Source organism: Amycolatopsis echigonensis, from assembly GCF_014174495.1.
Classification (GTDB): domain Bacteria; phylum Actinomycetota; class Actinomycetes; order Mycobacteriales; family Pseudonocardiaceae; genus Amycolatopsis; species Amycolatopsis echigonensis.
In genome coordinates, this window is the sequence record NZ_JACJHR010000030.1 from 1 (window position 1) to 104,983 (window position 104,983).

The 104,983-nt window shown below is 69.0% G+C and carries 97 protein-coding genes, 2 tRNA genes, 1 other RNA gene, 2 pseudogenes and 1 riboswitch; of the genes and pseudogenes, 47 read left to right on the forward strand and 55 right to left on the reverse strand.

Annotated features, from left to right (window positions below; all coding sequences use genetic code 11):
• The first annotated feature begins 113 nt into the window (after nt 1-113).
• The 4 genes from purF (at nt 114) to H5411_RS47700 (ending at nt 4,535) form a co-directional block, all read left to right on the forward strand.
• Nucleotides 114-1,652 carry an amidophosphoribosyltransferase gene (gene purF / locus H5411_RS21315; RefSeq protein WP_101436975.1) on the forward strand — a complete coding sequence of 513 codons (1,539 nt, stop codon included), beginning with the start codon at nt 114-116 and terminating at the stop codon, nt 1,650-1,652.
• A 32-nt stretch (nt 1,653-1,684) separates the two neighbouring features.
• Nucleotides 1,685-2,755 (forward strand): phosphoribosylformylglycinamidine cyclo-ligase, encoded by a 1,071-nt coding sequence (gene purM / locus H5411_RS21320; RefSeq protein ID WP_101436976.1) that lies wholly within the window; start codon nt 1,685-1,687, stop codon nt 2,753-2,755.
• Between the two features lie 33 nt (nt 2,756-2,788).
• Nucleotides 2,789-3,217 (forward strand): alternative ribosome rescue aminoacyl-tRNA hydrolase ArfB, encoded by a 429-nt coding sequence (gene arfB, locus H5411_RS21325; protein ID WP_183124812.1) that lies wholly within the window; start codon nt 2,789-2,791, stop codon nt 3,215-3,217.
• Between the two features lie 529 nt (nt 3,218-3,746).
• Nucleotides 3,747-4,535, forward strand: a complete 789-nt coding sequence (locus tag H5411_RS47700) for a cytochrome P450 (RefSeq protein ID WP_312878505.1) — start codon at nt 3,747-3,749, stop codon at nt 4,533-4,535.
• Between the two features lie 52 nt (nt 4,536-4,587).
• Here H5411_RS47700 and H5411_RS21335 read toward each other — a convergent pair whose 3' ends face one another.
• Nucleotides 4,588-5,319, reverse strand: a complete 732-nt coding sequence (locus tag H5411_RS21335) for a GNAT family N-acetyltransferase (RefSeq protein WP_183124814.1) — start codon at nt 5,317-5,319, stop codon at nt 4,588-4,590.
• A gap of 188 nt (nt 5,320-5,507) precedes the next feature.
• On the reverse strand, nt 5,508-6,401 hold the full coding sequence (locus H5411_RS21340) for a Gfo/Idh/MocA family protein (RefSeq protein WP_183124815.1): 894 nt from the start codon (nt 6,399-6,401) through the stop codon (nt 5,508-5,510).
• Nucleotides 6,402-6,429: 28 nt separating this feature from the next.
• Nucleotides 6,430-6,577: riboswitch (cobalamin riboswitch) on the forward strand.
• 15 nt (nt 6,578-6,592) lie between these two features.
• Here H5411_RS21340 and H5411_RS21345 point away from each other — a divergent pair.
• From H5411_RS21345 to H5411_RS21360, 4 genes are read left to right on the forward strand one after another with little or no spacing between them, the layout of a single operon-like run.
• Entirely contained in the window at nt 6,593-7,243 is a 651-nt protein-coding gene (locus tag H5411_RS21345; RefSeq protein ID WP_183124816.1) for a hypothetical protein, read from the forward strand.
• Complete coding sequence (locus tag H5411_RS21350; protein ID WP_183124817.1) at nt 7,230-8,309, forward strand: CbiQ family ECF transporter T component; 1,080 nt, start codon at nt 7,230-7,232, stop codon at nt 8,307-8,309. The genes H5411_RS21345 and H5411_RS21350 overlap by 14 nt, the downstream gene beginning before the upstream one ends.
• On the forward strand, nt 8,306-9,904 hold the full coding sequence (locus H5411_RS21355) for an ABC transporter ATP-binding protein (protein WP_183124818.1): 1,599 nt from the start codon (nt 8,306-8,308) through the stop codon (nt 9,902-9,904). The genes H5411_RS21350 and H5411_RS21355 overlap by 4 nt, the downstream gene beginning before the upstream one ends.
• Nucleotides 9,901-10,686: an ECF transporter S component gene (locus H5411_RS21360; protein WP_183124819.1), complete on the forward strand. Its 786-nt coding sequence runs from the start codon at nt 9,901-9,903 to the stop codon at nt 10,684-10,686. The genes H5411_RS21355 and H5411_RS21360 overlap by 4 nt, the downstream gene beginning before the upstream one ends.
• Here H5411_RS21360 and H5411_RS21365 read toward each other — a convergent pair.
• From H5411_RS21365 to H5411_RS21375, 3 genes are all read right to left on the reverse strand, one after another.
• Nucleotides 10,679-11,512 (reverse strand): alpha/beta fold hydrolase, encoded by an 834-nt coding sequence (locus tag H5411_RS21365; RefSeq protein WP_183124820.1) that lies wholly within the window; start codon nt 11,510-11,512, stop codon nt 10,679-10,681. The two genes, H5411_RS21360 and H5411_RS21365, sit on opposite strands and share 8 nt — an antisense overlap.
• Before the next feature lie 68 nt (nt 11,513-11,580).
• Complete coding sequence (locus H5411_RS21370) at nt 11,581-12,441, reverse strand: 3-hydroxybutyryl-CoA dehydrogenase (protein WP_183124821.1); 861 nt, start codon at nt 12,439-12,441, stop codon at nt 11,581-11,583.
• Nucleotides 12,442-12,554: 113 nt separating this feature from the next.
• Nucleotides 12,555-12,737 (reverse strand): DUF3073 domain-containing protein, encoded by a 183-nt coding sequence (locus H5411_RS21375; RefSeq protein WP_037353984.1) that lies wholly within the window; start codon nt 12,735-12,737, stop codon nt 12,555-12,557.
• A gap of 207 nt (nt 12,738-12,944) precedes the next feature.
• Between H5411_RS21375 and H5411_RS21380 the strand changes: the two genes are divergently transcribed.
• Complete coding sequence (locus H5411_RS21380) at nt 12,945-13,841, forward strand: hypothetical protein (RefSeq protein WP_183124822.1); 897 nt, start codon at nt 12,945-12,947, stop codon at nt 13,839-13,841.
• Here H5411_RS21380 and H5411_RS21385 read toward each other — a convergent pair.
• From H5411_RS21385 to ygfZ, 3 genes are read right to left on the reverse strand one after another with little or no spacing between them, the layout of a single operon-like run.
• Nucleotides 13,822-14,766 carry an asparaginase gene (locus tag H5411_RS21385; RefSeq protein WP_183124823.1) on the reverse strand — a complete coding sequence of 315 codons (945 nt, stop codon included), beginning with the start codon at nt 14,764-14,766 and terminating at the stop codon, nt 13,822-13,824. The genes H5411_RS21380 and H5411_RS21385 overlap by 20 nt on opposite strands.
• Nucleotides 14,763-15,329 carry an RsiG family protein gene (locus tag H5411_RS21390; protein WP_101440956.1) on the reverse strand — a complete coding sequence of 189 codons (567 nt, stop codon included), beginning with the start codon at nt 15,327-15,329 and terminating at the stop codon, nt 14,763-14,765. Before H5411_RS21390 ends, H5411_RS21385 begins: the two co-directional genes overlap by 4 nt.
• 49 nt (nt 15,330-15,378) lie before the next feature.
• Nucleotides 15,379-16,500, reverse strand: coding sequence for a CAF17-like 4Fe-4S cluster assembly/insertion protein YgfZ (gene ygfZ, locus H5411_RS21395; RefSeq protein ID WP_183124824.1), 1,122 nt, complete (start codon nt 16,498-16,500; stop codon nt 15,379-15,381).
• Between the two features lie 31 nt (nt 16,501-16,531).
• On the opposite strand from ygfZ, the gene H5411_RS21400 reads away from it, so the two are divergent.
• A complete protein-coding gene (locus H5411_RS21400; protein ID WP_183124825.1) occupies nt 16,532-17,377 on the forward strand; it encodes an aminodeoxychorismate lyase in 846 nt (281 codons plus the stop codon).
• Here H5411_RS21400 and H5411_RS48495 read toward each other — a convergent pair.
• The 10 genes from H5411_RS48495 to H5411_RS21445 form a co-directional block, all read right to left on the reverse strand.
• Entirely contained in the window at nt 17,359-17,484 is a 126-nt protein-coding gene (locus tag H5411_RS48495; protein ID WP_281377276.1) for a hypothetical protein, read from the reverse strand. The two genes, H5411_RS21400 and H5411_RS48495, sit on opposite strands and share 19 nt — an antisense overlap.
• Before the next feature lie 64 nt (nt 17,485-17,548).
• Nucleotides 17,549-17,965 (reverse strand): hypothetical protein, encoded by a 417-nt coding sequence (locus H5411_RS21405; RefSeq protein WP_183124826.1) that lies wholly within the window; start codon nt 17,963-17,965, stop codon nt 17,549-17,551.
• 2 nt (nt 17,966-17,967) lie between these two features.
• Entirely contained in the window at nt 17,968-18,828 is an 861-nt protein-coding gene (locus H5411_RS21410) for a 5-oxoprolinase subunit C family protein (RefSeq protein ID WP_183124827.1), read from the reverse strand.
• Entirely contained in the window at nt 18,828-19,430 is a 603-nt protein-coding gene (locus H5411_RS21415; protein WP_183124828.1) for a 5-oxoprolinase subunit B family protein, read from the reverse strand. Before H5411_RS21415 ends, H5411_RS21410 begins: the two co-directional genes overlap by 1 nt.
• A 16-nt stretch (nt 19,431-19,446) precedes the next feature.
• A complete protein-coding gene (locus tag H5411_RS21420; RefSeq protein ID WP_101436993.1) occupies nt 19,447-20,058 on the reverse strand; it encodes a heme-binding beta-barrel domain-containing protein in 612 nt (203 codons plus the stop codon).
• A gap of 272 nt (nt 20,059-20,330) precedes the next feature.
• Complete coding sequence (locus H5411_RS21425) at nt 20,331-20,636, reverse strand: DUF1416 domain-containing protein (RefSeq protein ID WP_037353959.1); 306 nt, start codon at nt 20,634-20,636, stop codon at nt 20,331-20,333.
• On the reverse strand, nt 20,636-21,472 hold the full coding sequence (locus H5411_RS21430; RefSeq protein WP_101436995.1) for a sulfurtransferase: 837 nt from the start codon (nt 21,470-21,472) through the stop codon (nt 20,636-20,638). Before H5411_RS21430 ends, H5411_RS21425 begins: the two co-directional genes overlap by 1 nt.
• Nucleotides 21,473-21,502: 30 nt before the next feature.
• Nucleotides 21,503-21,937, reverse strand: coding sequence for a DUF4395 domain-containing protein (locus H5411_RS21435; RefSeq protein WP_101436996.1), 435 nt, complete (start codon nt 21,935-21,937; stop codon nt 21,503-21,505).
• 296 nt (nt 21,938-22,233) lie between these two features.
• Nucleotides 22,234-22,668 (reverse strand): TlpA family protein disulfide reductase, encoded by a 435-nt coding sequence (locus H5411_RS21440; RefSeq protein ID WP_101436997.1) that lies wholly within the window; start codon nt 22,666-22,668, stop codon nt 22,234-22,236.
• A 5-nt stretch (nt 22,669-22,673) separates the two neighbouring features.
• A complete protein-coding gene (locus tag H5411_RS21445; protein ID WP_183124829.1) occupies nt 22,674-23,576 on the reverse strand; it encodes an LmeA family phospholipid-binding protein in 903 nt (300 codons plus the stop codon).
• A gap of 174 nt (nt 23,577-23,750) precedes the next feature.
• Between H5411_RS21445 and H5411_RS21450 the strand changes: the two genes are divergently transcribed.
• The 6 genes from H5411_RS21450 to pstB all read left to right on the forward strand — a co-directional run bounded on the left by H5411_RS21450 (nt 23,751) and on the right by pstB (nt 29,582).
• A complete protein-coding gene (locus H5411_RS21450; RefSeq protein ID WP_183124830.1) occupies nt 23,751-24,482 on the forward strand; it encodes a winged helix-turn-helix transcriptional regulator in 732 nt (243 codons plus the stop codon).
• A gap of 22 nt (nt 24,483-24,504) precedes the next feature.
• Complete coding sequence (mshD, locus tag H5411_RS21455) at nt 24,505-25,404, forward strand: mycothiol synthase (protein ID WP_183124831.1); 900 nt, start codon at nt 24,505-24,507, stop codon at nt 25,402-25,404.
• A 243-nt stretch (nt 25,405-25,647) separates the two neighbouring features.
• Complete coding sequence (gene pstS, locus H5411_RS21460) at nt 25,648-26,778, forward strand: phosphate ABC transporter substrate-binding protein PstS (RefSeq protein ID WP_101436999.1); 1,131 nt, start codon at nt 25,648-25,650, stop codon at nt 26,776-26,778.
• Nucleotides 26,779-26,964: 186 nt separating this feature from the next.
• Complete coding sequence (gene pstC, locus H5411_RS21465; RefSeq protein ID WP_101437000.1) at nt 26,965-27,885, forward strand: phosphate ABC transporter permease subunit PstC; 921 nt, start codon at nt 26,965-26,967, stop codon at nt 27,883-27,885.
• Between the two features lie 2 nt (nt 27,886-27,887).
• A complete protein-coding gene (gene pstA / locus H5411_RS21470; protein WP_101437001.1) occupies nt 27,888-28,802 on the forward strand; it encodes a phosphate ABC transporter permease PstA in 915 nt (304 codons plus the stop codon).
• A 3-nt stretch (nt 28,803-28,805) separates the two neighbouring features.
• The gene (pstB, locus tag H5411_RS21475) at nt 28,806-29,582 is read left to right on the forward strand and encodes a phosphate ABC transporter ATP-binding protein PstB (RefSeq protein WP_183124832.1); all 777 of its coding nucleotides are present in this window, start codon (nt 28,806-28,808) and stop codon (nt 29,580-29,582) included.
• Nucleotides 29,583-29,695: 113 nt separating this feature from the next.
• On the opposite strand, the gene phoU is transcribed toward pstB, so the two are convergent.
• From phoU to H5411_RS21500, 5 genes are all read right to left on the reverse strand, one after another.
• A complete protein-coding gene (gene phoU, locus H5411_RS21480) occupies nt 29,696-30,370 on the reverse strand; it encodes a phosphate signaling complex protein PhoU (RefSeq protein ID WP_183124833.1) in 675 nt (224 codons plus the stop codon).
• A gap of 83 nt (nt 30,371-30,453) precedes the next feature.
• Nucleotides 30,454-32,535, reverse strand: coding sequence for an LCP family protein (locus H5411_RS21485; RefSeq protein ID WP_312878510.1), 2,082 nt, complete (start codon nt 32,533-32,535; stop codon nt 30,454-30,456).
• A gap of 2,238 nt (nt 32,536-34,773) precedes the next feature.
• A complete protein-coding gene (locus H5411_RS21490) occupies nt 34,774-35,433 on the reverse strand; it encodes a GGDEF domain-containing protein (RefSeq protein ID WP_183124834.1) in 660 nt (219 codons plus the stop codon).
• Between the two features lie 114 nt (nt 35,434-35,547).
• Nucleotides 35,548-36,111 carry an isopentenyl-diphosphate Delta-isomerase gene (gene idi, locus H5411_RS21495; protein WP_183124835.1) on the reverse strand — a complete coding sequence of 188 codons (564 nt, stop codon included), beginning with the start codon at nt 36,109-36,111 and terminating at the stop codon, nt 35,548-35,550.
• Between the two features lie 148 nt (nt 36,112-36,259).
• Nucleotides 36,260-37,093 (reverse strand): alpha/beta fold hydrolase, encoded by an 834-nt coding sequence (locus tag H5411_RS21500; protein WP_183124836.1) that lies wholly within the window; start codon nt 37,091-37,093, stop codon nt 36,260-36,262.
• A 165-nt stretch (nt 37,094-37,258) separates the two neighbouring features.
• Here H5411_RS21500 and H5411_RS21505 point away from each other — a divergent pair, with 165 nt between their 5' ends.
• On the forward strand, nt 37,259-37,678 hold the full coding sequence (locus H5411_RS21505; protein WP_101437006.1) for an Hsp20/alpha crystallin family protein: 420 nt from the start codon (nt 37,259-37,261) through the stop codon (nt 37,676-37,678).
• A gap of 308 nt (nt 37,679-37,986) precedes the next feature.
• On the opposite strand, the gene dusB is transcribed toward H5411_RS21505, so the two are convergent.
• Nucleotides 37,987-39,159 carry a tRNA dihydrouridine synthase DusB gene (dusB, locus tag H5411_RS21510; RefSeq protein ID WP_183124837.1) on the reverse strand — a complete coding sequence of 391 codons (1,173 nt, stop codon included), beginning with the start codon at nt 39,157-39,159 and terminating at the stop codon, nt 37,987-37,989.
• Between the two features lie 1,166 nt (nt 39,160-40,325).
• Between dusB and H5411_RS49800 the strand changes: the two genes are divergently transcribed.
• The gene (locus H5411_RS49800; RefSeq protein WP_463672089.1) at nt 40,326-41,744 is read left to right on the forward strand and encodes a DUF2339 domain-containing protein; all 1,419 of its coding nucleotides are present in this window, start codon (nt 40,326-40,328) and stop codon (nt 41,742-41,744) included.
• Between the two features lie 192 nt (nt 41,745-41,936).
• The gene (locus H5411_RS21520) at nt 41,937-42,338 is read left to right on the forward strand and encodes a TIGR03667 family PPOX class F420-dependent oxidoreductase (RefSeq protein ID WP_183124838.1); all 402 of its coding nucleotides are present in this window, start codon (nt 41,937-41,939) and stop codon (nt 42,336-42,338) included.
• Nucleotides 42,339-42,352: 14 nt separating this feature from the next.
• On the opposite strand, the gene H5411_RS21525 is transcribed toward H5411_RS21520, so the two are convergent.
• A complete protein-coding gene (locus H5411_RS21525; RefSeq protein WP_183124839.1) occupies nt 42,353-42,940 on the reverse strand; it encodes a superoxide dismutase in 588 nt (195 codons plus the stop codon).
• 991 nt (nt 42,941-43,931) lie between these two features.
• On the opposite strand from H5411_RS21525, the pseudogene H5411_RS49805 reads away from it, so the two are divergent.
• Nucleotides 43,932-44,405, forward strand: a pseudogene (locus H5411_RS49805) (DUF6328 family protein); the annotation flags it as partial.
• A gap of 123 nt (nt 44,406-44,528) precedes the next feature.
• On the forward strand, nt 44,529-46,361 hold the full coding sequence (locus H5411_RS21535) for a laminin G domain-containing metallophosphoesterase family protein (protein ID WP_183124841.1): 1,833 nt from the start codon (nt 44,529-44,531) through the stop codon (nt 46,359-46,361).
• Between the two features lie 1,350 nt (nt 46,362-47,711).
• On the opposite strand, the gene H5411_RS21540 is transcribed toward H5411_RS21535, so the two are convergent.
• Nucleotides 47,712-48,209, reverse strand: coding sequence for an Lrp/AsnC family transcriptional regulator (locus H5411_RS21540; RefSeq protein ID WP_101437011.1), 498 nt, complete (start codon nt 48,207-48,209; stop codon nt 47,712-47,714).
• 191 nt (nt 48,210-48,400) lie between these two features.
• On the opposite strand from H5411_RS21540, the gene H5411_RS21545 reads away from it, so the two are divergent.
• Nucleotides 48,401-49,927, forward strand: a complete 1,527-nt coding sequence (locus H5411_RS21545) for an APC family permease (RefSeq protein WP_101437012.1) — start codon at nt 48,401-48,403, stop codon at nt 49,925-49,927.
• Here the strand turns inward: H5411_RS21545 and lysA are convergent.
• Nucleotides 49,924-51,258, reverse strand: a complete 1,335-nt coding sequence (gene lysA, locus H5411_RS21550; protein ID WP_101437013.1) for a diaminopimelate decarboxylase — start codon at nt 51,256-51,258, stop codon at nt 49,924-49,926. The two genes, H5411_RS21545 and lysA, sit on opposite strands and share 4 nt — an antisense overlap.
• 210 nt (nt 51,259-51,468) lie before the next feature.
• On the opposite strand from lysA, the gene H5411_RS21555 reads away from it, so the two are divergent.
• Nucleotides 51,469-52,422: an RNA polymerase subunit sigma-70 gene (locus tag H5411_RS21555; RefSeq protein WP_244194678.1), complete on the forward strand. Its 954-nt coding sequence runs from the start codon at nt 51,469-51,471 to the stop codon at nt 52,420-52,422.
• A gap of 4 nt (nt 52,423-52,426) precedes the next feature.
• On the opposite strand, the gene H5411_RS21560 is transcribed toward H5411_RS21555, so the two are convergent.
• Entirely contained in the window at nt 52,427-53,329 is a 903-nt protein-coding gene (locus tag H5411_RS21560) for a dihydrodipicolinate synthase family protein (protein ID WP_183124842.1), read from the reverse strand.
• A 169-nt stretch (nt 53,330-53,498) separates the two neighbouring features.
• On the opposite strand from H5411_RS21560, the gene H5411_RS21565 reads away from it, so the two are divergent.
• Nucleotides 53,499-54,212, forward strand: a complete 714-nt coding sequence (locus tag H5411_RS21565; RefSeq protein WP_183124843.1) for a class I SAM-dependent methyltransferase — start codon at nt 53,499-53,501, stop codon at nt 54,210-54,212.
• A gap of 34 nt (nt 54,213-54,246) precedes the next feature.
• Here the strand turns inward: H5411_RS21565 and H5411_RS21570 are convergent, their stop codons facing one another.
• Entirely contained in the window at nt 54,247-55,476 is a 1,230-nt protein-coding gene (locus H5411_RS21570) for a M20 metallopeptidase family protein (protein ID WP_101437017.1), read from the reverse strand.
• A gap of 76 nt (nt 55,477-55,552) precedes the next feature.
• On the opposite strand from H5411_RS21570, the gene H5411_RS21575 reads away from it, so the two are divergent.
• The 4 genes from H5411_RS21575 (at nt 55,553) to H5411_RS21590 (ending at nt 57,630) form a co-directional block, all read left to right on the forward strand.
• On the forward strand, nt 55,553-56,035 hold the full coding sequence (locus H5411_RS21575) for a tRNA adenosine deaminase-associated protein (protein ID WP_037354362.1): 483 nt from the start codon (nt 55,553-55,555) through the stop codon (nt 56,033-56,035).
• A gap of 23 nt (nt 56,036-56,058) precedes the next feature.
• A complete protein-coding gene (locus tag H5411_RS21580; protein ID WP_183124844.1) occupies nt 56,059-56,499 on the forward strand; it encodes a nucleoside deaminase in 441 nt (146 codons plus the stop codon).
• A gap of 43 nt (nt 56,500-56,542) precedes the next feature.
• Nucleotides 56,543-56,629: transfer RNA gene (locus tag H5411_RS21585), tRNA-Ser, on the forward strand.
• Nucleotides 56,630-56,832: 203 nt separating this feature from the next.
• Nucleotides 56,833-57,630, forward strand: a complete 798-nt coding sequence (locus H5411_RS21590) for an SAM-dependent methyltransferase (RefSeq protein WP_183124845.1) — start codon at nt 56,833-56,835, stop codon at nt 57,628-57,630.
• On the opposite strand, the gene H5411_RS21595 is transcribed toward H5411_RS21590, so the two are convergent.
• Complete coding sequence (locus H5411_RS21595) at nt 57,627-58,196, reverse strand: hypothetical protein (RefSeq protein ID WP_101437020.1); 570 nt, start codon at nt 58,194-58,196, stop codon at nt 57,627-57,629. The genes H5411_RS21590 and H5411_RS21595 overlap by 4 nt on opposite strands.
• Nucleotides 58,196-58,489, reverse strand: coding sequence for a hypothetical protein (locus tag H5411_RS21600; RefSeq protein WP_101437021.1), 294 nt, complete (start codon nt 58,487-58,489; stop codon nt 58,196-58,198). The genes H5411_RS21595 and H5411_RS21600 overlap by 1 nt, the downstream gene beginning before the upstream one ends.
• 337 nt (nt 58,490-58,826) lie before the next feature.
• Between H5411_RS21600 and H5411_RS21605 the strand changes: the two genes are divergently transcribed.
• Nucleotides 58,827-59,753 (forward strand): TauD/TfdA dioxygenase family protein, encoded by a 927-nt coding sequence (locus H5411_RS21605; RefSeq protein ID WP_183124846.1) that lies wholly within the window; start codon nt 58,827-58,829, stop codon nt 59,751-59,753.
• Here H5411_RS21605 and H5411_RS21610 read toward each other — a convergent pair whose 3' ends face one another.
• Both H5411_RS21610 and H5411_RS21615 read right to left on the reverse strand, forming a co-directional pair.
• Nucleotides 59,754-60,137 carry a TetR-like C-terminal domain-containing protein gene (locus tag H5411_RS21610; protein ID WP_183124847.1) on the reverse strand — a complete coding sequence of 128 codons (384 nt, stop codon included), beginning with the start codon at nt 60,135-60,137 and terminating at the stop codon, nt 59,754-59,756.
• A 728-nt stretch (nt 60,138-60,865) separates the two neighbouring features.
• Nucleotides 60,866-61,882: a CapA family protein gene (locus tag H5411_RS21615; RefSeq protein ID WP_183124848.1), complete on the reverse strand. Its 1,017-nt coding sequence runs from the start codon at nt 61,880-61,882 to the stop codon at nt 60,866-60,868.
• A 125-nt stretch (nt 61,883-62,007) separates the two neighbouring features.
• Between H5411_RS21615 and H5411_RS21620 the strand changes: the two genes are divergently transcribed.
• Nucleotides 62,008-64,509 (forward strand): endonuclease/exonuclease/phosphatase family protein, encoded by a 2,502-nt coding sequence (locus tag H5411_RS21620; RefSeq protein ID WP_312878518.1) that lies wholly within the window; start codon nt 62,008-62,010, stop codon nt 64,507-64,509.
• Nucleotides 64,510-64,591: 82 nt separating this feature from the next.
• Here H5411_RS21620 and H5411_RS21625 read toward each other — a convergent pair whose 3' ends face one another.
• The 11 genes from H5411_RS21625 to H5411_RS21675 form a co-directional block, all read right to left on the reverse strand.
• A complete protein-coding gene (locus H5411_RS21625; protein WP_220817276.1) occupies nt 64,592-64,936 on the reverse strand; it encodes a hypothetical protein in 345 nt (114 codons plus the stop codon).
• 23 nt (nt 64,937-64,959) lie between these two features.
• Nucleotides 64,960-67,710 carry an FtsK/SpoIIIE domain-containing protein gene (locus H5411_RS21630; RefSeq protein WP_101437025.1) on the reverse strand — a complete coding sequence of 917 codons (2,751 nt, stop codon included), beginning with the start codon at nt 67,708-67,710 and terminating at the stop codon, nt 64,960-64,962.
• 7 nt (nt 67,711-67,717) lie between these two features.
• Nucleotides 67,718-67,966, reverse strand: coding sequence for a hypothetical protein (locus H5411_RS21635; RefSeq protein WP_101437026.1), 249 nt, complete (start codon nt 67,964-67,966; stop codon nt 67,718-67,720).
• A 5-nt stretch (nt 67,967-67,971) separates the two neighbouring features.
• Nucleotides 67,972-68,232, reverse strand: coding sequence for a hypothetical protein (locus tag H5411_RS21640; protein WP_009084635.1), 261 nt, complete (start codon nt 68,230-68,232; stop codon nt 67,972-67,974).
• A gap of 371 nt (nt 68,233-68,603) precedes the next feature.
• Nucleotides 68,604-68,981: a YybH family protein gene (locus H5411_RS21645; protein WP_183124849.1), complete on the reverse strand. Its 378-nt coding sequence runs from the start codon at nt 68,979-68,981 to the stop codon at nt 68,604-68,606.
• Nucleotides 68,982-69,284: 303 nt separating this feature from the next.
• A complete protein-coding gene (locus tag H5411_RS21650; RefSeq protein ID WP_183124850.1) occupies nt 69,285-70,037 on the reverse strand; it encodes an ESX secretion-associated protein EspG in 753 nt (250 codons plus the stop codon).
• Between the two features lie 9 nt (nt 70,038-70,046).
• On the reverse strand, nt 70,047-71,456 hold the full coding sequence (locus H5411_RS21655; protein ID WP_183124851.1) for a hypothetical protein: 1,410 nt from the start codon (nt 71,454-71,456) through the stop codon (nt 70,047-70,049).
• The gene (locus tag H5411_RS21660) at nt 71,456-72,091 is read right to left on the reverse strand and encodes a DUF3558 domain-containing protein (protein ID WP_183124852.1); all 636 of its coding nucleotides are present in this window, start codon (nt 72,089-72,091) and stop codon (nt 71,456-71,458) included. The genes H5411_RS21655 and H5411_RS21660 overlap by 1 nt, the downstream gene beginning before the upstream one ends.
• The gene (locus H5411_RS21665; RefSeq protein ID WP_183124853.1) at nt 72,091-72,546 is read right to left on the reverse strand and encodes a hypothetical protein; all 456 of its coding nucleotides are present in this window, start codon (nt 72,544-72,546) and stop codon (nt 72,091-72,093) included. Before H5411_RS21665 ends, H5411_RS21660 begins: the two co-directional genes overlap by 1 nt.
• 473 nt (nt 72,547-73,019) lie before the next feature.
• Nucleotides 73,020-73,104: transfer RNA gene (locus H5411_RS21670), tRNA-Ser, on the reverse strand.
• Nucleotides 73,105-73,167: 63 nt separating this feature from the next.
• Nucleotides 73,168-73,917 (reverse strand): PP2C family protein-serine/threonine phosphatase, encoded by a 750-nt coding sequence (locus H5411_RS21675; protein WP_183124854.1) that lies wholly within the window; start codon nt 73,915-73,917, stop codon nt 73,168-73,170.
• Between the two features lie 77 nt (nt 73,918-73,994).
• Here H5411_RS21675 and H5411_RS21680 point away from each other — a divergent pair, with 77 nt between their 5' ends.
• Both H5411_RS21680 and H5411_RS21685 read left to right on the forward strand, forming a co-directional pair.
• A complete protein-coding gene (locus H5411_RS21680; RefSeq protein WP_183124855.1) occupies nt 73,995-75,737 on the forward strand; it encodes an HsdM family class I SAM-dependent methyltransferase in 1,743 nt (580 codons plus the stop codon).
• A gap of 17 nt (nt 75,738-75,754) precedes the next feature.
• Nucleotides 75,755-76,648: a serine/threonine-protein kinase gene (locus H5411_RS21685; protein WP_183124856.1), complete on the forward strand. Its 894-nt coding sequence runs from the start codon at nt 75,755-75,757 to the stop codon at nt 76,646-76,648.
• Here the strand turns inward: H5411_RS21685 and H5411_RS21690 are convergent.
• Together H5411_RS21690 and H5411_RS48980 are read right to left on the reverse strand one after the other, a co-directional pair.
• On the reverse strand, nt 76,632-77,150 hold the full coding sequence (locus H5411_RS21690; protein WP_101437031.1) for a hypothetical protein: 519 nt from the start codon (nt 77,148-77,150) through the stop codon (nt 76,632-76,634). The genes H5411_RS21685 and H5411_RS21690 overlap by 17 nt on opposite strands.
• A 221-nt stretch (nt 77,151-77,371) precedes the next feature.
• Nucleotides 77,372-77,731, reverse strand: a complete 360-nt coding sequence (locus tag H5411_RS48980; RefSeq protein WP_312878521.1) for a hypothetical protein — start codon at nt 77,729-77,731, stop codon at nt 77,372-77,374.
• A 37-nt stretch (nt 77,732-77,768) separates the two neighbouring features.
• Here H5411_RS48980 and H5411_RS48985 point away from each other — a divergent pair, with 37 nt between their 5' ends.
• Both H5411_RS48985 and H5411_RS21700 read left to right on the forward strand, forming a co-directional pair.
• A complete protein-coding gene (locus H5411_RS48985; protein ID WP_312878523.1) occupies nt 77,769-78,041 on the forward strand; it encodes a L,D-transpeptidase family protein in 273 nt (90 codons plus the stop codon).
• A 92-nt stretch (nt 78,042-78,133) separates the two neighbouring features.
• Entirely contained in the window at nt 78,134-81,106 is a 2,973-nt protein-coding gene (locus tag H5411_RS21700) for a PQQ-dependent sugar dehydrogenase (protein WP_183124858.1), read from the forward strand.
• A gap of 341 nt (nt 81,107-81,447) precedes the next feature.
• Here H5411_RS21700 and H5411_RS21705 read toward each other — a convergent pair whose 3' ends face one another.
• Nucleotides 81,448-82,965, reverse strand: coding sequence for a 3-hydroxyacyl-CoA dehydrogenase (locus H5411_RS21705; protein ID WP_183124859.1), 1,518 nt, complete (start codon nt 82,963-82,965; stop codon nt 81,448-81,450).
• A 46-nt stretch (nt 82,966-83,011) separates the two neighbouring features.
• Nucleotides 83,012-83,692, reverse strand: coding sequence for a TetR/AcrR family transcriptional regulator (locus H5411_RS21710; RefSeq protein ID WP_101437035.1), 681 nt, complete (start codon nt 83,690-83,692; stop codon nt 83,012-83,014).
• 126 nt (nt 83,693-83,818) lie between these two features.
• Here H5411_RS21710 and H5411_RS21715 point away from each other — a divergent pair, with 126 nt between their 5' ends.
• A complete protein-coding gene (locus tag H5411_RS21715; RefSeq protein ID WP_101437036.1) occupies nt 83,819-84,265 on the forward strand; it encodes a nitroreductase family deazaflavin-dependent oxidoreductase in 447 nt (148 codons plus the stop codon).
• Between the two features lies 1 nt (nt 84,266).
• Here H5411_RS21715 and H5411_RS21720 read toward each other — a convergent pair whose 3' ends face one another.
• Nucleotides 84,267-84,461, reverse strand: coding sequence for a hypothetical protein (locus H5411_RS21720; protein WP_101437037.1), 195 nt, complete (start codon nt 84,459-84,461; stop codon nt 84,267-84,269).
• Nucleotides 84,462-84,530: 69 nt separating this feature from the next.
• Nucleotides 84,531-85,100, reverse strand: a complete 570-nt coding sequence (locus tag H5411_RS21725; RefSeq protein ID WP_183124860.1) for a hypothetical protein — start codon at nt 85,098-85,100, stop codon at nt 84,531-84,533.
• A 169-nt stretch (nt 85,101-85,269) separates the two neighbouring features.
• Between H5411_RS21725 and H5411_RS21730 the strand changes: the two genes are divergently transcribed.
• Genes H5411_RS21730 through H5411_RS21740 form a run of 3 tightly spaced genes read left to right on the forward strand, consistent with a single transcriptional unit; the run spans nt 85,270 to nt 89,413 of the window.
• Nucleotides 85,270-86,022 (forward strand): response regulator transcription factor, encoded by a 753-nt coding sequence (locus H5411_RS21730; RefSeq protein ID WP_009084604.1) that lies wholly within the window; start codon nt 85,270-85,272, stop codon nt 86,020-86,022.
• Nucleotides 85,997-87,499, forward strand: a complete 1,503-nt coding sequence (locus H5411_RS21735) for a sensor histidine kinase (protein WP_220817259.1) — start codon at nt 85,997-85,999, stop codon at nt 87,497-87,499. Before H5411_RS21730 ends, H5411_RS21735 begins: the two co-directional genes overlap by 26 nt.
• Nucleotides 87,500-87,544: 45 nt before the next feature.
• The gene (locus H5411_RS21740) at nt 87,545-89,413 is read left to right on the forward strand and encodes a glycosyltransferase family 39 protein (protein WP_101437040.1); all 1,869 of its coding nucleotides are present in this window, start codon (nt 87,545-87,547) and stop codon (nt 89,411-89,413) included.
• Here H5411_RS21740 and H5411_RS21745 read toward each other — a convergent pair.
• Entirely contained in the window at nt 89,400-90,305 is a 906-nt protein-coding gene (locus tag H5411_RS21745; RefSeq protein ID WP_101437041.1) for a serine/threonine dehydratase, read from the reverse strand. The two genes, H5411_RS21740 and H5411_RS21745, sit on opposite strands and share 14 nt — an antisense overlap.
• 261 nt (nt 90,306-90,566) lie before the next feature.
• Here H5411_RS21745 and H5411_RS21750 point away from each other — a divergent pair, with 261 nt between their 5' ends.
• From H5411_RS21750 to ffs, 4 genes are all read left to right on the forward strand, one after another.
• Entirely contained in the window at nt 90,567-92,900 is a 2,334-nt protein-coding gene (locus H5411_RS21750) for a sensor histidine kinase (RefSeq protein ID WP_183124861.1), read from the forward strand.
• Nucleotides 92,897-93,316 (forward strand): roadblock/LC7 domain-containing protein, encoded by a 420-nt coding sequence (locus H5411_RS21755; RefSeq protein WP_009084595.1) that lies wholly within the window; start codon nt 92,897-92,899, stop codon nt 93,314-93,316. The genes H5411_RS21750 and H5411_RS21755 overlap by 4 nt, the downstream gene beginning before the upstream one ends.
• Nucleotides 93,317-93,319: 3 nt before the next feature.
• On the forward strand, nt 93,320-93,814 hold the full coding sequence (locus tag H5411_RS21760; RefSeq protein ID WP_183124862.1) for a GTP-binding protein: 495 nt from the start codon (nt 93,320-93,322) through the stop codon (nt 93,812-93,814).
• A 5-nt stretch (nt 93,815-93,819) separates the two neighbouring features.
• Nucleotides 93,820-93,919, forward strand: an RNA gene (ffs, locus tag H5411_RS21765) — signal recognition particle sRNA small type.
• A gap of 110 nt (nt 93,920-94,029) precedes the next feature.
• Here ffs and H5411_RS21770 read toward each other — a convergent pair.
• Nucleotides 94,030-94,902: a spermidine synthase gene (locus H5411_RS21770; protein ID WP_183124863.1), complete on the reverse strand. Its 873-nt coding sequence runs from the start codon at nt 94,900-94,902 to the stop codon at nt 94,030-94,032.
• Between the two features lie 24 nt (nt 94,903-94,926).
• On the opposite strand from H5411_RS21770, the gene H5411_RS21775 reads away from it, so the two are divergent.
• Complete coding sequence (locus H5411_RS21775) at nt 94,927-96,969, forward strand: DNA polymerase III subunit gamma and tau (protein ID WP_183124864.1); 2,043 nt, start codon at nt 94,927-94,929, stop codon at nt 96,967-96,969.
• Between the two features lie 55 nt (nt 96,970-97,024).
• Here the strand turns inward: H5411_RS21775 and H5411_RS21780 are convergent, their stop codons facing one another.
• Nucleotides 97,025-100,171 (reverse strand): TIM-barrel domain-containing protein, encoded by a 3,147-nt coding sequence (locus tag H5411_RS21780; RefSeq protein ID WP_183124865.1) that lies wholly within the window; start codon nt 100,169-100,171, stop codon nt 97,025-97,027.
• 105 nt (nt 100,172-100,276) lie between these two features.
• Nucleotides 100,277-101,089 (reverse strand): N-acetylmuramoyl-L-alanine amidase, encoded by an 813-nt coding sequence (locus H5411_RS21785; RefSeq protein WP_183124872.1) that lies wholly within the window; start codon nt 101,087-101,089, stop codon nt 100,277-100,279.
• Between the two features lie 139 nt (nt 101,090-101,228).
• On the opposite strand from H5411_RS21785, the gene H5411_RS21790 reads away from it, so the two are divergent.
• Nucleotides 101,229-101,585: a YbaB/EbfC family nucleoid-associated protein gene (locus tag H5411_RS21790; RefSeq protein ID WP_009084583.1), complete on the forward strand. Its 357-nt coding sequence runs from the start codon at nt 101,229-101,231 to the stop codon at nt 101,583-101,585.
• Between the two features lie 3 nt (nt 101,586-101,588).
• Nucleotides 101,589-102,185, forward strand: coding sequence for a recombination mediator RecR (recR, locus tag H5411_RS21795; RefSeq protein WP_037808499.1), 597 nt, complete (start codon nt 101,589-101,591; stop codon nt 102,183-102,185).
• A 77-nt stretch (nt 102,186-102,262) separates the two neighbouring features.
• Here recR and H5411_RS21800 read toward each other — a convergent pair whose 3' ends face one another.
• Nucleotides 102,263-103,360 (reverse strand): UDP-N-acetylglucosamine 2-epimerase, encoded by a 1,098-nt coding sequence (locus H5411_RS21800; RefSeq protein WP_183124866.1) that lies wholly within the window; start codon nt 103,358-103,360, stop codon nt 102,263-102,265.
• A gap of 111 nt (nt 103,361-103,471) precedes the next feature.
• Between H5411_RS21800 and H5411_RS21805 the strand changes: the two genes are divergently transcribed.
• Both H5411_RS21805 and H5411_RS21810 read left to right on the forward strand, forming a co-directional pair.
• A complete protein-coding gene (locus H5411_RS21805) occupies nt 103,472-104,491 on the forward strand; it encodes a glycosyltransferase family 2 protein (protein WP_183124867.1) in 1,020 nt (339 codons plus the stop codon).
• Nucleotides 104,488-104,983, forward strand: a pseudogene (locus H5411_RS21810) (hypothetical protein); the annotation flags it as partial. The gene H5411_RS21805 and the pseudogene H5411_RS21810, both read left to right, overlap by 4 nt.

Consider the following 104,983-nt stretch of genomic DNA (forward strand, 5'->3'; position numbering starts at 1 on the left):
CTCACCACCCACCTCCCCCGTAGTGGTCAGAACCACCCCGCGAACCGCTTCCCCGCCCCTCGCACCCCTTACACTTGGACTCGGCCCGCCCGCGTCTTCCTGGGAGCTCCTCGGTGGTTTCCGACCCCTCCGCCAGTCCTGATCGACCCGAAGATCAACCCGAACCGGAACCTCGTGAGGAGTGCGGCGTCTTCGGCGTCTGGGCTCCCGGGGAAGAAGTCGCCAAGCTCACCTACTACGGCCTCTACGCCCTGCAGCACCGCGGGCAGGAGGCAGCGGGCATTTCCGTTTCGGACGGCTCGCAGATCGTCGTTTTCAAGGACCTCGGGCTCGTCAGCCAGGTCTTCGACGAGCAGGTCCTGCAGTCCCTGCAGGGGCACATCGCCGTCGGGCACTGCCGGTACTCCACGACCGGAGCCACGATCTGGGAGAACGCCCAGCCGATTTTCCGCACCACGGACACCGGCAGCGGCCTGTCCTTCGCGCACAACGGCAACCTGGTCAACACGGCTGAGCTGCGGGATCGCACGGTCGCCGCGGGGCTGAAGCCGCACGCCGGGCTCACCGGGTCCTCCAGCGACTCCGACCTCGTCTGCGGGCTGCTCGCCGCGAACGCCGCGGACAAGGGCATCGAGGCCGCCGCGCTGGAACTGCTGCCGACCCTCAAGGGCGCGTTCTGCCTGGTCTTCGCGGACGAGAACACCCTGTACGCGGCCCGCGACCCGCACGGCGTGCACCCGCTGGTGCTCGGCCGGCTGGAGCGCGGCTGGGTCGTGGCGAGCGAGACCGCCGCGCTCGACATCTGCGGCGCGTCGTTCGTGCGGGAGGTCGAGCCGGGCGAGCTGATCGCCATCGACGCCGAGGGGCTGCGCTCGTCCCGGTTCGCGAACCCGGAACCCAAGGGCTGCGTCTTCGAGTACGTCTACCTCGCCCGTCCGGACACGTCGATCGCCGGCCGCAGCGTGCACGCCACGCGCGTCGAGATCGGCCGCAAACTGGCCGCCGAGCACCCGGTCGACGCCGATCTCGTGATGCCCGTGCCGGAGTCCGGCACCCCGGCCGCGATCGGCTACGCACAGGGCTCGGGCCTGCCGTACGGCACCGGTCTGGTCAAGAACGCCTACGTCGGGCGCACCTTCATCCAGCCGTCGCAGACCATCCGGCAGCTCGGCATCCGGCTGAAGCTGAACCCGCTGCGCGACGTCATCCGCGGCAAGCGCCTGGTCGTGGTGGACGACTCGATCGTCCGCGGCAACACCCAGCGCGCGCTCGTGCGGATGCTGCGCGAGGCCGGTGCGCTCGAGGTGCACGTGCGGATCGCGTCGCCGCCGGTGCGGTGGCCGTGCTTCTACGGCATCGACTTCGCGTCGCGCGCCGAACTCGTCGCCAACGGCGTCGACCTCGACGGCATCCGCCGTTCGATCGGTGCCGATTCGCTCGGCTACATTTCGCTGGACGGCCTGGTCGCGGCGTCCGAACAGCCGAAGTCGCGGCTGTGCACGGCCTGCTTCTCCGGCGAGTACCCGATTCCGCTTCCCGAGGACGCGCTCATCGGCAAGCACCTGCTCGAAAGCATGGACGCCGCCGGTGGCGCGGCGACTCCGGTCAGCGCCGCCGGGTACGGTGCCGAAGACGCCGTCCGGCGTCCGTGAACCACAGCATGTCCAGTAGGGAGTCCGCTTCCGTGAGCGAGTCCACGAGCGCCACGTACGCAGCCGCCGGGGTCAGCATCGACGCCGGTGACCAGGCCGTCGAGCTGCTCAAGCCACACGCCGAGAGGGCCACGAGGCCCGAGGTGCGCGGCGGGGTCGGCGGTTTCGCCGGGCTTTTCTCCCTCAAGCTCGACAAGTGGAAAGAGCCGATCCTCGCGTCGTCGACCGACGGCGTCGGCACCAAAATCGCGGTCGCGCAGGCGCTCGACAAGCACGACACGGTCGGCATCGACCTGGTCGCGATGGTCGTCGACGACCTGGTCGTCACCGGGGCCGAGCCGCTCTTCCTGCAGGACTACATCGCGGTCGGCAAGGTCGTGCCGGAAAAGATCGCGGCGCTGGTCGGCGGCATCGCCGAGGGCTGCGTTCAGGCGGGCTGCGCGCTGCTCGGCGGCGAGACGGCCGAGCACCCCGGCCTGATGGGCGAGCACGACTACGACCTGTCGGCCACCGGCGTCGGCGCGGTCGAGGCGTCCGCGCTGCTGTCGCCGGAGAAGGTCCGGCCCGGGGACGTCGTGCTCGCGATGGGCTCGTCCGGGCTGCACTCCAACGGATACTCGCTGGCCCGGCACGTGCTGCTGGACATCGCGCGCATGCCGCTGGACGGGCACGTCGAGGAGTTCGGCCGCACCCTCGGCGAGGAACTGCTCGAACCCACCAAGATCTACGCGAAGGACTGCCTCGCGCTGGTCGCCGAGACCGAGGTGCGCACGTTCGCGCACATCACCGGCGGCGGCCTCGAAGCGAACCTCGCCCGCGTGATGCCGCGCGGTCTCGTCGCGCAGCTCGAACGCGGCACGTGGACGCCGGCTCCGGTGTTCGCCCTGATCGGGCAGCGCGGCAAGGTCGAGCGCGCGGAGCTGGAGAAGACATTCAACATGGGCGTCGGCATGGTCGCGATCGTGTCCTCCGAGGACGTCGACCGGGCGCTGGCGGTGCTCACCGCGCGGCACGTGCCCGCGTGGATCCTCGGCGACGTCCAGCCCGCTGAAGACCCGGACGGCCCGCGCGCGGTGCTGTCCGGCGACCACCCGCGGTTCTGAAAGCCGCTTGCCCTGCCTTGAGACACTGAGGACATGGCGGAGGACGTACGCGTCGGCGCCCGGTTCGTGATCCCGGGCGCCGAACTGCGAGAGCGGTTCTCCCGGTCTTCGGGCCCGGGCGGACAAGGCGTGAACACGACGGACTCGCGCGTCGAGCTGTCGTTCGACGTCGCGGGCTCCGCCGCGATCCCGCCCGCGCTGAAGGAACGCATCACGGCCCGGCTGGGCAACCGGCTGGTCGACGGAGTGCTGACCATCGCGGCCAGCGAACACCGCTCCCAGCTGATGAACCGGGACGCGGCCCGCGAGCGGTTGGCTGAGATGCTGACGAAGGCTTCCGCGCCACCGCCGGCCAAACGGCGTCCCACCAAGCCCTCGCGAGGCTCGAAGGAACGCCGATTGGCAGCGAAGAAACGCCGCAGCGACGTAAAACGCGGCCGCGGCGGCCGGTACGACGATTAGCCTTGTTGATCACTGCGGGTGAAGGCTTGTCTTGCGATATCGCTGAACTGCCTTCTTGTGACTCCTTTTCCGTCTTCGCTATTTCTGGTGAGTGACGCGATCTCCTGAACGGCGAATTCCCGCTGAAGTCGATTTCGACCACCTCGATCCCGCGGTTGCCGAGGACGTTTACGCACGTCTCGGCGTTATCCGGCGGCTCTGCCCAGTGGCCAAAAGCTCCGCGCACGGCGGGTTTCACCTGCTGACCGGCTACGACGAGATCCGGGAGGCGGCTGGCCACGGCGAGATATTCAGTTCGTATGTGCATGGCCTAGGCGCTGCGGATGTCGTAGCCGAAGAAGCGGGATCTGACGGCAATCCGCCGCCGAGAGCGCCATTATTTGAATTCGACGGCCAGGCGCACATGGCTTGGCGTCGTATTCTCCGGCCTTATTTCACGCCGACGGCAGCGAAGGAACACGAGTCACTCATCCGGCGGTTGTGCCGGGAGACGCTCACCGGATTTGCCAAGCAAGGTCGGGCCGACCTGGTGACCGCATACACGCAAGTGGTTCCGCCGCTTGTCGTCGCGGCATTGCTCGGCGTTCCGGAAAGCGGACGGGAACTGCTCGCGGAACACGCCAAGCGACTGGTCGCCGCCGAAAGCCGGGAGGAAGCAGAGAAGCGTGGTCGGGAGTACGCGAAGCTCCTGCTCGGACACATCCGTGAACGTGCTGGCGTGCCGCGGGACGACATGCTGTCCGACGTGATCCACGCTGACCTCGGCGCGCCGGTCAGCGAACGGCAAGTGCTTCGGTTCGCGGCGCTGATGGTCGCCGCCGGGCAGCTGACCACCACTGACGCGGCAGCCACGATGGCGCTGCTGCTCGCCGAGAATCCCGACCTGCGTGATCGGGCGCGGGACAGTCCCAAGGTGCTGGAGGAGTTCATCGAGGAGGCGGTTCGGTACGAGCCGGCGGTGGCGGCGACCGGCCGGGCGGTCACGCGGCCGACGACGCTGGGCGGAGTGCGGCTCGACGCCGGGGATCGGGTGCTGCTCGCCTGGGGAAGCGCCAATCGCGACGAGCGGCACTTCAGCGACGGCGACGTCTTCCGGCCGGAGCGCGGGCGGACGCGGCCAGCGCATCTCGGCTGGGGTGCCGGTGCGCACCGGTGTCTCGGCCGGCACCTCGCCCGGCTCGAGTTGCGAGTCATGTTGCAGGAACTGCTTGCGGCACTGCCGAATCTGCGGCTTCAAGCGGATGCCCAGCCTCGGCGCACCTACGGCGTAATCCGCGGGGTGCGGGAGGTGGCGGTCGAGTGGGAGACAACCAGTTGACGGTTCCTTGCCGCCGCAACGGCTGTGCGGTTGCGGCGGCAAGGACCACGTCTTAGCTCAGCGACACGTGCACACACTCACCGGCAACGCGATACCCGGCACGGCGATACACCGTCCCAATTCCCACATCCCCTGGCGTCAGGAACGCCGTGCGCGCACCGCGTTCGTGGGCGAGGCGCGTTAGGTGTGCGGTGATTGCCGCTGCGATGCCTTGTCCGCGGTATTCGGCGGCGACGGCGATGCCGACGATTTCCGTTGCGCCAGCGACGATATCCAGTGCAATCCCGCCGCCCACCATGGTTTTCCCGTGTTCGGCGAGGACGGTCAGATAGTCGCGGTTGCGTTCGACATCGGCGTCGGACACCTCGGGCGGTTCTCCGAAGGCGACGTTCTGCACAGACCGCAGGCGGCGGAATTCGTCGTCTGACACGGGCTCGCGCAGTCGAATGTGTTCCGGCGCAACACAATCAACACGCTCTTCGGCGCCGCAGGTCATCACCGGTACCCGCCGTTCCACCGTGAACCCCGCGGCGAGGAGGGCTGCCTCGACGTCCGGAGCGGCTTCGGTGAAGAACTCCAGCCGGGGCAGGAGGTTTCGTTGCTGGTAAGCGGAAATCAGGAGAGCGATCTCGGCTGACGAGGGCTTCGCGCCGTCGTCGGGGATGGCATAGTTCGCCATCGGATGGGAGGTGTCCTGGGCGAAAGTCGCCAGGAACGGGCCGATTCGTTCGACACCGCGACCGATCGGTGCGGTCGCGCGGACGTATGCCTGAAGGGCGGACATCTCGGGTGGAAGCCTTTCGGGAAGAGGGCAGCACAAGAACCGGGCAGCAAACCCGACGCCAGGCACGCAGGCCGAACAGCTCAGGCCAGACCGCGACCGGAGCGGGCCGTGGCGGAGCACATAGGCATTCCTTCGTCCGAAACGAACTTCCCGTTCATCGTCTCAGACGCGGCAAGCGAATAACGGGCTCAGCGCACGGCGGCGCGAGCCTGGTCCACGATCCGAGCCAGGTGCACGCCCCGCCGGACGTCACAGGGATGGGTGGTCGTTCCGCTCGCCACCATGGCGGCGAAATCGTCCAGCAGCGCGGTGTACGCCTCGTTCGCCGTGCCGGTGCGGCCGAGGGTGCGGAAGCCGTGCTCGCCGAAGACCGAATACTCCACCACTGTCGGCATTACCGGCAGGCGCAGGCTGAGGGTCGCGGTGCTGGTGATGCCGCCCTCGTGTTCGAGCAGCAGTTGCCACAGGTCTTCGGGACCGCGATGGGCGGCGAGGACGTTGGTGATCGGGCCGAGGGCGGCGTCGAGCAGGTCGAACGCGTGCGGGCCGATGTCGGCGAGTGCGCCGCCAGCCGGATCCTGCCGCCACGCTGAGGTCGAGTATTTGCCGTCCAGCAGCGCGCCCGACAGCCACCGCACGCTGCCGCCTCGCCAACCGCCGGCGGCGGTGACGCCGTCCAGCCAATCGCGCGTCTGCTGGGCGAACCGCAGCGTCAGCATCACCAGCGAGGCGACGCCAGCGGACGTCACGGCGTCGGCGAGACGCTGCGCCGTGGCCAGGTCGGCGGCGATCGGTTTCTCGAGGATCAGGTGCTTGCCCGCCTCCGCGGCCCGAACGGCCAGCTCGGCCTGCACGGTCGGCGGCACGGCGAACGCAAGCGCGTCGACCTGCTCGAACAACTCATCCAGATCGCTGGTGGGCACCGCGTCGTACGCCTGCGCCAGCGCGGCGGCGGCTTCCGGCCGGCGGCTCCAGACAGCACTGAGCACGGTCCCTGGATGATCCGCGAGCCCGGGGGCGTGCACCGTGGTGGCCCACGGTCCGGTTCCGACGAGGCCGACGCGCAGCTGATCCTGTCCCACGCCCGGAAGTGTAGGTGTGTCCGCGGTCGCTTCCGGCGGGGCCTGCGGTGCGTTAACGTCGACAAGTTCTTCGCCACGAACGGGGGAAGCCGGTGAGAATCCGGCGCTGGCCCGCAACCGTGAGCGGCCCCGGGGAGGGACCGCGAGCCGGATCGCCCGCCGTGGTCCGATCGATGCGAGGTACATCTGACATGCGGTTCGTGCACGCGCGGCACTGGGGGCGAGTCCTCGCCGGCTGCGCTCTTCTCGTCGCTACCGGTTTGGGCGGGGCGTCGTCCGCCTCCGCGACCACGCCCGGCAAGGGCACTGACGGCTATTGCCAAGACGATAACGGCGTCACGGTTGTCGTTGATTTCCAGGGGCTAGGCGGCGAAACTCTCGTCCGGTGCGCCCCTGGCAAGCAGGAAAACGGCGTCACAGCCCTGCAAAACGCGGGCTTCGAGCTCACTGGCGCGGGCAAGTACGGCTTGGCGGTGATGTGCAAGATCGAGGGCAAACCCGCGGACCAGACTTGCACCGGGATGCCGCCGGAGAAGGCGTCGTGGAGTTTCTGGACCGCCACCAACGGCGGCAAGTGGGAATCGGCGCAGGTCGGCGCGCAGAGCTGGAAGCCACCGGCTGGTGCGTTCGAAGGCTGGTCGTTCGCGATCGGCAAGTCCTACACCGAGTATCCGCCGCCCCGTACCGAGCCGGTCCGCAAGGCCAACGCGCCCGCTCCGGCACCGGCGTCCACTTCGGACAGTGGCTTCCCGTGGGGCCTCGTGATCGGCATCGTGGTCGTCGTGCTGCTCGTGGTGGCCGGGACGGTCGTCGCGATGCGTCGCAGGCGTGCCGCGGAGTAGTCCGCGAGCGCTCCATCCCGGCGCGTGGTGGGTGTGGGCGCTCGCGCTCGCCGTCGCGGCGAGCCGGACCACGAATCCGGTTCTGCTCGCGCTGGTGATCGCGGTGGCCGGGTTCGTCGTGGTGCTCCGCCGCGGTGACGCACCGTGGGCGCTGGCGTTCCGGATGTACGCCTGGGTCGCCGGGGCGATCCTGCTGTCGCGCGTGCTGTTCCGGATCCTGATCGGCGGCGAGGACGGCGGCCACGTCCTCTTCACGCTGCCGACCATCCCGCTGCCGAGCGTCGCGGCCGGCATTCAGCTGCTCGGTCCCACTTCGGCCGAGGAGCTGCTGGGCGGCCTGTACGACGGGCTCCGCCTGGCCACGATCGTGCTCTGCGTCGGTGCCGCGAACGCGCTGGCGAACCCGAAACGCCTGCTCAAGGCCGTGCCCGGAGCGCTCTACGAGGTCGGGACGGCGGTAACCGTCGCGCTGTCCGTGGCTCCGCAGTTGGTCGAGAGCGTGCAGCGGGTGCGTCGCGCGCGTCGGCTGCGCTCCGGGAAGACGCGCGGGCTGCGGTTCGTGAAGGGGATTTTCGTGCCGGTCCTCGCCGACGCCATGGACCGGTCGCTGCAGCTCGCGGCGGCCATGGATTCCCGAGGCTACGGACGGCGCGGCTACCTCTCGCCGCGCGTCCGAATCCTGATCGCGACCTGCGTGCTGGCCGGTCTGGTCGGCGTCGCGGTCGGGGTCTACGGCGTGCTCGACGGGTCGGCGTCGTGGCTCGGGGTGCCGATGTTGATCGCCGGGCTCGTACTGGCGGCCGCCGGATTCGTGCTGGGCGGACGGCAGATCCGGCGCACGACCTACCGGCCTGATCCGTGGCGGTTGCCGGAAACGCTGGTCGCGCTGTGCGGCGTCGCGACCGCGGTGCTCGTGCTGCTCGCCGACCCGGTTGCGCTCGTCACCCCGGCCAGCCCGCTGACCTGGCCGGAGCTGCCGCTGCTGCCGACCGTCGCGGTGCTGATCAGTGTGCTGCCCGCTTGGTTCGCGCCGCGTCCGGCGCTGGTGTCGGAGGTGGTCCGGTGATCGAGTTCTCGCACGTCAGCGTCACGTACGACGGGGCGGACCGGCCAGTGCTCCGGGACGTCCACCTCACGGTCGAGGAGGGCGAACTCTGCCTGGTCGCCGGACGCACTGGTGTCGGCAAGTCGACATTGCTCGGCGCGATCAACGGCTTGGTCCCGCATTTCACCGGCGGCACGCTGGCCGGGCGAGTCAAGGTCGCCGGACTCGACACCGCGACGCATCCGCCGCGCGAACTGGCGTCGGTCGTCGGCGTGGTCGGGCAGGATCCGCTGGCCGGATTCGTCACCGACACCGTTGAAGAAGAACTCGCGTACGCGATGGAGCAGCTCGCGGTCGCGCCGGACGTGATGCGCAAACGCGTCGAGGAAACCCTGGACCTGCTGGGCATCGCCGAACTCCGCGACCGTCCACTTCGGACGCTTTCGGGCGGGCAGCAGCAACGCGTCGCGATCGGCGCGGTGCTGACGGCGCACCCGAGCGTGCTGGTGCTGGACGAACCGACCTCGGCGCTCGACCCGACCGCGGCCGAAGAAGTCCTGGCCGCGATCACGCGCCTGGTGCACGACTTGGGCACCACGGTCGTGGTCGCCGAGCACCGGATGGAACGCGTCGCGCAGTATGCCGACCGCCTGCTCTACCTGCCCGGCGACGGCACCGTCGTCTCCGGGCAGCCGGCGGAGGTTTTCGCCGAGACCGACGTCGCCCCGCCGATCGTGGAGCTGGGCAGGCTCGCGGGCTGGTCGCCACTGCCGCTGTCGGTCCGCGACGCCCGTCGGCTCGCCCGCCCGCTCCGGGAACGCCTGGCTGAGCGCCGCCCTGCCCAGGCTGCGGAAAGCTCTGGCGAAGCGGTCCTGACCGCGAAGGCCGTGCGGGTCCGGTACGGCGGCGTGCACGCGGTCCGCGGCGTTGACCTGCGACTGAACCGCGGCGAGGTCGTCGCGCTGATGGGCCGGAACGGTTCGGGCAAGTCCTCGCTGCTGTGGGCGTTGCAGGGCAGCGGACCCCGGTCGGACGGCAAGGTCGACATCCTCGGCGCGGACCCGAAGACGCTTCGGTCCCGAGCCGCCCGTACGCGCGTCGGCCTGGTCCCCCAGACCCCGTCTGACCTGCTGTATCTCGATTCGGTCGGGGCGGAATGCCGACAGGCCGACGTCGAGTCAGGGGTCGACGCGGGCACCGCGCGGAACCTCCTCGACCGCCTCGTGCCCGGCATCGACGACGACACCAACCCGCGCGACCTGTCCGAGGGCCAGCGACTTGCCTTGGTCCTGGCCGTGCAGCTCGCCGCCGCGCCGCCGGTCGTGCTGCTGGACGAGCCGACCCGCGGCCTGGATTACCCGGCGAAACGGCACTTCGCGACCATCCTCGCCGACCTGGCCGCCGAAGGACACGCGGTGCTGCTGGCCACCCACGACGTCGAGTTCGTCGCCTCCGCCGCACACCGCGTCGTCGTCCTCGCCGAGGGGGAAGTGGTCGCGGACGGCTCGACCGCGGACGTCGTCGTCGCGTCGCCCGCCTTCGCTCCGCAGGTGGCGAAAATCCTCGCGCCGGAGCCATGGCTGACTGTGGACCAGGTAGCGAAGGCGCTGGCGTGACCGATTTCCTGGGGCCAGCCGTCCGAATCCGGCTTCGCACGGCGCTGGTGCTGACGGCGGCCGTCGTGGTCGGGCTGGCGATGTTCTGCTGGCCGCTGCTCGCCCGCAGCACCGTCGGGACGTCCGCGCACACGACGGACGCGCCGTTCGTGTTTCTCGTGACGCTGCCGGTGCTGATCTTGATCGTGCTGGCCGAACTGTCCAGCGGCGGACTCGACGCGAAGGCGCTCGCGCTGCTCGGCGTGCTGTCCGCGGTGAACGCCGCGCTGCGTCCGCTCGGCGCGGGCACCGGTGGGATCGAGCTGGTGTTCTTCCTGCTCGTGCTGGCCGGACGGGTCTTCGGACCGGGTTTCGGGTTCGTCCTCGGTTCGACGTCGCTGTTCGCGTCCGCGCTGCTCACCGGTGGGGTCGGGCCGTGGCTGCCGTTCCAGATGCTGGCGTCGTCACTGGTCGGCCTGGGCGCGGGGCTGCTGCCGCGCCGGGTGAAGGGCCGGTGGGAGATCGCGATGCTGGCGATCTACGGCGTGGTCGCCGCCTACTTCTACGGCCTCGCGATGAGCATGTTCACCTGGCCCTTCCTGGCGAACCACACGGCGCTCGACTTCATCCCAGGCGGCCCGCTCGGCGAGAACCTGCACCGGTTCCTGGTCTTCACCGTGCTGACGTCCACCTTGGGTTGGGACACCGGCCGCGCGCTCACGAACCTCGTCGCGATCATCGTGCTGGGCCCGGCGATCCTGACGGTGCTCCGCCGTGCCGCGAGACGAGCGGCGTTCAGCTGAGCGACTGGCCGACCTGGTCCAGCACCTCGACGAGCTGAGCCATCCCGGCCGCGTTCGGGAAGTGGGAGGTGTCGATGTCGTGCACCTCGAACTGGTTGCCGGGCGTATGCGCGTCAGCCTCGGCGATCATCCGGTCCTGCAGGGCGGGCGGCACGAGGCGGTCCTGGAGATGCCGGACGTAGAACCGCGGGACGCGACCCCACCGTTCCGGCGTGCCGCGCGAGTCGGTGGCACCGCGACCGAGGATGTCGTCCGGAGCCATCGCGTTGAGCAGGGCGTAGAACTCGCCGTCGGTGGCGTCCGCGCAGAGCGCCGCCTTCGCCGCCGTCAACGCCTCAGCCGAGGAGGACCGCCAGTTGAAGCGCATCGCCCCGACCACCGCCGGGTCGGCCGCGATGAATCCGAGCATCGCCCCGGCCTGTGACGACGCGGCCTCGGGCGTGGCCAGGTACTCGTCCGGGGTCGGCAGGTCGACACAGCAGAACGCGGCGTCGTAGACCAGCGCCGACACCAGTTCCGGGACCTCCTCGGCGACGAGCGTGACCAGCGCGCCACCGATGCTCGAGCCCACCAGCACGACCGGACCCAGCTCCGCGGCCCGGCGCACGACGTCCACCGTGGTCGCGACCTGGTCGGCCACGGTCACGCCGGCCAGAGCCGACGGTTCGGTGGCGAACGCGCCGAGATCCTGCGGCGCTTGGTAGGCCAGCCGGAACTGCTGCTCCGGCTGTGGCACCCCGACCCCGCGGTATCCGCGCAGCACGAGTTCAGGCGGGGCGGCGGACACGCCGTTGGCACCGGCGGCGAAGACGAACGTCGAGGTCATGCCGCTCAGTCAAGCGACCTGCCCGGCCTCGCACAGCGGGGAAAGGTTGTTCAGGCGCGCAACAAAAGTCAGGAGTACGAGTAGAACCCGCGGCCGGTCTTCTTGCCGAGCAGCCCCGCGTCGACCATGCGCAGCAGCAGCGGCGGCGACGAGTACAGCGGCTCCTTGAACTCCGCGTACATCGAGTCCGCGATCGCCTTGATGGTGTCGAGGCCGATCAGATCGGACAGCCGCAGCGGACCCATCGGGTGCGCCGTGCCCAGCTCCATCCCGCGGTCGATGTCCTCGGCCGAAGCGAAGCCCGATTCGATCATCCGGATCGCCGACAGCAGGTACGGCACCAGCAGCGAGTTCACGATGAACCCGGCCCGGTCCTGCGATCGGATCACCGTCTTGCCCAGCGCGCCGGTGGCGTGCTCCTCGGCCCGGCGGGCGGTCTCCTCGCTGGTCAGCAGCGACGGGACCAGCTCGACCAGCGGCAGCACCGGCACCGGGTTGAAGAAGTGGATGCCGACGACCTGCTGCGGACGGCCGGTGGCCATGCCGAGCTTCATGATCGGGATCGACGACGTGTTGGACGCGAACAGCGCGTCCTCGCGCTCGACGATCTTGTCCAGCTGCCGGAACACGTCGACCTTGGCCTGCTCCTGTTCCAGGATGGCCTCGACGACGAGATCGCGGTCGGCGAACTCGGCGAGGTCTGTGGTGAAGCGCAGCCGCCCGAGCGCCGCCTCGGCGTCCTCCGCGGCCAGCTTGCCGCTGCGGACGCCGCGTTGCAGCGACTTCTCGATGCGCGCCTTGCCCGCGTCGAGGGCGGGCTGGTTCACCTCGGTGACCAGCACGTCCAACCCGGACCTGGCGTGCACCTCGGCGATGCCGGAGCCCATCAGCCCTGCTCCGACCACACCTACTCGTGCGATGTCGCTCACCCGTCCAACTCCTTCGTCACCTCATCGGCAGCAGCAAGAAAACGGGCAGCACACAACGCACGAGGGCGTCTCGGACTAGGTCCGATTCCGCCCTCGCGTGTCGTGTGCCTGCGTCAACGGCGGTACTCGTCGTACCCGTCGTCGTACGGGTCCTCGTACCGCTTGTCGTCCTCGTGGTTGTCCGAGGAACTACTTGACAGCTCGCGCTGCAAAGCATCGAAATCGGTGTCGTGGGAGCTGTACTTGAGCTCGCGCGCCACCTTCGTCTGCTTGGCCTTAGCCCGGCCGCGCCCCATGGCTCGACCCCCTCGCACAGGGGCGGGGCGGCCGGGGGAATCGGCGGCCCCGCATCGTCTCGACAGTTCTTTCCTGCTGACACCGTACCGTGTCCCGGGGGTTGGATGCGACGTGGCACGGTGTGCTCGTCGCGACAGTGTCCGCCGGACGCCGGTTACCGGCACGTCGATGCCGATCGGCCCTGGTCGGCGTGCCACGATGCTCGGGTGCTCCGACCCTTCGTGGCCTATCTGCGGGTGTACGAACCTTTGCGCGCCCTCGGCGATCCTCCGGCGAAACAGCTGGTCGAGGCCGTTTCCGCGGGCGGGCTCAGCCGGATCGGGATCGGCGAACGCGAACAGTGGATGTGGCTCAAGTCACAAACGGCCGCGCCGGCGCGGCTCCTGCCCGCACAGCTGCTCGACGGACGGCCCTCGTCGAGCCTCGTCACCGACGTGCTCGTGCTCGACCCGGCCGACGTCCCCGCCGGCCACTCAGCCGAGGGGCCGTTCGCGTGCCCGCTCGAACTGCGCGCCCGGTCGGCCGCGGCGTTGAGCACCTTCCTCGCCGACGTGGAGCCGGCGTTGCGAATCGCGATCCTCGAGGCAGGCGGCGTGACCGCGGACCAGGCCCGCGCGCAGACCAAGGCCGCGATGTCCGACCTCACCGCCGCCGCGGCGCACACCCTCACCACGACCTGGACCGTCCCGCTGCCCTGGTTTTCGCTGGTCGACCCGGACGAGCGCAAGCTGGTGCTCGGCAGCGGTCCTGCCGACCCGGTGCGAGAAGCGTCCTGGCGCACCCCGATGTCGGCCGCGCTCCGGCGCGCGTCCGAGGCGGGCGAGCTGATCGAGACGACGTTCGGCGACTCCGGACCCGGCCGCGTGCTCTCGCAGACCCGGCAGTGGCTGGAGAGCTTCGACCCGGACTCGGTCGTCGAGCTGGACTACGGCGGTCTCGTGCAGCTGTTCGCCGACTCGCTGCTGGACGCCGACTCCACCGCGGAGGAGGTCCACGACATCCTGGACGCGCTGCGCACCGGGAACGTCGAGGAGCTGGCTGAGCTGTTTTCGCAGCTGCGCGAGTTCTGGGGCGACCTCGCGGCTAAGGAGCACTCCAACTGACCCGCAGCTCGCCTTGCGGTTGGCCGCCGCCGAGGACCGGCGGGTGGGCCAGGTCGGACAGCTCTTCCGGGGCCTCGATGCCCAGGCGGGCGAGCACGGCCATGGCCAGCGGAGCCAAGGCCCGCTTGTTGCCGTCCGCGATCTTGATCGCGCACGCGGTTCCGTCACCCAGCGCGAACGCCAGGACACCCTCAGCGCCGCTCTTCGCCAGGAGCCCGGGCACGGCCCGCATCAGCCGGGTGTCCTCCCGGCCGGAGCCCGCGACCAGCCACGGGTGCGCGCGCATCGCGTCGGCGACCCGGCGTTCGTCAGTGCCCGGCTCGGCCTGAACGAGCCGGCCGAACGACCGCGCGAGGCCGGTCGGCGAGAACGCGAACAGCGGCGCGCTGCACCCGTCGACCCCGACCGCGGCGATGGACTCGCCAGTCAGCTCCTCGACCGTCTTCGCGAGCTGGACCTGCAGCGGATGGTCCGGCTCCTGGTAGCCGTCGGTCTCCCAGCCGTTCGCGACGCAGGTGGCGAGCATCGCGGCGTGCTTGCCGGAGCAGTTCATGGTGATCTTCCGCGGCTCGTCGGCCGCGCGCCGGGCGTCCTCGCCGATCGGCAGCTCGGGCGGGCAGGCCAGCGCCGCCGGATCGAGCCCGGCACCGGACAGCATCGCCGCGACGCGCTCGACATGTCCGGTTTCGCCGGAATGCGATGCACAGCCCAGCGCCAGGTCCGCGCCGTCGTAGCCGAGCCCGGCGCGGAGCATTCCGACGCCCTGCAGCGGCTTGTTCGCCGACCGGGGGAAGAACGGGCTGGTCACGTCGCCCGCGGAGAACTGGACGGAGCCGTCCGGCGCGGTGACCACGAGGCATCCGCGGTGGACGCTCTCGACGAATTCGTTCCGGACGACCTCGACAAGGATCGGCTGGCCGGTCATTCCTCGGCGCGCCCCAGTTCGCTGTCCAGCAGCTGGTCGACAGTGGCCGCGCCGCTGCTGTAGCGCCCGGCGATCTCGGCGTTCAACGTGTCCATCACGGTCTGGACCTGGCGGCGGAAGGACGACACGGACGCTTCCTCGGCCGCGTAGGTGTCCAGCGCGGCGGCGAGCTTGTCGTCCGAGAGCGAGCCCACGTCGGTGAGCCCGGTGTCGCCGATCAGCGCCTCCGCGTGTCTGCGGTGCTCGCCCGCACGGGACGGTTCGAGCTGCTGGTGGCGGCCCGAACCGGCGGCCGGCCCGAGCGCGTTGTCGGCGAGGATCGACGCGAGCCGGTCGACGATGCTGGCTTCCCCGCCGGACGAGCGGCGCTCCTGTTCGGCGCGCACGATGTCGATGCGGGCGTGCAGGAGCCGGCGCAGGTAGGACAGGTCCGTCTCCTCCTGCGCGGCCTCGTCGCGCCGCTCGCGCAGCACCGGGAGCGGCAAGTCGCCCAGTCCGGTGAGATATCCCGGGCCGAGGACGCGGTCGATCCGTCGTCGCCCGCCGGGACGCACTTCGATCACGGGCACATCCTGCTCCACATTCGGTGACGACGCTACCGTCGAGTTCACTTCAGCCCCGCAGTCTCTGCGCCGCTTCCCTTCCGGGCGCCGCGTGCTCGCCCGGCACCGAGTCCGGATCGACAGTGGCCTGGACCACTCGGTCCTCGTCGCCGGCCAGCAGCTCCGCCCCGCCCGGCACCGAGCGTTTGACCAGCGCCAGCGCGATCGGCCCGAGTTCGTGGTGCTGCGCGACCGTGCCGATCCGGCCGACCACGCGCTCGCCGAGCTTCACCGGGTCGCCGGTCTCCGGCGTGATCTCGGGCGAACCGTCGAGGTGCAGCAGCGCGAGATACCGCGGCGGGCGGCCGACGTTGTGCACCTTCGAGACGGTCTCCTGGCCGCGGTAGCAGCCCTTCGCGACGTGCGCGGCCGAGCCGATCCAGCCGACCTCGTGCGGGATGGTCCGTTCGTCGGTGTCGACGCCGAGCCGCGGATGCCGTGCTTCGACGCGCAGCGCGTCGAAGGTCCACGAGCCGGCCGGACGCGCGCCCGCGTCGGTGAGCCGTTGCCACCATTGAGTGAGCTGCGCACGCGGCACCGCGAGATCCGCGCCCGCTCGCGTCGGCCACGGCATCCGGCGCGCGAACCCGCCCTCGGGCAGCGCGGCCACCGAATACGGCTCGGTGCCGAGTTCGACGCCGAGCACGCTGTCGGTCTCGGGGCCGAGCACCGAAATGACGGCGAGTTCTTCCGTCGCGTCGCGGATTTCGACCTTGGACCAGAACTTCATCGCTTCGAAGTACTCGCGCAGGGTTTGCTTGCCGCCCTTGGGCAACGCGCTCGTGGCGACCGGGCCGGGGTCGCTGTCGAGGTACACCGTCTCGCCGGTGTGCGCGAGCACGAAGTGGGTGTCGACGTGGCCCTGGCTGTCGAGGATGAGCGCCTCGGTGCCCGTGTTCTCGGCGAGTTCGGTGACGTGTTGCGAGATCACCAAATGCAGCCAGGACAAGCGTTCCTCGCCGGTGACAGCGAGGATTTCTCGGTGCGAGCGGTCGATGACGACCACTCCTCGGGCGGCGGTGCGCTGCTCGGCGAACGGATCGCCCCAGTGCCACGGAACTCCGGCTTCCGGATGGCCTTCGGGCGCGGCGACCGCGCGGGGGATTTCGAGCAGCGGCGAGCTGTACGGCATACCTGTAAGGGTAAGTGAGTACCTTGTGGGGATGCGCGTTCTCGCCTTCCTCGACGGTTCACTGGCCGACCCCGAAGCCGCTCACCTCCGGGTGGACGACCTCGGCCTGCTGCGCGGAGACGGGGTGTTCGAAACGATCCTCGTGGCCGTGAAAAAGCCGCGGGAAATGCGTCCGCACCTCGACCGGCTCGCCCGTTCCGCGGCGATGCTGGACCTGCCCGCCCCAGACCTCGACGGCTTCGCCCGCGCCTCGCAGGCGGTCGTCGACGCGTGGCGGGGCGGACCGGAGATCGCACTGAAACTCGTGTACACGCGGGGTGTCGACGGCGATCCCGAGGGCAAGCCGACGGCGTTCGCGCTGGGCCTGGAGGTCGACGAGAAGGTGCTGCGGGCGCGCACCGAAGGCGTCTCCGTGGTGACCCTCGAACGCGGTTTCGGCCCCGAACTCGCCGAGCGTGCCCCGTGGCTTCTGCTCGGCGCGAAAACGGTCTCCTACGCGATGAACATGGCCGCCCTGCGCGAGGCGGCCCGGCGCGGAGCCCAAGATGTGATCTTCACCGCTACCGACGATTCGGTCCTCGAAGGACCCACGTCGACGGTCGTTCTGGCGAAGGAGCGGACGCTCTACACCCCGCCGTCCACTGTTGGCATCCTGCCAGGAACAACCCAGTACGCGTTGTTCCGCGGCGCGGAGAAGGCGGGCTGGTCGGTGAAGGTGGAGCCGTTTTCGGTGGACGATTTGCTGCGCGGGGAAGGCGTTTTCCTCACGTCGTCGGTCCGGAAGGTGACCCGGGTGCACACGCTGAACGGGACGGAGCTGCCCGATTCGACGGCACTGCACGGGGAACTGGTGGCGGCTTACGAGAGCGAGTACTGAGCGGAGTTCGCCTCGATGTGGGCGATGTCCCGCAGGTAAACCCGATCGTGTCTGGCCGCGACATGGCTGGCGAAGCCTTCGTGGCCGGACGCGGCTTGGGTGCGCATGCTCGGACGACCGCGTTCAGTCCGCCGACGAACTTCTGCCGATCTTCCGCCATATCCCCGGAAGCTAGCCCGGATTCTCCGCCCGAGCAGCCGAAATCAGCACCACCGACGGCGTGACCCCCTCCGCTCGATATGCGCTGATCTTGTGGTGCCCGTCCAGCAGCAACGGCCGCGTACCGGACAAAACCACCGCGACTGGCCGGTGTCCGGAGCGGATCGCCGCGCGGTAGTACGCGACTCGCCCGTCGTCGTCCGGCCAGGCGCTCGCCGGGACCAGGTCGGGACCCTCGAAACGTTCGGGGCCGCTGACCCGGTAGTGGCCGTCGACGAGCAACGCCAGCAGGTCGCGGAGGGTTTCCGTCAGCGGGAGGCGCACCTGACCAGTCGCGAGCGCGATGCGCAGCGACTGCGGCAGCTCCGCCCGTCCTCCGGTGTTCAGCTCCAGGAAACCCGCGCCGCCGGTGATCGTTACCCGTTCCACGCTCAGAAGGACGCGTGGAACCGCACCAAGGTTCCGGGGCGTGCTTGAGCGAGTGCTCCGAGTGATGCCCGTCTCACCACCGCGACTACCGGATAACCGCCGGTGGTCGGGTGATCGGCCAGGAACACCAGCGGCAATCCGTTCGGCGGGACCTGGATCGCGCCGGTGAGCACGCCTTCGCTCGGCAATTCCGAATTGGACACAGTGGACACTCGACGTAGCGGCGGCCCGTCGAGGCGGACCCCCACCCGGTTGGATTCCGCGGTGACAGTCCACTGTGCGTTGAGTGCGCTCGCGGCGTCGGCGAACCAGTCGTCGCGGGGGCCGAGCACAACCGGCACGGTCAACTCGGGCGGCGCGGGCGAGGCCGTGACCACGTCGGCACCGGACGGAACGCCACTGACCGGACCGAGGGGGACCGTCGTGCCTGCTTCCAGCGGCGAGGGTCCGAGTCCAGAAAGGACATCGGTCGACCGGCTCCCCAGCACCGGCGGTACCGCGATGCCGCCGGACACCGTCAGGTAGTTGCGCAGTCCGGTGGCGGGTCGGCCGATCGTCAGTTTTTGGCCTGGCTGCAACGGAATCGGCGTGTGCGAGCCCATTTCCCGCCCGTCCACCGAGACCGCGACCGGAGGACCGGTCACCGCGGCGGTGCACGAAGCGGCCGCTCGGATGGCCAGGCCGCCCAGCACGGTTTCGATCCCGGCGGCGTCCTCCGGATTGCCGACCAGCCGGTTGCCGAGCCGCAACGCATCGACGTCGAGAGCACCCGACGGTGGGACGCCCAGATGTGCGTAACCGGGGCGGCCGAGGTCTTGCACCAGAGCCAGCGAACCAGGCGAGACGATCTCCAGCGCGCGCATCAGACGCTCCGGAACCGTACGCGGAGACCAGGCGTGAACAGCGCCGGTTGCTCGGCGGAAGGGTCGAAAAGCGTCGCCTCGGTATGGCCGATCAACCGCCAGCCGCCAGGAGATTCCCGCGGGTAGACGCCGGTGTACTCGTCCGCGATGGCGACCGATCCAGCGGGGACGCGGGTTCGCGGCGAACTGAGCCGCGGCTGCTGCAGTTCGACGGGAAGTCCGGCGAGGTAACCGAAACCGGGCGCGAAACCCGTGAACGCGACTGTGTAGACCGCGCTGGTGTGGAGGGTGACGACCTCGTCCACGCTGAGTCCCGCGTCCTCGGCGACCAGGGCGAGGTCTTCGCCGGAGTAGCGCACGTCCAGAACAACTTCGCGGACATCCGCGGCCGGTGGATGGGACAGATCGGCCGACGCCAGCAAGGAACGCGCAGCTTCCAGAGCGCCCCCGGACGCGACCACAAGCAGGGTGCGGGCCCCAGGGACGATCTCCTCGACGCCGTCGAGCGCGGCTTGGGTGAGCGTCGCCCTGGCCGCGCTCATTTCCTCGAGCGAGGTGCAGTCGAGCAGGGCGGCGTGTTCGCCGTACCGCCGCCAGCGCACGGCGTCTCCCGGAGCCTCAGCCCACCACGCGGCGCAGCAGCGCGGAGGTGTGCGGCTGCATTTCCTGGCCGACCATCGCGCGTTCCTCGACGTACCCGAGGTCGCCGTTCACCAGGCCGTACAGCCGCTGCGCGCCGGTGACCTCCTTGGCCGTCGCGGTGCGGATGACCGCGTCGGTGCCGAGCTCCCAGGCCGTCTGGCTGCGCGGTTTCCCGTAGTACAGCTCGACGATGCCGGAGCTGTGCGTGAGCAGCAGCTCGATGGTGTCGTCCTCCTGCGGCCGCCAGAACCCGGTTTCGCGGGCGGCCGGCCGCAGCACGCTGCCGTCCTCGTTCAGCAGCCACGAGCGCGCCTCGTGGAACAGGAACGGGCGGCCGTCGTGGGCGATGGTCAGCTGCTGGGCGAACTTGATCGGCCCGTCGATCGTCGGGTAGTCGACCTCGCCCTCGCCGCGCCATACGCCGACGAGCGGCAGCAGTGCCAGGCACGCGTCGTTCAGGTTCGGGCCCTCGCGCAGGTTCGCCGTGTCGTTCGGGATCGGAAGGTCGTCCCACAACGGCAGGTTGCGGTCGCGCGTGCTGGCGGCCCGCTTCTCGGCTGCTGCGATGGCTTCGTCGCCACTCGTCATGCTGATCAGCGCTGGTCGGCGTACAGCCGGTAGACGACGTAGACCGCGAACCACACGGTGGCGATGCCCGCGATGATCAACAGGGTCGTAAACAAGGTCTCCACAGCGAGGACAATAGTCCGCCCCGGCTCATCTGGCCCCGCCCAGGGTCGCGGCGGTGAGGACGGTCACCGTCACCAGCATCGAGCCGCCCTCCCGGCGCGCCGTCAAACGCAGTGAAGGGCTCCTCGCGGGAATCAGATTCCCGCGAGGAGCCCTTCACAGACCGTAGGTCAGGCGACCGAAATGGCCAGCTGGTGCAGGCCCGGTCCCTCCGCGGTGACGTTGGCCTCGCCGTTGCCCGTGCGGTGCAGGGCGCGCACCGTCCAGGACCCCTCGGCCGCGTAGAAACGGAAGTCGCCGTCCGCCGAGGACACGACCTCGCCCGCGAAGTCGCCGCCGCCGTCGAGAAGCCGGACGAACGCGCCGCCGACCGGTCCATCGGCGCCGGTGACCTTGCCGGCCAGCACGACCTGGCCGTTGGTGTCGAAGTCCGCCGGGGTCGCGACCTGTGCCGGTGCGCTGCAGCCGTCTGCCATCACTTAGCTCCCAACTCGACCGGAACGCCGACCAGCGAACCGTATTCCGTCCACGAACCGTCGTAGTTCTTCACGTCCTGCTGGCCGAGCAGCTCGTGCAGGGCGAACCAGGCGATCGACGAACGCTCGCCGATGCGGCAGTACGCGATGGTCGGCTTGCTCTCGTCGTAGCCGGCCTCGGCGTAGAGGTCCTTGATCTCCTGCTCGGACTTGAAGGTGCCGTCCTCGTTGGCGACCTTCGCCCACGGCACGTTCAGCGCGCCCGGGATGTGGCCCGGCACCTGCGACTGCTCCTGCGGCAGGTGCGCCGGCGCGAGCAGCTTGCCGGAGAACTCGTCCGGCGAGCGCACGTCGATGTAGTTCTTCGAGCCGATCGACTGGACGACCTCGTCGCGGAAGGCGCGCAGCGACAGGTCCTGGTCCTTGGCCTTGTAGTTGGTCGGCTCGCGCTTGACCTCGTCGGTGTTCAGCTCGCGGCCGTCGAGCTCCCACTTCTTGCGGCCGCCGTCGAGCAGCTGCACGTTCTCGTGGCCGTAGAGCTTGAAGTACCAGTACGCGTACGCGGCGAACCAGTTGTTGTTGCCGCCGTAGAGGATCACGCGGTCGTCGTTCGAGATGCCCTTCTCCGACAGGAGCTTCTCGAAGCCCTCCTTGTCGACGAAGTCGCGGCGGACGCCGTCCTGGAGGTCCTTGCGCCAGTCGAGCTTCACCGCGCCGCGGATGTGCCCGTTGTCGTAGGCGGTCGTGTCCTCGTCGACCTCGGCGAACACCACGCCCGGGGTGTCCAGGTTCTCCTCGGCCCACTGGGTGGTGACCAGGACGTCTTCTCGGCTCATGGAGGCTGACTCTCTTTCTGGGTTGGGGTGTTACGAGGACGCCCGTGCGGGGCTGAAACGCTTGATCAGCAGGTACATCTGGCACCCGAGGCAGTAGTTGAACGCCGCGTTGAGGAACGCGGCGAAAAGCGCGAACGCGGTCGCGACGACGCCGAGCGGCGTCACGCCGGTCGCGAAGCCGATCGTGCCGACGAGCGCGAACACGAACCCGACCGCCTGCGCGAACCGCAGCGGGGCGGCGTCCTCGCGTTCGGTCGGCGGCCCGAGCCGCGGCGCGACCACGAGCCGGTACAGCACCGAGTACGGCGCGGGCTTGAGCCCGACGAACGCGCCGATCGCGAAGACCACGGTCTGCAGTGCGAGCAACGGCCACCACTGCGTGACGAGCACGACGGCGAGCACCACCGTGGTCACGATCGCGGCGAACCTGGGACCTCGCGGGTCTACGGCCGGTCCGGCGGACATGGGTTCCTCCTGCTCAGTGCGAGGGGAAAGCGTGCGGACAGCACGCGGCGAAGACGGGTACGGCGACAGGACGGCGCGAGACGTGCTTCAGCGCCGGCCGGGGAAAGGCAGACACAAGCTGCTGCGCACGCGGCAGAAATCGACCGCGCGGCGCTGCGTCAGGAGGGTGATGGGCAGCTCGTCCACAGGGGGAGGGTACCCAGGCTCGCTCGCTCCCGGAACCATGTTCATTCCTTGGGACGAGGTCCGGATCCTGAGAATCAACCGCCGCGGACGGCGCGAATTGACCGCGCGGGTCAGTGCGACGCGGCGGTGAGATGCGGGCGGAGCGCCTCGAGCAGCTCCGGGCCCTTGGGCACGCCGCCCACGCGCAGCAGTTCCCGGCCCTCCGGGTCCAGCGCGAGCGTAGTCGGCGTGCTGAGCACCGACAGCGCCTGCGCGACCTCGGGACGTTCGGTGACGTCCAGGTCGACGTGGTGCAGGCCGTCGGTCTTCTCCGCGAGCGACGACAGAATCGCCCGCGTGTGCCGGCACGGGGTGCAGAACGTGGTGGAGATCTGCACCAGGGTGACGGCGGATTCCGGATCAAGGGCCTCGGCGACCGGAGCGGGGAGCGGACGCGGCCGCGCGGCCGGTTTGGCGGCGCGGATCCGGCCGTTGCGGGCGTGCAGGACGAGGCCCGCGGCCGTCGCGACGACCAGCGTCGCCAGCAGCACCCACACTCCGGTCACCGGGATCAGCCTCCGTGGTTGGTGGACAGGTCGGAGAAGTTCACGTCGTGCGCTTCGCCCTTGATGGTCACCGAACCGCTGTCCACGCGGACCGCGGTCGGGGTGACCGACAGCGGCAGCCGGGTCGTCGAAATGGACGCCCGGAAGTTCGGCAGCAGAGCTTTCTGCACAGCATCCGGAACGGTCGTGGTGCTCTGGTCATTCCCGAACTGGAGCCGGTACGGCACGATCGAGATCGTCTTCTCCTTGAGCTGGATCAGCGCGAAGCAGAAGATCTCCACCTTCTGCCCGGCCACCTGCACGTCGCCGGAGATCCGCACGCCCGCGCTGGTGCCGTCGGCCGGTTCGCCGTCGGCGTTGGTCGGCGTCGGGTCCGGCTGTTTGCCCTGGTCGGTGTCGCCGTACTTGACATACGCCTGGGTCGACTGCTCGATCTTCAGGTTCTGGATCTTGTTCAGCGGCGAGACCCGCGCGAGGTCGGACGCCTTGATCGTCACCGCGCCGGTGAGCTTGCCGATCTTCACCGCCTTGGTGTTGCCGGACGTGAGGTCCGACAGCGGCGCGATGACGTCCTCGAGTTCGGCGCTCACGCGCAGGTCGCGAAGTTCGCTGCCGACCGGGACGCCGTCGGCCGAAACGGTGATGTGACTGTAGTCACCCGAGAGGGCCTGCACGGTGAACGGGAAACCGTGGATGGTGACCGACGGATCGTCGCTCAGCCCGAGCTGTGCGCGGGCCTTCTGCGAGATCGTGTGCTCGGCGAACGCCGCCGCTCCGAAATCCGCACCGACCAGCAGGAGCACCAGCACTCCCAGCACGATCAGCCACCGCCGCACACGCCTGCCGCGGCGGCCGCCGCCGGGGTACGGGGCCGGTCGGTCGTCCCGGATCACGGGCCTGCTCGCCATCGCCTCGGTTCTCCTGTTCGGGTGGATTTCGTCGTGGTGCGGGTCACGTCCAGGCTGTTCGGCCAGGTGTGATCGATCCAGCACGAGCTAGGTGCCGGGGTGTTCACCCGCTATTCTCACTTAGCACCGACCGACGCCACGCTCGAGGCGACGAATCTGAAGGCGGTGCGGATCATGAGCTTGGACCTGCTGGTGCTGACGGGGGAACTCGACGCAACCTCCGTATTACCCGCGCTGGACCTGCTGCCGCACACCGTACGCGTACGCGAGCCGGAAGTGACGGCCCTGCTCGACGCGGGCCACCGCGACGTCATCCTGCTCGACGCGCGCAGCGACCTGGCGTCCGCGAAGAGCCTGTGCCGCCTGCTCAAGGGCGCGGAGGACGAAGCGGGCACGCCGGTCATCGCGGTTGTCGGTGAAGGCGGCCTGGTGGCGGTCAACTCCGAATGGCGCACTGACGACATCCTCCTGCCTACCGCGGGTCCCGCGGAGGTGGACGCGCGGCTGCGGCTGGCCACCACTCGCGACGGCGTCGGGCTGCAGGCGGACGCCGAACTGCGCGTGGGCGACCTCGTCATCGACGAAGCGACGTACACGGCGAAGCTGCGCCGTCGCACGCTAGAGCTGACGTACAAGGAGTTCGAGCTCCTCAAGTACCTCGCCCAGCACGCCGGCCGGGTGTTCACCCGCGCGCAGCTGCTGCAGGAAGTGTGGGGTTACGACTTCTTCGGCGGCACGCGCACGGTCGACGTCCACGTACGGCGTCTTCGCGCGAAGCTCGGCCCGGAGCACGAGCAGATGATCGGCACTGTGCGAAACGTCGGCTACAAGTTCGAGCGGCCGGCGAAGGGCGCGAAGCCGGTTGTCGCCGTTCCTACCGACGCTTCGGAGCTGACCTCCCGCTGACTTTCGCCGGTAAGGTCGGTTCGTGGCTATCGACGTTGGCGAGTGGACGACCGATCCCGACGACGCGGTGCGCGAAGTGCTGCTCGCGGTCAAAGCGACTGACGGACGTCCCGAGGTCGACGCGACCGGGCCGCTGCCGCGCGAATTCGAGGGCGGGCTGCATCTTCTCGCCCGCTTCGACGGCGCGCCCGCCGGATACGCCCACCTCGATACGGAAGGCGACTCCCACGGCCACCAGGTCGCGGAGCTTTTCGTGCACCCGGAATTCCGGCGTCGCGGCGTCGGTACCGCGCTCGCGCAGGCGGTAGTCGAGCGCGCCGACGCGGGTCTGCGGGTGTGGGCGCACGGTGATCACCCTGGCGCGGCGGCGATCGCGAAGAAACTCGGCCTCGGCCGGCAACGCGAACTGCTGGTTTTGCACGTCGCCGTATCCGGCGCGGACTGGCCGGAACCGGTGCTGCACAACGGTTTCCGGCTGCGCACCTTCGTTCCCGGCCAGGACGAGGACGCGCTGGTCGCGGTCAACGCGCGCGCGTTCGACTGGCATCCGGAACAGGGCGCGCTGACCGTCGCCGAGGTGCGTGCCGAGGAACGACACGCGTGGTTCGACCCGGCCGGCTTGTTCCTCGCGGAGAACGAAAGCGGCGAGGTCGTCGGCTTCCACTGGACGAAGGTCCACGACCCGGTGCCCGGCCGCTTCGACGGCGACCCGGTCGGGGAGGTCTACGTGGTCGGCGTGGATCCGGCTACTCAGGGTAGCGGCCTGGGCAAGGCGCTTACCCTCGCCGGACTCCGCTACCTGCGGGCCCGGGGGCTACCGAGAGTCATCCTGTACGTCGAGGGCGACAACGCCGCGGCTTTGGCTGTCTACAACAAGCTGGGGTTCCAGCGTTTCGAGACCGACGTCCAGTACGGTGCGTGATCACGGTGGACGCGCGGGGTGACTCGTGTTACTTTCCGCGTACTGGCAGGTCACGACCAGGCCACGGCACCCGTTCGGGGTAGTTGCCCTGCTCACAAACGGTGACTTGTTCACCTCCCGTTCACCCAACCTAGGACGCCCGTCCACCGAGGCTGCCTAGTGTCCGGTTTCGGCGCGGCTCACCCGCCGCCCGCCGATCCCGACCGGATACAAAAAGGCACATCTCCGAGTGGAGGAAATGCAGTGAAGATCATGCGGCCCCTGGGTGCCGTCGGCATCGTGGCGAGCGCCGCGCTCGTCCTCGCCGCTTGTGGCTCCGACCCTTCGGCGTCGAACAGCGGCTCGGGCTCGAACTCCGCCGCTCCCGCCGCCACCGGAACCGCCCAGGTCGACTGCGGCGGCAAGAGCCCGCTGTCCGGTGAGGGTTCGACCGCGCAGAAGAACGCGATCGACATCTTCAACCAGGCGTACAACAAGGCGTGCAACGGCCAGAAGGTCAACTACAACGCCACCGGCTCCGGCGCCGGCGTGAAGCAGTTCAACGGCAACCAGGTCGACTTCGGCGGTTCGGACTCGCCGATCAAGGACGCCGACCTCGAGGCCGCCACCAAGCGCTGCGGCTCCCCGGCACTGAACATCCCGATGGTTGTCGGCCCGATCGCGGTGGGCTACCACCTGTCCGGCGTCGACAAGCTGACGCTGACCCCGACGGTCATCGCCAAGATCTTCAACGGCGGCATCAAGAACTGGAACGACCCGGCGATCAAGGCGATCAAGGGCAACGAGAGCCTGAACCTGCCGGACAAGCCGATCCAGGTCGTCTCCCGCTCCGACGAGTCGGGCACCACCGACAACTTCCAGAAGTACCTCGGCGCGGCTGCCAAGGGCGTCTGGACCCAGGGCGCGGGCAAGAAGTTCAACGGCGGCGTGGGCAACGGCGCGCAGGGCTCGAACGGTGTCGCGACCACGGTCAAGGGCGCGGACGGCGCGATCACCTACGTGGAGGGCGCGTTCGCGAAGGACGGCGTCACCGCGGCCCAGATCGACAGCGGCTCCGGCGGCGTCGCGCTGAGCGCGGAGAACGTGGCCAAGTCCCTGGACGCGGCGAAGTTCCTGAAGCCGGGCACCAACGACCTGGCGATGGACCTCAACGCCATCTACTCCAGCAACGTGCCGGGCGCCTACCCGCTGCTGCTGACCACGTACGAGATCGTGTGCTCGAAGTACTCGAACCCGGACGTCGCGAAGGCCGTCAAGGCGTTCCTGTCGGTGGCCGCCACCGACGGCCAGAAGCCGCTGTCGGAGAAGGGCTACGTGCCGATCCCGCAGAGCCTGCAGGACAAGGTGCTGACCGCCGTCAAGGCGATCTCCTGAAGGTCTCCTTGAGCTGGTACGAAGGCTGACAGAGACTAGTCGATGAGAGAACCATCCTCGACGCGAACGCCCACCGGGGACCCCGGTGGGCGTTCGTCGTCCGCTCAAGCGTTCCCGGAGGATCCGATTACGGACAAGCCAGCCGCGCCGGCGCCGGAAGCGCCCGCGCGGAAGAAGCCTTCGAAGGTGCGGGCCGGTGACCGCTTCTTCAAGAACTTGACCACTGGGGCCGGGGCGTTCATCGTCGCCCTGATCGCCCTGATCGGGATTTTCCTGGTCGTGCAGGCCATCCCGGCGCTCAAGGCGGACAAGGCCAACTTTCTGTTCAACCACGGCTGGTCGACCGGCGACCCGGCCAACATGTCGTTCGGCATCGCCGACCTCGCCGAGGTCACGGTGGCGACGTCGGTGGTGGCGCTGATCATCGCGATGCCGGTTTCGCTGGGCATCGCGCTGTTTCTCACCCAGTACGCGCCGCCGCGGCTGGCCCGGCCGTTCGCCTACGTGGTGGACCTGCTCGCCGCGGTGCCGTCGATCATCTTCGGCCTGTGGGGCATTCTCGTGTTCGCGCCCGCGATCGAGCCGTTCTCGCAATGGGTGAACACCACTTTCTCGTGGATCCCGATCTTCGCGCCGGGCAACGTCGCGCCGAACGTGCGCGGCACGATTTTCACCGCCGGAATCGTGCTGGCGGTGATGATCCTGCCGATCATCACCTCGCTGTCGCGTGAGGTTTTCGAGCGCACTCCGACCGCGCAGATCGAGGGCGCGCTCGCGCTCGGCGCCACTCGCTGGGAAGTCATCCGCACCACGGTGCTGCCGTTCGGCAAGGCCGGCTACATCGGCGCGTCGATGCTCGGTCTGGGGCGGGCGCTGGGCGAAACCATCGCGCTGGCGGTGATCCTGCTCGTTCCGCAGGGCCGCAACTTCGACTGGAGCCTCTTCGACGGCGGCGCGACGTTCGCCTCGAAGATCGCCCAGAACTACAGCGAGTTCAACAACCCGACCTCGGCGGGCGCCTACATCGCGGCCGGGCTGGTGTTGTTCGTGCTGACCTTCCTGGTCAACTTCGCGGCTCGTTCGATCGTCGGAAAGAAGCTGAGGTGACCATGTCGACGACTCTCGAACGGCCCGCCACGACGCCGGCTTTCCAGCAGGTGAGCGCTGGTCGCAAGGCCAAGAACGCGTTCGCGACGGTGCTGGTCTGGCTGTCCTTCCTGATCGCCGTGATCCCGCTGGTGTGGGTGCTGTACACGGTGATCGCCTATGGCGTGAAGCGGATTCCGTACAGCAACTGGTGGGGCCAGGACTTCGGTTCGGTCCTGAGCGACGAGGTCGGCGGCGGCGTGCTGCACGCGATCATCGGCACCCTGCTGCAGGGCCTGGTGTGCGCGGTCATCTCGGTGCCGATCGGCCTGCTGGTCGCGATCTACCTCGTGGAGTACGGCCGCGGCAAACTGGCGAGGGCCACGACCTTCATGGTCGACATCCTCTCCGGTGTCCCGTCGATCGTGGCCGCGCTGTTCATCTACGCGCTGTGGGTGACCACGCTCGGCCTGCCGCGCAGCGGGTTCGCCGTGTCGCTCGCCTTGGTGCTGCTGATGATCCCGGTGGTCGTCCGCTCGTCCGAGGAGATGCTCCGGATCGTGCCGGACGACCTGCGCGAGGCCTCTTACGCGCTGGGCGTGCCGAAGTGGAAGACGATCATGAAGATCGTGCTTCCGACGGCGCTGTCGGGCATTCTCGGCGGCATCATGATGGCGCTCGCCCGCGTGATGGGCGAGACCGCGCCGCTGCTGGTGCTCGTCGGCTACACGTCTTACGTCAACTGGAACATCTTCAGCGGGGAGCAGGCGTCGCTGCCGTTGGTGATGAACAACGAGCGCGCCACCAACTCGATGGACCCGGGCAGCGTCGGCTTCGACCGGATCTGGGGAGCGGCGCTCACCCTGGTTCTCATCATCGCCGTGATCAACCTGCTCGCCACGGTCCTTTCCCGCATCCTCGCCCCGAAGAAGAAGTGAGTCATGGCCAAGCGAATCGACGTCAAAGACCTGGACATCTACTACGGCAAGTTCCACGCCGTGGACAGCGTGACGCTGAACGTCCCGCCGCGCAACGTGACCGCGTTCATCGGGCCGTCGGGTTGTGGCAAATCGACCGTGCTGCGCACGCTGAACCGGATGCACGAGGTCATTCCCGGCGCCCGGGTCGACGGTCAGGTGCTGCTCGACGGGGAGGACATCTACGCCTCGGCGGTGGACCCGGTGCAGGTGCGCCGCACCATCGGCATGGTGTTCCAGCGGCCGAACCCGTTCCCCACGATGTCCATTAAGGACAATGTGGTGGCCGGGCTTCGCCTTGGCGGCACGAAAAACCGCAAGCAGCTCGACGAGGTCGCCGAGCGCGCGCTGCGTGGTGCGAACCTGTGGAACGAGGTCAAGGACCGGCTGAACAAGCCGGGCGGCGGCCTTTCCGGCGGGCAGCAGCAGCGGCTCTGCATCGCGCGGGCGATCGCGGTGCAGCCGGACGTGCTGCTGATGGACGAGCCTTGTTCGGCGCTGGACCCGATCTCGACGCTGGCGATCGAGGACCTGATCGGCGAGCTGAAGAAGGAATACACGATCGTCATCGTGACGCACAACATGCAGCAGGCGGCGCGGGTTTCGGACCAGACCGCGTTCTTCAACCTGGCCGGCGTCGGCCAGCCCGGCCGGCTGATCGAGCTGAACGACACGGAGAAGATCTTCTCCAACCCGGACGAGAAGGCCACCGAGGACTACATCTCGGGCCGCTTCGGCTGATTCCACTGTGGACGGCCGCCCTGGTGTTCAGGGCGGCCGTTCTCCGTTTCCAGGCAATAAAAAAACCGCCACCCGCTTGATGTGCCGGGTGGCGGTTTTCGTCGCGGGGTGGCTCAGATGGTCAGGTCTTCGTCGTCGGTGCCGTAGCCGGGCATCCGGCCGGTGACCACGAAAATCATCCGCTTGGCGACCGACACCGCGTGGTCGGCGTAGCGCTCGTAGAAGCGGCCGAGCAGCGTGACGTCGACCGCGGAGGCGACGCCGTGCGGCCATTCGCGGTCCATCAGCACGGTGAACAGGTGCCGGTGCAGGTCGTCGACCTGGTCGTCCTCGGTCTCGAGGTCCTTGGCCGCGGACACGTCCTTGGTCTTGATGATCGCCTCGACCTGGCGGGCGAGGCTGACCGCGGCCCGCCCCATCTCGGCGAAGTACGGCTTGACCGAGTCCGGCAGCACCGGGTCGGGGTGCCGGCGGCGGGCGGCCTTGGCGACGTGCAGGGCGAGATCTCCCATGCGCTCCAGGCTTTCCGCCGCGTGGATGGCGGCGAGCACGGTGCGCAGATCGGTCGCGACCGGGGCCTGCAGCGCCAGCAGCGCGTACGCCTGCTCCTCGCATTCGGCGCGCGCGTCGTCGACCTTCGCGTCGTCGCTGATCACCTGCTCGGCGAGGCCGAGGTCGACCTCCAGCAGTGCCTTGGTGGCCCGCTCCATGGCGTCGGCAACCTGGACCGACATCGCGGCCAGGTTTTCGGCGAGCTGATCGAGTTCGACATGGTAGGCCTCACGCATGAGCACACCCTACGACGTGGACCGTCCGAATACCGCATCGCTGGGTGAACCGCGTATGAACCCCGCCTAACGAATCCGAGCGCTCAGCCGGTGTTGACGACCTTGCGGGAATCGGGGTTGGGCGGCGGCGCGCTGGCCGCGGTTCCGGCCTGCTGGTTGCCCGGGAGAGGAGTGTTGTCGCGCAACGCGTCGAAGAGGCTCTTGGTCCGTTCCTGTACCAGGACTTCGTTGCCGCGCTTGTTCGGCAGGCCGACCGTCGGCACGGTCAGGAAGTTGATGTTGGCCGGGTTGAGTCCGCGCATCGACTGCGCGAGCGTCATCATCTGCTGGACGCCGAGGTTGTCGCCGAACGTAGCGTGCGCGAAAGCGGTGATGAAGCCGGACAGTTTCCCCGGATCCAGCACGACATCCGAAGACATGACCTTCTTGAGCAGCGCCCCGATGAACGCCTGCTGCCGCTTGATCCGTCCGTAGTCAGAGGTCGGGTCGCCCTTGACGTGCCGAGCGCGCACGTAACTCAGCGCCTGGTCGCCGGAAATCGTCACGTCGCCGGTTTCGGCCAGCACTTTGCCGAGCACGGTGTCGTCGATCGGTTTCTCGTTGTGCACAGTCACCCCGTGCACCGCGTCGACCATTTCCTTGAACCCGTTGAAATCGATGCCGACGAAATGGTTGATCCGCAGGCCGGTGACCTTTTGGATCACCTTCGTCATGCATTGCGGCCCGCCGACCGCGTAGGCGGTGTTGAGCTTCGCGGTTTTCTGCTCGGGCACGACCTCGTCGGTAGTCTGGGATTTGGCCGGATCCCAGCGATTGCAGTCCGGCCGGTCGACTTCCAGGTCTCGCGGGAACGAAACGACCACGACCCGCTTACGATCGGCGGGAACGTGCGCCACCATCACCGTGTCCGACCGCGCGCCGGGGATATTGGCCGCGTCCCCGACGTTCTCCTCGGACGAGGCGCCATCGCGGGAATCGGAGCCGACCATGAGGAAGTTCTCGTCATTGGCCTGTGCATCGGCGTTCTGAATGTCCGAAGAGTTTTCGTCCAGGGCGGATACTTGAGCGAACTTGGCGTCAAACCACGTAACCGCACCCCAGGCGACGCCCGTGCCGATGAAAATGAGCGCCACCACCACGATCAACGCGATCCGGCCGATCCGGACGTTGCGCGCGGTATGCCGCTGCTTCTTTTCCTGCAGCCGGGTTTGCTCCGGTTTTTCGGCGGGTTGCTCTTCGTCCTCTTCCTTGTCCAGCAAAACGACCCGCTGCAACGCGGTCCGGGTCTGCTCGAACAAAGCCATCGACCGGGTAGTCAGCCGCTCGCGACGTTCCCGGCGTTTCGCTTCTTCCGCCGCCGCGTCGTCATGTGCGGCCGAGAACCGAGCGAGACTGTGATCGATTTTGCGACGGTATTGAGTCGCCTCGTCGATCGCCTCCATCTCGTCGGTCATCGTGAGCGGATCCATCTCCGCCCGAACCGCCGCGGCGGGCCTGGCCGGAGCGCGCCGGGGCCGTTTGCCAATCGGCCCCTCGACGGCCGGGCTCAGCTGAGTGCGCTCCGGATCAGCGGCGGGTTTGGCGGCCGGGGCCTTCGGGCCGAGCCCGACCCCCTTAACCGGCGTGAACTGCGTCCGATCCGCTGCGGTCTGCTGTTTTCCGTCCAGCACCGGGCTGAGCTGGGTACGCTCGCCTTCGACCTCCGGATTGCCGTGCGGTCGGCCGTTCGGCACGGGCCTGCGCCGGAGACGCCCGTTGTCGGACGCGGAGTTGCGCTGCGGACGTTCGCCGTTGAGTTGAGTCCGTTCGGGGTCCTGAGCCGCGTTCGGATCCGGTTTGCCCTCGCGACGGCGTGGACGTCCGGGCTCGTCCGGCGCGGGACTTTCGCCGTCCAGCGCCGGGCTGAGCTGAGTCTGCTCGAGGCCTTGAGCCGCAGCCAGCCCGCGCACCATACCCGGCCCGCCACGCCCCGCCGAGCCCGCTCGCCTCCGCGGAGCCTGCCCGTTGCGTCCTTGGTCAGCCTGCTTGCCCCGCAACCGGTCCGGCTCGAGCGCCGGACTCAGCTGGGTCCGCTCAAGCTCGTCCTCGGGTTCTGTCCCGCCGGGAACTTCGTCGATGCCGTCGCGGCGCCGCCCAGCCGGTCCAGCGACCCGTCGACCGGGCACGTTCGGGCCAGGCACCTGTTGCCCGCTGGAATTCTGTCCGGGCGTTCGCGGTCCGTCCGGGTCAAGGGGCAGCGCTGGCGCTTCGGGTCCGGGCGTCGGCCCTGCGGCTTCGGGTCCGGCCGTTCGTCGCCTCGCTGGACTGGGCATTCGCTGCCCACCAGACTCCGGGCTGGGCACCCGGTGTCCGCCAGAGTCTTGACCAGGCGTCCGCTGGCCAGCGGAGTCGGGACCAGCCGTCCGGCGCTCGGCAGGATCGAGCCCGCCCGGCATCGGTAACTCTGGACCAGCGATCCGAGGCTCGGCTGGCCCGGACATCGGTTGTGCAGCCGAAGAATGCAGCCCTGCCGCCCGTGGTCCGGCCATTCGCGGACCGTCCAATTCCGGGCCAGGCAATCCGCCGGAGTCCGGACCGGGCCGCCCAGGAGCGTTCTCTGCGCCGTGCGGTCGCCGAGGCCCAGGCGGCTCCGGCGAAACCGGAACCCCGCCCCCCTGCCGAGGCCGGGGCGGAAGCCCATCCGCCCGCCGACGCCGCGGTCGCATCCCCGGCTCCGGCACACCTTGCTCGGCGCTCTCCGACCCCCCGTCGTCGACTGCTCCCCGACTGGGCCCGGACTCGCCCTCAGCGATCCCTCGGCCACCGGCTGCGCGACGCCCCCGAGGTTCTTCCGGCCCAGACCCCTCGGAAAGACCAGTCTCGCCAGGCCCGCTCAAGCTCTCGCGCCGACCACCAGGTCCTGCGTCCCCAGGCGCAACTCGGTACTCGGCATCCGGTCCGGAAGGCTGAGTCAGCCCACGAACCTCGGCCGGACGCGCCCGCCGACCGTTCGACGGCGCCCCGTAGCCACCGGTCTCGCCGCTTCCTCCACCAGGCGCAGCCCGATAAGTCCCGGTCTCCCGACGTCGAGCGCCCCCACCGGACTCGGTGCCACCATCCGGCTCGCCTGTGCTGTTCGATACCGCGCCGCCAAGAAGCGCACGCCCACCCACTCGCGCAGGCCCAGCACCATTGACGTCCGAAACGCCCGTCGGACGCCCGCCGGGAAGTCCAGCGTCGTCTGAAGAACTGCCGCGCCGGGCACTGTCTGCCGGTCCGTTCTCAAGTCCGGGACCATCGGCTACCTCGCGGCTGTGCCGATTGCCGAAGCCGTTGACCCGGCCATCCCCCAAACCGCCGACCGAACCGCCGTCGTCAGCCGTCCCGCCGCGCCGGTTGCGTCGCCCGCTCGCTCGTCGGCCGACAGAGTCGTCGTCATCCCCGGCTGGCTCGCTGTGGCGATTGCCAACTCCGCTGGTTCGCCCGTTTGCCCATCCACCCGCCGATACCGCGTCATCTACCGCAGGTTCGCGGTAGCGCTTAGCCCGTCTGCCAGTCGAGCCGGTGTCTCCTGCGGCCGCCTCGCCGTGCCGCGCGCCGGCCTCGTTGACCTGCCCGTTCGCCAGGCCACCGCCCAGATCCGAGCCGTCTCCCGGTTCGGCGTGCCGGCTGCCGACCTCGTTGGCGTGCCCGTTTGCGCGTCTACCGGCTGCCGCAGCGTCGTCTTCCGCGGTGTCGCCGTGCCGCCCGCCGATCCCGTTGACCTGTCCGGTCGCCAGGCCGCCGTCCAGATCCGAGCCGTTTCCCGGTTCGGCGTGTCGACTGCCGACTCCGTTGGCGTGCCCGTTCGCCCGCCGTCGGCCCGGCTCGGCGCGCCCGTTCCTGCCCGAGAACCCCGCGTCCGGCTCCGCCCGCCGTCGGCCCGGCTCGGGCCGCTCGGCGTCCGCGCGGCGTCGGCCCGGCTCAGCCCGGCGAGTGCCCGGTTCCGCGAGTCGACTTGCCGGTTCCGAATGTTGTGTCCCGGGATCGTCGGAGAAAGCAGGTCGTTCGCCGGTGGTCCGCGCGAGCACATCGGACACGCTGATGCCGCCGTGAGTGTCCATCGAACGGCGGCGTCCTCCGCGAGGGCGAGCCGTGGTGTCGGAATGGCGACCGGTGCCGGGGGTGTTGCGCTCGTCGGGCACTCGGTCTCCTCTCGCACGTCAGGCGCCAGGCTGGGGCGGCTCACCTTTGAACACCCGGCCGCTTCGCCGGGTCTCCCAGGACTCGTCGTACCGGGGGAGCTTTTCGTTATCGTACGGATACCCGCCGTTCGTGACGACACCCTCCCGCGAATTTCTTCACCATGCGTCGCCCTAAGGCACACGGAAGCGGACGAACAGGTGAAGATCGGGTTCAGCGAATGGAGTAATCGCAGACGCGTGTTACTCAGAGTGCGTAATTACCTGTGCGGTCTCGCGGTCGTGAAAAGCGACCTTGTTGCGTCCTGCCCGCTTCGCGGCGTAAAGGAGATTGTCCGCTCGGTGGAGTTGGCGGGGCCCCGATCCAACGCCATGCGCGAGGCCGACGCTGATCGTGACTCGCAGGCCCGGACGGAGTTCTGACCAGGGATGACGGGCGACCCGACGGCGTGCGGCATCAGCGACCCGGACGGCGCCCCGGTGATCGATTCCTGGCAGGACGAGAGCGAATTCCTCGCCGCCGTACCGTGCGCAGAACGCATCGGCCGGCAGCCCCTCTTGGAGGAGATCGGCGACCCGGCAGAGGACACGGTCGCCGAGAAGGTGACCGTACGTATCGTTCACGGACTTGAACCGGTCGAGGTCGACCAAGGCGACGGCCACCGCGGCCGGCAGCTCAGGCAGCCGCTGGTCGAGGTAACGACGGTTGTAGCTCGAGGTGAGCGGATCGCGCAGGCTGCCCGCTCGCGCGATGTCAAGCGCGGAGCGCAGGTGCCGGTAGGCCCGCCGCCAATCGCCGCGCGTCGCGAACAGGTCCGCGATGGACTCGTGCAACGTGAGCAAGTCTGGCGCGGCCTCCCCCGTTCCGAGCTCGTCGTCCGCCGACACTCTGACCTCCGCCACTCCATCGTCTTCGTCGTAAAGGAGCGGCGGCTTGAGTCATCGGTACGTACGAAAGTGAATTTCGCTCAAGTGGACGACGGACTTCCGCTGATGTCACGCAGCGCAGTTCTTCGCTCAGAGCGCGGAGAAGGGCTTTTTGTCCTTGAGCTGCGCGAATTGATCGCGTGCCCAGTAACTCGCGTCAGTGTCCGGATCAGTGATCCACTGTGTGTAATCAGCCCAGGAAATCCATCGCCAGCCGCCCACTTCCTCGGGATTCGGCTGCGGATCGACGTCTGTCCAGGCGGCGAACACCGGACAGAACTCGTTCTCCACGATCCCCTGGAAGGGCGGCGTGCGGTAGCGGTACGTGGGCAGCACGCACTCGAGGTCCTCCAGCGTCTGCAGGCCGAGTTCGTACGAAGCCCGCCGCCGCACGGCGGTCTCCAACGCCTCGGCGGGTGCCGGGTGACCGCACACGCTGTTGGTCCACACCCCCGGCCACACCTTCTTGTGCAGTGCGCGCTGGGTGATCAGCAGGGCGTTGTCCGAACGGCGCAGGACGTAGCAGGAGAACGCGAGGTGCAGCCGCGTGTCTGCGTGATGGCTGGCGAGCTTCGGGCCGGTCTCCCCGGTCGGCACGCCGTCCTCGGTCACGAAGACGACGCGTTCGGTTTCGGCTTCAGTGCTGGTGTCCACTCCGGATACTGAACACCACGCACCACCCGGCCGATACCGCGAGCCGGGTGGCCGTTTCGCCCGATTCGAGTGCCGAGCCTTCACGGACCGCTCAAATCCCCAGCTCGTCGGCTGCCCGACCGAACGACAGCGCAGCCAAGCCTCGGCGTCACCGGCTCCCGAGATGCTCGACAATCAGCGAGGTCAAGGCCTCCGGCGCTTCCTCCGCTACCCAGTGCGACACCTCCTCCAGCATCTCGAACCGGTAGGGCCCGGTGCACCAATTCGCGGTGTCGAGCGCGGCGGTGGAACCGAAGGCGACGTCCTCCGTGGACCACACGTACATCGCCGGCACCGAAACCTTGCCGATCTTCCCGCCTGGACGGCCCGCTCGATACCAGTTCAGGGCGGCGGTGAGCGCACCTGGTTCGGACAGCCGCTGCACGTACTCGTCGATCTTGCTCGGCGGGACGCGGCGATCGAAGATGTCGCGCAGCGCCTTGGCGTTGTCGGCCAGCATGCGGCGCTCGGTCGCGGGCGTCTGCCGCCATTCCGTCATATAGGCCGACCGCAGGTGCTGGTCCTCGTCCGTCCGCATCGCCTCGGCGAGTGCGCCCGGGTGCGGTGTGGACACCACGGTGAGACTGCGCAGGCGCTCCGGGTGCTCGTCGGCCGTCCACCACGCGACCGCGCCGCCCCAGTCGTGGCCGACCAGGTCGAACTTGCTCCAGCCGAGCGTGTCGGCCATCGCGATGACGTCGGACACCAGCGTCGTGATGCCGTATTCGGCCGGGCGCTCGGGTCGCACGTCCGGCGAATAACCGCGCTGGTCCGGCGCGACCGCGCGGTAACCGAGCACGCCGAGCGTCGCCACCTGGTGCTCCCACTCCACGGCGGCCTGGGGAAAGCCGTGCAGCAGCAGTACCGGACGGCCGTCTTCGGGGCCGGCGGCGATGGCATCGAAGGATCCCGCGTCGGTCGGGATGGTCAGCTGGTCGATCACGAGACGCACTCTACGGACCGGCACCGACAGTTTTGGCCGGTCTCGCGCCTAGCCGGTGATCTGAGCTACACGGGAACAACTAAGTTGAGTCGCACGTTAGCAACTTTGCAAGGCTTGGTCAGCGCCCCAGCAGCTGGCCTCAGTTGTCCGAAAGGGGATTCGACAATGCTGATCCGCACCGACCCGTTCGCCCAGTTCGACCGCCTCACCCAGCAGTTCTTCGGCGGCCAGAGCACCGCGCCGCGCGCTGTCCCGATGGACGCCTACCGCGCCGGCGACGAGTACGTCATCCAGTTCGACCTCCCGGGGATCGCCCGCGACTCGATCGACGTGAGCGTCGAGCGCAACGTGCTCACCGTCCGCGCCGAGCGCACGCCGGTCGCGGCCGACGACGCACAGGTCCAGGTGTCCGAGCGGCCGCGCGGCAAGTTCTCGCGCCAGTTGTTCCTCGGCGACACGCTCGACACCGCGCGCATCGCCGCGGACTACGTCGACGGCGTGCTGACGCTGCGCATTCCGGTCGCCGAGAAGGCCCAGCCGCGCAAGATCACCGTCGGCGGAGCGCCGCAGGAGATCGACGCCTGAGGCCGTGACTCAAGTTGTCCCCAGGTTGTCCACAGTGGGTTGTGGATAACCTGGGGACAGTTGCTATCTGCGCAGGTCAGCTGGGGGTTCGCCCGCTTGGCAAGCTGTCGCTCGCGCGATCGTGCGGTTGAGGAGGGACAGCACAGTCGCTCTCGTACTGCGGTCTCTTTGTCGCGCAACGGAGGTTACTTCGCAGCGTCTGCGTTCCTGGCTGTTGCCGCGGACCGTGCGCCTCGGCGATGAGCGACCAGTTTGCGCTGGTCCAGCCTGAATTGGGTCGCGCTCGTCGCGCTGGTCGCGTAGCCAGGTCAGCCGCCGGAATGCATGTCCTCGGCCTCGGGGACGCAGTCGTCGTCCGGGTCGTCGAGCCAACCGTGCGGGAGCGTCACCTTGCCCGGCGAGCCCTGCCGCCCGCGCGGACCCGTCGCGGCGTCCGGGAACGGGGCGTCGTGGTCGAGCTGCGCGATCAGGTCGTCCAGCTGGTTCATGCTCGTCACCATCGCGAAGCCGCGCCGCAGCTCGGAGCCGACCGGGAAGCCCATCAGGTACCAGGCCATGTGCTTGCGGATGTCGCGCATGGCCTTGTCCGGGCCGTCGTGCTCGATCAGCAGTTCCGTGTGCCGCCGCAGGACGCGCGCGACCTCGCCGAGGTTCGGCCCCGCCGGGATCTCGCGACCTTGGAAGGCGGCTTCCAGCTCACCGAACAGCCACGGCCGACCGAGGCAGCCGCGCCCGACGACCACGCCGTCGCAGCCGGTTTCGGCGACCATGCGGAGCGCGTCGTCCGCGCTGAAGATGTCGCCATTGCCGAGCACCGGGATGCTGGTGACCGCTTCTTTCAGCGCCGCGATCTTCGACCAGTCAGCCTGACCCGAGTAGCGCTGCGCGGCCGTGCGCGCGTGCAAGCTGACGGCAGCCGCGCCCTCGGCCTCGGCGATGCGCCCTGCATCGAGGAACGTGTGGTGATCGTCGTCGATGCCGACACGGAATTTCACGGTGAACGGAACGCCGCCCTCAGCCGCCGCCTTCGCCGACTCGCGCACGATGTCCGCGAACAGCCGCCGCTTGAACGGCAGTGCCGCACCGCCGCCCTTCCGCGTTACTTTCGCGACAGGGCAACCGAAGTTGCTGTCCACGTGGTCCGCGAGCCCCTCGCCGACGATGATCCGCACCGCTTCGGCCATGGTCTTCGGGTCGACCCCGTACAGCTGCATGGACCTCGGCTTTTCGTGCTCGCCGAAGGTCATCATGTGCATCGTGCCGGGGTGCCGCTCGACGACCGCGCGCGCGGTGATCATCTCGCACACGTAGATGCCCGCGCCGTACTCCTGGCAGAGCTGCCGGAACGCCACGTTAGTGATGCCCGCCATCGGAGCGAGCACGACGGGAGGATCGACCTGGTAGGGGCCGATCTTCAACGTGGGCGCGCTCAACGTGGCAGTCACACTTCCATTGTCGCCCGTGACGTACGGCACATGCATCCGGGCACGTCGGCGGCCGCGAGACCATCTCGTGTCCAGCCTTTGAGTAGTGCTACGGATCCGATCATCGTGCCGTTTCGCCGACGCTGTCCGGTATGACCACCGAAGCTGCAACGCTCCACCGCCTGGCCGGCGAACTGGACGACCTCGGCCGCCGCCTGACACACGTAGGCACCGAACTCCGCGCGGTGCGTCCCCAGCCCGAGTCGGCCGCCGACCAGCGCAACGGGACGCCCGTCGCGGACGCGGCGGCAGACCCCCGGCCGACGCCGGGCGATCCGGACAGCCACGTCGAGCCGGCAGCGTTGACCGGAGAGGTGCCGCGGGAGGCTTACCCTCCTGGCGTCGCTGAGCCCTTCCGCTCCGGCCACACGGCTGCGGAAGGTATTGCCGACGAGACAGGCTCTTCCGCCGCGCCGGACCAGGCAGCCGAGCCCGCTCGCCTCGGCGAGTCAGGCCACCCTGTCGAGCCGGGCACAGCTGCTGAACCCGGTCACCCGGTCGAACGGGGTCACGCCGATGCGCCGGGCGAGCCGTCCGCGTCAGCCAGTTCGGCCGGACAGGGCCGAGTCGCCGCAGCCGCCGCCACCACCGAACCCGGCGGCCCCGGCCAACCTCCCGCGCCTGGTCCTGCCGCGCCTGGTCACCCTGCCGCGCCTGGTCACCCTGCCGCGCCTGGTCACCCTGCCGCGCACAACGCCCCGACTGCTCCGGGCCACTCGCCCGCCCCGGGCTACCCAGCTGCCCAAGGCCCGTACTTGTACCCGGCCTACGGGGCTGCGCACGGGACAGCGTTCCACCCCCACCCGGGCTACCACCCTTACGCAGCTCCGTATTCCGCCCAAGCCACGCCTGGCGCGACCCACCCGTCGACGCCACAACCCGGGGCTCAGCAACCCGCTGCCGACGACGTCCCAGCCGGACAGTCCGCCGCCCAGCCGGGCCACGGACAGTCCACTGCCGACCAGTTCACCGCCGGACAGCCCGGGCAAGGACACCCACAGTCGGCTGCCCAACAGCCGCCCTACGGCCAGTCGCCCTTCGCTCAGCCTCCTTACGGCCAGCGGCCCTATGCTCAGCCGCCCTACACCCCTTCTCCGACGCTCCGTGAGCGACTCAGCCGAGAAGGCGCCGGTTCGCGGCTGCTGGCATGGATCGGCGGTGCGGTGACGTTGCTCGGGGTCGTCCTGCTGCTGATTCTGGCCATCCAGCGCGGCTGGCTCGGCCCGTTGCCGCGGGTCGCGGTCGGCGCTGCGTTCGGCGGGATCCTTGTCGGCGCGGGTGCTTGGCTGCACCGCAAACCTGTTGCGCGCACCGGAGCGTTCGCCCTTGTCGCGACGGGGGTCGCGACGCTCTATCTCGACACTGTCGCTGCCACCTCCTTGTACGATTTCCTGCCGGTTCCCGCCGGGCTCGCGGTCGGCTTGGCGATCGCGGTGGGCGGCCTTTTGCTTGCGGTCAAATGGGATTCCTCTCTCCTGGCGATTGCCGTGGTGGGAGGATGCGGAGTGTGTGCGCCCCTGATCACTTGGGGCTTCACCGGTGAACTCGTGACGTTCCTTCTCATGATCCAGATCGCGACCGTCCCTGTCCAGCTTCGACGGTCATGGTGGCCACTTTCGTTTACTGCGGCCATTCCGCCCTTGACAACGGCGCTGATCGGCGTCGGTCTGCGCACCTTGCCGTTGTGGGCAGTGATTGCCGCCGGTGCGGTCAGTGCGGCGGCAGCGCTGGTCGCGTTGCGGCGCAACGACAATGAGCCTTACTCGCTGTCTGTTCTCGCTGTTTCCCCATTGCCGGTTCTGGTTGCCGCGCTGGTGCGGGACAAGCCGGAATCCGTGCTTCTTGCGGGCGGAGCGGCAGTTGTTCTCATCGCGACCTGGACCATCGTGCGTGGGAATTCCGGTACTGTCGCGGGAATCGGTGGTCTGGTAGCCGCGATGCAGGCGACCGTCACGCAGTTCGATGGCGGAGCTGTCCTGCTTGGCGAAGCGGTAGCGCTCGCGTTCGCGGCGAAGTTTGCTCGAAACCGATTCGCGCTAGGCGGTTCTCTCGCCTTCGGGGTGATCGGCGGGCTGTTCGCGCTCGGTTCTGACGTGACCCCGGCGTTGCTGGTGCTCCCGCATTGGCATCCGCGCGATCTTCTCTTTACCGCGCTGTGCTCGGCCGCACTTCTCCTCGCGACGGCTATCGCGTTGCCGTGGGCGGCAACGCGGCTCAACGTGGTGAAATCGGACAGCCTTGCGCCTTGGCTGCCTGCGGGATTGTGTGCGCTCTACGGTGCCGCAGGGCTAGTCCTCGCCGCGTCCATGCTCGTAGCCCCTGGTCGCGCCGGATTCCTGGTTGGCCACACACTTGTCACGGTTTCCTGGACGGTGGTGGCGTTCGTCCTTCTCCTGCGGGGAATCGAGGTAGTCGCCTTGCGGATCACCGGGTTGGTTCTGGTGGCTGCTGCGGTCGCGAAGCTCGTATTGTTCGATCTCGCCGCGCTGGATGGGTTGGCGCGCGTGGGCGCGTTCCTCGGCGCTGGGGTGATCCTGCTGGTGGCGGGCGCCCGGTACGCGCGGGTTGTCGCGTCGCGCTGAACTTGCCAGAAGTCCCCCGATCCGGGGAATCGAGATCGTCCTTGGATCGGGGTTTTTCTTGTGTGACAACAGAAATGAGCATCCCGGCGCGGTGGCCGGGTACGGCGCGCGAAGGCCGCGGTGCGGGCGTCCGGGACGGAAATGTCGGTGGCTCGTGGTTACCTGGGACACCTACCGAGGAGGTATCCGATCATGACCTACACCCACGACCCGAAACTCATTGAACGCGCGGGCGAATCCATCGCCTGGCTCACCACCGTGACTCCGAGCGGACGCCCCGCGCCGCGGCCGGTCTGGTTCGTGCTCGACGGCGAGGACATCGTGGTCTTCAGTCGGCCGGGCACGGCCAAACTCCGGCACCTCGCCGCTAACCCGGAGGTGAGCTTCCACCTGAACAGCGACGAACACGGCGGGAGCATCATCGTCGTCAACGGACGCGCGCATATCGACGAGGCCAAAGCCTCCGAAGCGCCCGGTTACCTGGCGAAGTACCAGAGGCACTACGCCAGTATCGGGTTCGCCGATCCGGCTGCTTTCGACGCCGATTACTCCGTTCGGATCCGGATCGTGCCGGAGAAGTCCTGGGGATTCTGAGAGCAGCTCCGGATTCAGAAGCCGACATCCAGGCAAGCCAGCCGTCCGCCCGCGGTGCCGGCGTGCCCGGGGTTGGTGTGGGTGTGGGTTTCGTGGATCACCACGGACTTCGCCCGCCGCCCGTCGAAGGTCCAGTCCACAGTGGAGGTTGCATGACCGATTCCTGAGCGGTCGGTGGTGAAGTCGAGCCAGATCTCGTTGTGCGGGTTGGCGTAGGCCGGATCCACCGAGGGCTTCACCGGGTCCGGCACGTGTTGGAAGTGTCCGCCCGCGGCGTCACCGGTGGCGCCGCAGGAGTTCACATGCGCGTGGGCACCGTATTCGTGGTGCGGCGAGAGGCCGCTGATCACCAGCACGGTGGTGGTGCCGACGCGACTGCCAGACAGGACGGAGACGTGCGCCTTGGCTCCGACGGGCACAAGGTCCGGACGGTAGGTGACGGCTTGGGTGCCGGGTGCGTATGCGGCGAATGTGCCGTGGGCGGCGGTGAAGTGCAGCGGCGAGACCGTAGTCGGGGCGGCTGCGGCGGAGGTGGCCGAGAGGCTCGTGACGGAGAGACCGGCGGTGAGGGCCGCGGAAAGGAACTTAGGGAGGAAACGCATGAAACTTCTCTAACCAGTCGGCGCGTGGCGTGCCATGTTCTCCACTCGAACGTGTGGGAGGTCGCTCGGATCGCGGGAGGGCTTTTCGCGGGGGGATGTGCGTGCGTGGGGTCGCTGGGCGGTGACGGCACCGGGATCAGCCCGATCCAGGCGTGGGCGGCGTTCAAGCATCGGCCGGGCCAGGCGTGGGTCCGAACGTCGGCCGGATCAGACGTCGGCCGGGTCGGGTGTCGGCCGGGTCAGACATGGGCCGGGTCGGGCGGGGTTCGAGTGCGGGCGCTGTCTGGATGCAAGGCGTGAGGGGCGAGCCTGTCCTTGTCGTGGGGTGGTTCCGAGGTGCTCTGGTGCGTCCTGGATCCACGTCGCGGACAAGGGCGGCTGGCGGGCCGAGCGGCTTCGGACAGCGGTTGCGGCGGACGGGAAGGCCGTACCACTGGCCGGGTGAGTTTTCGGGCGTTGGCGCGCTGGGTACTTGGCAGCGTGGCAGCGTCGGACTTGCCCGGCGATGCTTCGGCGAGCACCGGTGGAGCCTGACATGCCTCACGACCCGAACAGTGCCATGGGGTTTGACGGTCGTCGTGCGGATGACCACGAATCGGCAGGTGCCGGCGGACCGGTCGAGGCCGGTGGGTTGTCGGAGGGCGATGGACCGGCTGACGCCAGCGGGCAGGCCAGCGGTGGCGGATCGCCCGACGGTGGGTCTGCCGCCGGCGGACTGGCGAGCGGCGGACCGGTGCGATCCAGCGGGTGGGCGCAGGACACTGGGCCGACTCAGGCCAGCGGGCCCGTGCAGGGCAGTGGGTCGGCGCAGGCTGCGGGACCAACGCAGGCAAGCGGGTCGGCGTACGCCCCCGGACCGCCAACATCCAGCGGGTCGGCGCGCGCCGGAGGTCCGCCGCAAGCCAGCGGGTCGGCTGAGGTCGGCGAATCGGCGCGCGGCGGTGGCTCGGCGCAGGTCACCGGGTCGGCGGCGGAAGTAGGCGACGACGTCGAGCACACCGGCGAGACGCGGAACCAGATGCTGCAACGGAACGTCGGCGAGCTGTTGCAGGAGTTGCGGGTCGCGCAGGCGGGCGTGCAGATCCTGTTCGGGTTCCTGCTGTCGGTGGTCTTCACGGGCCGGTTCCATGACGCCAGCGGGTTCGAGAAGACGCTGCATCTGCTCGCGGTCCTGCTCACCGTCGCGGCGACCGCGTTGCTGATCGCGCCCGCGGCGTGGCACCGGATTCTGTTCCGGACTGGGCGGCGGGAGCAGATCCTGCAGGTCGGCAACCGGGTCGTGCTCGTTGGGTTCGGGTGCCTTGCCGCGGCGATCACCGTCACTGTCGCGCTGATCGCGAAGGTCTCTTTCGGACCGGTCGCGATGGGGCTCGTCGGTGGGATGGCGGTGTTGCTGTTCGGCCTCCTGTGGTTCGCGGTGCCGGGCACGCTTATCGGCGACCGAAGGCGACGCAACGGTCACTGAGCGGCGTCGGTGCGAACTGCCGTTTGTCCTGTTCAGGACAGAAACGCCGGGACGTGGAGCTGTTCATCGAGCCGTCGGCAATTGTTGCCGTAGCGGTCGGGACCCGCCCGTAGCTTCCTGCTCGTGACTGACTCTTCACGGCGGAACTTCCTGCGTGGTGCCGGAATCCTCGGTGCCGGCGCGGCGGTGTCCGCGCTTCCTGGTCTGAACGGGATCGCCGCGGCGGACTCCGATGCCGCTCGGCGGCCGGACGGTGACAGCCCGCGGTTCACGATCGCCGTCATGCCCGACACCCAGTACCTGTTCGACGAGGACCGGGGCGACTCGACACCGGTGGACGCCTCGTTGTCGTACGTGCTGCGGCACGCGCACGACGACAACGTTGTCTTCCTCGCCCACCTCGGCGACCTCACGCAGAACGGGCAGGCGCGGGAGTTCGCTGGCATCAGCCGGTCGTTCCAGGTGCTCGACCGGGCCCGGTTCCCATACAGCACGCTCGCGGGCAACCACGACATCGACGGTTCCACCGACGACCAGCGCGGGCGGACGCCGTACCTCGACGCGTTCGGGCCGCAGCGGCAGCGGAACTCGCCGACGTTCCGCGGTTCCTCGAAGGACGGCTACAACACCTACCACGTGTTCCAGGCCGCCGGCCGGGAATGGCTGGTGCTCGCGATGGATTGGCGTCCGTCGGCGGGCGGGTTCGCGTGGGCGAAGCAGGTTCTCGCGCAGCATCCGCGGATGCCCGCCATCCTGACGATCCACGAGCTGGTCAACTCCGACGAGCAGGGCAAGGCGTTCCTGTCGGACTTCGGCAACCAGGTCTGGGACGAGTTCGTCAACCAAAGCGACCAGATCTTCCTGACCCTCAACGGCCACTACTGGCCGCCGGGCCGTCTGGTGAAGCGCAACGCCGCCGGCCACGACGTGCACTTGCACCTCACGAACTACCAGGACCGCTACTACGGCGGCAGCGGCATGATCCGGCTGTACCAGTTCGACGTCGCCCGCGGTGTGATCGATGTCCGCACCTTCTCGCCGTGGCTCGACGGCCGACGCGACCTCAGCGAACTCGAGCGCATCGAGGCCGAGCGCAGCACCGATGTCGACTACTTCAGCATCGACATCGACTTTGACAAGCGGTTCGCTGGTTTCGCGCCCATCCCGGTGCCGCCGGCCCGTCCGGTGCAGCCGCAGCTCGTGCCGGGCACGGTCGCGTACTGGCGGTTCGAGGGCGGCCGTGCGGGTGCTCCGGTCCCGGACAACACGCTGATCAAGGACCTCACCGGACGCGGCAACGACCTGCGCCGCGCGACTGTCCCGGGCAGCGGACCCGACGCGTTGACTTACTCGGCGGATTTCTCGCCTCGCCAACCGTCACGCGCGAGTCTTCGGTTCGACGGCGCACGCAACCCTGGCCGCGGCGCGTATCTCCAGACCGTCGACAGCGCTCCGATGAACAGCCTGACGTTCCAGCGCGGCTACACGGTCGAAGCGTTCATCCGCCTGCCCGAAGACTTCCGCGACGGCACCCATGGCTGGTGCGGCATCTTCGCGCGCCTCGGCAACGGAGGCGCGGCCGGAAAGTCCGGCGACGACCCGAACGAATCGGCCGCGACGTTCAGCCTCTCGGACGGCGCGGAGCTGCAGTGGGCGGTGTTCCCGTTGAACCAGAACGGGATCTCGACCAACTGGGGCCACGAACTGCCGCTGGCGAAGTGGTGGCACGTCGCGGTCGTCAACGACGGACGGCGCAGCACGCTGTACGTCGACGGCTGCCCGCTGCTGCGCAACCCCAAGACGCCGGCGATCGGCCTGGCCAACCCGGGCGGCAGCTGGCTGGTCGGCGCGTCGTCGTACCAGGGCAAGGTGGAGCGCAGCTTCTACGGCGAGATCGGCGAGGTCCGCGTGGTCGACCGGGCGCTGGCTCCGAGGGAATTTCTGCTGGGCGGGTAAGCGGGACCGATCGGTCGGCAATTGCGCCTAGCGACCGCGGAAGGCGGGGTGTGCGGGCTGGGATTGGAGCCGGAACCGACTTGGTGGCGGAAGCCGGAATCCAGGGCGCGCTATTCCGATTGCGCGGTGGGCAATTTCGGCACGTGCGTCCGTTCGGGGTATTGCGAAGCTGGCGGCTCCGGCCAGTCGGTCTAGTTGGGAAGGGAGGTAATAGGCATCTTGAAGTAGCGTCGGCGTGGCGTGAATTCGTTCGGAGGTGAGTGCTGGCCCGGTCATTTCGCGGAGGCCAGCACTGTGCCGGTGAGCGGGACAATGCTTGTCATGCTGGGGACGCTCCGGAATCGGCGAGCGTTCCCGTGCCGAGGCAGGGGGTCGCTAGCGTCGTTGCTGGGGGTACTAGCTAGGCCGGGTGCCGGGCCCGTGTCGGTGCTGGGACCCAGCGGTTGGGTTGCGGATCCCAGGCTGGCCAGCGTCGTTGCTGGGCCAGCAGCGGGGGCGCAACTGGCAGTCGGGACTGTTGCCGGAACGGATGGCTGGGGCGGAACCTCGCTGCCGGAAACAGTTCTGGTGCCGGGACGGCGTTCGGACCGGACTTCCGTAACCGGGACCAGCGCGGGAACCGAAAGGGTGCTCGATGCCTAGACCGATCCCTGGCTGCGCATCGAGATAGCCCTGTCGAAGTCCGGGACGCCAGCTGAAAGCGGGTAGCCCGAGGGCCGCGGCGTGGGACCAGGCGATGCCCAAAGGATCAGCCAATCCGTGGACGGGAGCACCGGCCGGGAGCGGCAGTCCGAGGACTGTGGCTGCGGAACCCGATGGTCCGGCCCGAGAACCAGCTGATCCAGCTCCGCGGCGAGGCCGATCCGGTCGGCGAGCCAGGCCGACGCGGCCGGAGTTCGGCCCGATCCGGACCCCGCCGCGCTAGCCCGAGGATCGCGCCCAAGGGCATCGCCCGAGGGGTCAGTCCGGGCGCGCCAGCCCAGCTACCGCGACCGACGGCCCGGCTCGGGAGCCCAGCCCAGCCCAGCTACCGCGACCAACCGCCCATCTCGGGAACCCGCCCAGCGACCAGCCGTCTGCCCGAGCCGGAAGCCCGGCCAGCGCCTCAGACCGAGAACCCCACCGAGAACCCAGTCTGAGCACGCCATCCCGCGAACCAAGCCCATGACTCAGGCGCGGACCCCGTCATCGAACCAACCGCAGGCCGAGCCATGAAACCGACCGCGGACCCAACGGCCGAACCGACCGCGGGAGTCAACCTCCGAACCGACCCGGAACCAGCCGCGAACCAGCCGCGGACCCCGCCGTCGAATCGGCCTCGAACCCAGCCGGGAAACCCAGACCCGTGGATCAGGCCGTGAGCCTTCCCCACGAATAGTCCTGTTTCGCGAGCTTCAGGTACACGAACAGTTCCGTCGAGACGACCCCCGCGATGGGCCGCACTTCGTCGCCGAGTACGGACAGGAGGTGGTCGTCGTCGCGGCAGAGCAGTTCTGCCAGCAGGTCGAAGCGGCCTGAGCAGAGTGCTATCTGGTGGACGTCGGCGACCTTGGCCAGTTGCTGGGCCACTTCGCGGGCGTCTCCGTCCACCGTGATGCCGACCATCGCCCTTCGGGTCAGGTCGACGTGTTCTGGCGAGGTCACGGCGACTATCTGCACCATTTCCTCTCGCAGCAGCCGTTGTACTCGCTGCCGCACCGCGCCCTCCGAAAGACCTACCGCTTTGGCCAGCGCGGTGAACGACGCCCTGCCGTCCTCCTGCAACAGCGTGATGAGCGTCCGATCTGTCCCGTCCAGCGCTCTCGGGGCGCGCGGTTCCTCGATTTTCGTACGGTTTTCGTCACCCATGCCGTCCCTCCCTGTGTTTCGGCATGTGATTCTTCAGACGCGCAGCGTATCGGCAGGAGCCGGAGAGCAGGAGACCCTTTCCCGTTTTCTTCTCCAGATGGCGGACATGTGCGCTCCCGCACGCCGCCGTTCTGGTGCGCGCGAACAGCGGGTACGGTCGCGGACCGCCAATCCCGAGGAGGAATATTCCCATGACCGAAGCCGTCGCCGCGCCTGTGGTTCCGGCCAAGGGGCTCCGTGCGAACGCGCTGGGCATGGTGTCTTCGACGGTGATCGGGATGTCGTCGACCGCCCCGGCTTATTCGATCGCCGCGACGCTCGGGTTCATCGTGCTCGCCGGAACGGGGTTCAAGGCCGCCGCGTTCGTGTTGCTGTCGTTCGTTCCGGTGCTGTTCGTCGCGTTCGCCTTCCGGGAACTCAACGCGGCCGAACCCGATTGCGGCACCAACTTCACCTGGGCCACCCGTGCGTTCGGCAGCCGCGTCGGGTGGATGACCGGCTGGGTCGTCCTCGTGGAACAGCTGCTGGTGATGAGCAGTCAATCCGCGCTGACCGGCCGGTACACGCTGCTGCTGTTTGGTCTAGACGACCTAGCCAACCACCGCGCGGTGACGACCGCGATCGGGTGCGTGTGGCTGCTCGCGCTGTGCTGGCTGTGCTACCGCGGCATAGAGGTGTCCGCGCGGGCGCAGTGGATCCTCCTCGGCATCGAACTCGCTGTCCTGGTGATCTTTTCCGTCGTAGCGCTCACGCGCGTCTATACCGGCACTGCGGGGCCGCAGGCGAGCACGCCGCAGTGGGACTGGTTGTGGCCGAGCGGGGTCAGCGTCGGAACAGCGGTGTCGGCGGTGCTGCTCGCGGTTTTCATCTACTGGGGCTGGGAGAGTTCGCTTTCGGTGAACGAGGAATCGGCTGATCCTCGGCACGCGCCGGGCCGGGCGGCGATCCTGTCCACTGTGCTGCTGGTGCTCAACTACCTGTCGGTGACCGTCGCTTCGCTGGCTTTCGCGGGCGTCGGCGAGCACGGGGTCGGGCTGGCCAACGAGGCGAACGCCGAGGACGTGCTCGCCGGGCTGGGCGGCGCGGTGTTCGGGACGTCCGGAGTCGGCAAGGTCATGGGGGTGCTGCTGACCGTGTCGGTGCTGACCAGCGGCGCGGCCACGAGCCAGGCGACGATCATGCCCGCCGCGCGCACGACGTTGTCGATGGCCAGCCACGGCGCGCTGCCCAAGGTGTTCGGCCGCGTGCATCCGAAATATCAGACGCCGTCGGTGACCACGTGGGCGTTTGGGTTGGTGTCACTCGCCTTGTACGTGCTGCTGGCGTTGTGGAGCCGGAACGTGCTCGCGGATTCGGTCGACGCGGTCGGGCTCACGATCGCGATCGAGTTCACGGTAACGGCGCTTGCTTGCGTGTGGGTGTTTCGCCGGACGCTGTGGTCGAGCGTGCGCAACTTCTTGCTTCGCGGCCTACTGCCGTTCGTGGGCGGCGTGTTCTTCCTAGCGGTACTGGTGCTCGCGGCGATCGCGTACGCGAAGCCTGACGCCGGAGAGGCCACTGTGTTCGGCATTGGTGGCGTCGCGGTGATTGGTGTCGTGGCGATCCTCGTCGGCTTTCCGTTGATGTTCGCCGTGCAACGCGTTTGTCGGGACTTCTTCGTCGGACGACGTCTGACGCGGGGCACCGTTGCCCGCGACGGTCAGGCCATCGAAAGCTAGCAGCGGCGAAGCAGGTCTTCTTCGGTCTCGCGGCGTACGAGAAGCGTAGCGTGACCGTCGCGTACGCCGACCAGCGGTGGGCGGCCGACGAGGTTGTAGTTCGACGCCAGCGAGTGGTGGTACGCGCCGGTGCACGGTACGGCCAACAGGTCGCCGACGTGGACGTCGTCGGGCAGGCAGACATCCGCCAGTACGTCGCCGGACTCGCAGTGTCGTCCGACCACCGTCATCGGCGTACGCGCGGCTTTTGTGCGACGGCCGACGAGACGCGCGGTGTAGCGCGCGCCGTACAGTGCGGGGCGCGGGTTGTCGCTCATGCCGCCGTCGACAGCGACGAAGGTGTGCGCGCCGCGCTTCACAGCGCACACGCGATAAACGGTGATGCCCGCCGGTCCGACGATCGCACGGCCAGGCTCGATTGTCAGGCGTGGCAAGGGGAAGCTGTGTGAAGAGCATTCGTAGCTCAGTGCGACGCGGAGGCGCCGCGCGTACCCATCGAGGTCGAAGGATGCTTCACGGTCGGCGTACGGTACCGCGTGGCCGCCGCCGAGGTCCAAGTCGCGCAACGTGATTCCGTATTGGTCGCGGATGCGAACGAGCACTTCGACCATCCGTCGGGCGGCTTCTTCGTATCGGTCCACACGGGACACTTGCGACCCGATGTGACAGTGCAGTCCGGCCAGTTGCAGGCTCGGCTGCGAAAGGACTGCTGCGACAGCGCGGTCGACGTTGTCGCGTACGTCGGGGCGTAGTGAGAAGCCGAACTTCTGTCCTTCGGTGCCTGTCGTGATCGCAGCGTGCGTGTCGCCGCTTACGCCGGGCGTGACGCGGATGAGGACGCGTTGTGCGCCGTGTGCAAGGGTGCCGAGTTGCTCAACTTCGTCGATAGAGTCGAGAACGATGCGGCCGACGCCGTACTGCAGCGCGGCTTTCAGGTCTTCGGGCGTCTTCGCGTTGCCGTGCAACAGGATGCGCTCCGCGGGAAAACCGACAGCGCGAGCGACAGCGATCTCTCCGGCGGAGCACGTGTCGAGCGACAGTCCTTCTTCGGCGACCCAACGCAACACTGCTCGCGTACAGAGCGCCTTACTCGCGAAGGCGACATCGGCCTCCGGCAGCGCACGGCGGTACGCGCGAGCCGTTTCGCGCACCTGTTCCTCGTCGAGGAGGTACGCGGGTGTACCGAAACGCGCGGCCAGGTGGCTGACCGGTGCGCCGGCGAAGAACAGCTCACCGCCTTCGCCGAGTTTCGTGCGTTGCGGCCAGAGTCCCGGTTCTAGGTGGTCGGCGGCCTCGCAGCCGAGACTCGGGAGCAGCTCGCTGAGCGTCACGGTTACCTCCGGTCGATGTCGATCGCGGCGAACATCGCCAGCACACTGCGCCGACGCCCGCGCGGAACGTCCCCGAAACGGGCCTCTGACGGTCCAGACGGTCGTGCTGACGCGTTCTTAACGCGCGAGTAACTTCCGCCACACCCTGGCTGAGCTGGGCTTTGCCGAGTTTTCCGGTGACCCGCCGTCTTATCGGACATGGTTGTACAGATGACAGACTTCGCGAGCGAAACCGAGTCGTACCGGCACGAGCTGCGGGTGCACTGCTACCGGATGCTGGGCTCGTTCGACGAGGCGGAAGACCTGGTCCAGGAGACTCTTCTGCGCGCGTGGCGCGGCCGTTCGACGTACGCGGGCCGCGCGAGCCTGTACCGGATCGCGACCAATGCGTGTCTGGACCACCTCGACGCGCATCCACGCGAGCTGCCGACGCTCGATCTGCCGGTTGCGCACGACTCCGACCTCGCGCCGCGTCCCGACGTCGCGGTGCCGTGGTTGCAGCCGGTGCCGGACAGCGCGCTTCAACCGGACGCTGTCGTCGTCGCGCTCGAGACGGTGGAGTTGGCGTTCCTCGCAGCCATCCAGCATCTTTCGCCGCGACAGCGTGCGGCGTTGGTCCTTCGCGACGTACTCGGCTGGTCCGCGCGCGAAACGGCTTCAGCGCTCGGTACGACGCCTGCATCGGTGAACAGCAATGTGTTGCGCGCACGGGCTGAGCTGCGGGAGCACTTGCCTACGCGACGGACGGAGTGGGCGTCGGCGTCTGCCAGCGACGAGGAGCGCGCTGTCGTCGCGAAGTACGTGAAGGCGCTCGTAGAGCACGACGAAGCGGCCTTCGCTGAACTGTTGCGCGAAGACGTGCGTTGCAGCCACGCTCCCGGCGCTGGCGGGCACATGGGACCGGAACCAACGTGGTACGCGGGTCGGGCCGCAGTGCTCGAAGCCTGGGCACCGGCGTTGCGTGGCGGCGACGCTGCCGAGTTCCGCGTGGTCGAGACGCGCGCGAACGGTGTGCCTGCGCTCGCCACTTACGCGCACGCAGACGGCGAGTTCCGGCCTTTCGGATTGGTGACGTTGCGCCTGGACGGCGGTCGCGTCGCGGAGGTGACTACCTTCGGTCCGGAGGTGTTCCGGGCTTTCGATCTTCCGCCGACGCTCGCCTGACGCGTTACGAAAGCCCCCACGAGGACAGGATTCCGAACAATTCGTCCCGTTCGGCGGCGGTCAGCAGGCGACTCGGCGGCCGCACGTCGGGGCGGCACAGGCCGAGTTGCGACAGCGCGTCCTTGACCACGCTGACGTTGTTGGCGTTCCCGTGCGCGGCGCGCATCTCCTCGAACGGGCGGATGCGGTCCCAGATCTCCATCGTACCGGCGAAATCGTGGTTGCGCAGGCGGCGGAACAGGTCGAGCGACATCTGCGGCGCGACGTTCACCAGACCGGAGGTGAACCCCGTCGCGCCGACTGCGAAGTACCCAGGGGCGGACAGTTCGGCGAGGCCGGCGATCCACACGAAGCGCTCGTACCCCGCGTCGCGCGCGACGGTGCGGAAGCGCACCGGATCCGGCACGGCGTACTTCACGCCGAGCACGTTCGGCGCGGCGTCGGCGAGCTGTGCCAGGTCTGAACCCTCGATGGCGGGGTTGCGCACGTACAGGACAACCCCGAGCTCGGGCACTTCGTTCGCGATAGCGCGGTGGTAGTCGATCCAGCCCGCGCGCGACACGTACGGGTGCACAGGCTGATGGATCATCACCATGTCCGCGCCGGAAGCGCGCGCGTGCTTCGCGGCGTTCACGGCTGTACGCACGTCATGGCCGACGCCAGCGAGGACGCTCGCCTCACGCGCGGCCTTCGTGGCGACTTCGAGACACTGTCGCGTTTCTTGCTCGTCGAGCGCGTAGAACTCGCCGGTGTTGCCGTTCGGCGTGACGACCTCGACGCCGCTCAACACGAGCCGTTCGACGAGCCGCTCGTACGTCTCGGCGTCCACGTCGCCGGCTGCGGTGAAGGGAGTAACCGGGATCGCCACCACGCCGGCGAGCCGCTGTCGCTGTTTCTCGAACGCCACGAGCAGATCCGATCTGATATATGATGTCTCAACCTCGGCAGCGTAACACGAGGATGTCCGGGACGATCGTCCTGATTTGTGGGATGTGCGTCCCAGATCGGTGCCGTCAGGTGCGCGGACCTGGGTAAAACGGGATGAGCGGAGGGCAACCGCTGGGTACCTTGGCCGGATGCCGGACGCGATCTTCGCCCATCCCCGCCTCGCGTCGATCTACGACGCGTTCGACGGCGACCGGGCAGACCTGCTCGCGTACGTCCGGATCGCCGACGAGCTGGCCGCTCGCCGGGTGCTCGACGTCGGCTGCGGGACCGGCTGCCTGGCGGTCTTGCTTGCCGAAACCGGGCGCACCGTCGTTGGCGTCGACCCGGCCGAGGCGTCGCTCGACCTCGCACGAGCGAAGGACTCGCGGGTCGAATGGCGGCTCGGAGACGCGACGACCCTGCCTCCGCTGAACGCGGATCTCGCCGTGATGACCGGAAACGTCGCGCAGGTCTTCCTGACCGACGACGACTGGGCCGCGACGCTCCGCGGCATCCGGACGGCGCTGCGGCCCGGCGGGCATCTGGTGTTCGAGACTCGTCGGCCGGGTTACCGCGCGTGGGAGACCTGGGACGCGCCGCCGCGTACCCGCGAAGTGCCGGGAATCGGCGCGGTGGAGGAACGCTTCGAGGTCACCGAGGTCCGGCTGCCGCTCGTCTCATTCCGCATCACCTACACGTTCCTGGCGGACGGAAGCGTGGTCACCTCGGACTCGACCCTCAGATTTCGCGGCCAGGACGAGGTGGAGACGAGCCTGCGCGAGCAGGGTTATCGAGTCCTGGACGTCCGGCAGGCGCCCGACCGGCCGGACCGCGAGTTCGTCTTCCTCGCGCAAGCCGAGTGAAACCGGCCCGCCCCGGTCAAGGGCGGGCCGGAGCTCAGCGCAGGGCGTCCAGCGCGAACGCCGTGTACATGGCCACCCCGGCGGCCATCGCCGGTTCGTGGAACTTCACCCGGTTCGAGTGGTTGTCCTCGGTCGTCGCCGGATCCGCGCCCGGCTCCCGGGCTCCGATGAACGCGAACGTGCCCGGAACCCGTTGCAGCACATACGAGAAGTCCTCCGCGCCCATGACCGGCGTGGCCAGCTCCTCGACGTTGCCCGCTCCCAGCACCTCCGCGGCCAGCGAAAACACCTCGGCCGCCACCGCCGGGTCGTTGACCGTCGTCGGGTAGCCCGGGTCCACTCCGGCGGACACGCGACAGCCGTGGGCCGCTCCGACCGCCTCGCACACCTTCGGCAGTTCCTCTCGGACGAACGAACGCGTCGACTCCGACAGCGTGCGAATGGTCCCCTCGAGCACCGCCCTCTCGGGAATGATGTTCGTCGTCGTCCCGGCCTCGATGCGGGTCACCGAGACCACCGCCGGGTCGAAGACGCTGATCCGGCGCGTGACCATCGTCTGCAGTGCGCTGACCATCGCCGCCGCGGCCGGGACGGGGTCGATGGCGTCGTGCGGGGCGGAACCGTGCCCGCCGCGGCCGGTGACCTCGACGCTGAACGTGTCCGCCGACGCCATCATCGGCCCGCCGCGCACCTGCAGCACCCCGCTCGGGCTGTTGGCGATCGTGTGCAGGCCGAAGGCTCGCGTGACGCGCGTGCCCGCCGCGTCCAGCACTCCCTCGTGGATCATGTGCCGCGCGCCGTGCATGCCCTCCTCGCCCGGCTGGAACATGAACACCACCGAGCCCGCCAGGTCGTCGACGCGCTCCGACAGCAGCCGCGCCGCGGAGGCGAGCATCGCGACGTGCGTGTCGTGTCCGCAGGCATGCATCGAACCGGCGATCTCGGACGAAAACTCCAAGCCGGTGTCTTCGGTCAGCGGCAATGCGTCCATGTCGGCCCGCAGCAGCACGGCCGGCCCGGGACGGGAGCCGCGCAGCACGCCGGTCAGCGACGTCGTGGAGCGGCCCTCGGTGAGTTCGATCGGCAGGTCAGCCAGCGCGGCGCGGATCGCCGCCTGGGTGCGCGGCAGCTGCAAGCCCTGTTCAGGGTGCCGGTGCACCGCGCGGCGAAGCTCGACAGTGCGGTCCTGAAGCTGCCGCGCGGCGTCGAGCAGCCCGGCGTGGCGATTGCCGGGCAGGGTGGGGAGGTCGGTGGGTCCGGTCATTGCTCGATAGTGGCACCTCGCACGCTTCAGGCGCACCGTGCGTGCGTTCGCCAGCGAGGCGGAATACGGTGTGCGCATGGCGGTGCAAGAGCCGGTCACGGGCTTCGCGATAGCTGTGGTCCGTGAAGACGGTCGGTGGCGGTGCAGTGCGCTCGATTCCTCGGCGCTCACAGAGTTGGACGCGGCGATCACCGAGCTGGGCAAGCTCCGGTCGACCGGGGCGGCGTTCGGCCTGCTGGCCGTCGACGACGAGTTCTTCGTGATCGTCCGGCCGAGCCCGAGGGGACCGTCGCTGCTGTTGTCGGACGCCGCCGCGGCGCTCGACTACGACATCGCGGCCGACGTCCTCGACGTGCTGCGCGTCGACCCTCCCGACGAGGACGACGACGCCGTCTGGCCCGAGGGCGACCTCGAAATCCTGGCCGACCTCGGCCTGCCCGGCGGCGAACTGGAGGTGATCGTCGGCGAGGTCGACCTCTACCCGGACGAACAACTCCAGATGATCGCCCAGCGGTGCGGCTTCGAGGCCGAGTTCTCGAAACTGCTGGACCAGCTCTGAGACGGCCGGACGACACCGAGGCCGTGCGGGCCGCGCTGGACGCGGCCCGCGCCCCCGGTGCCGACGTGCCCATCGGCGCGGTCGTCTTCGACCCCGACGGGCGCCCGCTGGCCTCGGCCCGCAACGCGCGCGTCGAGCTGGCCGACCCGACCGCGCACGCGGAAATCCTCGCTCTCCGCGCGGCGGCCCGCGAGTACGGCGACGGCTGGCGGCTGGAGGGCTGCACGCTCGCGGTCACACTGGAGCCCTGCACCATGTGCGCCGGCGCGCTCGTGCTCGCCCGGGTGGCGCGGCTGGTGTTCGGAGCCTGGGAGCCCAAGACCGGCGCGGTGTCGTCGCTGTGGGACGTCGTGCGCGACCGCCGCCTCAACCACCGGCCGGAAGTCCACGGCGGAGTGCTCGAAAGCGACTGCGCGGCCCTGCTCGAGACGTACTTCGCGGACCGCCGTCCAGGCGGCGAGTAACCCCCGCCGCACCCCGCGGAGGGGGTCCGGTATTGTTCTCGGCGGTGGCGTGTCCGAGCGGCCGAAGGAGCACGACTCGAAATCGTGTGACGGTTGATCCCGTCCGTGGGTTCAAATCCCACCGCCACCGCTCGCGAGTGGGCGAGGTGTGCCGACGGAAAGCGTCGGCCGCCTCGCTCGCCTTGTTTCTGGGGGTGCAACCCCCAGGCCCCGCCCGGAGGGGCTTCGCCCCCCGGACCCCCCATGGGGGTGGGTCGGCTTCCGTTTCTTGGTTGCGGTGAGAGCCGGATCAAAAGTGGTGGTGCTTGGGGGTTGCGTCCGTAGGGTGGGGGTATGGGCGAGGAGCTTCCGCCGGTGGGCAGGACTGCGGTTGGGGTGGCTGGGCTTCGGGCGTTGGAGAGCGGGCGGCCGGATCGGTTGTTCGAGGATCCGTATGCGGGCGCGTTCTTTCACGCTGGGCGGGCGATCTTCGAGGGCGAGCAGGAGCGCCACCGCGGGCTGGGGATGGTGTTCGCGCAGCAGGTCGCGGTCCGCACCCGGTTCTTTGACGACTTCGTGAGCGGCGGACACCAGACGGTGCTTCTCGCGGCCGGTCTTGACGCTCGGGCGTTCCGGCTCGACTGGCCCGACGGTGCGCGTGTGTTCGAGGTCGATCTGCCGGACGTGCTCGCGTTCAAGGAAACCGTGCTGGCCGAACAGGGGGCGCGGCCTCGGTGCGAGCGCACGGCGGTCCCGGTGGATCTGCGCGACGACTGGGGCGCGGCGTTGAGAAACGCGGGATTCGCCCCGAAGCGGCCGACTGTCTGGCTCGCCGAAGGGCTGCTCGTCTACTTGAGTCGGGACGAGGCGGAGCGGCTGCTCACGGGCGTCACCGAGATTTCCGCGCCAGGCAGCCGGATTTCGTTCGAACACCGGCCGGACGGCGAACGGGACGGACTGCTGGAACGGGCACGCGAAGTCGGCGGCGAGGTGACGGCGCTCTGGCGCGGCGGCCTCGCGGGCGACGGTCCGGAGTGGCTCGCCGCGCACGGCTGGCAGCCGGAAACCGTTACGGTCGCGGAACTTGCCGTCCGCTACGGACGTGAGCCGCTGGACATCACGCGCGGCGGATTCGTGACCGCGACCCGCTAATTCTCTTCCTGCAGCACCGGTGTTCCGAAGGCGTCGAGGAAAGTCGTTGCCTCTCCTATGGTCGCGACGCCGCGAGCGACGGCTTCCGCGATGGTCCCGCACGCCTCCCGCACCGCTGGCTCCGCGGAGCGGTCGCCGGCCAGCAGCGCGACAGCCGCCGGGGACACTCCTTCGGCGATCAGCATCACCTGCGCCGCGGTCTGATCCGCCAGCCGGTCAAGCAATTCCGCCAGATCCAAGCCGACCGACGCCGTACGCGCGGCGGCTTCGGCGGCCTGCCGGTAGTACGCGTCGAGTTCGTCCGCGCTGCCCCGGAAACGCGCGGCCGGTTCGCCGCCCCATTTGCGTTCCGCGCTGTGCGCGCCGCGTTCGAACTCCAACCGCGCCATGACCAAAACGTCGCGGCCGGCCGACAGCGTGCGCGCCGATTCGCGGATCGTCTGCGGGGAACAGTCGATCTGACGCAGCGCGGCGATCGGATCCGGCGCGCCGATCGCGGCGGCCGCGGCACCCAAAGAAGCCAGCCCGGCGGCCGCGTTTTCCAGCGCCGGGTGGAGGAACGGCATCAACTCAGCAGCGCCGTCGCGATCGTCGGACGGTGGTGGTGGCCGCGGGCGGCCATCCGCAGCTGACCGGCGAGATCGGACGTCGCGTCGCCGAGCATGCGCGCGTCGATGTCGCGCGCGGCGAGCGCCGCTTCCCACCGGGCGGCGATTTCCCGCGCTGGCGCGGAAATACCCCACGGCGTCGATTCGAGGCGGGCTTCGGAAAACCGGCCCGCCGCACGGTCCGCGTCGGCAGCCGCTCGATCGAGCGCGTCCGCGGCGGCGTTGAGCCGCTCGCTCGTCGAACCTGCCATGGGGACCTCCGCTTTCCAGGAGAGCGCGAACCGCCGTCCGCCACCCTCTGGAGAGATCTAACCCCATCGAGGTCGTCCAGGTCACTCGGCCGGGCGTGCGACTGTTTCACATCGTGGGGAGCCTTGACCTGGTGATCCGTACCCCGCCAGAATTGGACTCATGCCAGAGACCCGGGAAGTGCCGCTAGCCGGCCGTGCCCCGGCACGGACGGACGGCGAGGGCGTAGCCGCTCTCCTCACGCGTCGCGGTCGTCTCGGCTCTCCTCCCGCGTAGGCGATTTTCCGCTGTTTTTTCCGCTGCCACAGCCGAATTCACCTATTCTTCGGGAGTACCGCCATGTCTGTAGACCTGCCTGCCCGCCTGCGCTCGTCCGTCACCCCGGACGACGGGATCCTCGAAGGCCCGCGTGTGCTGCGCCGCCTTCCGGACGGCGTGGAAGAACGTCCCTACGAGCTTTTCGCCCTTCGCCCGCTCGGACGAGTGATCGGCGCGGAAATCTCCGGAGTGGACCTCGGCGCGCCGGTGTCGTCGCGGCTGCGCGCCGAACTGAACCGCGCGCTGCTGGAGTGGAAGGTGCTGTTCTTCCGCGACCAGCACATCACGTCGCAGCAGCAGCGCGCGTTCGCCGCGAACTGGGGTGAGCTGGAAACCAACCCGTTCATCCCGCGGGGAGATTCCGACCAGGTCGTGCGGTTCACCCGCACCGCCGGGATGCCGGGGTACGAAAACATCTGGCACACCGACGTCACCTGGCGGCCGAATCCGGCGCTCGGGTCGGTCCTGCGGCTGGTCGAGGTCCCGCCGATCGGCGGCGACACGATGTGGGCCGACATGGCCGCCGCCTACGACAACCTGCCCGCCGACGTCCGCGAGCGGATCGACGGCCTCACCGCGGTGCACGATTTCGTCCCCGGTTTCGACCGGTTCACCGATCCGGACCTGCTGGCCCAGTGGCAGGACGCGTACCCGCCGGTCGAACACCCGGTGGTGCGGACCCATCCGGAGACCGGACGGCGGACGTTGTTCGTGAACCAGGCGTTCACCACGCACATCGTCGGCCTCGACCGCGCCGAAAGCGACCGGCTGCTGCGGTATCTGTTCCTGCAGGCGCACACGCCGGAATTCCAGGTGCGGTTCCGCTGGGAGCCGGATTCGGTGGCGTTCTGGGACAACCGCGCGACCCAGCATTACGCGGTGAACGACTACCACCCGCACGTCCGGATCGCCGAGCGCGTCGCGATCGTCGGGGACCGGCCGTACTGATCACCGCGCGACGCCGGTGAGCACGGTGTCGACAAGTCGTTCGAGATAGGTGTCGTCGGCGGATTTCGCTCGGACCAGGGTGCGGAACCAGAGATTTCCGCCGAGCAGATCCAGGATCATCTCCGAATCCGCGGCGTCGGCGAGTTCGCCTCGGGCGTGGGCACGGTCGAAGACGACCTGCTCACGACCGAGGCGGTCGGCGAAGAACCGTCCGGCGGCCTCGGCGGTGGCGGGCCGGTCCGGCAGCGCGGAGACGACGGTCGTGATGACGCGCCGGTTCGCCGGATCGGACAGCAGGCGGTGGATCTGCTTCGCCAGCTCGACGAGATCGCCGCGCAGGGAACCAGTGTCGGGGACCGCGAAGGTGAGCTCAGGAGCCTGCACGAGGGCGTCGGCGAGGACCTCGTCTTTGGTCGCCCAGGTGCGTTAGATCGTCGTTTTGTGGACGCCGGCTTGAGCGGTCGGGCATTCCCTCGGCGGTTACGCCTCGATCGCGACCGCGGCTCGCCATCCGGAACGGGTCGTTTCCTTGGTTGGCGCGGTACCCCGGCCGGGTGCTTCTGCTCAACGGCCGTCACGACCACTTCCGCCTTGGCGAGCGCCGGTTTTTGGCTGCGGGTCAGGACGGAGCGCTGCGGATCGTGCCGGGAGCTGGCCACTACCTGCCGCTCACGCACGGAGAGATTTGCGCGCGCGTTGTCGACGGCGTCGCCACGGCTCTCGTCAGCGGTTAATGCTCGCGAGTGGCGAGGCGGGCCGCCTTCCTCCCCTGCTCGCGCTCCCCCGCGCGGTCAAGGCGGCGCCTCGCCACTCGCGAGGCTTCCCCGGGGCAAATCCGTGGAGCCGCGGTCGCGGGAGAAGCGGAAAGTCCCGCGCCCGCGGCTTTTTTCCCGGGTGGCGGCACCCGCGCACTCGACGACGGTCAACCCCCACGTGACCGTGTCGCCTCCCCCTGCGGGGTGCTACCCGTGAGCGCCGGGGCGGCCCGAAAGTGGTCTGGGCCACAGTTTCCGCGCTCATCGGTAAAGTACTCCCGCGAGGTACCAGTCGACCCCGGGCTTGAGCTGCATTTAAGGCAGATGCGCCGTCCGGGTGACGGCGGGAACGGCGGGTCAGCCGCGAAGTCCTTCGACTGTCGCGAAACCATCACTGACCGTCACGTTCGTGCCGCGCCGCGCGGACAACTCGACGAACCGCCGCAGCGCCTCGTCGGCGTCGGCTCCCGTCAACGGTACGCATTCGTTGTCTTCGCCGCGGCGGATCGGCACTAATTCGACCCGCATCTGGTCGCCGACGACGCAGCCGGCGAGCAGGCCGTCGCGGTGCCGGTCGCGCATGGCAGGCCAGTCGAAGACGAGGTTGCCCAGGCTGTAGAGGATCGGGCAGCCGCGATACACCTCGACCGGCTGCACGGTGTGCGGTCCGTGTCCGACGACCAGGTCGGCGCCGGCGTCGATGATCGCGTGCGCGTAGGTGACCTGGTATTCGGCCAGTTCTTGGCCGGGGAGGCCCCAATGCATCGACACGACGACGTGGTCGGCCTCGGCGCGGGCGCGGCGGATGTCGGCGAGCAGCAGCTCCAGGTCGCGGCGGACCGGCGTGGTGTGCACGATCGGAGGGCGTCCGGGGACGTCCAGGACGCGCGGATCAGGTTGGTACGACGTGTAAGCGCCCGCCACGGCGACGCCCGGCGAGTCTTCCGTCGCTTCCTGTCCGACGGGCCAGCACAGCGAGGTGTAGGCGAGGAACGCGATCCGGCCGCCCGATCGTTCGAGGATCGCCGGTGCGTGTGCTTCCGCGAGGTTCGCGCCCGCGCCGCAGTGCGCGATTCCGGCGCGGTCCAGCACGGCGAGGCTGGCCATCGCCGCGGCCGGCGGGTAGGTGACGTTGTTGGCCACTGACACGACGTCGATCTCGGCGGCGGTCAGCGCGGCGACCATCTCCGGCTGCGAGTGCCGCCAGTTCGGCTTGTGCGGGATGTCCAGACCGGTCGAGCCGGACAGCGGTCCCTCGAGATTCACGAACCGCACATCGGCGCCGGTGAGCAGCGAGCTCAACGGGGCGAACGCCGTTTCCGGGCTCGCGCGGCCCTGAAGGTTGACGTCTCCGCCGAGTACGAGCGTGATCATTGCGTCAACCCGTCCAAAGGAGGAAATCCTCCCAGCTCGTTACGAATCGTTGCCCTTTCGTCTTCCTCTGCTTCGCTTGTTCGGGGGACGATGCCTCGACCGTTGAGATGCAGAGGGGACTCAGGGTGACCATATCCCGTCGTCCTGCCGGGGGTAGAAGCGCCGGTGGGACAAGACTGACCAGAGGCGCGATTGCCGTCTCCGCCGCGGCTCTCGCGCTGGGCGGAGTGGCCGCGCCCGCTTCGGCGGCACCGAGCGCGGACGCCCTGATCGCCGAGGTCTACGGCGGTGGCGGCAATTCCGGGGCCACGCTGACCAACGACTTCATCGAGCTGGCCAACCACGGCGGCGCGCCCGTCGCGCTCGGCGGCTACAGCGTCCAGTACCTGCCGGCTTCGGCGAGTGCGACGAGCAAGTGGCAGGTCACGCCGCTCGCCGGGTCGGTCGCGCCGAAGGGCCGCTACCTCGTCGCGGAGGGGAAGGGGAACGGCGGCACGGTCGCGCTGCCGACGCCCGACGCGACCGGGAGCATCGCGATGTCCGCGACCGCCGGCACCGTCGCGCTCGTGTCCGACAGCGCGCCGCTGACCTGCAAGACCGCCGCTGACTGTGCCGCGGACAGCCGGGTCAAGGACCTCGTCGGCTTCGGCGATGCCGTTGTCCGCGAAGGAACTCCGGCCGCCGCGCCGTCGAATACAACCTCGGTCGCGCGAGCGGCGACGCTTGCTGACACCGACAACAACAGCACGGACTTCGCTGTCGGCGACCCGACGCCCACCAACACCAAGGGCGAGACCACCGGCACCCAGCCCGGCGAGCCGGGTGTTCCGGCGAAGATCCACGACATCCAGGGCATCACGCGGATTTCGCCGTTCAAGGACAAGCAGGTCGAGGACGTCACCGGCATCGTCACCGCGGTGCGGAGCTTCGGCTCGGCCCGTGGGTTCTGGATGACCGATCCGCATCCGGACAGCGACCCGCGCACCAGCGAGGGCCTCTTCGTGTTCACCGGGTCGACCACCCCGGCGGTGGCGGTCGGCGACGCGGTCACCGCGCAGGGCAAGGTCAAGGAGTACTACCCGGACGCGCCCGCGACCTCGAACTACCAGTCGCTGACCGAGCTGACCAGTGCACAGTGGACAGTCGACTCGCAGGGGAATCCGCTGCCGGCTCCGACGGTGCTGACGCCGGATCAGGTGCCGGATGTACTGGCCCCCAACGCGGGCGGCAACATCGAATCGCTGCCGCTTGAGCCGTCGAAGTACGCGCTGGACTTCTGGGAATCGCACGAAAGCGAGATCGTCCAGGTTTCTGACGCGCGCGTGGTCGGCCCGAGCAACAAGTACGGCGAGCTTTACGTGACCACTAAGCCGCAGCAGAACCCGACGCCGCGCGGTGGCACTGTTTATCTGGGGTACGACCAGATCAACACTGGTGTGCTGAAGGTTCAGTCGATTATCCCGTCCTCGCAGCAGGCAGCTCCGAAGGTCAACACCGGCGACGTGCTCACCGGCGTCACCTCCGGCCCGGTGGAGTACAGCAACTTCGGCGGGTACACGCTGTTCGCTTCGAAGCTGGGCGCGGCCAAGGACAACAAGCTGCAGAAGGAAATCACGCGCAAGCAGCGTCCGGGTGAGCTTTCGGTGGCGACGTACAACGTCGAGAACCTCGCACCGTCCGATTCGGACACCAAGTACGCGCAGCTCGCACACGGCATCGTCGACAACCTCGCGACGCCGGACATCGTCACCCTGGAAGAAATCCAGGACAACAGCGGCGCGACCGACGACGGAACGGTCGACGCCGACGCGACGCTGAAGAAGTTCACCGATGCGATCGTCGCCGCGGGCGGACCGCGGTACCAGTGGCGGCAGATCGACCCGGTGAACGACGAGGACGGAGGACAACCGGGCGGCAACATCCGGGTCGGCTTCCTGTTCAATCCGTCGCGCGTGTCCTTTGTGGACCGACCGGGTGGCAGCCCGACCTCTTCGGTGGGCGTGGTTTCCGACCACGGCAAGGCACACCTGACGCAGTCGCCGGGCCGGGTCGACCCGGGCAACGAGGCGTGGGAGGACAGCCGCAAGCCGCTGGCCGGCGAGTTCGTGTTCCGCGGCCGCACGGTGTTCGTGCTCGCCAACCACTTCAACTCGAAGGGCGGCGACCAGCCGACCCACGGCCGTTATCGGCCGCCGACGCGCAGCTCCGAGGTGCAGCGGCAGAAGCAGGCAACCGTCCTGCAGGGGTTCGTGGCGCAACTGCTCAACGCGGACCCGCGGGCGAACGTCGTGGTGGCCGGTGACCTGAACGACTACCAGTTCTCGCCCGCGCTGGCGAAGCTGACGTCGGGTGGGCTGCTGAAGGACCTGATTTCGACGCTGCCGCCGGCTGAGCGGTACAGCTACGTGTACGAGGGTCAGTCGCAGGTGCTTGACCACATCCTGGCGTCGGCTGCCCCGCGTGGCGTGGACTATGACGTGGTGCATGTCAATGCCGAGTTCGCTGACCAGGCGAGCGACCACGACCCACAGGTGGTGCGGTTCCGTCCTTCGGCGGGGAACCCGTTCGAGGACTGGGCTAACGACGTGCTCGACCAACTGGATCGGGTGCTGCACCGGACGGCGTAGTTAGTTGTCCGTGAAGGGCTCCTTGCGGGAATCAGCTTCCCTCGAGGAGTCCTTCACGGACGTTGACCGTCCCAGCGCGGGCTCAGCGTTTCGCGCGCCACCCAAGTCCCAGCACCGCCTGGACCAGTTCCTGGTAGCTCGGCTTGACCTCTTCCAGGTACCGGTCCAAATACTGCGGCCGGGCAGTAGTCACCGGCTCCGGGTCGTCCAGCGCTTCCACGAAACTCAGCCGGGAAACGTTGTGCAGCGCCATCTTCCACCACCGCTTAGCGCGTTCTTGGGCCTTTTCCTCCCGATCCCGCGCGGCGGCCACCGCGGCTTGCGCGTCCACTAGTTGACGCTCGATTTCGTCCGCTCGTGCCAGTTCCCACGCGCGCAGGTTGTCCGCCGAACCGCGGGCCAGGCCTACGATTTCCTTGTACCGCATGGCGGGGCTGGGAGTTCCTTCGGTCACGACGTACCTCCCGCGGTCGGCTCGGTTTCCGGGCGCTGGAACGGGATGATGACTTCCGGCGCCCCGTGCGTGGTGCGGTCGAAGAACAAGGCCCGGCCCGGTCGTGGCGACCAATGCACGACCTGACCCGCGGCGAAGGGCGACAGTTCGTTGCCTTGGACGTCCAAAGCGGCCCACGCGCCGATGTCGTCCGTGCCGCCGAAACCGAGGGTGTCTTTGAGCCGTGCGATGCTGCGCCACCAGCCGATGGTGTGCACGCCGTGTGCCGGGCCGTTTTTGAGCAGCGTGCGCAGGTGGTCGAGGCCGCTCTTCAGCTGTCCGACGGCTTTTGCTTCCAGCGACGGCAGCGCGGCGTCCACCCCGTATAGCAGCAGAATGCGCGGCGTCGTGGTGGAAAGCGATTCGACGATCGATTCCAGTTCCGCGGAAAGGTCTTCGGTGAGCGTCGCGAGATGCCCCTCCGCCTCCAGCCGGCTCTTCAAGTCCAGCACCGCCGGAGAGCTGGCCACGATCGGGCAGTGAAGCAGGAACTCCACCTGTCCGAGTTCCATTTGCCGGGAAAGCGAGCGGGCTGCGGAGTCCATAATGGACAAAGCTTCCGCGGTCGCCCCGCCGAGCACCGCGACGTTTCGGCCGGGGACCCGGGGCAGGTCGACACCGCAGGCGGCCTCGGTGACGTCGATCGACTGGCCCAGGATCGCCCGCGGCTGCGCGTTCGGCTTGAGTTCCGTGAAGGCCGGGAACTGTTCCAGCACCGGCGAATGCGCACCGTCGAACAGGCGCGGCCGGGTGAATCGCCCAGCGTAGAGTTCCCACAGCTTCTGCTGCAGGTTCACGAAAACGTTTCGACTGCTCGCATCCGGGACGTGCGCGAGCTGGTTGCCGTGCGCGACACCGGAATCGTGGTTGATCACCGCGTGCCACTTGGGTGCGGACACCGCCGCGTTGTTCGTTTCCGCAAGCACCCGGCGAGCCTTCGGCATCGCGATGCGCAGCGTGCACTGTTCGAAGACCGCGGGCTTGCCCCAAAAGGCTTCGATACCGGCGACGTCTTGACTGGCCAGCACCAGGTGAATGCCCTGCGAACGCCCGCGGCGCGCGATGTCTTCGAGCAATTGCGTGGCCTGCGCGGTGACCTGGTCGCGTCCGGCGAAGAGGTACTGGAACTCGTCGATCACCGCGACGATCCGCGGCCAGTGTCCGCTCGGATCCTGTTCCCGCAGGTCAGCCAGGTTCGTGACCTCGTGCTCCTTGGCCGCGGCGGAGCGGCGGCGCAATTCGTCGGCGAGGAAGCGCAGCAGCGCCAACCCGAATTCGCGGTCGGTGTTGACGTTGACGCCGACCAGTTTCGCGTGCGGCAGCCAGCTGGAGTCCTTGCGGCCGGGCGCGAGACCGGCGAACGAGACCCCTTCCTTGAAGTCCAGCAGGTACAGCGCCAGCTCATCCGGCGAGTACCGCGCGGCGAGACTGCCCAGCAACGCGTACAGGAAGTTCGTTTTCCCCGAACCGCTCGGGCCGCCGATGAGCGCGTGCGGACTCGCGTCGCCGATCACCACCTCGACGGCTTCGCCCTCGTAGAACCCGATCGGCGCGCGCAGCTCCCGAGCGGAACTCTCCTGGCCGATCTCGGACGGCATCAGGTCGGCGAACGAGCGAGGGCCGCCCTGGCGGGCGATCAGCGCTTCGGCGATGCGATTCGCCGCGCGGATGACCTGTCCGGACGGCATCGGCGGATCCAGGTCCACGACCAGGTCGCTGCCGGTCATGCTGCTGACCGCGCGGCGTTCGTCCAGCAGGCTGAGCGTTTCGATCGACGCGCTCACCGCGGTGGGCACGTCCACCAGGATCAGGCAGATCCCGGCCGCGAGCGCGCCGCTGGCCACGCGTTTGAGGTCGCGCGCGCGTTCCGCGTCCAGAGTTTCGCCGTTGCCGTACAGCACCGCGATCCGGTACGGCTCCAGCCGCTGGTTGGTGGCTTTTCGCAGTTCCCGCAACGAGGTGTGGCCCGCCTGCATGCCGGTGGCGTGGATCCGGCGGATGTGCCCGGCGAGCTCGTCGAGCAGATCCTCCAGCCGCGTCGGGTCATACAGCGACAGCGCGCTTGTGCGGCTGAGCGGGTACAGGTCGGGCAGGATCGCGGTGAGCTGCCCGACGTCCCACAGGTGGATTTTCACCGCACCGGGCTCGAACGCCGACAGCACGCGCATCAGCAGGCCCTGCACGATCCCGTCCACGACCGGCCGCGTTTTCGGCGCGGACGTGATGGCCAGATGCGATTCGTCCAGCAACGGCACGGCGACGTCGAATGTGCGCGAGATGTCGCTGCCGGCGGCAGTAGCCGAACCGACCCGCCACAACGCGGGTGCGGTGACGCCGGGATTCGTGCCGACACGGCCGAGCCATTCGCTCGGCGGCCGTCCGGCCGGGCCCGGCGCGTGCGCGGCGACGAGGTCGCGCAACTGGCCGGGACCGGCGCTCCAGTCGGTGTAGAAGGCGGCGCGGGTGCCGCCGAGCGCGGCGAACACCTCGTGCGCCGCCGGATGCCGGGCCCACTCCGTCTGCTGCGCCGGGGTGGCGTGATCCATGCCGACCCGGACGATCTCCTGTTCCAGTGTCAGCCGCGCCACCTCGGCCTCGGCCATTTCGCGCGCGCCCGCCGCGGCCCCGAGCACGAGCCCGATCTGGTGCCGGACCCGGTCGAGAGCGGTTTGCACACGGTTGCGTTGCTCGGCTGCCTTGCTGGCCATCTCATCCCTACAGGCGTGACTGGTATCCGCCCACTAAATCGTCGGCGGCGGCTAAACGGGTGAGGAGATGCTCGATCGCCTCGTCGGCCTGCGCCCATTGCCCCGGCAGCCACGGATCTGCCTTGGCCTGCGCGTCGACGAGCGCGCGCCGGGCGTCGCCGAGCAGCGTTCTCGCCCGCTCGGCGTGCGCCCGTCCGTCGCCGACCCCCGCTCGCGCGGCGGTGAGCAACTGGTGGATTTCGGCGAGCCCCGACATCGGCGTTAAAGCCGCGCCGAGTAGGAATCGGCCGACGAGATGCCGGCCTGGATGGTGCTCTGCATGCCGGTGATCCCTTGCAGCGCCTCGGCGAGCAGGCCGTGCGCCTGGTTCACCTCGTGCTGGCTGCTGCCCTGGGTGGCTTGGGACAGCGACAGCTGTGCTTCTTCGAGCGCCTGCGCTGCCTGCTGCAGTGCGGCGATGCTCGCGGACGCCTTCTCGTTCGCGAGCGCGATACCAGCGCGGATCTCTTCCACTCCGGCCATGGGGGCGGGCTCCTCGGTACGTCAGGGGCTGGAACGACCACGTACAAACTTAGCGTGATCAAGTGTTTTCGGTAAGTAAGTGACGGCGGGAGAATCGACAAAGCCCCGGACGCGGTTGGCGGTCCGGGGCCTGTCAGGCGTTGGCTCCACTGGTGCGCACGCGGGGCCCGAAACCCGCGTTCCAGCCTTCTGACCTGCGGGTTCGTGGTGCGTGCGCGACGGCCAACGCCCAGGTCAAAACGGTATTCGTGACACCGGGGAACCTCTCCGGACAGCTGCGATCAAGTCTGCGGCGAAGCCTAGCGGGTAGCACCGTCCGGCCGATCCCAGCCCCTGCCGCGGTCGCGGACAGCGACGGCCCGCCCCCCGGTTCAGCGAGCCCCGGCCGGATTCGGGTCGTCGCCGAGGTAGGTGCCGTAACCCTCGACGACGAGCGGGCCGTCGAAGACCAGGACCTCGTTGACCAGCCCGCCCTTCTGGTTGCGGTAGTTGATGACGAGCGCGTCCAGTCCGACGTAGACGCCGAGCACCTCGAAGCGGAGATCGGGAATCCGGCGCAACCCCTCCGCCCAGTACGCGCGCAACGCCGCCTTGCCGCGGATCACGCCGTCCCCGCCGAGCACCTGAACGGCCACCGGCGACCGGAAGGTCACGTCGTCGGCGAAGTGGGTCATCAGGGCGTCGAGATCGCGGGCGTTCCAAGCCTTCGCCCAGTGGTCGGCGAACTCTCGAGCTGAGCGGTGGTCCATGAACGAATTCTGCCAGCGGAAGATCGTTGCCTGGCAAGGGATTTACCGCACAACGACGAAGGTCCCGGCTTCTGGGAAGCCGGGACCTTCGTGTGTTGCGGCGGAGGATACAGGATTCGAACCTGCGAGGGCGTGAACCCAACACGCTTTCCGCGCTGCACAAAGGTGTTCACCGGGGGTCGTGGCAGGCGAAGGCCCAGGTCAGCGCATTGCCCGCCGGTCAGGGAACCGGGGTGACCCGGGACGAATGAGACTGAAAACGAGACTGAGCCCAAAGCCGAGTGCTGCTCCCGCTGGGTGTTGTCAGGTGAGTCCGTTGAGGGTGAGGTTGAGTGCGTCGATGAGGTTGGTGTGGTTGCCTGGCCACATGGTGGCCTCCTGGCCGCCGTCGTTGTCGGTGCTGGTGAATGCCAGGATGCGGCCGGTTCGGGTGAGGTCGTACACCGTGAGGGGTGTGCTGCGGGCGCGGTTGCCGTTGCGCCGGACGGCGGCGTAGAGCTTGTGCACTGCGGCGCGTTCGGCGCGGGTCAGGTGGCGCATCAGGTCGGCGTCCCCGGACGATTCCGAGAGCGGGTCGGCGTTGCTGCCTTCGAGGTATGTCAAGGGCACCCGCAGGCGGGAGATCGTGGCGGGCGCGTAGTCGGGCAGGGCGGTGACCAGGCTCGCCGCCAGTTCCCGCGGCGGGATCGGGTCGAGCTGGATCGACCTGTAGTCGGTGATCAGCCGGACGGCGTCGCGGCCTGTGGAGGCGACGAGCACCGCGCCGTTGTCGTCCGGCTGGCGCACGAAGGCGGTCCAGGAGTACAGCTCCTTCTCGGGTGCCGCGAGCAGTTCCAGCGTCGCACGGAATTCGCTGGTCAGCCGTCCGTCCGGGGTCGCCAGCCGCAACCCCTCGAACCGCGACATCGTGCGCCGCTCTAGCTCCCGGGTGAACTCCGCGGTCGCGTAGGTGTTGTCCGGATCGACCACCGCAGGGAGCGTGCCCCCGCCAACGTAGTTCCACGCGACGAAGAACGCCGGTCGCGGGAGGCGCACCGGCTTGTCGAGGATCGTCATCGTGGTGTCTCAGCCGCCGATGGTCGGAGGCGTGGGTGGGAGCCCAGTGCGCGGGTCGCGCAACCGGCCGTCCTCGTCGTCGGTGAGGTCGAACGCGGAGTCGTCCTCCAGCCCGTACTTGCGCTGGTGGTCCTTGTCCTCTTCGCCCTTGCCCTTGCCGCCCCCGGCACCCATGCCGCCCATGCCCGGGCCGCCGCGCGACCCCGCAGCCCCCCGCACTCCGGTACCGGTCGCGGACGAGCCGCGACCCACCGCGCCCTCGGCAGCACCACCGGTATTTGACCCGGCACCCAGCCGACCCGCAGTGCTCCCGTCGCGACCGCTGGAGCCTGCGCCTGCGCCGCCACCAGACTCTGCTGCGCCGCCGCTGCCGAACCCGCTGGTCGGGCCAAACCCGCCGTTCGACCCGAATCCACCGACCAGCCCCGGTGACCACGAGTCCCCGCTGCCAGCCCCGCCGCCCTGGAGCGAGGGCGAGGGAATCCAGCCCGAGCCCGGTCCGGTGCTGCGGCCGTAGTCCGGCGGCACCCATCCCGCGGCCGTTGTGCCGTCGCCCGGCCCGGTCCCGGTCCCGGTCTGGTGGCTCGTTGGCTGGTAGGTCGGCAGGTGGCCGCCCGAACCAGGTACGGATCCGGTGGTACCGGGGTAGTGCGGAGAGAAGGTGTTCGACGGGCCGCTCGTGCTAGCGGGACCCAATCCTGACCGGGAGTGGCCGTCGGGTCCGTGCCCGTTGTCCGGTCCGCCCGATGTCTTCGGGTCAGGCTTGGAAAGGGAGACATCGCCGTCGAAGGCGGTCAGTGCTCCGTAGTCGGTCTTGAGCCCTTGCCCGCTGGTCTGGGCGTGTTGGGTGTAGTCGCGGTACTTGTCGAGATTGTCTTGGGCCGTCTTGTTGTATTGGTTGATCTGGTCCTCGGTGTCGGTGTTCCACCACGTCATCTCGTCCCAGAGGTTCTTGTGCGGCGGCGCACCCGGCATAGGCTGCAGGCTCTGCTTCATGGCGTCGAACCCGTGCGCGAGATCGGTCAGGTTCTGCCCATTGCCGGTGTACGTCGCAGCGGCAGCGGCAGTCGCGTCCGCGAACGGCTTGATCCGCGACTGAGCGGCATCGGCCCCGCCGCCGGTCCACGCGGATTCCAGACCGGCGCTCAGCTGCTGCACCCGAGAACTCGTCTCATCGTGCCGACTGGCGAGCTTGTCCGCCTGCCCAGCACTTTGATGCCAGCTCTGCGCACCCTGGCTGGCCAGAATCTTCGCGACCAGCTCCGGTGCCGGAACGGCCTGATCCCCGAGATTCCCGTGGTAGAGATCGCCGAACCAGTTCCCCACGTCGCTGGCCCGATCCCCGACCCAGTCCGCCGCGTCTTCGAGCGCCCCGCCCACGGCCTTCGCCGCGTCGCCAAGCACCTCGAAAAACCCCATCACGCACCCGCCTTGCGCTTCAGGTTCGTGACCACCATGTCCGCCACCCGCGCCGACAACTCACACGGATCAGCTCCACTCGCCCTCTTGGCGTCACTAGGCGTCAGCGAAGCGTCGAACGACAGATCATCCGCGACGCCCACGCTGACCGCGCAGAAACCGTCCTGAGTGCCCGAACTGAATGTCGAAGCCGCGACTGCGGGAAAACCCTGAATGGGCGGCAACACCCGCCATACCTTCGCTTGCGGTTTCGTGTTCTGGTAGAGCGCGCTCAGTCCTTGGTGGGTCTGTGTCGTGTAGCCGACCGTTAATCCAGCCCCCGAGTCGATGTTGTTCCATTTACAGTCGAGGCCGAGTCCGGGGAGGCTGCCCGGCTTGCCTTGCGGCACCGTGCCGAAGATCTGGTTGAGCTGGTCGGAAGTGAGCGCATCCTGGCAGGGCTGCCCGGAAAGCACCGACGCGGGCAGCGGATGCTCGACCTTCGGCGCCCCGCTGTGCGGCAGCACCGCCGCGGCGGGCGACGACGGTGGCGGCGGGCTGGCAACCGGAGGAGCCGCCGAGCCGCCGGAGCATCCGGCCGCAACACATACGACGGCAACCGCGCCTAGGACTGTCGCTAGCGTGCGAGGTGTCATCACGCGAAGCCTCCGCTCTGCTTGCCCGCGTACTTGACATCGGTCGCGGCCTGCTCGTCCGACGACTCGGTGATCCCGAGCGCCTTCTCCAGCCGCTTCACCAGCTCGTCGGCGTAGGCGAACTCCTGGTCGACCTGGTCCTTGCCCGCGACGAAAACGCCCTTCGGCTCACCCTCGTTGACCAGTCGCTTGTTGTAGCCGTTGCTGGTTGGCTCGTCCGCCGGAGATGTGGTCTGAGTCAACCGGTATGCATCATCACGCATGTCGCGGAAGTCGGCGCGGACGGTTTTCGCCACTTTGAGCATGGCCATCGCGTCGTCGCGGCTCATCGTGAAACCTTGACCGCTCGACGCGCCGCCCATCGCGGCACCGGCCGCGTCCCCCGCGTCGAACGCATCGCCGATGTTGAAGTACAGCCCGTCGAGCCACCCCGGCTGCTGTGCAGGTTGAGGCACTGCTCTTACCCCTCCGATGACCTACGCCCGCCCGTTTGACAGCTGTCTCGCCTAGTGGAGACTTACCTATAGGCACCGTAGCGGACCGGTCACGCTCAGGTGGTCACTTCACCGGAAAGGCCCTCGTCGCTCCGGGCCGCCGGTGGCCATCATCTCGTCGTAGGCGTGCTCCTGCGCGGCCATCACATCGGCCAGTTGTCCCATCGTCTGCCGTATGCGCGCCGCATCGTCACGCACGTCGGCTGGTTACGGCGCGCCGTACTCGGTCCCGGACCGGACTGTAATGGCCATCATGGGACGGTCCAGCACGGCTATGGCGGCGCGGTACCAGCAACGGTCAAGCTGCACGACGAAGAAGACGAGGCACCGAAGGTGGCCTAACCGGGGCCAACTGAGACTAAAAATGAGACTAAGACGGGAAACGCCGGTCACCCCAAGCACGGGGCGACCGGCGTTTCCGCTGGTTACTGCGGCGGAGGATACAGGATTCGAACCTGCGAGGGCGTGAACCCAACACGCTTTCCAAGCGTGCGCCTTAGGCCGCTCGGCCAATCCTCCGTGGGGAAGAATACCGGATGGCCTTCCCGCCTCCCGCAGGTGGTCCGACCTGCGGGAACCGGGTCAGGCGGGGACGACGTCGGCGACCACGATGGTGATGTTGTCCGGGCCGCCGCCCTCGTTGGCCAGTGCGATGAGCCTCGGGACGATTTCGTCAGGGGTGCCTTGGGAGAGGACCTCCTGGATGGCCGGTTCGCTGGCGCCCGCGGTGAGGCCGTCGGAGCAGAGCAGGTAGCGGTCGCCGGCTTGCGGGGTGAATTCCCAGACGTCCGGTTCGGCCGAGCCGGTGCTCAGGAGGGCCTTCATCAGCATCGAGCCGCGCGGGTGGCCGTCGGCGTCGGCGGCGCTGATGGTGCCGTCTTCGACCAGGGCTTGGGCCAGGGTGTGGTCGCGCGTGATGCGCTGCAGTTCGCCGTTGCGCAGGAGGTAGCCGCGGGAGTCGCCGACGTGGGCCGCGGCGAAGTGGGTGCCGTCGAACAGCAGGGCGGTGAGGGTGGTGCCCATGCCGTGGGTGGCGGGGGTTTGCTCGGCCACCTCGGCGAGCTCTTCGGCGATCCGGCGGACGCCGTCGGAGAGCAGGTTCGACAGGTTCTGCGCGGTGAGGTCCAGGGTGCGCAGCTCCGCGTCCAGCGACGCCAGCACGCTGACCGCGGTCGAGCTGGCCACTTCGCCGTGCGGCTGGCCGCCGATCCCGTCGGCCACCACGAGCAACCGCCCGCTGGCGTACACGGAGTCCTCGTTGTTGGTGCGTCGTCGCCCTTGGTCGGAGCCCGCTGAGTAGCGCAGGGCGAACCGGGTCTGCTCGGTGGCCATGTCCCCATAAAACCATTGGTTGACTGAGTTAACAAGCTAAACGATGGAAACCGCTGTCGTCAGCTATCGTGCTCGGCATGGCAGACGACGCGGCGGTGAGTGCGGCCGACATCGCGCGCCTGGCGGGCGTGCGCCGGGCGGCGGTGAGCAACTGGCGACGCCGCCATGACGATTTTCCCAAACCGGTTGGCGGCACGGCGTCCAGCCCGTTGTTTTCGCTGCCGGAGGTGCAGGCGTGGCTGCGCGGACGCGGCCGTCCGTTCGAGCTGACGCCGATTGACGAAGCGTGGCAACGGCTGCGTGCACTGGGAGACGACCTCGATCTCGGGGCGCGGCTGGCGTCGGTCGGCGAATATCTCGCGGACGACGCCGAGGGACCGGACGATCCAGGGTTGCGGGCGCTGATCTCTCGGCTCGCCGTGAACGAAGGTGCGGCGGAGACCTTCGAGCAGCTCTGTGACCGTTTCTTCGAGGCACACGCCCGTCGGCTCTCCACCACGCCGACCGTGTACGCCGACTTGATGGTGCGGCTGACCGGCGCGAAGGGGGCGACGGTGCTCGACCCGGCGTGCGGGTTCGGCTCCCTGCTGCTGGCCGCCGCGGCGACCCGGGCGCGTGGGCAGGACGTCGATCCGGACACCGCGCGGATCGCGGGCATCCGGTTGCGGCTGCACGGCGCGGACACCGAGGTGCACGCCTCGGATGCGTTGCGCGCGGACGCTTTCGCCGGTCGGCTGGCTGACGTCGTGCTGTGCGACCCGCCGTTCAACGAACGCGGCTGGGGACACGAGGAACTCGTCGGCGACGCGCGGTGGGAGTACGGCTTGCCGCCACGTGGCGAGTCGGAGCTGGCTTGGGTGCAGCACTGCCTGGCGCATGTGAAACCTGGTGGCGCGGTGGCGGTGTTGATGCCGGGAGCCGCGGCCGGGCGGCGGAGCGGGAAACGCATCCGGGCCAATTTGCTGCGCGCGGGCGCGTTGCGCGCGGTGTGTACGCTCGCGCCAGGCACCGATCTCTGGCTGCTCACGCGGCCGGCGCCGGGGCGGCGAGCGCCGGCGACCGTGTTGATCGCCGACACCACCCCGGACGACCTCGAGCAGGTGTGGCAGGACTTCCTGGCTGATCCGGACGTCGGCGAACGCATCATCGACGTGCTCGACGACGATGTCGACCTGACGCCGTCGGGCCGTCCTGGCGGGAACGATTCGGGTGCGGACTTCCTTGCTGCGCAACGGGTTTTCGGGCAGATCGGGATCGAGCTGCCTCAGCTGGAACCGGCTTCCGGCGAAGCCGCGCACACGACCGTCGGCGAGCTGGTGAAGGCGGGCGCGCTGCGGATCACGCACGCGCCGCCGCGTACCGCCGACGGCGACGAACCCGTGCTGACCACCGACGATGTCCTGCTCGGCGGTCCGCCGACCGGGCACGCCGCGCCGGATCCGGCGGCGGTTTTCGCCCACGAAGGCGACGTGGTCGCGTCGGTCACCGGCGCGGTGATCGTCCACAGTGGAGACCCGGTGCGGCTCGGGCCCGCGCTTTCCCGCTATCGCGTGGATCCCGAGTTGCTCGACGCGCAGTTCCTCGCCGGATGCCTGCGCGCCGCGGACTTCCCGGTGCACAGCGCGTCGACCCGGATCGACGCGCGCCGGCTCAAGGTGCCGCGGCATCCGCTCGAAACGCAGCGTGCGTACGGCGTCGCGTTCCGCGCGCTCGCCGACTTCGACCGAGCCCTGCGGCAAACCGCGGAAATCGGCCGCGACCTGGTGCGGCTAGGCTTTGCCGCACTCGCCGAAGGACGGCTGAAGCCCGGTGGCGGGTGAGCGCTGTGAGGGGGCCCATGCTCATCGCGGACCGCTACGAGGTCGACGACCTGCCGCTGGGACGCGGCGGCATGGGCGCGGTGCACCGCGGGCTCGACCGGCGGCTCGGCCGGCACGTCGCGATCAAGCTGCTGCGGGTCCCCGGCGGTGACGAAGAGCTGGAGGAACGCTTCGCCCGCGAAGCGCGGATCCTCGCCACGCTCGACCATCCCGGCGCGCCCACGCTGTACGACTTCGGCACGCATGACGACCGGTTGTTCCAGGTCATGCAGTTCGTCGAAGGCGTGACGCTGGACGATCTGCTCGCCGAACACGGTCCGCTGCCGGTGCCGTGGGCGGCCGCGATCGCGGCGCAAGCGGCCGCAGTGCTGTCGGCTGCGCACGCTCACGCGGTCTGTCACCGCGACCTCAAACCCGCCAACCTCATGCTCTGTCCGGACGGCAGCGTGAAGGTGATGGACTTCGGGCTCGCCGTGTTGCGCGAAGCCGACACTGCTCGCTTCACGCGCGCGGGACAGCTTCTGGGTACGCCGTCGTACATGGCTCCGGAGCAGATCCAGCGTGGGCACGCGGAGCCGCGAAGCGACCTGTACGCGCTCGGGTGCGTACTACACGAGATGCTGACTGGCCGTCCGGTCTTCACCGGGCCGACGGCGTACGCGGTGTTCGACAAACAGGTGAAGGAACCAGCGCCAGTCGTTCCCGGCGTACCGCGAGAGTTGAACGCGCTTCTCGCGGCGACGCTCGCGAAGGATCCTTCAATGCGACCGTCTGGGGCGGAAGTGCTGTACGCGCATCTCGTGCCCTTCGCGCGGGACTTGCCGCCGTTGCCGGGATTCCTGCACCCGGCGACTGTGCTGAGTCCTTCGCGGATGTACGCGCGCATGGTGGGGCTTAGCGGCCAGCGTTGATACTCGTCGGCGTTTGCTCCGAGAGCGGCAAGCCGCGTTTCTGAATGCGGTAGTAGGTGAAGGCGTTCTGTACGCCGATGCTGACGCCGATCGTGAGCATGATCGTCGAAGAGGTCACGGTGTTGCTGACGCCGAGCGCGGCTCCGATAAAGGAGAAGCCGACGCGTACGCCGATGGTGGCGAACCACAGCACCAAGGTGAGCGGAGTGCCCTTCACGAACGTCGTGCCTTCGCGAGCGCTTAGGACCGAAGTGGAGCTGCGCAGGACGCCCAGCAGCGCGAGGACCACGATGTCGCCAGCCAGTAGCGCGTATTCCGTCGCGGTCGCGCTTTGCAGCGCGGTCGCGGCGGAGAACACGCCGATCGCGATCAGGATGAACGGGAGCGTCAGCAAACGCTTGCGGCTGAGGAGGGTGCCGCGCCATTGCCGGTAGACGACCCGGTACAGGACGAGCGCCGCGATGGCGACGTAGAGAACGATGGTGAGCGGGCCGAGGTTCACGGTGCTCCTTAGCGGGGTGGTCGGCTTCGCCCGGCCGGCGGCGGGTGCCGGGAGGCTGCCCGGCGTGCTTCCAGCCTCGCCGGAATCGATGCGGTTTTCGTCGGCGTACGGGCTGGTGCCGGGTGGATTCGCGAGTCCACCCGAGGGTGGAGACGCCGGATCGTGACCATTGCCGAGCAACCACGTGCGGGTGGTCGTCGTCTATTCGGGTGATACGGGTCCTACGGAATGTGACCCGACCTAACGCGGGGGTATCGGATCGTGAAGAGGGTTCTGGTGGGGATGGCTGCGCTGGCCGCGGCTTTCGGGCTCGTGGCGTGCTCGGGCGGCGGCGCCGGGTCGGCTTCCGGTAGCGGCGCGGTGGCCGCGGCGGCGACCGCGCCCAGTTCGTCTTCCAGTGCGCCGACCAGCAGCTCTGCCCCGGCGACCAGCAGCAGTCCGGAGAGCACCAGCGCGAAGCCGACTCCGAAACCGACGCCCAAGCCTGCTCCGAAGCCGAAGGCCGAGCCGGAGCCGAGCACCGCCGACGTCCCGTGCGCGGCGGCCGCCGCCGCTTCGGGCACCAGCGCCTGTGTCGACATTTCCGCGCACCGCGCCTGGCTGCTGCAGGACGGAAAGGTGATCTACGGTCCGGTCTCGATGCTGCCCGGGCGCACGGGGCACGCGACCCCGACCGGCACGTTCCACGTGCTGTCCAAGGAAAAGATGCACCTGAGCAAGGAGTTCGACAACGCGCCGATGCCGAACTCGGTCTTCTTCTACCCGGGCGACGCGTTCCACACCGGCAGCCTGAAGGTGTACTCGCACGGCTGCGTCCACCTGTCGGCGACGTCGTCGCTGCGGTTCTTCAACACCCTGCACGTCGGCGACGTGGTCCAGGTCGTGTCCTGACCTGGCGCGTCACGTTCGGATAAATTCCACCCGATAGCGGCAACTTTGTCCCCCTTTTGAGCGATTACCGAACGCTGAGAAAGGGGGCCTGGATGGCCTGGCGCAAGCTCCGTTCCCTGCTCGTGGCCGCAGTCGCGGTTTTCGCGGTCCCAGTCGCGGTCGCCCCGGCGGCAGCAGCCGACACCCCGGCGCTGCCGCCGGGGTTCGTCTTGCGGGACCTGCCGACCGGACTCGGGCAGTACGACTTCACCGACTTCGCCTGGCTGCCCGACGACAGCGTGCTGGCGCTCGGCAAGTCCGGCGTCGTCAACTGGGTCCCGGCCGCGGGCGGGGGCGCACCGGTGCGGATCGCGACCTTCCCGGTCGAAACGCAGGGCGACATGGGCCTCACGGGCATCGCGCTCGCGCCGGACTACGCCACCTCGCATCAGGTATACCTGAACCGCTCGGTGTCGCTGGGCAATGGCCAGTACACGCTGCGCGCCGCCAAGTTCACCGTGCAGCTTGACAGCGCGGGCCATCCGTCCGGACTGACCGGGGAGCAGGTGATTTTCGACCTGCCCGGCAGTCCGTATTACATCCACGGTCTCGACACGGTTTACCCCGCGCCGGACGGCACGCTCTGGTACTCCGTCGGCGACAACGGCGACGCGGGCAAGACCAATCCGGTCGCCTTCGTCGCGCAGGACCTCGACTCGCCGTTCGGCAAGATCCTGCACCTCACCGCGGACGGCAAGGGCGTGCCGAGCAATCCGTACTACAACGCGGCCGCCCCGGATTCCGCTCGCAGCAAGGTGTTCGCGAGCGGGTTCCGCAACCCGTTCCGGTTCAGCCTTGACCCGAAGAGCGGGCTGCCGGTGGTCGGCGACGTCGGCTGGTACACGTGGGAAGAGCTGGACGTCGTGCAGCCGGGCGCGAATGCCGCTTGGCCTTGCTACGAGGGGAACCACCCGACCCCGGGGTATTCGACTGACTCGCGTTGCGCTTCGGTGGTGAACACTCCGCCATTGTGGGACTACCAGCACGGGACAGGCCCTTCGCAGGGGAACTGTGTCACTGGCGGGATTGTGTATGGGGGCACCACTTATCCGGCTGCTTACCAGGGTGCGTACTTCTTCGGCGACTACGCGGGGCAGAAGATCTGGACGCTGCGGTACGACGCGCAGGGCAAGCTCACGCAGGCGCCTGCGAGTCCCGCGCCGTTCCTGAATGTTGGCGGGGTTACGCGGATTTCCGCCGCGCCTAACGGGGACATTGTCTTCAGCGACCTCAACTCCGGGTTGCTGCGGCGGTTGAGCTACTCGACGAACAACGCTCCGCCGGTGGCTAAGGCGACCTCGACTACGGACCCGGATACTCGCACGGTTTCCTTTGATGCCAGCGGTTCTACTGATGCCGACAGTGATCCGCTCACGTATTCCTGGGACTTCGGCGACGGCAGCACCGGCACGGGTGTTCAGGCCAGCCATCAGTACGGGGATGGTGCTTCATTCACTGCGACATTGACGGTCTCGGATCCGCTTGGCGGCGTCGGGACTGCGCAGGTTGCTGTCGCGCCGGGCAATCACTCGCCGGTGCTTACTTTGTCCGCGCCGGACAAGGATTTCGCGGTCAGTGATCCGGTTTCGTTGTCCGCTACGGCGACTGATGTCGAGGATGGCGCACTTCCGATTACATGGACGTCGTTGATCCGGCACTGTCCGGATCTCGGTGCTTGCCACGTGCACCCCGGTGAGGGTGCGACGGGGCCGACGTTGACGGTGCCGTTTACTGATCACACTGACTCTCGGATGGAGTTCACCGCGACGGTTACCGATAGCGCGGGGGTGCAGGCTAGTAAGACGTATGTCGCCTACCCGCGCCAGCATCGGTTGACGTTGGTGGGGACGCAGCCGGCCGCGTTGAGCATTCCGAGCGAGGGCGGTGTCAGCAGTGCGATGGTCACCGAGGGTGCGACGTTTGACGTGACCGCGCCGTTGGTTGGCACGGATGGGGCGTCGAAGTTCACTGGTTGGCAGGGCGGTCCGGCTAGCACTTCGTGGTCGATCACCGTTGGTACTGGTGATATGACGCTGACCGCTAATTACGTGACGGCGATTGATCAGCGGTATGCGGCTGAGCCCGGACTGCAGAGTCTGCTGGGCGCGCCGACGGGGCCGGAGGTTGTCGACGGGCCGGTGCGGTACCGGGTTTATTCGAATGGGCGGTTGTATTGGTCCGCGGCTACTGGGGTGCATGAGATCGGCGGGCAGATCCTGGCTCGGTATCTCGCTATCGGCGGGCATCAGGTTTACGGGCCGCCGGTGACTGACGAGACTCAGACTCCGGATGGGGTGGGGCGGTACAACCATTTGCTTGGTACGCCGGGTAGTCAGGCTGCTTCCATTTACTGGACGCCCTCTACCGGGGCGCATTCGGTGCAGGGGCAGATCCGGGTCAAGTGGGCTGCGCTCGGGTGGGAGCGTGGGGTCGGGTACCCGACTACCGATGAGTCTGGAACGCCGGACGGGGTGGGACGGTTCAATCACTTTACCGGTGGGTCGGTGTATTGGACGCCTACGGGTGGGGCGCATCAGATAGGTGGGGCTATTCGGGATAAGTGGGCTTCGTTGGGGTGGGAGCGAGGGCTTGGTTATCCGACTACGGATGAGTCTGTGACTCCGGACGGGGTGGGGCGGTATAACCACTTCACTGGTGGTGGGTCGGTGTATTGGACGCCTTCTACTGGGGCGCATCAGATCGGTGGGGCTATTCGGCAGAAGTGGGCCTCGTTGGGGTGGGAGCGGGGGTTTGGGTATCCCACTACTGACGAGACTGCGACTCCTAATGGGATTGCTCGGTATAACCACTTTAATGGTGGTGGGTCGATTTACTGGAGTGCTGGTACCGGGGCGCATATGGTGCAGGGGGAGATCCGGAAGCGGTGGGCTGCGTTGGGGTGGGAGAAGGGGTACTTGGGGTTGCCTACCTCGGATGAGTATCCGATTAGTGGGGGTGCTCGTAGTGATTTCCAGGGTGGGTATGTTGTTTATCGGAATGGGGGTACGGCGGATTATCGGTGGTGAGGTTCGGTTGCTCGGTCTGCTCGTCGCCTGGCGGCGACATTGCAGGTGGGTGGTGGCGTGGGGCACCCCGAAGCCGAGTGTGCTGACGGTTCGGGGGTGCTTGTCAAGGCGGGAAAGATGCCTTGACAAGCACCCCCGAACCGCAGGGGGGCTTCGTATCGGGGTGCGGGGGTGGTGTGGGTGCCTCGATTGTTGGGTGGGTCGGTGGCGGTTTTTTTGGGGGGAGGAGAGAGAATCAGAGTTCGTGAAGTAGCCCCTCGCGGGCTGTGGGAGTTGCGAGGGGCGTCTTCGCGGACTTGGTGTGGTGTTGGGGCGTATTGCGGGCGAATACCGGCAAAGACTCAGGCCAGATCACCTGGGCGGGTGCCGGTGGAGGCCAGGGGCAGGTTCAACGCCACCCGTTCGGTCAGCCAGTTGCTCGGGCGGTAGCGGGGATCGCCGGTGGCTCGGAGCAGGCCGTTCAGAATGCGCAGCACCTTTTCCGGTCCGATCAGGTCGCCCCATTCCAGGGGGCCGCGCGGGTAGCCCAGGCCCAGGCGTACCGCGGTGTCGATGTCGGTGGGGACGGCGAGGCCTTGGTCGGCGATGTAGCAGGCCGTATTGATGATCGAGGCCAGGAGGCGTTGTGCGATCGGGGCGGCACCGTCGCGGACGACCGTTACCGGGGTTCCCGTGGCGGCCAGGGCACCCCAGGCGGCGCGGCCGTAGTGCGGGTCCAGTCCGGGGTGGACGGACAGGGTGAAGCGCGATTCGTAGCCCAAGGCATCAACGCCGCAGACCCGCGAGGCGGGCAGTTCCAGTTGTCGCGCAGCCTCCACAGTGGACTCACCGCGCAGGGTGACCAGCAGCACTGTGTCGGGGTAGGCGTCTGGGACGACGTCGACGCCTGCTGCGGACAGGAGGCGGCCCAGGCGTTCGTCGGCGGCGTAAACCGGCATGGTGGGGGCGGGCGGGGCCGTGGGCTCCGGGGGAACTTCTTGCTTCCCGTCGACGTAGCGGTAGAAGCCTTCGCCGGTTTTGCGGCCGAAGAGCCCGGCGGCGACGCGCGGGCGGGTCAGCCACGACGGGCGCAGGCGGGGTTCGGCGTGGAAGCCGTTCCAGATGCTTTCCAGTACCGCGTGCGAGACGTCCAGGCCGGTGAGGTCCAGCAGTTCGAACGGGCCGAGTTTGAGGCCGAGGACGTCGCGCGCGATGCGGTCGATTTCGGCTGGCTCGGCGCGGGATTCGGAAAGAATCTGCAGGGCTTCGGTGTTCAGGCCGCGGCCTGCGTGGTTGACGAGGAAGCCTGGGGCGTCCTTCGCCAGCACAGGTTCGTGACCCCAGCTGCGGACGAGTTTCAGGGCTTCGCTGGGCAGCCACTCGGCGGTGCGTGCGCCGGGGACGACCTCGACCAGGCGCATGAGCGGGACTGGATTGAAGAAATGCAGGCCGATCAACCGCGTCGGATCAGTGAGACCGGCGGCGATCTCCGTGACGGACAGCGAGCTGGTGTTGGTCGCGAAGATCGTGTCGGGGCCGCAGACTTTCTCCAGGCCGGCGAAGAGCGTCTGCTTCGTTTCGAGGTCTTCGCGGACGGCTTCGATCACCAGGTCCACCCCGTCGGCGGGGGCGTGCGGACCGTCGACCGGGACCAGGCGTTCCTTCGCCGCGCGGCCGGCTTCCTCGCTCAGCTTGTCCTTGGCGACCAGCCGGTCGACCATCGCGCCGACGTGGTCGATCGCCGCGGCGACCGCTTCCGGTTGCGCGTCCGCGAGTTCCACGGTGACTCCGCCGGTCGCGGCGAGCTGGACGATGCCGCGTCCCATCACCCCGGTGCCGATCACCCGGATCCTGCCGACCCGCTCGGCCCATTCCGTCACGTCGAACCTGCCTTTCGCGTTGGCGCCACGGCGAACTTACCCCGGACTACAGCCCGACGAAGTCCGCCATCTGCCCGATGAGGTGCTCGAAGTACGCGTCCGCCGGATCAACGCTGCCGACGTACTGGCCGAACAGCTCGAAGTTGAGCGCGCCGAACAGCTGGGTCCAGGCGGCGATGGCGCGCATGACCACCTCGGCTGGCGCGTCGATGTCCAGAATCTTGGTGAGCTGGCTGGCCTGCGCGCGCAGCTCTTCCGACATCGGCGCGGTGACCGCCGGCTCGTGCGGGTGTGCGTCGCGCAGCACTGCGACCAGCGCGAAGGCCACTCGGCCGGCGGGGCCGACGGTGTCCTGCGGAGCCTGGTACCCGGGGATGGGCGAGCCGTAAATGAGTGCGTACTCGTGCGGGTTCGCGCGGGCCCAGTCGCGGGTCGCGCGCCAGATGGCTCGCCAGCGGGCGCGCGGGTCGTCGGTGTGCGGATCGGCCTGTTCGGCGGCCTCGCCGACGGCGTTGTACGCGTCGACGATCAGCGCGGTGAGCAGGTGATCGCGACTCGGGAAGTACCGGTACAGCGCCGACGAGACCATCCCCAGCTCGCGGGCGACCGCGCGCAGGGAAAGTCCGTGCGCGCCGACCTCGGCCAGCTGGCGGCGCGCCTCGTCCTTGATCTCGCGGGTCAGCTCGGCGCGGACTCGTTCGCGGGCGGTCCGGGGTGCGGCAGTCATGCGATCAGTGTGCCTCGAATGAGAGCGCCGCGCAAAATAGAGAGCAGTGCTCTTGACTCGGAGCGGATCGTGGGTGTTCACTGTTCACAACAGAGAGCACCGCTCTCGCAGACCGAGGAGGACCCCATGACCAGCAGCCGCTACCTCGAACCGGGCAAGTCGACCGCGGTGTTCAACGGCCTCATCCGCTGGCTCACCAAGCACGGCCTCAGCGTGTGGGGCAGCCGGGTGCTGGGTGTCCGCGGCCGCAAGTCCGGCGAACTGCGCGAGGTGCCGGTGAACCTGCTGCCATTCGAGGGCAAGCAGTACCTGGTGGCCGCGCGCGGCGAAACGCAGTGGGTGCGGAACCTGCGCGCCGCGGGCGAGGGCCAGCTGACCGTCGGACGGCGCACCGAGACGTTCACCTATCGCGAGCTCTCCAATGAAGAGAAGCCCGCCGTGCTGCGCTCGTACCTCAAGCGCTGGGCGTTCGAGGTCGGCACTTTCTTCGAGGGCGTGGACGCGAAGGCACCGGAGGAGAAGCTGCTGGAGATCGCGCCGGGCTACCCGGTGTTCGAGGTCTTCACCCGGTGAGTCAGCGTGCGCGTTTGCGGAACGCGGTGGCCGAGACGAGGACCACGCCGACCAGGAACGCGACCAGCCCGATCAGGAACCAGAGCTTCTGACCGGTCATGAAACTGCCGGTCAGCACGCCGACGCCCTGCAGCACCCACACCGCGCCGACGAGCACCAGCACCACCCCGCACGCCAGCGTGATCCACCGCTTCACGACAGCCTCCTCGCTCGCTGTGAAGGACTCCTTGAGGGAACCAGATTCCCTCAAGGAGTCCTTCACGGGCTACCCGCGTCGGCGCGGTTGTCCGCTGCCGAACTGCTGTGCTTCGCCGAGCGAGGTCGCGGTGGCCGTAGTGCCCTGCACCTTCGCGATCACGGTGACGTTGTCGCCGGACTTCGGCGAACCGGTCTTCTGCGTGGACGAATCCAGCGTGTAGGTCTGCTTGTAGCCGTCCTTGCTGGTCAGGGTCACCGAGGTGGCGCTGAGTTCGGTGATCGTCCCGGTTTGCAGGCGTTCGGTCACGTATCCGCCGGCCGGGTCCGTCACCACGAAGTCGCCGTGCAGCGCGTCCCGCAGCGCGGCCATCCCGCCGAACCCGCCGCGGCCGGCGAAACCGCCCTGCCCACCGGGTCCGCCAGGACCGCCGAATCCGCCCGGACCCTGCTGCGCGGTCGCGTTGCTGCCGCTGGTCCCCGCCCAGATCGCCAGCCCGCCGCCCACCGCGATCACCACCGCGACGCCCGCCGCGATCGCGGTTTTCCGGCCCGACCACGTCTTGCCCGGGCCGCTGCCGCCGGATGCGGGAGCAGGCTGCTCTCCCCAGGTCGCGCCCTGTGCTGGATCGGTCGTCATGGTCTCCTCCGGAACGTTCGGGCTTGTCCTTCCCGAGCGTCGGGGCGGCCGCTGTGCGGAAGCTGTGCCGGACGTGGGGGACACCTGTGCACTCCCGCGGGGACGCACGCACAGGAAACACACAGCCAGGACACAGCCCGACCTGAAGACAGGGCCCGAAGATGGCACCATGAGCAGTGTGAACGCCGCGTCTGCCGGCCGGGGCAAGGCCGAACTGCGCCGCGCGGACGGCAGCCCGGTCCGCGTGCTGGTCGTCGACGACGAGTCGACGCTGGCCGAACTCGTGTCCATGGCCCTGCGAATGGAGGGCTGGGAGGTGCGCAGCGCGGGCACCGGAGCAGAGGCGGTGCGCATCGGCCGAGATTTCCGGCCGGACGCCGTCGTGCTCGACGTGATGCTGCCCGATTTCGACGGGCTCGAGGTGCTGCGCCGGATGCGCGCCGAAACGCCGTATCTGCCGGTTCTCTTCCTGACCGCGAAAGACGCGGTGGAGGACCGGATCGCCGGGCTCACCGCGGGCGGCGACGATTACGTGACCAAGCCGTTCAGCCTGGAAGAAGTGGCGCTGCGGCTGCGCGCGCTGCTGCGCCGGGCGGGCGGCGTTTCCGGAGCGACCGGATCGCAGCTGGTGGTCGGCGATCTGACGCTGGACGAGGACAGCCGCGAGGTGCACCGCGGCGGCGACCTGGTGCCGCTCACCGCGACCGAGTTCGAATTGCTGCGCTACCTGATGCGCAATCCGCGCCGGGTACTGTCGAAGGCGCAGATCCTGGACCGCGTGTGGAGCTACGATTTCGGCGGCCAGGCCAATATCGTCGAGCTGTACATTTCCTACCTCCGCAAGAAAATCGACGCCGATCGGGAACCGATGATCCACACCATGCGCGGCGCCGGGTATGTCCTCAAACCCGCCGCCGGCTGACCCGGCCGCCCGGCCCGCCCGTCGTCCGTGGTCCCTGCGCCGCCGGCTGATCATGCAGCTGGCGGCGCTGCTCGCCTTGGTCTGCGTGGTCGTCGGCGTGGTGACCGAACTGGCGCTGGACAGCTTTCTCGTCGGGCAGCTCGACGGACAGCTCGCGGCGGCGAGCGACCGCGGGTTCCGGCACGGCGTGCCGCGTCCGCCCATCACCGGCTCCGCCAAGCTGCCGCCGGATCCGCTGCGCGTGCTCGGCCAGCCGGAGGGGACGCTCAGCCTGGTCGTCCACGACGGAACGGTCAACGGGCAGGTGATCGGCCCGCTCGGCCTTGTCCAGCTGACGCCGGACCAGGACCGGGTCCTGCTCGTGCTCGCGCCGAACGGCCAGCGCCGCACGGTCGAGCTTCCCGGGAATCTCGGGAGTTACCGCGTGGTCGCGACGTATTCGCCGCGCGGCGAGTTCACCGTGATCGGGCTGCCGATGAACCGGGTCTCGGAAACGTTGTGGCGGCTGGGATTCATCTTCGGAGGTGTCGCGATCTGCGGCATTCTCGTCGCCGGGTTCGCCGGCGCGGTCACGATCCGGCGCACCATGGCTCCGCTCGACCGGCTCGCCGCCACCGCTTCCCGGGTGTCCGAACTGCCCTTGGACCGCGGCGAGGTCGCGCTGTCCGAGCGAGTGCCCGAGGTGGACACTGATCCGCGAACCGAGGTCGGCAAGGTCGGTTCGGCGATCAACCGGATGCTCGGCCACATCGCCGAGGCGCTCGCCGCCCGGCACGCGAGCGAAAGCCGGGTGCGGCAGTTCGTCGCGGACGCGAGCCACGAATTGCGCACGCCGCTCGCCGCGATCCGCGGGTACGCGGAGCTGACCCGGCGCAGCGGCGAACAGGTGCCGCCGGACATCGCGTTCGCGATGAGCCGGGTGGAATCCGAATCGGCGCGGATGACGACGCTCGTGGAGGATCTGCTGCTGCTCGCCCGGCTCGACTCCGGGCGTCCGGTCGTGCACGAGCCGGTCGATTTGTCCCGGCTGGTCGCGGACGCGGTCGCCGATTCCCATGTCGCCGGTCCGGAACACAAGTGGCTGATGGAACTTCCCGGCGAACCGATCGCGGTGCTGGGCGACGCCGGGCAGCTGCACCAGGTGGTGCTGAACCTCCTCGGCAACGCTCGCACGCACACGCCGGCGGGCACCACGGTGACCACGGCACTGTCCACACGAGACGGCTGGGTCACTTTGTCCGTTGTGGACGATGGGCCGGGAATTCCGCCGGAAATCCTGCCCGAGGTATTCGAGCGGTTCGCCCGCGGGGACAATTCCCGGTCGCGTGCCGCGGGCAGCACGGGTCTGGGTCTGGCGATTGTCGCCGCGGTCGTGGCGGCGCATTCCGGCCGCGTGATGGTCGCCAGCGGGCCCGGGCGCACCGAATTCGTGGCTTCGTTCCCGCAATTGCGTGATGGCGGCAACACTCCTTCGTGAGTGATTCACAGCCCGCGCACAGCCCGGGCCGCGAGAATGGCGGGCATGTCGACTCTCGTCGCGCCCGCACCGGTGGGCACGTCACGCTGGGTGCGTCCCGCCGTCGCGGTTCTGCTGCTCGGCACTGCCGCTCTGTACCTCACCAATGTCGCGATTTCCGGGTGGGGCAACGATTTCTACGCGATGGCCGTGCAAGCGGGCACGTGGGACTGGAAAGCGTGGTTCTTCGGTTCGCTTGACCCGGGCAACGTGGTCACCGTCGACAAACCGCCGCTTTCGCTGTGGGTGATGGGATTGTCCGGGCGGATCTTCGGCTTCTCCAGCTGGAGCATGCTGGTCCCGGACGCGTTGGCGGGCGTGGGCTCGGTGGGTCTGCTGTACCTGGCGGTGCGGCGGCTTTCCGGCCCGGTGGCCGGGCTGTTCGCCGGGGCGTTGCTCGCGCTCACTCCGGTGGCCGCGTTGATGTTCCGGTTCAACAACCCGGACGCGTTCCTGGTTCTGCTGCTCGTCGCGGGCGGATATTTCCTGGTGCGGGCGCTGGAAACGGCGAGCACGAAGTGGCTGCTGCTGGCGGGCGTCGCGATCGGCTTCGGGTTCCTCGACAAAATGCTGCAGGCATTCCTCGTGTTGCCCGCCTTCGTGCTCGCGTACGCGGTCGCCGCTCCGACTTCGCTCGGACGGCGGGTGTGGCAATTGCTCGCGGCTGCCGGAGCGGTGGTGGTTTCCGCGGGTTGGTGGGTGCTCGCGGTGGCGTTGTGGCCGGTCGCCGATCGGCCGTACATCAGCGGGTCGACGAACAACAGCGTGCTGGAATTGGCCTTCGGCTACAACGGACTGGGGCGGATTTTCGGGCAATCTCACGGCGGGGACGCGCGGCCGAAACTGCCGGAGTTTCCTGGCGGCGAGGCAATGCGCGGTTTCGGCGGACAGACCGGCTTGACGCGACTGTTCACCGAGCAGTTCGGCGGCGAGGCGTCCTGGCTGTTGCCCGCGGCGTTGATCGGGCTGGTAGCCGGGCTGTGGTTCACCCGGCGCGCGCCGCGCACTGATCGCACTCGGGCGGCACTGCTGCTGTGGGGTGCCTGGACGGTGATCAGCGTCCTCGTGTTCAGCTATATGAGCGGGATCATCCACCCCTACTACACGGTCGCGCTCGCCCCGGGAATCGCTGCCACGGTAGCGATTTCGTCGACCGAACTGTGGCGCGGCCGCACCTACTTCGCGCCGCGCGCGGTGCTCGCGGTGATGCTGGCGGCGACCGTCGCATGGAGTTTCGTTCTGCTGCATCGCACCCCGAACTGGCAGCCGTGGGTGCGATACACCGTGCTCGTGCTCGGCGTCCTGGGAGCGGTCGGGTTGCTGCTCGGGACGGCGCGTCGAGTCGTCGCGGTGCTGGCGCTGGTGGCTGCGCTGCTGGGGATGGCGTCCTTCGCCGTGGCGACCGCGTCGACGGCGCATACCGGCGGGAGCCCGGCGTCCGGACCGCAAAGCCAGCACAAGGGGCGCGGCAGTTTCGGTGGACCACAACAGTCCAATGTGGAGCTGAACCGGTTGCTGGAGACCACGACGACGAAGTGGGCCGCCGCGGAAACCGGCGCGATGCAGGCCGCCGGACTGGCGTTGAACAGCGGCAAACCGGTGCTCGCGGTCGGCGGCTTCAGCGGCAGCGATCCCGCGCCGACGCTCGCGCAATTCCAGCAGTACGTGGCGAGCGGCGAGATCCACTACTTCGTCGTCGGCGCGCGCAACGGCCGCGGCGGCTTCGGCGGTCCAGGTGGCTTCGGCGGCCCAGGCGGTCCCGGCGGTCCGGGCGGCAGCCGCGGCACCTCGGGGAAGATCACCGCCTGGGTGGAGCAGCACTTCCGCTCCACCACGGTCGGCGGCGCGACGGTGTACGACCTCACGCAAAAGTGACCGAGGTATTGGCTCCGCACAAGACAAAACACGGCAGCTCGGCCGGGATGCGCCCGGCCAGCCAGGCGGCCAGCGGAGCCGCGGCGGCTGGTTCGACGACGAGCCGGTAGTCGCGCCACAGCAGATCGCGCGCGGCGAGGATTTCGGCGTCGGACACCAACACGGACGTGACGCGTGGCGAGTTGAGAATCCCGAACGCCAGCTCGCCGACGCGGGTCGCGCCGAGCGCGGAGGCGGCCACTGAGTCGATGGCGACGTCCACCGGCCCGCCCGCGGCGAGGGCGGCGTGCAGCGCCTGGCAGTGCTCCGGCTCCACGGCGAACACCTGACGGCCTTCCGCGGCCAGCGTCGCGCCGGACGCCAGCCCGCCACCGCCCACTGCGACGGCGATGGCGTCGACGTCCGGTGCGTCGGCCACGATTTCCGCCGTCGCGGTTCCTTGCCCGGCGATTACGTCGGCGTCGTCGTACGCGTGCAAGTAGCGGGTGCCGGGTTCCTCGGCGACGGCCAGCGCGGCTGTCGCGGCTTCGCCGTACGTCGCGCCGTGCCGGATGAGCTTGGCGCCAGCCGCTTCGATGCCGGCGGCCTTGGCTTCGGGCACCGACTCCGGCACGTAGACGACCGCGGGAACGCCGAGCGATTGGGCAGCGGTGGCGACGCCGAGGCCGTGATTGCCGCCGGAAGCCGTGACCACCCGTTTCGGCTTAGGCCCGTTGATCAGGGCGTTTACCGCTCCGCGCAGTTTGAAGGAACCGGACCGCTGGAGCTGCTCCAGCTTGAGCACGAGCGGACGACCGTCGATTTCGGTGCGTAACAGCGGTGTCCACCGGACGTGTGGTCGGAGGCGGAGGTGGGCAGCGGCGACGTCGGCGGCGACAGGGGCGATGCGCATATCGGTCATTCTCCTCTCACCCCGCCCTCCGTGCGTGCCGCTCGCCGGAAAAACCCCAGCGTGCCAGGCCGCGACCCGGAAGAAGAGGGCATTGTCTAGATCTTGCAAGCCTCGCTAAGCTCTGCGCAGACGTGGGGTGTCCGACCATGTGCGTACCGCGACGAGTGCTACTGAGAGTAGTAGCGTCCTGCTAGTGTCCCCGTTCGGTGCACTTCACGCCTCGGTCTCGTCGGGACTCCTCGGGAACGGAAGGTGACGTGGATGCGCGACGGCTCGGTCCGGTCGCGGGAATCCGCTGCGCGGCTGCTCGACCGCCTCGGGATCCGTACTGTGCGGGCGCGAGTGACCGTGCTGGTCGTGGCTCCGCTGATTCTGGTCGCAGCGGCGGCGGTCCCCCTCGTGGTCACCCAGGTCAGCGCCGCGTCGGCGGCCGCGACCGCTTCGGACGCGGTGGCGCGGGCACAGTGGGTGGGCGGCCTCGTCGGGCAGTTGCAGCGGGAAAGCCTGCTCACCGCCGCTTTTGTCGCTGACCCGTCCGCCACCAATTCGGCGCTCGTCCGGCAGCAGCAGGCGGTGGACAGCGCTGCGCACGGCGTCGCGGACAGCCTGGTCAGCCAAGGCGGCGCACTGTCGAAACTGCGGCAGAACACGCTCAATCGTCAGATTTCCGTAGCTGACGTCGCTTCTGGCTACGATTCTATGTCTATCGGCCTGATCGACGCTCTAGGGCTGACCACTTCGGACAGTGCTGGTGCCCGGCAGCTCGACGCCCTGCTGCGCGCGGACGAACAACGAGCGGCCCGGGCGACCGCGCTGATCGCGTCCGCCGGAGCCGACCGCGCGGGCCAGCGCGCTGCTGTCTACGGAGAACAGTTCGCGCGGCTGGCCGGGAACCAGGACGCGGCACAGGTCGCCGCGGTCGAGGCCGGAGTGACGGCCCAGCAGCTCGACCGGCTGGCCGCCGCGCCGCGGCAGGACCGGCAGTTTGTGTCCGATGTGGTCACTGCCGGTACTCAACTCGCCGATCAGCGCGACGCTGTCGAAACCCGGATCGCCGGTGCGATCGCCGATGCCGCCTCCGCGAAAGCGTCCAGTGCGACTCGGACGGCCTTCCTTGTCGGCGGTGCCGCGATTGTCCTTTTCGGACTCGTTGCCGCATTGTCCGTACTGGCCGCGCGATCCATTGCCCGGCCGCTGCGCCGGTTGAGCATCCAAGCCCGTTCGACGGCCGACCTCGCCGCCGCCGAATTGGTTCAGGTCGGCGAGCCGGAATCGGGTCCGCCGCACCCGTCGCTGCCCGCTCTCGACGCTGGAACCGGCGGCGAACTGGCTGAGCTGGCCGATGCGTTCAATCGGCTTCGCGGCACCGCGGCCGACGCGGTGACCGAGCAGGCGAACGCGCGCCGCGCCGGGCTCCAGCTGCTGGTCGGAGCGGCCAAGCGCACGCAGAACCTGGTCGCCGGGCAGCGCACCATGGTCGAGGAATTGACTCGCGGCACCGACGATCCGGTGCTGCTCGCCGGACTGCATCGCGTGGGGCACGCCGCCCTCCGGCTTCGCCGCACCGCCGACGATCTGCTCGTGGTGACCGGAAACCGGGACGAAACGCGGGTCGGCGGCCCGATCGAACTGGCCACCGCGTTGCGCTCGGCCGCCGCGGAAATCGACGACGAATCCCGGATCCGGATCGGCGAACCGGCGGAGGCGCTGCTCGCGCCGTCGCTGGGGATCGACCTCGTGCTGCTGTTCGCCGAACTGCTGGAAAACGCCGCCGCGTTCTCGCCGCCGGAGTCGGCGGTGGAGATTGCGACGGAGTTCGAGCCGTCCGGCGATCTGCTGGTGCGCATCGCCGACCACGGCATCGGGCTGCCCGAGGACCGGTTGGCGCAGGAGAACCGCCGGCTCGCCGAACCGGTCGACGCGACGTCCGGGCAGCAGCTCGGCCTGGCCGTGGTCGGACGGCTCGCGCGGCGGCATTCGCTGCGCGTCGAGCTGGAGTCCACTCCGGACGACGGCGTGACGGCCAAGGTATCCGTGCCGCAGGCGTTGTTCACCCGGGACGTCGATTTCCGTCGCGGGCCTGGGCTTTTCGAACCGGGCCAGGTGCCGGATCCGCGTCCGGTGCTGCTGCCCGCGCCCGCGATCGCCGCGCTGTCCACGCCGGCTCCGCCCGGGTTCCGGTGGTTCACCGATCCGCCGGAACTCGAAGCTGACGAAGCGAAGCCGGACGAGACCGAGGCTCCGAAATGGCCGGAGGCGGAACCGGAGTTCGCCTCCCTCGCCGGAACGCTGGAACTTCCCGGCGAGCCCGAAGAATCCACAACGGACACCGCGGACACGCGGGATGCCGCTGATCCGTCGCCGACGCACCAGTTCACCGTGGTGCAACCGGAATCCCGCGACGGGGTGTTCCGCCGCGTCCCCGGAGCCCAGCTGGCTCCCGGCCTCAAAATTCCGCAGATCGTCCGGACTCCGTTGCCGCGCCGCGAATTGCGCGATCCGGCCGCCGAGCGGGCCACCTTCGACTCGTTTTCCGACGGCGTCGCCAAAGCACAGCAAGTCACCGCTCAGCAGGCCGATCAAGGAGGATCATGACCGTTCCCGCCGCCGCGCAGAACTTCAACTGGCTGGTCAATCGCTTCGCACTGCACACCGCGGGCGCGATCGCCGCGCTCGCGGTGTCCGCGGACGGCCTGTTGATCGCCGCGTCGCAGGACCTCGACCGCGCGGACGCCGACCGGCTCGCGGCGACCTGCTCGGCGATGCTCGCGCTGGCCCAGAGCGTGTCCGAAAGCCATCCGCTCGGCGATCCGGACAAGGTCGTGGTCGAACTGGAACGCGGCTATCTGGTGGTCTGTACCATCAGCATCGGCTGTTCGCTCGGCGTGCTGGCGAACAAACAAGCCAGTCTCGGCACGATCGCCTACGAGATGGCGATGTTCGCCAACCGTGCGTCCGAAGTCCTTACCCCCGCGCTGGTCGAGGAGTTGAAGAACACCGCGTTCGCCTGACCCGTGAAGATTCTCGTGCTTGGCCCGGCCGGAGCCGGGAAAACGACGGCGGTGCACGCCGTTTCGGAGATCGCGCCGGTGCGCACCGACACCGGCGACACCACCGCGGCCCTCGACTTCGGCAGGCTGGGCGAGGGCGAGCGGCGCCGCTACCTGTTCGGCGCGCCGGGACAGCCGCGGTTCTGGTTCCGCTGGCCCGACCTCGTGCGGGGCGCGGACGCCGCGCTAGTGGTGGTCGACCCGCGGCGGATCGCGGACGCCTACCCGGTGCTCGACGCGGTCGAAGGGCTCCGGCTGCCGTTCGTGGTCGGGGTGAACTGCTTCGACGGCCTGCTCACCCGGCCGCTGCACGACGTGCGCTGGGCGTTGACCGTGCGCGACGGCGTCCCGGTGCACCCGTTCGACGCCCGCGACCCGGCGTCCGTGCGGGAGGTGCTCGACCTGGTCTCGGCGGGGGTGGCCGAGGGGGCGCGGGCGCGGCAACCGAGTCCGCTATAGTCGTCTGCGGGGACCCCCCGTGGCGTCCACCCTGTGAACTTCCCCAGGGCCGGAAGGCAGCAAGGATAAGCGGGCTCTGGCGGGTACGGGGGGAACCCGCTTTTCGCTAATGCGGCGAAAAGCAGGCGGCACGGACCGCAGCCAATCTGCTCGCAGTGACCTTTCCGCCGTGGCTGTCGTCGGATTGGCGACGAATGGCACAGTGTGCCCTGACCTCAGAAGAGGCCGAGCACGTCGTCCGGCGGCGTCGGCGAGGGCAGCTCCTCCGCGTCGAAGACCGGTGCGGCCTTTCCCCGAAGCTGACGCAGCTCAGCGCCGTGCACCACCCGTGCCGGATACGGCGAGGACGCCGCGCGCCGGGTCAGCTCCTCCGTCGGCAGTTCGAGCCGCGAGGCGGCCAGCACGAGATTGCCGAACCGGCGTCCGCGCAGCACGCTGGGCTCGGCCAGCAGCACGACGTGCGGAAACACCTCCGCCAGCGTCGCGAGGAACCGGCGGGCGAACGGCAGGCCGGGCCCGTCGGAGATGTTCGCCAGCATCGTGGCTCCCGGCCGCAGCACGCGGGCGACGTCCGTCACGAATTCGACGGTCGCCAGGCCACCGGCCAGCGTCGCGCGCTCGAAGGCGTCGAGCACGAGCAAATCCGCCGATGCGTCGTGGCGGCTGCGCACCCCCGCGCGTCCGTCCTCGATCCGTACCCGCAGCTTCGGGACGCTGCGCAGGTCCAGCTGTTCGCGGACCAGGTCGATCAGCGGCTCGTCGGCGTCGAACACCAGCTGCCGTGAACCCGGTCGCGTCGCGGCGACGTAGCGCGGCAGGGAACAGCCCGCGCCGCCGACGTGCAGCGCGTCGAGCGGTCCGGGCGGCAGGAAATCGACCAGGTCGCCGAGCCGGCGCACGTAGTCGAACTCCAGGTTCGTCGGGTCGTCCAGATCGACGTAGGACTGCGCCACCCCGTCCACCGAAAGCATCCACGCGTTGGGCCGGTCGGCGTCGCGCAGCAGTTCGGCGGTCCCGAACCGCACTGGGTAAGCACCCGGTCGCGGGCCGCTCGGCGCACGGCCGCGACCGGAACGGGAGGGGCTCACCGTGCTCACTGTAGTCTCGGGCTCGTGGCTCTCGCGCTGTACCGGAAGTACCGTCCGGCGACCTTCGCCGAGGTCGTCGGCCAGGAGCATGTGACCGAACCGCTGCGCACGGCGCTGGCCGCCGGGCGCATCAATCACGCGTACCTGTTCTCCGGGCCGCGCGGCTGCGGGAAGACGTCGAGCGCGCGGATCATGGCGCGCTCGCTCAACTGCGCCAAAGGCCCGACCCCGGATCCGTGCGGCGAATGCAACTCGTGCCGCGCGCTCGCGCCGGAAGGCCCCGGCAGCGTCGACGTCACCGAACTCGACGCGGCCAGCCACGGCGGCGTGGACGACGCCCGCGAACTGCGGGACAAGGCGTTCTACGCGCCCGCCGAATCGCGCTACCGCGTGTTCATCATCGACGAGGCGCACATGGTCACCACGCAGGGCTTCAACGCCCTGCTGAAGATCGTCGAAGAACCGCCCGAGCACCTGATCTTCATCTTCGCCACCACCGAACCGGACAAGGTGCTCACCACCATCCGCTCGCGCACGCACCACTACCCGTTCCGGCTGATCCCGCCGAGTTCGATGCGGGAACTGCTGGAGCGCAACGTCGCCGCCGAGGGCGCGACGGTCGAACCGGCGGTGTATCCGCTGGTGATCCGCGCGGGCGGCGGTTCGGCTCGCGACACCCAGTCGGTGCTGGACCAGCTGCTCGCCGGGGCCGGTCCGGAAGGCGTCACGTATCCGCGGGCGGTCGCGCTGCTGGGCGTCACGGACACCGCGCTGATCGACGCGGTGATCGACGGGCTCGCGAACGACAACCCGGCCGAAGTGTTCGGCACCGTCGAGAAACTCGCCGACGCCGGACACGACCCGCGCCGCTTCGCCACCGACCTGCTCGACCGGTTGCGCGACCTGCTGCTGATGCGCGCGGTCCCGGACGCGGGCGAACGCGGGCTGGTCGCCGCGCCGGACGACGAGCTGAAGCGGATGGCCGAGCAGGCCGAGAAGCTCGGCCCGGCCACGTTGTCCCGCTATGCCGACATCGTCCACAGTGGACTTCTCGAGATGCGCGGCGCGACGTCGCCGCGGCTCGTGCTCGAACTGCTCTGCGCGCGGATGCTGCTGCCGTCGGTCACCGAGGCGGAGAAAGCCTTGCTGGCGCGGATCGAACGGCTCGAGCGGCGTCCGCCTGGCGCTCCCGCTCCGGCTGGACCCGCGGCTGGTTCCGCCCCGGCCGCCGCGCCTGCTCCGGCCGCTTCCGCTGCTCCCGCGGAGGCTCCGACGCGGTTCCAGCGGCCTTCGCAGCGTCCGGCCCAGGAAGCTCCCGCCGCACCGGCCCGTCCGGCGGCGGAGGAACCGGCGCGTCCGGCTCGCCCGGAGGTCAGCCGTCCGGCAGCAGCCGAGCCGCCTGCTCCAGCTGCTGCCGCACCCGCTCCGGAGCCTTCCCCCGCCCCGGCCGCGGAGGAAGCCCCGGCGGCGGGCGGGATCGACGCGGCCGCGCTGCGCGAGAAATGGCCGCAGCTGCTGGCGTCGCTGCGGAAATTCACCGGCGGTCGCGCGCTCGAAGCCATGCTCACGCAGGCGACGGTCGCCGAGGTCGACGGTTCGGCGGTCACGCTGACGCACAAGTCCGAACCGCTCGCCCGGCGGCTGAGCGACCAGGGCAACGCGAGCAAGATCGCGGCCGGGCTGAGCGAGGTGCTCGGCGGCGAATGGCAGGTCCGCTGCGTGCACGGCGCGGCGCCGGCCGCCGCCCCGGCGCGGCAGGCTCCCCGGCAGCAGGCGGCGGCTCCGCCTCCGGAACGGTCGTTCACACGTCCGTCCGCGGCCGCGCAGGCTCCGGCGGCCGCGGCGCCTCCGCCGAAGTCCGCGCCGGAAGCGCCGAGCCGTCCGCGCGTCACGACGAGCGAACCGGACATCCCGCTCCCGCCCGAGCCCACGGACGAGGACGACGACATCTACTCCGAGGACTCCAGCCCGGTCCCGCCGCCTCCGCCGCCGCCCGCGGAGGAGGACCCGGAGCAGATCGCGCGCAAGCTGCTCTCCGATCACCTCGGCGCACGCCCGCTGGACTAGCGACGTCGTGAGTGTTGATCGCGGTTCTAACCGCGATCAACACTCACGACGCTGCCTACCGCACGAGCCGCACGGTCAGCGGATGCTGCGTCGGCGGCGTCTGCACGGTTACCGTCCTGGTTGCGGCGTCCCAGGTCCAGCTTCCGCTCCGCCGCCCGTCCACGTACACCGCGGACGGTGCGGTGGCATTGGTGAACCGGACGGTCCAGGCTCGCTGCGTGGCACCGATCGCGAGCATTGCGGACTGGGGATTTTCCGTATAGCGCAAGGCAGTCGTGGTGCCCTTCGCGGACGGTGACTGTCCGTCGTCCTCGTAGAGGGTGAACGCACCGTCGTGGCCGCCAGCCACCGTGACGGTCGCGGCGGTCTGCGGATCATGCGCGTCGCCGGAGACGTTTCCGCCGCGGGTGACCATGATTCCGCCCGAACGCACGAAGACCGGCATCGTGTCCAGGCCCGTGGTGATCTGTGCGGTGGTGCCGCCGCGGTAGGTCTTGCCGGTGAAGTAATCCGTCCAGTCGTTGCCCGGCGGGAACCAGACGCTCGTGGTCGCCGTGGTACCCGGACTGGTCGCGGGAGCCACGAGGACGTCCGGGCCGTACAGGTACTCCCCGCCGGCCTGGGCGTACGCCTCCTGCTGGTCCGGATATTGCAGGTACAGCGGCCGCACGAGCGGCATTCCGGTCGCGGTGGCCTGCTGCGCGAGCGTGTACGTGTACGGCACGAGATTCTCGCGCAGATTCAGGAATTTCGTCGCTGACGCGTCCGCGGCGGCTCCGTATTGCCAGGGCAACCGGTCGCTGTGGTTGGAGTGCAGCCGGTCGATCGGCTGGAACGTGCCGAGCTGCACCCAGCGCGCGTACAGGTCGTCCGGCAGCTTCGTGCTCCCGGGTTCCGTGCCCGGCTGCTGCAACCCGCCGGTGTGGCCGCCGATGTCGTGGCTCACCGAAGCCAGTCCGGTCGCCGCGGATTCACCAGGGGTGTAGCCGACTTCGTAGGCCAGCGTTGCCCAGTCGGAAATGGTGTCTCCGGTGAAGTGCAGCGTGGTGCGCTTGTCCGCCCACGGTCCGGTCGGCACCGCAGTCGGCGAGCTGTACCCACCGGCTTGCAGCGAGCCGTACGCGCGGGAGAACGCGAAGCCGCGACCGCCGCGCTGAGCCGCGTCGTCGGCGTACTGCTGGTTGATCCACGCGTCCGGAGTGACGCCGGCCAGGCTCGATTTCGAGCTGTCACAACACCAATCCAGCCACCAGACGTCGTTGCCCTGCTGTTCCATCGTCCGGTGCAGGTCGAAATAGGCCCGCAGCTGGTCGGGGTCGCCGAAATCGAAGACGTAGCAGTCTTGTCCGCAACTGGGCTGCAGTTTGCCCTTCGCGGTGGCCTGCGCGGCCGGGAACTGCGGGTCGTCGGCGCGGATGCTCGGGTGGATGTTCAGCGTGGTGTGCAGGCCCTGGTCGTGTGCCCACTGGAAGAACGCCTTCGGGTCCGGGAAGCGGGTCGGGTCGATTTCCCAGCCGTTCCACCGGTCCGGCGATTTGAAGTCGGTGTCGACGACGAGCATGTCGAGCGGCACCTGCTGCGAACGGAACTTCGGCACGATCGTCTGCTGGAAGTCGGCGGCCGTGCGGTCGTAATACTCGGAATACCAGACTCCGTAGGCCCATCGGGGCAGCAGCAGCGACGGTCCGGTCAGCTGGGCCAGTTCACTCAGCGCGCGGCCGTAGTCCTGGCCGTAGCCGAAGACGTATCCGTCTTGGTAGTTCTCGCTGCTGGGCCGCTGGGTGACGACCTTGGTGCTCGGGTCGTACAGCGCCGAAGCGGTGTCGTCGAGCAGGGACCAGCCGTCCTGGTAGAGGATTCCGGGCGCGGAGACCGCACTTCCGTCTACGCCGTCGAGACCGCGTCGGTAACCGCCGAGCGGTGCGTGCGGAGCGAGCAGCACCGAATGCGCGGCGGTGACAGCGACGGTGTCGAGGTTGACGTGGCAATTCGAGTCCGAGCAGGACAGCGTGACGGTGTTGGTGCCAGCCTTGAGTTTCACCGGGATCGCGGTGGTGCGCCACGAATTCCAGCTGCTGGTCGACGGCAGGGTCAGATTGGTGGGGGTGTCACCGGCTTGGAGCGTCAACGAGGTCGGCTGGGTTTGGCCGGAGACGGCGGTCGCGTCGGCGTAGCGCAGCTGTAGATCGTAGGCGCCATCGGCGGGAACGCCGGTGATCGTCAGCGCGTCGGCCGCGCCGGGACGCTCCATCCCTGCGAGGAAGGCCTTGCCGGAGTGGCCGTCGTGGTCGCTTGCCGGGTGTGCGCCGCCGGACAGCGCGCCTTGCTCGGCCTCGCAGAGACCACCGAACGCGCACGTCGTCGGCGCTGGCGGCACCGGCTGTGGGTACGCGGCCCCGGGGTTGACCACGGCGAGGCTGTCGATGTTGACGTTGCCCGAGTCGGCGGTGCCGTGCTTGACGGTCACCTGGTGCTGCCCTGCGGGCAGGCTGATCGGCACAGTCGCGAGGGCCCAGGTGTCCCAGTCGGCGGTGGCCGGCAGTGAGATGGTGCGTGCGTTGGCGCCGTCCACGAGGACGCTGAGCGTGCGGGTCGTGTGCTGTCCGTCGCCGCCGGTGCCGTTGGCGTAGCGCAGATCCAGCTGGTAATCGCCGGAAGCGGTGGTCCGGAAGGCCAGGCTGTCGCCGGGGTTGATGAAGCCCGCCGCGAAGCCGTCGCCGGTGTAGCCCCGGTGGTCGCTGGCCACGCCTGGGCCGTTGAGCTGCAGTTGTTCCGCCTCGCAGAGGGTGCCGAGCGCGCAGACCGGAGTCAGCTTGCCCGCCCACGGCCGCGCGGTGACGTCCTGGCCGCCGGTACGCAGCTGGACGGTGAGGTTGTCGTCGGAGAACGCACCCGAGTCGAGCTTGTAGCGCAGCTGGACGGCGCTGGTCCGGATGGTCAGCCAGCCGTCGCGTTTTGTTGCGGTGTAAGGCGTTTTGGGGAAACTGCCGCGGCCGACCGCGTTGAACGTGCCGGCGTCGACGAACTTGGCGTCGCCCGCGTATTCGGTGCGGATGAGCGTCGGTGACAGGACTTCGAAGCGCGCTTGCCCGGCGGTCACCGCCTGTGGAGCGGCCTCGGCGACTCCCGTCGACACGAGGGTTCCAGCCATCGCGGTCACGGCCAGCAGCCGTACCAGTCTTCCTCGGAGCGAAGTTGCCACCGGCGCCTCCTCGACAGGTTTCCAGCGACGGTAGGTCGGAACCGATCAAGGGTGAAGACGGTGTCCGGTGTTCTGTCCGCTCAGTAGCCCTTTCGGCTCCCTGCGTCAGGAGCCGGCCAGGTACGCTTCGATCGCCTTCGCGATGGCCTGCGCGTAGTGCGCCCGACCCGCCGCCGACGACATCTGGCTGGCCTCGTCGGCGTTGCGCATGTTGCCGCATTCGACGAGCACGGCCGGTCGAGTGGACAGGTTGAGCCCGGCCAGGTCGTTCCGCGGCGAAAGACCCGCCGAGCCGATATAGGTGGAGGTCGGGAAGCCGTCGTCGCGGATTCCGTCGCGCATGGTGCGAGCCAGCTTCAGCGACGGTTCGCCCTGCGCCGCGTTCAACGGCGGTGCCGAATACGCGACGTGGAAGCCGTGCGCGGTCGGCGAAGTGGAGCCGTCGGCGTGGATCGACACCACCGCGTCGGCGTTCGCGTCGTTGCCGATCCGTGCGCGCTCGTCGACGCACGGGCCGACACCGGAGTCGTTCTGCCGCGTGTAGACGACCTTGATTCCCTTGGCCGCCAACGCGGTCCCGACCTCATGCGCGACCGCGAAGGTGAACGCGTGCTCGGTGTACCCGGCGTTGGTCGACGTGCCGGTCGTGTTGCACGGCTTCGTCTGTCCGCGTCCGGCGGGCACCTTCCGGTTGATCTCGTCGGGGTGCGACGCGTTGCCGCCGTTGTGCCCGGGATCGAGCACCACGACCTTGCCCGACCCGACCGGCGGCACCGCGGAAGACGAAGACGGGCTCGAAGACGAGGACGGGGGCGGGCTGGAAGACGACGGGCTCGGCGTCGCGGAGGCGGCCGAGGACGTCGGCGCAGCGGCCGGTGACGGAGGCGTCTCGCCGCCGGAACACGCTGTGAGCAGCATCAGGCCGGTCAGCAGCGGGAGTGTCTTCGCTCGCACGCGACCACGGTGCCACAGCACACGCGTGCCGCCAGGACGGACGCGCCGGGCGCGCGGCTACGCTGGGGAGGAACACCCAAACGCGGAAGGACCGAGTGCGATCATGGTGCAACCCGGCGGCGGCGGCTTCGACCTGTCGCAGATCATGCAGCAGGCCCAGCAGATGCAGCAGAAGCTGGTGGAGGCCCAGGAGGAACTCGCCAGCACCGAGGTCACCGGCACCGCGGGCGGCGGCCTGGTCACCGCGACGGTGTCCGGCGACAGCCAGCTGAAGAGCCTCGTCATCGACCCGAAGGTGGTCGACCCGGACGACGTCGAAACCCTGGCCGACCTGGTGGTCGCCGCGGTGCGCGACGCGTCGGCGAGCGCGCAGAAGCTCACCGAACAGAAGCTGGGCCCGCTGGCGGGCGGCCTCGGCGGCGGCATGCCGGACCTCGGCAGCCTCGGCTTCGGCGGCTGACACTTGTACGAGGGTGTCGTCCAGGACCTGATCGACGAACTGGGGCGGTTGCCCGGCGTCGGTCCGAAGAGTGCCCAGCGCATCGCGTTCCACCTGCTGGCCGCCGACCCCGCGGACATCGCGCGGCTGCAGGACGTGCTCGGCAAGGTCAAGGAAGGCGTGCAGTTCTGCGAGATCTGCGGCAACGTCTCGGAGCAGGAAACCTGCCGCATCTGCCGCGACGAACGCCGCGACCTCACGGTGATCTGCGTGGTCGAGGAGCCGAAGGACGTGCTGGCGGTCGAGCGGACCCGCGAGTTCAAGGGCCGCTACCACGTGCTGGGCGGCGCGCTGGACCCGCTGTCCGGGATCGGCCCGGAGCAGCTGCGGATGCGTGAGCTGCTGAAGCGCATCGGCGAGGCGGACGTCCGCGAGATCATCATCGCGACGGACCCGAACACCGAGGGCGAGGCGACCGCGACGTACCTGGTGCGGATGCTGCGCGATTTCCCGGGGCTTTCGGTGACGCGGCTGGCGTCCGGACTGCCGATGGGCGGGGACCTGGAGTTCGCGGACGAATTGACCCTAGGCCGAGCACTCTCCGGCCGCCGAGCGTTGTAAATCCGTCGTCCTCAATGCCGACGCGATCCGAAAGCGGGATCGCGTCGGCTTGACTGCGATCCCGCCCGCGTCAAACTTCAGCAGTAACCCAGCTGTGCCAACGAGTTCACCACGATGTCCGACGGGTGGTACTTGTCCATCCAGGACTCCCCGCGGCGATGCTGGTACGTGTCCAGGAATTCCCGCAGCCGATCCCCGCGCATTTCGGTCAGGATGACGTTCTCGCCGATTCCCACGTGCCGTTCGGTGCGGGCCCGGTGGACCGCGCACGGCAGGCCCAGGTAGCCGCATTCCTCCTGCAATCCGCCGGAATCCGTGACCACGTACTCGGCTCGCGCGACCAGCGGCAGGAACTTCAGGTACCGCATTTTCGGCTGCGCGATGAACTTGTCGTCGAACAGATTGTCCAGGCCCAGCGCCCGGATCTTCTCCCGCTCCGGCGCGCCGGCCATGTACAGGATCGGCATCTTGCGGCTCTGCTCGCGCAGGATTTCCAGCACCTCGCGGTATTTGTCCGCGCGCGACACCAGTTCGAAGCGGTGCAGCGTCGCCAGGCCGAACTTCTCCGGCAGGCCCGGCACGTCCAGCGGCTGGTCGACGACCTGGCGCATCGAGTCGATCGCCGTGTTCGCTTCGGTGTTCACCACGACGCCGCGGGCGTTGCGAAGGTTGTGCACCTCGCGCTCGCTCGGCGAGAAGTGGAGGTCCACGAGTTTCCCGGCGATTTTGCGGTTCAGTTCCTCCGGCAGCGGCGACAGGATGCTGCCCGACCGCGTGCCCGCCTCGATGTGCCCGACGCGGGCCTTCAGGATCTTCTTGCCGATCAACGCACCGTACGGCGTGGTGAACGTGTCGCCGTGCACCAGCACCAGCGGCGGGCGGCCGTCCGCGGTCAGCCGGGCGCGGAGTTCGGCGCGGCGGCTCCAGGCGGTGCGCATGACCTGCGCGGCCCAGCCGGGGACCTGCGCGGGCGATTCGAGGTTGTGCGCCCGTTCCCGCGGCACGAACCACAGCGCGGGTTCCGGCAGCCGCAAATCCGAGAGCACGTCCGCGACCTCGTCCACGTGCTGCGCGGTGAACCAGATCTCCGGTTTCGCGCCGCGCTCGGCGACGCGGTGGAACACCGGCGCGATTTTGATCAGTTCCGCGGTGGTGCCGACAATGAACGAAATCACCGTGGATTACCCCATCTCCGGGCCGGCCGCAGCCGGGTGAACAGCAGATCAACGACGAGGGCCGGGATGCTGTGCGCTCCGTCCCGGCCGGTACAGGGTAGCCTCGCCGGGGTGAGTGCGATTCCGCCCCTCCCGTCGCTCAGCGTCGTGATTCCGGTCTACAACGAGCAGGACTGGATCGACCGCAGCGTCGGCGCGCTCATCGCCTCGGCCGAGGCGGCACGGTGGCCGGTGGAAATCCTCGTCGTGGACGACGGGAGCACCGACGGCACGCCCGCCCGGCTCGCCCAGTTGCGCGACCAGCACGGCATCACCGTGCTGAGCCAGGCCAACAGCGGCCGGTTCGAGGCCCGCCGGACCGGGTTGGCGAAGGCATCCGGAGAATGGGTGCTGCTGCTGGACAGCCGCGTGATCGTGGACGTCGGCAGCCTCGGTTTCCTGCGCGACCAGCTGACCGGGCATCCCGAACGCACGGCCTGGAACGGCCACATCACCGTCGCGTCCGAGAACAATCCCTACGCCGGTTTCATGGCCGGGCTCGTCGCATTCTCGTGGCGCAAGTACTTCGCGAATCCGAAGCTGACGTCGTTCGGCATCGAGGAATTCGACCTGTACCCGAAGGGCACCGGATTTTTCTGCGCCCGCCGCGATCTGCTCGACGGTTCCGTCGCCGCTTTCGCCTCGTTGTTCGACGACGTCCGGCTGGCCAGCGACGACACCCGCATGCTGCGCTGGATCGCCGAACGCGCGCGCATTCACCTGTCCCCGCAGTTCTCCGGGACCTACCACGGCCGCGATTCGCTCGAGAAGTTCTGGGCGCAGTCGTTCTTCCGCGGCACCACGTACGTGGATTCCTACCTCGGTTCCCCCGGTCCGGCGCGCACCGCGCTGTTCGGCGCGCTCGCGGTCGGCGCGGTCGGCGCCGGGCTGGCCGTGAAGAAGCCGAAAACGACTGCCGCGCTCGGGATCGCCGGGTCGGCGGCGGCCGCCGCGGCGGTCAAGAAGTGCGGGGCCAGCACCGCCGAGGCGCGTGCGGTCGGCACCTTGCTGCCGGTGTTCGCGGCCGGATTCGGCGCGGGTGTGTTCCGCGGTTTGTACCTCGCGTCTCGCGCCCGGCTGCGGCGCCGATGAGCGTGGCGGACACCGGCGCGGCGGCCAACGGGGTCGTCCGGGACACCCATCGCACCGCGGGCAAGCTCGGCGGTTCGCTGATCGCGGCGATCATCCTCGGCTACGTCCTCACCGTCGCCTGCGCGCGGCTGCTGCCCCCGGACCAGTACGCCACCTTCCTCACGTTCTGGGGCCTCCTGATGGGGCTCGGCAGTGCGTTGTCCCCGCTGGAGCAGGAGCTCTCCCGGCAGTCCGCGACGGCCGCGCTGACCGGCGGCGTCGCGGGCCGCGGCGCGCTGCGCGCGGTGGTCGTCTCCGCGGCGGCCGCGGCGGCGTTCGGGCTGGCGCTGCTCATCCCGCCGATCAACGACCGGCTGTTCCACGGCACCGGGGAACTCGCGCTGGTGGTGCTGGCCGGCGGGGTCGCGTTCGCCTGCCAGTTCGGCGTCCGCGGCCTGCTGATCGGCCAGCACCAGGTCAAGCACTTCGCCGGGCTGATCGTCGCCGAACCGG

Bases quoted from the DNA above. Each gene is read 5' to 3' on its own strand.
- arfB (WP_183124812.1), top strand. From the start codon at position 2,789: ATGGCGGAGGACGTACGCGTCGGCGCCCGGTTCGTGATCCCGGGCGCC.
- H5411_RS21335 (WP_183124814.1), bottom strand. From the start codon at position 5,319: ATGTCCGCCCTTCAGGCATACGTCCGCGCGACCGCACCGATCGGTCGC.
- H5411_RS21345 (WP_183124816.1), top strand. From the start codon at position 6,593: ATGCGGTTCGTGCACGCGCGGCACTGGGGGCGAGTCCTCGCCGGCTGC.
- H5411_RS21365 (WP_183124820.1), bottom strand. From the start codon at position 11,512: ATGACCTCGACGTTCGTCTTCGCCGCCGGTGCCAACGGCGTGTCCGCC.
- H5411_RS21375 (WP_037353984.1), bottom strand. From the start codon at position 12,737: ATGGGGCGCGGCCGGGCTAAGGCCAAGCAGACGAAGGTGGCGCGCGAG.
- H5411_RS21385 (WP_183124823.1), bottom strand. From the start codon at position 14,766: ATGACCGGCCAGCCGATCCTTGTCGAGGTCGTCCGGAACGAATTCGTC.
- ygfZ (WP_183124824.1), bottom strand. From the start codon at position 16,500: ATGCCGTACAGCTCGCCGCTGCTCGAAATCCCCCGCGCGGTCGCCGCG.
- H5411_RS21400 (WP_183124825.1), top strand. From the start codon at position 16,532: ATGCGCGTTCTCGCCTTCCTCGACGGTTCACTGGCCGACCCCGAAGCC.
- H5411_RS48495 (WP_281377276.1), bottom strand. From the start codon at position 17,484: ATGCGCACCCAAGCCGCGTCCGGCCACGAAGGCTTCGCCAGCCATGTC.
- H5411_RS21410 (WP_183124827.1), bottom strand. From the start codon at position 18,828: ATGCGCGCGCTGGAGATCGTCTCGCCTGGTTCGCTGGCTCTGGTGCAA.
- H5411_RS21420 (WP_101436993.1), bottom strand. From the start codon at position 20,058: ATGACGAGTGGCGACGAAGCCATCGCAGCAGCCGAGAAGCGGGCCGCC.
- H5411_RS21425 (WP_037353959.1), bottom strand. From the start codon at position 20,636: ATGGCAGACGGCTGCAGCGCACCGGCACAGGTCGCGACCCCGGCGGAC.
- H5411_RS21430 (WP_101436995.1), bottom strand. From the start codon at position 21,472: ATGAGCCGAGAAGACGTCCTGGTCACCACCCAGTGGGCCGAGGAGAAC.
- H5411_RS21435 (WP_101436996.1), bottom strand. From the start codon at position 21,937: ATGTCCGCCGGACCGGCCGTAGACCCGCGAGGTCCCAGGTTCGCCGCG.
- H5411_RS21445 (WP_183124829.1), bottom strand. From the start codon at position 23,576: ATGGCGAGCAGGCCCGTGATCCGGGACGACCGACCGGCCCCGTACCCC.
- H5411_RS21450 (WP_183124830.1), top strand. From the start codon at position 23,751: ATGAGCTTGGACCTGCTGGTGCTGACGGGGGAACTCGACGCAACCTCC.
- pstA (WP_101437001.1), top strand. From the start codon at position 27,888: ATGTCGACGACTCTCGAACGGCCCGCCACGACGCCGGCTTTCCAGCAG.
- pstB (WP_183124832.1), top strand. From the start codon at position 28,806: ATGGCCAAGCGAATCGACGTCAAAGACCTGGACATCTACTACGGCAAG.
- phoU (WP_183124833.1), bottom strand. From the start codon at position 30,370: ATGCGTGAGGCCTACCATGTCGAACTCGATCAGCTCGCCGAAAACCTG.
- H5411_RS21505 (WP_101437006.1), top strand. From the start codon at position 37,259: ATGCTGATCCGCACCGACCCGTTCGCCCAGTTCGACCGCCTCACCCAG.
- dusB (WP_183124837.1), bottom strand. From the start codon at position 39,159: ATGCATGTGCCGTACGTCACGGGCGACAATGGAAGTGTGACTGCCACG.
- H5411_RS21520 (WP_183124838.1), top strand. From the start codon at position 41,937: ATGACCTACACCCACGACCCGAAACTCATTGAACGCGCGGGCGAATCC.
- H5411_RS21525 (WP_183124839.1), bottom strand. From the start codon at position 42,940: ATGCGTTTCCTCCCTAAGTTCCTTTCCGCGGCCCTCACCGCCGGTCTC.
- H5411_RS21540 (WP_101437011.1), bottom strand. From the start codon at position 48,209: ATGGGTGACGAAAACCGTACGAAAATCGAGGAACCGCGCGCCCCGAGA.
- H5411_RS21545 (WP_101437012.1), top strand. From the start codon at position 48,401: ATGACCGAAGCCGTCGCCGCGCCTGTGGTTCCGGCCAAGGGGCTCCGT.
- H5411_RS21555 (WP_244194678.1), top strand. From the start codon at position 51,469: ATGACAGACTTCGCGAGCGAAACCGAGTCGTACCGGCACGAGCTGCGG.
- H5411_RS21565 (WP_183124843.1), top strand. From the start codon at position 53,499: ATGCCGGACGCGATCTTCGCCCATCCCCGCCTCGCGTCGATCTACGAC.
- H5411_RS21570 (WP_101437017.1), bottom strand. From the start codon at position 55,476: ATGACCGGACCCACCGACCTCCCCACCCTGCCCGGCAATCGCCACGCC.
- H5411_RS21575 (WP_037354362.1), top strand. From the start codon at position 55,553: ATGGCGGTGCAAGAGCCGGTCACGGGCTTCGCGATAGCTGTGGTCCGT.
- H5411_RS21590 (WP_183124845.1), top strand. From the start codon at position 56,833: ATGGGCGAGGAGCTTCCGCCGGTGGGCAGGACTGCGGTTGGGGTGGCT.
- H5411_RS21595 (WP_101437020.1), bottom strand. From the start codon at position 58,196: ATGCCGTTCCTCCACCCGGCGCTGGAAAACGCGGCCGCCGGGCTGGCT.
- H5411_RS21600 (WP_101437021.1), bottom strand. From the start codon at position 58,489: ATGGCAGGTTCGACGAGCGAGCGGCTCAACGCCGCCGCGGACGCGCTC.
- H5411_RS21605 (WP_183124846.1), top strand. From the start codon at position 58,827: ATGTCTGTAGACCTGCCTGCCCGCCTGCGCTCGTCCGTCACCCCGGAC.
- H5411_RS21615 (WP_183124848.1), bottom strand. From the start codon at position 61,882: ATGATCACGCTCGTACTCGGCGGAGACGTCAACCTTCAGGGCCGCGCG.
- H5411_RS21625 (WP_220817276.1), bottom strand. From the start codon at position 64,936: ATGCGGTACAAGGAAATCGTAGGCCTGGCCCGCGGTTCGGCGGACAAC.
- H5411_RS21630 (WP_101437025.1), bottom strand. From the start codon at position 67,710: ATGGCCAGCAAGGCAGCCGAGCAACGCAACCGTGTGCAAACCGCTCTC.
- H5411_RS21635 (WP_101437026.1), bottom strand. From the start codon at position 67,966: ATGTCGGGGCTCGCCGAAATCCACCAGTTGCTCACCGCCGCGCGAGCG.
- H5411_RS21640 (WP_009084635.1), bottom strand. From the start codon at position 68,232: ATGGCCGGAGTGGAAGAGATCCGCGCTGGTATCGCGCTCGCGAACGAG.
- H5411_RS21645 (WP_183124849.1), bottom strand. From the start codon at position 68,981: ATGGACCACCGCTCAGCTCGAGAGTTCGCCGACCACTGGGCGAAGGCT.
- H5411_RS21650 (WP_183124850.1), bottom strand. From the start codon at position 70,037: ATGACGATCCTCGACAAGCCGGTGCGCCTCCCGCGACCGGCGTTCTTC.
- H5411_RS21655 (WP_183124851.1), bottom strand. From the start codon at position 71,456: ATGGGGTTTTTCGAGGTGCTTGGCGACGCGGCGAAGGCCGTGGGCGGG.
- H5411_RS21660 (WP_183124852.1), bottom strand. From the start codon at position 72,091: ATGACACCTCGCACGCTAGCGACAGTCCTAGGCGCGGTTGCCGTCGTA.
- H5411_RS21675 (WP_183124854.1), bottom strand. From the start codon at position 73,917: ATGGCCACCGAGCAGACCCGGTTCGCCCTGCGCTACTCAGCGGGCTCC.
- H5411_RS21680 (WP_183124855.1), top strand. From the start codon at position 73,995: ATGGCAGACGACGCGGCGGTGAGTGCGGCCGACATCGCGCGCCTGGCG.
- H5411_RS21685 (WP_183124856.1), top strand. From the start codon at position 75,755: ATGCTCATCGCGGACCGCTACGAGGTCGACGACCTGCCGCTGGGACGC.
- H5411_RS48980 (WP_312878521.1), bottom strand. From the start codon at position 77,731: ATGTCGACACAGGCGCTGGTGCCCGAAGCGGCGGCGGCCGCCGCGCAC.
- H5411_RS21700 (WP_183124858.1), top strand. From the start codon at position 78,134: ATGGCCTGGCGCAAGCTCCGTTCCCTGCTCGTGGCCGCAGTCGCGGTT.
- H5411_RS21710 (WP_101437035.1), bottom strand. From the start codon at position 83,692: ATGACTGCCGCACCCCGGACCGCCCGCGAACGAGTCCGCGCCGAGCTG.
- H5411_RS21715 (WP_101437036.1), top strand. From the start codon at position 83,819: ATGACCAGCAGCCGCTACCTCGAACCGGGCAAGTCGACCGCGGTGTTC.
- H5411_RS21725 (WP_183124860.1), bottom strand. From the start codon at position 85,100: ATGACGACCGATCCAGCACAGGGCGCGACCTGGGGAGAGCAGCCTGCT.
- H5411_RS21730 (WP_009084604.1), top strand. From the start codon at position 85,270: ATGAGCAGTGTGAACGCCGCGTCTGCCGGCCGGGGCAAGGCCGAACTG.
- H5411_RS21735 (WP_220817259.1), top strand. From the start codon at position 85,997: ATGTCCTCAAACCCGCCGCCGGCTGACCCGGCCGCCCGGCCCGCCCGT.
- H5411_RS21740 (WP_101437040.1), top strand. From the start codon at position 87,545: ATGTCGACTCTCGTCGCGCCCGCACCGGTGGGCACGTCACGCTGGGTG.
- H5411_RS21745 (WP_101437041.1), bottom strand. From the start codon at position 90,305: ATGCGCATCGCCCCTGTCGCCGCCGACGTCGCCGCTGCCCACCTCCGC.
- H5411_RS21750 (WP_183124861.1), top strand. From the start codon at position 90,567: ATGCGCGACGGCTCGGTCCGGTCGCGGGAATCCGCTGCGCGGCTGCTC.
- H5411_RS21755 (WP_009084595.1), top strand. From the start codon at position 92,897: ATGACCGTTCCCGCCGCCGCGCAGAACTTCAACTGGCTGGTCAATCGC.
- H5411_RS21785 (WP_183124872.1), bottom strand. From the start codon at position 101,089: ATGCTGCTCACAGCGTGTTCCGGCGGCGAGACGCCTCCGTCACCGGCC.
- H5411_RS21790 (WP_009084583.1), top strand. From the start codon at position 101,229: ATGGTGCAACCCGGCGGCGGCGGCTTCGACCTGTCGCAGATCATGCAG.